Raw genomic sequence first — 115,343 nt, 5'->3', positions numbered from 1 at the left:
CTCCACCTTGTTGTCGTGACTGGCGTTATAGCCCTCGACGACCTTCTTGAAAGAGTCTCCGATGCCGGACCGGACCCACATCTGAATGGTTTCGCCCGCCGAAGCGGCTGATACCAGGCATAAGGTCGCGATGCCGGTCGCGGCCAGTAGACGCTTGATCATGACATTCCTCCCGTTGTGGCGCGTCTCCTTCGCGCCGTTTCCCAATTCCCCTTAGGGGCTTTCATCGGCCCCGCATGATTGCCGCACGACGAGTCGGCACGGCAGTTTCCTGACACCCGGCTCGACCTGACGCCCCTCCGCAAGCGCAAGAACAGTCAGGCCCGCCTGTCGCCCAAGCTCCTTCAACTCCATGTCGACAGTCGTCAGCGGCGGCCTTGTCTGGTCGGCGACGATTTCCCAATTGTCGAAACCGACCACCGACACCTCCTGCGGGACACGAACGCCGCGTTCCCGAAGCGCGTCGATCACCCCGCGGGCGATCTGGTCGTTGCCGCAGAAGATGCCATCCGGCTTATCGTCTTCGCGGCTCCATGTCTTTTCAACGGCCTCATGTCCCCAACTCTCGGACCAAGCGCCGAACATTACAGGCTCACTTTCGCCTGCCACCTTGCAGAAAGCATTGGCACGCTCCCGCACCGAGAAGAATTGCTCCGGGCCGGTAATATGCAACAAACGGCGCCGTCCGCATTTCATCAGCCATTCGGTGGCAAGCGTTGCGCCCTGGGCGTCATCCGACCGAAACGTCACGCTCTCCTGATCTCCCTCGGTGAAGGCGTAGACCACCGGAACGGACAGGTTCGACAGATCGACAGGTAACCGTCTATCCACGCGCTTTCCCGTCGCGATAATCCCGTCGACCTGCTTGTCGAGCATGGCGTCCACGTGGATCTGACCGAGCGCCGGATCATCCTCGATCGCACACAGAAAGACAGACACGCCATGATCGACAAGAGCGTCGGACACCCCGGCCATCAGGGGCAGGGTGAATCGCCCATAGGTATCGTTCGTCAGAAGACCGATCGTGAAACTGCGTTTGCTGAGCAACCCACGCGCCAGCGCATTCGGCCGGAACCCAATTTCGCTCGCAACTCGCTTTACCCGCTCCCGCGTCTCGTCCGCCATGCGGCCAGTGTCGTTGAGTGCCTTCGATGCTGTCGAAATACTGACATCCGCAGCCGCAGCTACGTCGTGGATCGTAATTCGCCCGAGCTTTCCTCCTTTTGTGTTCAGCCTATCCTCCTGAATTTTCGATTGAGAAAACCTTTTCTCATTGTCGCTGTCAAGTGGGAAAAGGTTTTTTCACCTCAAGATCAAAACTATGGTAGGCGACCGGCTTTCGGTGAGGCCGGACGCGCTCGGTAAATCTTTTTTGAACCGGCAGATGACACCAGGAGAGACGCTTGCCGCTGACAAGGGCTGGTTGCGTCTGTTATGTCCCAAGGGAGCAGGCGAGGTCTCGTGATCGCTCGCAGCAGCAAACGCCAGGAGTTTAGGAATGACCGATTCGTCCGAATATACGCCCCCGAAGATCTGGACCTGGAATAAGGAAAGCGGAGGCCGGTTTGCCAATATCAACCGCCCGATCGCTGGACCGACGCATGACAAGGAACTGCCGATCGGCCGTCATCCCCTCCAGCTGTATTCGCTGGGAACGCCGAACGGCGTGAAGGTCACCATCATGCTGGAAGAGCTGCTGGCGCTTGGCCACAACGGTGCGGAATACGACGCGTGGCTGATCAAGATCGGCGATGGCGACCAGTTCGGTAGCGGTTTCGTCGACATCAACCCGAATTCCAAGATACCGGCGCTGATGGACCGCAGCAGCGAAAAGCCGATCCGCGTTTTCGAATCCGGTTCAATCCTGATGTATCTCGCGGAAAAGTTCGGCGAATTCCTGCCGACTGACCCGGCCAAGCGCGCAGAATGCCTGTCTTGGCTGTTCTGGCAGATGGGCAGCGCGCCCTATCTCGGCGGCGGCTTTGGCCATTTCTATGCCTATGCGCCGTCGAAGATCGAATATGCAATCGACCGTTTCGCGATGGAAGTGAAGCGCCAGCTCGATGTGCTCGATCGCCGCCTTGCGGAAAGCGAATATATGGCGGGAGCAGAATACACCATTGCCGACATCGCAATCTGGCCCTGGTATGGCGGTCTCGTGAAGGGATGGCAGTATGGCGCTGCGGAATTCCTGCAGGTCGAAAGCTACGAGAATGTTCAGCGCTGGGCGAATCTGATCGGCGATCGGCCGGCAGTGAAGCGCGGGCGCATGGTCAACCGCGTCTCCGGCGAACCGTCAAGCCAGTTGCATGAACGTCACGACGCCAACGATTTCGATACAAAGACCCAGGACAAGCTGGCGGCAGGGAACTGACCGTTCCCAATCGAATCGAATGGACGGTTGTCGCAAGGGCGATCGTCCATCTAACCGCGCAGCCTGAATAGGGTTGCGCGGCGCCGGTTTGGAATTCCATCCAATCAGCTATTGAGCGGCGCTCAAGCGATCCGCTGCTGGCTTTGCGGATCGAAATATACGGCCTTGTCGAGATTGAATGCCAGGCGCGCATTCTGTCCGGGCGCTATGCGGGCATCGGCTCTTAGGCGGGCGACAACTTCCTTGTTGCCGAGCTTCGTTACCGCGAACGTATCGGAGCCTGCCGGCTCCACAACGTCGATCAGGCAGTCGCTTTCAACGAGCGAACGGGCGTTCTTGTCCGCACCGTCAGTGTCGGTCAGCGCTTCGGGGCGTATGCCGAATATGATCTGCTTCCCGGAATAGGACGACAGGCCCGAGACATGCGTCGCCGGCAATCGTATTGGCTGAGCATCGGGCCGCGGCAGCGAAACATGAAGGTCGTTGCCGGAGCCCTCAACCGTTGCAGTTAGAAGGTTCATGGCGGGCGATCCCATGAAGTCAGCCACAAAGAGATTGGCCGGGTTATTGTATATCTCGGCGGGCGTTCCGAACTGCTGCACTTCCCCGTCGCGCATCACGGCGATCTTGGTGGCGAGGGTCATCGCCTCGATCTGGTCGTGGGTGACATAGACGATGGACGTTCCAGTCGCCGCATGCAGACGCTTGATTTCGATGCGCATGTCTACGCGCAGTTTGGCATCGAGATTGGACAGCGGTTCGTCGAACAGGAACAGTTTGGGATCGCGAACGAGGGCCCGCCCCATCGCCACGCGCTGGCGCTGGCCGCCGGAGAGCTGGCTCGGCTTGCGGTCGAGCAGATGGCTGATCTGCAGCACTTTCGCGACTTTATCGATCGCCTTCTTGCGCTCGTCTGCGGGGACGCCGCGCATCTCCATGCCGAAGGATATGTTTCCCGCGACGGTCATGTTGGGATAGAGCGCATAGCTCTGGAACACCATTGCGATATCGCGCTTGGAGGGATGCAGATCGCCGATGGCGCGGCCGTCGACACGGATCTCGCCTTCGGTGACTGTTTCCAGACCCGCAATGGTATTCAGCAACGTGGATTTGCCGCAACCCGAGGGGCCGACGAGCACGAGAAAGCCGCCCTTCTCCAGCTCGAGATTGATCCCCTTGAGGATTTCCAGGGAGCCGAAGCGCTTCCGAAGACCAGAAATTTCGAGGAAAGCCATGGGTTATCCTTTGACGGCGCCTGCCATCAGTCCGCGCACGAAGTAGCGGCCGGCGACGACATAGACGATAAGAGTGGGCATGGCTGCGATCATCGCCGCTGCCATATTGACGTTGTATTCGACCACGCCGGTCGATGTGTTGACGACGTTGTTCAATGCGACGGTCATGGGCATGGAATCCCCGGTCCCGGCGTAAGCCGAGGCAAAGAGGAAGTCGTTCCAGATGTTGGTGAACTGGTAGATGACCGTCACCACGATGATCGGAACCGAATTCGGAAGCACGATCCGCCGGAAGATCTGGAAGAAGCCTGCGCCGTCCACCTGGGCAGCCTTGATCAGCTCGGTGGGGAAGGCTTCATAGAAATTGCGGAAGAACAGGGTCGTGAAGCCGAGACCATAGACGACATGCACGAAGACGAGATTGACGGTCGGATTGCCGAAGCCGAAAGTGAAACCAGTGGCACCCTGCAGCGTACCACCGAAGCGTCCAAGGCTGCCGAGGATCGTCGCCATCGGCAGCAGCACCGACTGGAAAGGAATGAAGCAGGCAAACAGCATCAGTCCGAACACCAGCGTGTGGCCGCGGAAACGCCATTTGGTCAGCACGTAGCCGTTCAACGCGCCGAGCAATGTGGAGATCAACACTGCGGGAACCACCATCTTGATGGAGTTCCAGAAGTAGCCCTTGATGCCGGCGCAGGTCAGGCCGACGCAGGCCTGGTCCCAGGCCTTGATCCAAGGCTCGATGGTCGCCGATGTCGGCAGCGCCAACATATTGCCGTTCTGGATCTCGTCCATCGTCTTGAATGAGGTCACCAGCATGACGAACAGCGGCATCAGGTAGACGATCGCGAAGAGAAGGAGGAGCCCGTAAATCACGATCCGGTTGAGCAATCTCATTCTGCTGAGGTGACGTCCGGCGTCCGAAGATATGGCGACGCTCATCGTGCTTTCTCCCGAAGCTCGGAATAGAGATAGGGAACGATGATGGCGGTGATCGTCATCAGCATGATGATGGCGCTGGCCGATCCCACTGCCATCTCATTTCGCTTGAAGGTGTATTCGTACATGAAGTTCGAGGGCAGCCATGCCGATCCGCCCGGCCCGCCGCTCGTGAGCGCGACCACCAGGTCGTATGATTTGATCGCCATGTGGGCGAGCACGATAAAGGCCGAAAGGAAGATCGGCCGCAGAAGCGGGATGATGATGCGTCGATAGAGCTGAAACGGGGTTGCGCCATCGATCTGCGCCGCTTTCAAGATCTCCCCATCGATGCCGCGCAAGCCTGCCAGGAACATGGCCATGACGAAGCCGGAAGCCTGCCATACGCCGGCGATGACGACCGTGTAGATCACGAAGTCCTTGTTCTTTATCCAGTCGAAGTGAAAACTGGTCCAGCCCCAGTGATGCAGCGTTTGCTCCAGTCCGAGACCGGGATCGAGAAACCATTTCCAGGCAACGCCGGTCACGATGAAGGACAGCGCCATCGGATAGAGATAGATCGGCCGGAGTACGCCTTCGCCGCGGATCTTCTGATCAAGCAGGATTGCGAGCAGAAGGCCGAGCGCCAGGCAGATGCCGATATAGAGTAGGCCGAAGATGGCCATGTTGGTGATCGAGGTATACCAACTGGACGGAGGATCGCTCTCGAACGTCCAGCCCCAAAGTCTTTGATAGGCGCGTGCGCCCGTCAGCGTGTAGTTGGGGAAAGTCTTGGAGTTGGTGAAGGAGAGATAAGCGGTCCAGACGATGAAGCCGTAGACGAAAAACAGCGTTATCAGAAAGCTGGGCGCGAGCACGATCTTCGGCAGCGCATTCTGCATTCGCGTACGGATGGAATTTCGCTGAGCACGCTCCGGTGTCAGGCTGATTTGGGGGCTTGTAACGGTGCTCATTGATATCATCCCCTCCCAGGGACTTGGTCGCTTGAACTCCCCCGCGTGAAGCGGGGGAGAAGCCGTTCGCAGAGGAGAAGCTTACTTGGCGTCGTCGATTGCCTTGACCAGCTCGGTAACCGCCTGGTCGGATGTCTTGATCTGGCCGTGGACGAACTTGGACACGACGTCCTTGTAGGCATTGGCAACGGCAGGTGGTGCGCCGTAGCCCTGGGCCAGCGAGCCGAAAAGAGTGCCGCCGCTGTTGGCAGCCTTCAGGTCGGCCATGCCCTTCTTGCCGCAAGCGTCGAAAGCGGTGTCAGGCACGTCAGTGCGGGCCGGGACCGATCCCTTTACGACGTTGAATGCCGACTGGAAGCTCTTCGAGAGTGTCGCTGTCGCCAGAGCAACCTGAGCTGCCTTGCGGTCTGCCGGCACGTTGAACATGCCGAACATGTCCGAGTTGTAGATCACGCTGCCTTCGGTGCCCGGGAAGCGGTAGCAAAGGAAGTCCTTATCCGGGGTCTTCTTGGCTGCGACGAATTCGCCCTTGGCCCAATCGCCCATGACCTGGACGAGAGCGTCGCCCTTGATGACCATTGCGGTTGCAAGGTTCCAATCGCGGCCGGAGAAGTTCGGATCGACATACTTGATGATCGTTGCGAGGTTGTCGAAGGACTTCTTCATCGTGTCGGACTTCAGCGAATCCTCATCGAGATCGTTGAAAGCCTTCTTGTAGAATTCCGGTCCACCCGTCGAAAGAACGATCGAGTCGAACATCGTGGCTTCCTGCCAGTTCTGGCCGCCGAGCGCGAGCGGAACGACGCCTGCAGCCTTCGCCTTGTCAAGCAACGCGATCAGATCGTCGAAAGTCTTCGGCTGCGTGCCGCCGATCTTGTCCATGACGGCCTTGTTGATCCAAAGCCAGTTGACGGAGTGCACGTTGACCGGTGCGGCAACCCATTTGCCGTCATAGACGGAAAATTTCTGCAGAGCCGCCGGAACGGCCTTGTCCCAGCCTTCCTTCTTGGCGGTCTCGGTCAGGTCGCCCATGACGCCGGCCTGTGCATAGTCGAGAACGGTGTATCCGAGCATCTGCGATGCCGTCGGATAAGTGCCTGCTGCGACCATCGCCTTCAGCGCGGTCATGGCAGCGTCGCCGCCGCCGCCCGCGACAGGCACGTCCTTCCACGCAAAGCCTTCCTTGGCCAGATCGCCCTTGAGCACGTTGAGCGCCGCTGCTTCGCCGCCCGACGTCCACCAGTGAAGCATCTGGACTTCCTTGACGTCAGCCGCATGAGCTGCGCCGCAGCCCGCCGCCATCAGCGCTGCTATTGCCGTTGTTACCATGAACTTGCGCATCGTAATCCTCCCGTTTGCAAGTCGTCCAAGCGAAGGCAATCCTTCGCTCCCCTCAAAGCCGTCCCGCGTTCAGCGGGAAGCAATTCTCCCAGCGCGGCCTCACTCACCGCAAAAATATTTAAAACGTTATAAATTCTCGGAAGTCAAGTCCCCGTCGGCCATTTCAGCGATTCTGTTAAATCATTGATAATATGAAATATTTCTGCAAATAATTTCCGTGATGCCACGGAGATTCGCGTTGGTAAACCACCGCAAACGTTTCTGCAAATGCATTTGCACTTACCGGCCGAACGGCGTACAAAGCGGTTAATTCGATGCTGGCCGAGTATTCCCTTGAAAGACACCCCCGGAAGATCGGCGTCCTCCCCGGCGCCCGTACGCAAAAGCACCAAGCCGACGCTCCGCACGATTTCCGAAATGACTGGGTTTGCTGTTACGACGGTCTCCCGGGCGCTTGGAAACGCTCCGCAGATTTCGGTCGAAACGCGAAAGCGGGTTCATGAGGTCGCAGCCCAGATCGGCTATCTGCCTGACCGCGCCGCGCAACGCCTGAAAACCGGCAAGACGAACGTCATCGGCGTCCTGCTCGATCCGCACGAGGAAATCCTCGGCTACGGCATTTCTCTCATGCATGGATTGGCCAAGGCGCTGAAGGACACACCCTATCATCTCATCATCACGCCCAACTTCATAAATGGCAGCAATGTCGATGCCGTGCGCTATCTTGTGCGCAACGGCATGGCGGACGGGCTGATATTTTCCCGGACCGAGCCTTTTGACCCGCGCGTTCGGCTGCTGCTCGAAACCGGTTTCCCCTTCGTCACCCACGGAAGGACGGAGTTCACGACCGAGCACCCCTATGTTGATTTCGACAATTTCAGTTTCGCTTACGAGGCGACTAAGCGCTTGATTTCGCGTGGTCGGCAAAGGCCGATGATCATTCTCCCCCCGAGAAGACTGACTTTCTCGCAGCACATGCTGCACGGTTTCATGACGGCTGTTCGCGAAGCGGGAGTTGATTACGAAATCCCCGAGGAAATCAATCTGGACTGTCCCGTGGACCAGATCAGAGATTTCATGAGTCGGCGGGCAGCGCAGCCGAATGCGCCTGACGGGTTTGCCTGTGGGGGCGAGGTCTCGGCGCTGGCGACCATAACCGGGATGGGCGACCACGGTCTGACACTGGGCAAGGAATATGATGTCGTTGCCAAGCGCACTTCGAAATTGTTGAGCCAGATCCAGCCCAAGGTCGAGACCATCTACGAAGACCTGACCGATACTGGTGAGCGGATGGGGCGCGTCCTGCTTGCCAGAATTGCGCGTGATGCCACGACCGAAATGCAGGTTTTGCTGAAACCTCAATTCAGCTTTCCGATGTGGGCTGGCGCTGTTTAGCATCGCTTTTGTCCCGATCTGTGATCGATGGCGTCATCCCATTCCGTACACGCTCGCAAGGCTGGTCATCCGACGAGCGGCGAGCTCCGGCCTGTCCAAAACATTGGCTTTGTCGGCCAGCCGGAAAATGTCGGCGTAGTGGAGAATCCCGCGCGCCGATTGCAGGCCGGCAGGCATCGAGAAGTGAGACTGGTGACCATTCAGCCAGGCGAGAAAGACGACGCCGGCCTTGTAGTACTGTGTCGGCGCCTCGAATATCTTTCTCGACAGCGGGACGGTGGGTTCGATCACGGATCGGAATTTTGAAATGTCGCCGTCTGCCAGCAATGCGAGCGCTTTCGACGCTGAGGGCGCCACGGCGTCGAAGATGCCAAGAAGCGCATGGCTATAGCGTTTGCCATCGCCTTCGATCAGTTCGGCGTAGTTGAAATCGTCGCCGGTGAAACAGAGCACGCCTACCGGGAGGTTGTTGCGAAGACGAACTTCCTTCTCGTTGTCGAGAAGCGAGATCTTGATGCCTTCCATTTTGCTTTTGTTCTCGGCGATGATCGAGAGCACACATTCCAGGGCCGGCTCGAACTGCTGGCTGCCCCAATAACCCCTCAGGTTCGGATCGAACATATCGCCCAGCCAGTGCAGAACAACCTTGTCCTTTGCCTGGGAAAGAATGCGTCCGTAAACCTTGCCGTAGTCGTCTGCAGACTTTGCAACTCTGGCAAGCGCGCGGCTGGCCATCATGATCGCGCGACCGCCGTTCTTTTCCACGAATTCGATCTGGGTTTCGTATGCCTTGATGATGTCATCAAGCGATCTGGCGTCCGCTGCGGGAAGGTGGTCCGTTCCTGCTCCGCACGCGAGGTCGGCGCCTTCTATATGCCTTGCCTCGGCGAGCGACCGGCCGATCAGTTCCTGCGCGCCGGCCCAATCAAGGCCCATCCCTCGTTGTGACGTGTCCATTGCTTCGGCAATCCTGAAACCCAGGCTCCAGAGATGGCGGCGAAAAGCGATCGTCGCATCCCAGTCGATCGCCGGGCGGTCCCAGGGATCGGTCTCTGCCTTGGGGTCGGACACGACATGGGCGGCGGCATAGGCGATGCGATTGAAAACCGGCGGTCGGGAAGGTCGCTCTATCGGTGTGCCGACAAGCCGATATTCCTCGACGGAACCGTCGGCAGCGGGAAGATTTACTGTCAGCGTCACGGTGCTCCTCCTCATCGTCGACTGGTGAAATAATTTAGAACGTTCCAAATAGCAAGAGGATTTTTCCAAGCCGATGACCGAGATTTCGGCACATCAGATAGGGAAAGTCATCGATGTTTGTGGATTTAATATAGTTATATCAGTTAGATAATTGTTTCGAAATTTCCAAGAATGCTATTAGCTGTTCTTTTGGGCTGTGAGCTCTTGACTTATATGGAACGTTCCAATTAATTAATAGCCGTAATTGGCGATCACTGAAGGAGGAGGTCCGTGGCGAAGGGGCGCGTTACCGTCGTGGATATTGCGAAGGCTGCCGGCGTATCGAAGTCGACGGTCTCGCTGGTTCTGCAGGGGTCGCCGCTGGTCAACGAGGGCACTCGGGCAAAGGTCACTGCGACAATGCGGGATCTCGGCTATGTCTATAACAGGGGTGCGGCCAGTCTCAGGCAGGCAAACGGCAGGTCGAAGATCATCGGCATTGTCGTGAATGATCTGACCAACAGCTTCTTTGCGGAGCTTGCCGTGGGCGTCGACATGGTCGTTCAGTCTGCGGGGTTCGTCCAGTTTCTTTCCAACACCGGCGAGAGCATCGATCGCCAGCGTGAAGTGATTGCGTCGATGCGGGAGCACGGGATTTCGGGTCTCATCGTTTCGCCGGCACGCGCGACCGAAGCGGCTGATTTCAAACCGCTGGTCGCCGCTGGAATTCCGGTTGTCGTTGCGGTTCGAAACGTGCCGGGAACAAAGGTCTCGTCCATCGTTTCCGACAATCGCGCGGGGACCTATGCTGCGGTCGAGCATCTCGCGTCACTCGGCCATCGACGGATCGCTTTCCTCGGCGGGTTTCCCGATACGGCCGTGTTCGACGAAAGGCTGGATGGCTACCGTGAGGCGCTGTCGGCCGCAGGGCTGGAAAGCCCGTCGGAGCTTGTCATCTCCTCGGCGCCTTCCAGGGCAGGTGGCGTGGACGCGATTGGTCGAGCTCTGTCTATACCGGACAGGCCTACCGCGGCGGTCTGCTTCAACGACGCGGTTGCCTTCGGCGTCTGTGACGGGTTGCGTGCACGCAGAATGGAACCCGGCCGCGATTTCGCGGTCGTCGGGTTTGACGATGTCATCGAGGCAAAGACCGCAGTTCCGGCTCTCACGACGATATCGGTCGATCCGCAGGGCATGGGCAGGCGCGCGGCCCAGCTGCTGCTGAAGCAGATCAATGCCGGCAAGGCCGATGCGGAATCGATCGTCAATTCAGTCCGGCTCGTCATCCGAGAGAGCTGCGGCGCCAAACAGAAGCAGTCGGAGAGGAAGTTGGCGTGACTCTGCGGCGGAACGGCGAGCAGCGCGCGGGGACGGATCAATCTCTCACGAGCGATCCTATGATCTGGAAACGCTGCCGCAGCGGTGCGGCGCTGAAAAGTGAAACGGGAATTTGAGCAAGAGATGAGCAAACACATCACCCCGACCGAAGCGGCAGCCCTGATACCTGATGGCGCGATCGTCTCGGTCTCGTCCTCCAGCGGCCTCGGCTGCCCCGACCTCATGCTCAGCGCAATCGGCGAACGCTTCGACGCGACGGGGCATCCAAGGGACATCACGACGCTTCACCCTATTGCCGCGGGTGATATGAGCGGCATTAGGGGTGTCGATTACATCGCGAAGAAGGGCTTACTAAAGCGCATCCTCGGTGGCTCCTATCCCTCTGGGCCATCGACGTCAGAACCGCCGCTGATCTGGCAGATGATAACGAACAACGAGATCCCGGCCTACAATATCCCGTCGGGCATCATGTTCGACATGCACCGCGAAGCCGCAGCGAAGCGACCGGGCGTGCTGACGAGGATCGGCCTCGATACGTTCGTCGATCCGAAGCGCCAGGGCTGCGCGATGAACGCAGCGGCGGGCGAAGAGCCTGTCGTGAAGCGCGTTTCGTTCGAGGGAGAGGAATGGCTTTATTTCCCCGCGATCATTCCACAGGTGACGATCATACGGGCGACCACTGCCGACGAACGCGGCAATCTTACCTATGAGCACGAGGGCGCCTATCTCGGCGGCCTCGACCAGGCGCTTGCTGCCCGTAACAACGGCGGAATTGTCATTGCCCAGGTCAAGCGCATTACCAAGCAGGGCTCGCTGAAACCGCACGATGTCCGGGTTCCGGGGATGCTGGTTGACTATGTTGTGGTCGACCCTGATCAGAAGCAGACGACGCAAACCCTTTATGATCCTGCGATCTCAGGCGAGATTTTTCGTCCGCTCGAGACCTTCCGGGTGCCCGAATTCAATATTCAGAAGGTGATCGCACGGCGTGTCGCACAGGAATTGCAGGCAAACAGCTGCGTTAACCTGGGCTTCGGCATTTCGGCGAACGTCCCGCGAATCCTGATGGAGGAGGGGCTGCATGGTGCCGTGACATGGGTGATCGAACAGGGTGCTGTGGGCGGCGTTCCACTGCTGGATTTCGCCTTCGGCTGTGCTTCCAATGCTGACGCGTTCATGCCTTCGCCCTATCAGTTCACTTACTTCCAGGGTGCCGGTTTCGACGCGTCGCTGCTCTCCTTCCTCGAGATCGGCCGCGATGGTTCCGTCAACGTATCGAAATTGTCCTTTCGGCCGCATGTGACTGCTGGGGCCGGCGGCTTTGTCGACATTACGGCGCGGGCAAGAAAGATCGTCTTCTCCGGCATGTTCAATGCCGGCGCAAAGCTCGCGATCGCCGACGGCAAGCTGATCGTCGAGAAGGAGGGCAAGCTGAAGAAACTGGTGAACGAGGTCGAGCACGTCACTTTCTCTGGTCGCCGTGCGATCGAGCAAGGCCAGGACATTACCTATGTCACCGAACGTTGCGTCATGAAGCTCACCGGGGATGGCATCACGCTTACGGAAGTAGCGCCGGGTGTCGACCTGCAGACGCAGGTCCTGGATCAGGCGGAATTCCCATTGATCGTAGCCGACAATCTCAAGCTCATGGATGTTAGGCTTTTTGCCGAGGGCCTTATCGGCCTCTCCCTGCCGACTAAGCCCGCGCGTGCTCTGGAGGGAAGTTTCAATGGCTGAGGGAACCGTCCGGGTCGAGATCGAGGATCACATTGCAGTCCTGACCGTCTCGCGGCCCGACAAGCTGAATGCGCTAGACCTCGACATGCTCAAGTCTCTTTCGGCGGCGGCAGACGAAGTCGAAGCCAATCCGGTCGTTCGCGTCGCAATTCTCACCGGCGAGGGAAGAGCCTTTTCGGCCGGCGGAGATATCAAGGCATGGGGCGGAATGGAAGCGCAGGAGTTCGGGCATGCGTGGGTGCGTTATGGGCATCGCGTCTTCGAGCGGCTGGCAACGCTGCGCGTGCCTCTGATTGCCGCACTCAACGGCCATGCCCTCGGTGGTGGCCTTGAACTCGCCGGTCTTGCCGACATCCGGATTGGGGAAGGGCAGATCAAGATCGGATTGCCGGAGACGGGACTCGGAATGGTGCCCGGCTGGTCCGGCACGCAACGTCTGGTGAAGAGGTTCGGTGCCCAGGTCGTCCGCCGCATGGCGCTCGGTGGCGAGGTGTTCACGGCCGAGGAAGCCCGCCTGCTCGGCCTTGTCGACATCGTCTCGCCAACCGGCGGCGCTCTCGAAGCAGCCAGGAACTACGCGAAACGGGTGGCATTGCGAGGACCGGCGGCACTTGAGATCGTAAAGCTCATGATTGCCTCGGCGAGTGGCGAGGATAACGGATCAGCCGTCGAAGCGCTGGGATCGATCCTTGTCGCCAAGACCGCGGACCTTAGGGAAGGCGTTGCCGCATTCAGCGAGAAACGTGCCGCAAATTTCGAGGGAGGATGGTAATGACGGTTCTAGTGAATCCAAGGGCGCTGAGCGACCACAAGGCTCGCCATTTCAAGATGCTGATCGGTGGTGAGTGGGTCTCCGCCAGCGCGGACCCGATTGAACGCGTTGCGCCAAGCCATGGTGTTGTCGTCAGCAGCTTCCAGGCAGGTTCCAAGGCTGATGCGGAACGGGCCATCTCCGCTGCCCGAAACGCCTTTGATAACGGACCCTGGCCGCGCATGACCGGATCGGAGCGCTCCAGAATCCTCTTGAAGGCTGCCGATCTCATTGCCGCCCGATCGGAGGAGTTGGCCTATCTGGATGCGATCGAAGCGGGAAAGCCGATCAGCCAAGTGAAAGGCGAGATCGCCGGCTCCGTCGACATATGGCGCTACGCGGCAGCGCTCGCACGCGACCTCCACGGCGAGAGCTACAATACGCTGGGCGAAGCTACGCTCGGCGTCGTTCTTCGCGAAGCCATCGGCGTCGTCTCCATCATCACCCCATGGAATTTTCCGTTCCTGATTGTCGGCCAGAAGCTTCCCTTTGCCTTGGCAGCGGGCTGTACGACCGTGGTGAAGCCGTCGGAGTTGACGTCCGGATCGACGCTGGTGCTGGGCGAGATCCTGCAGGAGGCGGGGGTTCCTGATGGCGTCGTCAACATCGTGACGGGCACCGGCCCCGAGGTGGGAGCCGTCATAACATCCCACCCGCAGGTGGACATGGTCTCCTTCACCGGCTCTACCGGCGTCGGAAAGCTGACGATGACAAATGCGGCGCAGACATTGAAGAAAGTCTCGCTGGAGCTGGGCGGCAAGAACCCGCAGATCGTCTTCCCAGATGCCGATCTCGAAGCGTTCATCGATGCCGCGGTGTTCGGCGCCTATTTCAATGCCGGCGAGTGCTGCAATGCAGGTTCGCGGCTCATCCTTCACAAGAGCATCGCCAAGGACGTGGTGAGCCGCGTCTCGGAACTGGCGAGGGGTGTCAAGGTTGGTGATCCGCTTGATCCGACGACCCAGGTCGGCGCGATGATCACTCCGCAGCATCTCGAGAAGGTTGCCGCCTACATTGCCGGCGCGAAAGACAAGGGCGTCGAAGTGGCGCATGGCGGGGAAACCCTGGATCTCGGCATGGGTCAGTTCATGGCGCCGACCATCCTATCAGGCGTGATGCCCGATATGGCGGTCGCGCGTGAAGAAGTCTTCGGGCCGGTTCTCTCGGTTCTGACATTCGAGACGACCGCAGAGGCCGTCGAGATCGCAAATTCGGTCGACTACGGCCTTTCTGCAGGTGTCTGGAGCCGTGATTTCGATACCTGCCTGACGATCGGGCGAAAGGTTCGGGCCGGGACTGTCTGGATGAACACCTTCATGGATGGTGCGTCCGAGCTTCCGTTCGGCGGATACAAGCAGTCCGGCCTCGGCCGTGAACTCGGTCGCCATGCGGTTGAGGATTACACCGAGACAAAGACGCTCAATATGCATATCGGCGCCCGCACGGGTTGGTGGATGCCGCAGGCCGCCGACAGCCGCGGATAGAAACAGCACGCCGGGGAGGGCGGCTCGGGGCATACGCTATGTGCCTCGGGCATCGAAGGATATGAGGGCATGGGAGAGATGAGTGAAAAGCCCGTCGCCGTCGTGACCGGCGGTCGACGCGGCATTGGCTTTGGGGTCGCCACAGCGATGGCCAGGGCCGGATACAATATTGCGATCACCGGTGTCGACGACGTTGATGCCGCCGAAGGCGCGGTCGTCAGCATCAAAGAGTTGGGTGCGGAAGTCGTCTATCTCCAGGCCGATATCCGTGCTGTCGAGAAACATGAGGAAACAGCGCATGCCGTGCTTCGCAAATTCGGGCGGATTGACACTCTGGTGAATAATGCCGGCGTGGGAGCCGTTGTGCGGGGAGATTTCCTCGGGCTTGCACCAGAAAATTTCGACATTGTCATGTCGACAAACCTCAGAGGCACGGTCTTCTTCACGCAGGCGGTGGTCAAGGCGATGCTGGTATCGGGTGCTGTGCCGCCGCATCCCCGTTCCGTCATCAACATTACTTCCGTATCTGCCGAGGCCAGTTCGCCGGAGCGCCTGGACTATTGCATAAGCAAGGCAGGCCTTTCAGCGTTTTCGCAGGGGCTTGCGCTGCGATTGGCAGAGTCAGGCATTTCCGTTTTCGAGGTGCGGCCGGGGATCGTTCGCACGGACATGACGGCGGGCGTCGCGTCCAAATACGACGCGCTGATCGAAGGCGGCCTGGTTCCTATGAAACGCTGGGGCGACGCCGAGGATATCGGCAGGATTTGCACAGCGCTTGCCAGCGGCAGCTTTGCTTTTGCGACCGGCACGGTGATCAACGCCGACGGTGGTCTTTCGATACCGCGCTTGTGACAGGGTGGAGACAATGAGATTCGATTACATCATAACGGGTGCGGGTCCTGCAGGCTGCGTTCTGGCCAACAGGTTGAGCGAAGACCCCAATGTCAATGTCCTGTTGCTTGAGGCCGGTGGTCGCGACTGGAATCCGTTGTTCCACATGCCGGCCGGTTTCGCGAAGATGACAAAGGGCCTGGCAAGCTGGGGCTGGGAGACCGTTCCTCAGAAAAATATGAAGGGAAGGGTGCTGCGCTATACCCAGGCCAAGGTCATTGGCGGCGGATCGTCGATCAATGCGCAGCTCTATACACGCGGAAATGCCGTAGATTACGATCTCTGGGCTTCGGAGGACGGCTGCGAAGGCTGGGACTATCGCTCCATACTGCCATACTTCAAGCGCGCCGAGGACAATCAGCGCTTCGCCGACGATTACCATTCCTATGGCGGCCCTCTCGGCGTTTCAATGCCGGTATCCGCGTTGCCGATCTGCGATGCCTATATCCGGGCGGGGCAGGAACTTGGCATCCCTCACAATCACGACTTCAACGGTCGGCAGCAGGCCGGCGTCGGCTTCTATCAGCTGACCCAGCGCAATCGGCGCAGATCATCGGCATCTCTGGCCTACCTTTCTCCGATCAAGGACCGAAAGAACCTCAGGATCAGAACGGGGGCTCGGGTCGCGCGGATCGTGCTCGAAGGAAATCGTGCGACAGGCGTGGAAATTGTCACCGAAAAAGGCTCTGAGATCGTGCGAGCAGAGCGGGAGGTGTTGGTGACATCAGGCGCGATCGGGTCCCCAAAGCTCCTTCTGCAATCGGGAATCGGCCCTGCGGATCATCTGAAATCGGTCGGCGTAAAGGTTCTCCACGATCTCGCCGGCGTCGGCGGAAACCTTCAGGACCATCTCGATCTCTTCGTTATTTCCGAATGCACGGGCGATCACACGTATGACGGTGTCGCAAAGCTTCACCGGACCGTTTGGGCCGGTCTCGAATATATCCTGTTTCGCAGCGGTCCTGTCGCCTCGTCGCTCTTCGAGACCGGCGGCTTCTGGTATGCGGACCCCGATGCACGCTCTCCGGATATCCAGTTCCATCTCGGTCTCGGTTCCGGGATCGAGGCCGGCGTGGAAAAACTGAAAAATGCCGGCGTTACCTTGAATTCCGCCTACCTGCATCCCCGTTCGCGCGGAACGGTGAGGCTGGCTTCATCAGATCCGACGGCTGCACCGCTGATCGATCCCAATTACTGGTCCGATCCGCACGACAGGACGATGTCGATCGAGGGCCTGAAGATCGCGCGGGAGATCATGCAGCAGCAAGCGTTGAAGCCGTTTGTGCTGGCGGAGCGACTCCCAGGTCCGAAGGTTGTCACCGACGAGCAGCTTTTCGATTATGGATGCGCCAATGCAAAGACCGACCATCATCCTGTCGGGACCTGCAAGATGGGTACTGGTCCTGATGCCGTCGTCGGCCTTGATCTGAAGGTGCATGGTCTGGAAGGTCTGCGTGTCTGCGACTCCTCCGTCATGCCACGGGTTCCGTCGTGCAACACCAACGCGCCGACGATCATGGTCGGCGAGAAGGGCGCGGACATCATCCGCGGACTTCCGCCTCTGCCTGCGGCTGTCTTTGCCCATGAGCGCAATGATATGCGTCCGCGGGCACGCGCGGGAATACGCTGAATTTACAAAAAAAGGCCCCAGGACGAAACATCCTGGGGCCCTAGCGTCGCAGCGATCGCGCCCTTAAGCGGCGGAGAAGGGGACCGCTACGAACGACTTGTTTTCGCCGCGTTCGATCAGCAGGAGCACGGACTTTCGGCCCGATTTTGCAGCATCTGCCACAGCGAGTTTAACCTGACGAGCATCCTGAACAGCCTTTCCGTTCACGGACACGATGACGTCACCCGTCTGGATGCCGGCGGCGGCTGCAGTCTTGTCCGGGTTCACCTCGGCGACGACAGCGCCCGTTGCGTTGTCCGGCAGGTTGAGCTGAGCCTTTGCCTCAGCGGTGAGGTCGGCGAGCGCCACGCCAATGCTCGGCCCTGACTGCTTCATGTCACCGCCCTTGGCGTCGGCTGTCTGAAGCTTGCTGTCATCGTTGCCGCCGATCGTAACATTCAGGTCCATAGCCTTACCGTCGCGAACGATGCTCATCTTCTCTTCTGCACCAGGCGACAGGTCAGCCACGAGACGCGACAGATCCTTGGGGCTCTTCACGGCCTCGCTGCCAACGCCGGTGACGATATCGCCTGCCTTCAGGCCGGCATGTGCGGCTGCCGTCCCGTCGGTTACTGCGGCGACAAGCGCGCCTTCGGCCTTGGACAGGCCAACCGCGTCGGCGACATCCTGAGTTACCGGCTGGATCTGGACACCGAGATAGCCATGGTCGATCGAGCCGTTCTTCTGGAGCTTGGCAACGATTGCCTTTGCCTCGTCAGAGGGGATGGCGAAGCCGACACCGACGCTGCCGCCGTTCGGCGAGTAGATCGCGGTGTTGATGCCGACGACATTGCCGTCGCGGTCAACGAGAGGGCCACCGGAGTTGCCATGATTGATCGGGGCGTCGATCTGGATGAAGTCGTCATAGGGACCGCTATGCAGATCGCGGCCACGGGCCGACACGATGCCCGCCGTTACCGTGGTGCCAATACCAAACGGATTGCCGATCGCAAGGATCTGGTCACCGAGCTTCAGTTTCGAGGAGTCGCCCCAGGCGATCGTCGGGAGCTGCTTTCCGGCCTCTACCTTCAGCACCGCGAGATCCGACTTGGCGTCTGCTCCAAGCAGCTTGGCGGGAAGCTCGGTCCCGTCGTCTAGCGTGACCTTGATGTCCTTGCCGTTCTGGATGACGTGGTTGTTCGTTACGATCACGCCATCGGAGCTGAGGATGAAGCCCGAACCGAGGGCTTCGCCGGCCGAATGACGCGGAGAGCTTTGGCCCTGGCCTTGGCCCGGCACCGGAATGCCCTGATTTTCGAAGAACTGCCTGAATTGCTCGTCCATCGGGCTGCCGTTTTCGTCGTCGCTGACATTGGTCGGCTTCAGGGTTGTGGTAATCGTGACCACTGCCGGCTTGTCGGCGTCGACAACCGACGCGAACGAACCGCTGGATGCGACTGGATTGCTGACTTCCGCCGGAGCTGCGAAGGCATCGATTGCGAAGGGCAGGGAAACGGATCCTGCAATGATGGCAGCCCCTACGAGCGCGGCTGTACGACGGTTTCGAAGAATGTTTGACATATTTCTAGTCCCTTGAGAGCGGTGGGCTGGCGGCACAGTTACTCACGATCCAGGAGTTTATACTGCCAGGATTGAAGTTATGTTTTCTGATGTCGAGTATCTATCGTACAAGTGAGGGTGATTTCCTCTTTTGTACGTTTGTTCTGTAACGATCTCTTGAGAATAATATGAATAGATCGAAATCTATTTGCAAATTAAATGTAAGTTATATTCAGATTGCCGAAAATTAAGAAATTACAGATGTTTAATGTTGGGCATACATACCTTTAGGGGAGGTTGCTCGCCGCTCTGAGGCAGCCTTTCGCCGAAGCAGCTTGCGATTTTGAGATCAGTCCGGTTGCTTGCGCACCGATCCCACCTTGGCAATCACTTCATTTGGAATCCGATAGCGCTGGATCACATCGCGGCCATTTCGCAGGCCGCAAATTTCCCTCTGGATGAAGAAGGCCCAAACCGCGTCCGAGGCGTCGTTCACGAGGGCTTCGCGCTGCGCAGCGGTAGACCGGTCCGCATTCCATGCGGCCAAGGCAGCCAGCGCGTTCTCCACCTTTAGTCCATTGCGTCCAAGAGAACTCGCGCGCTCCGACAGGAGTTCGTATTCGAGAACGTTGAATCCACCATCGGCTGAGAACTGCCGGAACGATTGCGGGGGACGAACGGACATAGCTGGATACCTCGGAATTTCTGGCGATGCTAACCGATCATTTCGAGCAGATCGAGAGGCAAGCTTGCCGCAACACCATGGCGGCAATGTAACCTTCGGAAAGAGCATTATCTTTGAAACCGAACGGGACGATGTTATTGATCGCCACAATTGCTGAATAAAGGGGCGCGTTCGTGGAATTGAGGCAGTTACAGCATTTCGTGGCGGTTGCCGAAGAGCAGCACTTTACCCGGGCTGCCCAGCGGGTAAATGTCGTCCAGTCCGCGCTTTCCAGTTCGATCAGGGCGCTGGAGGAGGAACTGGAGGCAAAACTCTTCGTTCGCAGCACGCGACAGGTTCGGCTGACCTCTGTCGGCCGCGCGTTCCTCGACAAGGCGCGTATTGCGCTTGATGCGGTGCGCGATGCCCGCGATGCGGTGACGGCTATACAGGGGCTCAATCGTGGAACGCTGAGTATCGGCACCGTCCAGAGCCTGCCCGCTTTTCTTGATCTGCCGTCTCTGCTTGCCTCGTTTCACGGGCTTTATCCCGGCATCGAGGTGCGGCTCTGCCAAGGCAGTTCGTCGCATCTTCTCGACAAGGTCCGCAGTGGCCGGCTTGACCTTGCCATCGTGCCGCTCTGCGATCCACCGGTCGGCATCGCGACGACCATGATCGCTTGCGAGGCCCTCGTGGCGGTATGTCCGCCCGACCACCCCCTGGCCGGCCGCGAGAATGTTCCCCTCTCGGCTTTTGCCAATGAGCCGTTCGTGGATTTCGAGCCGGCCTGGGGAACGCGCCAGCTCGTGGACCGTGGCTTCAATGAAGCGGGAATCGAGCGGCGAATCGCGTTTGAGGTCAGCGATCTCGACACGCAATTGGAATTGGTCGCTCGTGGTCTCGGCGTTGCTCTTGTTCCCGAAGTTGTGGCGGAAGAGCAGCATCCTTCGCTCGGCATTGCCCGGCTTGCGGAACCGGAAATCTGCTGGGAACTGGTGATTGCCTGCGCGTCCCACGGCGAGGCAGAACAGGCGCCCGCCGATCGGGCGCCCAAGGCGTTTCTGGACCTCTTGCTCGGCGCCGGACGCTTTCAGACGTCCTGACGGCCAAGTGTTACATCAGGTCTTGGGGACGTAGTTGCGCCAGTTGTGCTCTTCCTTGAAGCCCAGCACTTCGCGAATTTTCTTGTTGGCGATGGGGGCTTCGTATTCACCAAGTTCGCGATGAACTGGCGTGTTCGGCGCCCAACGCTTCAGGAAGTCACGCGTCGGTTCGTTGGCGGTGATCGTATCGTTCACGGCATTGAACACCTGATAGCCGAGACCATCCTTCTCCACGCAGAGGTGGACGATCTGGCCGAGGTCCCGGGCGTCGATATAGCTCCAGGCGTTGCGCTTGCGGGATGGCGGGTCCGCGACGAATGCCGGGAAACGATCATATTCATGCGGTTCGATGACGTTGCCGATGCGCAGCGCATAGATATCGGCGCCCGTCCGCATGGCGAAGGCACGAGCCGTCTTTTCGTTGACGACTTTCGAGAGACCGTAACTGTCCATCGGATCGACGTCATAGTCTTCCTCGAGCGGGAAGGTGTGGAAATCCTTATCGCCTTCCGCAAAGCAGACGCCGTAGGTGGTTTCGCTTGAAGCAATTATCACCTTGCGGATGCCAAGCTTCACCGCAGCCTCGATGACGTTGTAGGTAGATGCGACATTGGCCTGGAAAGTCGTGTTGTCGGGCCGGATGAGGATGCGCGGAACGGCAGCAAAATGCACGACGGCGTCTACGGGGGCGGGGCCTTTGCCCGTCTCCAATCCCTTGAAGTCGAAGTGCATGGAGAGTGCGTTGAAGGTCTGGCCGCTGTCTGTCAGGTCGGTGATCAGCGTGTTGACGCCGGGATGGTTCAGCGGAACGAGGTCAAGGTTGAAGACCTCGTGGCCCTTGTCCAGCAGGTAGGGCACGACGTGACGGCCAGCCTTGCCGCTGCCGCCGGTGAAGACGATACGCTTGCTCATGGTCGAAATCTCCCAATGTTATGGTCTGCAACTTGGCCCGTGCGATTGGCGCGAGAACAGTTCGTCAGGGCATCAGCTGGCCACCATTGACCTCCAGCGTCTGGCCGATCATGTAGCCGGAGAGCGCGGACGAAGCCAGGAACAGGTATGCACCGACGCAGTCTTCGGCGGTGCCAAGCCGACCTTGCGGGATCGTTGCGAGCTGGGCGGCAAGCTGCGCCTGGGTCGAATAGCGCTCATGGAAGGGCGTTTCGATAACGCCAGGTGCGACGGCATTGACGCGGATGCCGAAGGGGATCAGTTCCTTTGCCATGCCGCGGGTCACGTTCGCGACAAATGCCTTGGAGGAGCCATAGAGACCGGCTCCGTTGCTCGCGCCGTTGCGGGCAGCAATGGAGGTGGTGTTGATAATGAAGCCACCGCTGACCTTGAGGTGCGGGATCGCTGCTGTCGACGCCGCAATCACCGACCGCGCGTTGAGATCCATGACGGCGTCATAGCTGCCGTCGGTTGCTTCCTGGTAGGGGACGCGCGCAACCATGCCACCGGCATTGTTGATCAGACCCTCGAGATGGCCGAAATGAGCGGCGGTTTCTTCGACCACACGCACCATTTCACCCGAACGCGAGGCATCGCCACGCGTCAGGAAAACCGTGCCGTCGGCGTCGCGGATTTCGGCGGCCAGCTTCTCGGCGGCATCGACGCTCGAATTATAATGCAGGCCGACTAGGGCGCCCTGCGCGGCGAATGCGCGGGCCAGCGCTGCCCCGATGCCGGTCGATGCGCCTGTTATCAGCACCGCCTTGCCGGCGAGATCGGAAATTTTGAGCGATGGTGTCGTCATGTCTTCTCCTGGGGCGTTCCCCTGATGAATGGCCGGCCCGAACCGGGGCCGGAAAATTGGAAAGAGAGAAAGGATTTTCCAATCCATTCTCTCTTTCTGTTTGAATGGCAAGCCGCATATGCAGTATGCGATTGCGCATGCCTCGATTTCAGAACCCGTTGACCTGGATCGGCGTATATGGCGCCTCCAGGGAAGCGATCTCGTCAGCGGAAAGCGTCAGATCCACAGCGGCAATGGCGTCTTCGACATGGCCGAGTTTGCTCGCCCCGATGATGGGAGATGTCACCCCATTCTTTTGCAGCACCCAGGCGAGCGCCACCTGCGCCATGGAAACACTTCTTTTTTTGGCAACGGTCTCGACCGCCGCGACGATCTCCGGGGCCCCACCCGCGGTGTTTTCATACATGGTCTTATTATAGCGGTCCGTGGTGGCGCGCTTGGTTTCAGTGCCCCATGGGCGCGTCAGCTTGCCGCCGCCGAGGGGGCTCCAGGGGAGGATCCCGATGCCCTGGTTCAGGCAGAGCGGCAGCATCTCGCGTTCTTCTTCCCGGTAGACGAGGCTCAACTGATCCTGCATCGAGACGAAGCGGGTCCAGCCGTTACTGTCGGCTGCGTGCTGCAGCTTTGCGAACTGCCACGCCCACATGGAGGAGGCGCCGATATAGCGCGCCTTGCCTGATCGAACGACGTCGTTCAGGGCCTCCATCGTTTCTTCGACCGGGGTGAAAGGATCGAAGCGGTGGATCTGGTAGAGATCGACATAGTCCGTGCCGAGCCGGCGCAGGCTATTGTCGATTTCGCTGAGGATGGCTGCTCGCGAAAGCCCCTGGCCGTTCGGGCCGGGTCGCATGCGGCCGAAGACCTTGGTCGCCAGTACGATCTCTTCACGCGGGGCCAATTCCTTGATGATCTGGCCGGTGATTTCCTCGCTGGTTCCCTGGGCGTAGACATTGGCGGTGTCGAAGAAATTGATGCCGGCATCCCAGGCGCGCCGATACATTGGGCGCGCTTCAGCGAGGCCGAGGACCCAAGGCCGTTCCTCCGTCACTTTGCCGAAGGACATGCAGCCGAAGCAGATGCGGCTGACTTCGAGGCCGGTCTTGCCGAGACGTGTATATTTCATGATTTCTCCTCCCATTCTTCATCGAACATGGTCGCCCGTCGAACGGTCCGGCGACAGTAGCTGCCGCGGCTTTGATCTGTCCAATTGATTGTGTCGATTACATTAATCGATCAGGCCGCTTAATGGGCGATCGCTGATCTTTAGGCAATTATAAAGAAGACCTCGGCCCCTTGCCTATTGGTCCGCCGACCGAGGTCTTTCCCTGCCGTCGACCGAATTTGAGGTGAGGCAACCGGCTTTCTGCAATGTCATCAAATTGCCGTCCAATCGGACCGCACGAAAAGCTTTACGGTGAGTAAATATCCACTGCGCCTGCGTCGAAATATGACACCCGGCTAGAAACGCCTGTCCCCTTCCGAAGTTCCCTGTTGATCGCAAACAGCGGCCCTGCAGGCGATGCAGGGCCGATCATTCCGGCGGATTACGAAGCCCTCACATCCGAAAGACGCTGAAGAAGCATTGCCCACGCGGTAAGTCCGAGGCGAAAATTCGCAAGCCGGAAGAACTCGTTGGGTGCATGATAATCTTCGTCCGATGTCGAAAAGGAGAAGAAGATCGCTTCCCGGCCGAGATGCTTGCGGAAGGAAGCGCCGATCGGAATGGTCGCGCCCATGGCAACACGCAGCGGTGGCTGGCCCAGAAGTTCCGACAGGACGCCTTCGGCGACCTCAAGTGCGGGCAGGTCAGGATCGACGAAGAAAGCCTCGCTGCCGGGGCCATGGCGATGAACATCGAGAGAGAAACCGGCCGGCAAGCGTTCCTGCAGGTGCCGGTTTAGGACCTCCTCGATATGGTCGGGCTTCTGTCCGGCGATCAATCGGCAGGTAATCTTGACGCTGGCATAGGTCGGAATAACAGTCTTCGTGCCTTTCCCCTGATAGCCGCCGGAAATCCCGTTGAATTCCAGCGTCGGCTCCAGCCACTGCCGGATCAACAGGTCGCGGCCGTTGTCGATCGGGTCGGGCTTGGCCGAGCCGATCTCGCGGTAATAGGCATCGGCATCGAATTTTGCGGCTTCGATCGCGGCTATGATGCGGGCATCCGGCGGACTTGTGCCGTCCAGAAAACCCTCGACACTCACGCGCCCGTCGGGGCCATGCATGGATGCGATCAATGCAGCTAATGCTGCGATCGGATTCGGTGCGCTACCGCCATGACGGCCGGAATGCAGATCCTTCGACGCACCCGTTACCGTGACCTCGAAGGCGGCGAGGCCCCGGCTCGCCACCGTCATCGACGGACGATCAGGCCGCCACATGGCGCCATCGGCGGAAATGACCATGTCGCAGGCAAGGAGGTCCCGATATTTCTGGAGAGTACCGTCGAAGTGAGGGCTGCCGGATTCCTCCTCCCCTTCGATCAGGACCTTGAGATTGACCGGCATCCGGCCCTCGGTCTGCATGAAGGCTTCGGCGGCCAGGATCGGGATCAGCAAAGGTCCCTTGTCATCAGATACGCCGCGCGCATAGAGACGACCGTCGCGCTCATCCGGCTCGAAGGCGGGCGTCTTCCATTTGTCGAGCGGATCCGGCGGCTGAACGTCGTAATGTCCGTAGACAAGAAAGGTCGGAAGCGCGGGGTCGCTGATGATCTCGCCATAGACGGCGGGATGTCCCCCGGTTTCCAGCTGCTTGACGCCGGAAAAGCCTGCCTTCGCCAACCGTTCCGCAACGAAATTGGCCGCAGCGGCAATGCCCTCGGCATAGGCGGGGTCGGTGCTGACGCTCGGGATGCGGCAGAAGGCTTTGAGGTCCTCCAGCCCCGCATCGAAATGCTCATCGAGATAGGCCTGAACCTTGCTCATTTGCCACCGTCCACGCTGATGACCTGGCCGGAAATCCAGCCGGCATAATCCGAGGCGAAGAACATAACCATGCCGGCAATGTCTTCAGGCGCGCCGAGGCGCTTCAGCGCGATATTCTGCAGGAGCTTTGCCTGGCCCTCCTGACCCATCGCTTCCCACTGTCGCTCCGTCGTCGGGTTCGAAAGGACAAAGCCGGGCGCGACGTTGTTGACCGTGATGTTCCACGGGCCAAGCTCGTGAGCGAGCTGCCGTGTCAGACCGATCTGCCCGGCCTTGGCGCTGGCATAGGCCTGGATACCCGTGAGCGAAATGCCGAGACCTGCGCCACTCGAGATATTGATAATGCGTCCGGCCTTTTTCTGCTTCATGCCTGGCGCTACCGCCTGGGACATGAAAAAGGCACCGGAAAGATTGACGTCGAAGATGGTCTGCCAATCCTCTTCGGAAATATCCTCGATCGGACGACCCACCTGGCCGCGAACGCCGCCGGCATTGTTGACGAGGACATCGACCGCGCCGGAGGAGGCTTCGATCGCTGCAACCGTCTCCTGCACCGAGGTACGGCTGCCGACGTCTAGAATATGGGCTGTCGTCTTGGCGCCGCAGAGATTGACCGTTTCGAGAAGCCCAGTTTCGTTGACGTCGCAGACGTGCACGTTAGCACCACGCTCGGCAAAGCCCTGCGCGATGGCGCGGCCGAAACCGTGGGCTGCGCCTGTTACGATGACGGTTTTGCCGTCGAAGTCGATATTCATGCCGCAGTCCTCGCAAGCTCGTCGAGATTTGCGAGATCGAGCGGTCGCTTGCCGTCCTCGATCTCATGGATCATTTTCACGACCTGGGCAGCGATAGGTGTCGGTATTCCAAGCGAATGTCCGATTTCGACGACAGGCAGCACCTGCGCGTCCACCTCTGTCCGGCGCTTGCGAATTGCAAGATCGCGCCAGATGCCGGAATGGGATTTCAGCGATTTCCGGTTATGCACGACCATCTCGTCGAAGGAGCGTGCGGTCTCGGAAGCAGGCGCGGTCGGTGCAAAGGCAGCAGGGTCGAAACCGTCAAAAGCCTGCGTTGCGATATTGTTGGCGGCGGCGACCGTGCCGACTTCGTGGGCAAGCCGCGTCAGCACCGGCCGATAGGCCTGGTTGGCGAATACGTCGGCGATGCTGTCGTTGGTGAGGGCGGTGCCAAAGAGCAGGGCGCCGTAGATGAGCTTGCCCCAGAGATAACCCCAGATGTTGTCGGTAAGCACGGCCTTGGGCTCGAACTGGTGCATCAGCGCGTAGATGTCCTCGATGCGGTCAGTCGTCTTGCCATCGAGTTCGCCGACCACAACGGCGCCGTGGCCGCTATAGTGAACGACGCCCGGCTCCAGGTAATCCGCACCGAAATTGACGAAGCAGCCGATGACGCGATGATCGCCAACAATGCGGCCGATCACCGGCTCGTTCAGACCGTTCTGAGCCGACACCACGTAGCCGTCGGATGCCAGATGCTCGACAAGAGCCTGGGCCGCAGCCTCGGTGTGCTGTGCCTTCACGCAAAGGAACATGCGCTCATAGACGCCTTCGAAAGTTTCCGGCGTGAACGCCTTGGCTTTGACGGTGTCCTGGAAGATCGGCCCATCGATCCTCAAACCCTTCGCGTTGATTGCGTCGACATGATCCTTGGCGTTGTCGACGAAGACCACCTCATGGCCGGCCCGAATGAAGGCCGCGCCCAGCGTTCCGCCGATTGCGCCGGCGCCCCAGATGATGATGGGATTGGTCATGCCCAATCTCCTTCGAGAAGCGCGCGGGTTTCCTTGACCGCAACATCCCAGATCGCCAGCATTTCTTCATCCGGACGCTCGTAGTAGCCGCCGAAATTGCCGTCGCCGAGATAGGCCTTCACGGCATCAGGACCCATGACGCGCATGCGCGGAAGGTCGATCATCGGCTTCTGCTGCGTCGGCAGCTTTTCGCCGGGCAGGCGGGTCCAGGGGAAATTCTCCATCCAGGATGCGTGCGAGGCGACCGTGTCGATTTCCTGCACCTTCGCGAAGGTCTTCGGAGAATTCCACCAGTTGTGGAACTTGACGGCACAATCCTGGTTGTCGGCCATCCATTCGATCGCAAGGCTGCCGGCCGGCTGATTGCCGCCGTGGCCGTTGACGATGAGGATGCGGCGGAAGCCCTGGCGCTTTAGTCCGTCGAGGATGTCGCGGACGATGGCGATATAGGTCTCTTGCCGCAGGCTGATCGTGCCGGGGTAGGAGAGGAAATAAGGCGTGATGCCATAGGCGACGACAGGGAAGACCGGGATGCCGAGCGGCTCTGCGGCCTCGGCCGCAACGCGCTCCGAAAGGATGGAATCGACCGACAGCGAAAGCTGCGCATGCTGCTCCGTGCTGCCGAGCGGCAGGATCGCGCGGTCGTCATTCTTCAGGTAGGCCTCGATATGATGCCAGTTTGCTTCGGAAACTCTCACGATATAGTCCTCTCTATTCGCTGTTTTTATTTCTCTGAATTGGCTGCGGCTCGGGCCGCGGGCTTGTCCGATGGTTGCAGCTGCTCCTCCGCTGCCCGGATGATGGGAACGATGACGCGCTCGATATCGGCCGTGTCCGGCGCGTGACGATATTCGATCGCCTGCAGCCCCGGCGGCAGGCGCGAAACGATGTTCTCGGCACCCGACGCATAGATCACGACGCTGGATCGCGCGATGAGCGCATCAAGCCCTGATGTTTCGAGTGTTGCGGCTGAGATTTCGCTCACATGGGGCGCGAAACGCTGGACGCCGCTCTTCATGATCGGCAGGAAATCCGGAAAGCGCGACACAACAGCGATCGACGCAAGGGAATCCAGCGAGGCCAGGGCCAGGCGTGTCTCTTCCGATGGCGTGAAGCTGATGGTGACAACCTTGGTATTGGGAACAAGCCCTGCCACCTCGCGGTGCCGGTTGGCGAAGGTGACGGCGAGATCCGCCGAATTGGCTCGCGCCCTGGCATTTACGTCCCGCTCGATGGCCGAGACGGTCAGGGGCTCGACGGTGACGGACCGTCCAAGCCGCGCTGCGATAAAACGCGCATAGCTTGCCGTCGCTTCCGGAAACAGGCCGATCATGACGATGCGGATGCGCGGGCCGATGCTGTCGCGATAGAAGACGCGGGCGCTGACCAGCGAGACGAGCTCGGCGGGGCGAATGCCGAGCGTGCGGCTTTCGTCGATCAACTGATCGATATGGCGATGCAGGCCGCTCGCATCGGCGCGTCCGGCCAAGCGGGATTGCAGGCTGTCGGTCACGAAGGTCCCGGAGCCCGGTTTGGCATCGATCAGGCCCGCAGCCTTCAGATCGGCATAGACCTGGCTGACCGTCATCGGCGCGACGCCGATCTTCTCCGCAAGCTCGCGTACCGACGGAAGCGTCTCGCCGGGAGTAAGCTCGCCGCAGGCAATTCCATATTCGATGAGGCCGTGGAGCTGCGTGCGCAAGGGCACGGGCAACTCGCGATCGACGAAGAACTCCATGAATCCCGTTCGATTTTAGCTGTTATAGTAGATTATGACAATTAATCGTGCCGCGCAGAAAGCGGCCTGTCAACCGCCCATCTGCTCCCGCAGAAATTAATGAAAAAACGGTTGACAGTAAAAAAATCACATGAAATCGTTATAGTCAACAATAACACTTTATGCGTTCATAAGAGCAAGGGGAATGCAATGAGGACGTTTACCAAAGCAGCTTTCGCGACAGCTCTTTTGCTGAGCACTAGCATTTCGGCTTTCGCCGTCGAGCGCGGTGGCACGCTTACCTACGGTCGCTACGCCGACAGTCTTTTCCTTGAGCCGGTGCTCAACGACGCCAACGTCGATATCTGGGTCCTGTCCAACCTTTACGATACGCTACTCCTGCCGACAGACGACGGCAAGGGCGTTCAGGCCGGCCTTGCAACCGATTGGAAAGTCGCTGACGACGGCCTCAGCGTCACGCTGACGCTGCGCGACGGCATCAAGTTCTCCGATGGCACGCCGATCACGCCGGCCGACGTGGCCTGGTCCCTGAAGCGCGCTTCGAAGCCCGACAACGGCGAATGGACCTTCCTCGTCAGCTCGATCGACGATGTGACGACGCAGGGCGACAAGACCGTCGTTATTAAGCTGAAGCATACCGATCCCGCGATCCTGACGGCGCTGACCGTCTTCAACACCGGCATCATGCCGCAGAAGGCATTCGAGGCGGCGGCTGGCGCAACTGAAGCTGACAAGGCGAAGGCATTCGCCGAGCATCCGATCGGCTCCGGTCCGTTCATGCTGCAGTCGTGGAACCGCGGCTCGGAAATGAAGCTGGTTCGCAACCCCTATTATTGGGGCAAGGGTGAGGACGGCAAGCCGCTGCCCTATCTCGACGGCATCAATTTCGAAGTCATCCCGGATGACGCGACGCGTATCCTGAAGCTGAATTCGGGCGAGCTCGATGGCGCCGAGTTCATCCCCTATTCGCGCGTCGACGAGCTGAAGTCGGCCGGCAACCTGAACATGGAGCTCTATCCCTCGACCCGCGTCCAGGGCATTACGCTCAACGTTCGCCCGCAGCTTGGTGGCAAGGACAATCCGCTGTCAAACGCCAAGGTTCGCCAGGCGATGAACTATGCCACCAACAAGGACGCGATCATCCAGATCGTGACCCATGGTGTCGGCACGCCGATGACCTCCTTCATGTCGACGGCAACCCCGCTGCATTCCGGCGACAAGCCGCTCTTCCCCTATGATCTCGACAAGGCGAAGGGCTTGATGAAGGAAGCCGGCTTCGAGAAGGGCTTCTCTACGAGCCTGCTCGTCCTTGCCGGCAACCAGGACGAAATCGGCATCGCAACTGCGCTGCAGCAGATGTGGGGCGCGATCGGCATCAAGCTCGACCTGCAGCAGGTCGACAATCCGAGCCGCACCCAGCAATATCGCGATGGTACGTTCACGATGCGTGAATCGGCATGGACCGACGACATCGCCGACCCGAACGAGATCGCCTCCTACTTCGTCTATTCTCCGAACATCCAGGCCCTGCACAGCGGCTGGAAGAGCGAGGAAGCCGACAAGCTCTTCGAGGCTTCGCAGAAGGAGATCGATGCCAAGAAGCGTGCCGATCAATATGCTCGCATCCAGGAGATCTACAATGCCGACGGCCCGTTCCTGCCGCTCTATGAGACCCCTTATCCGGTCGCGCTGAGCAAAAAGGTCCACGGGTTCCTGCAGATCCCGCTCGGCAACAACATCTTCACCAAGACTTGGATCGAGAAGTGATTTCGACTTCAGGCGCGGGCGGGTTCAACCCGCTCGCGCCGAAGTTTGACGTCACAGTGTGTTCGGGAGCGGCGATTTGCCACTTTTCAGTTATGTAATCCGTCGTATCCTGCAGATGATACCGACGATCATTTTCATATTGATCGTCACCTTCGTTCTGATCCGATTGTTGCCGGGCGACCCCGCCAGCGCCATGCTTGGCGACCGCGCGCGTGACGCCGACGTTGCTCGCATCAATGCGCAACTCGGGCTCGACAAGCCGATCATTATTCAATTCTTCTATTTCGTCGGTCGTGTCTTCACCGGCGATCTTGGGGATTCCATCAGCCTGAAAGTGCCTGTCGCAACCCTGATCCTGCAGCGGCTGCCCGTAACCCTGATGCTGATCGGGCTGGCGGCACTGATTGCGCTGGTTTTGTCAGTGCCGCTTGCCTTCATCGCGGCGCTGAAGCGCGAACAGGCGCCGGATGCCGCGATCCGGGGTGTCTTTCAGGTTGGCCTCTCCATGCCGGTCTTTTATATCGGCATCCTGCTGTTGACGCTGTTTGCCGCCAATCTGAAATGGTTTCCCGTCGGCGGCTATGGCGACACCTTTGGTGCAAGGCTCTATCACCTCTTTCTTCCCGCCTTGACGCTTGCCGTCAGTCTCGCGGCGATCCTCATGCGCAACTTGCGCGCAGCCATCATCGGAGTGATCAACGCCGAATATGTTGACTTTGCCCGGGCGAAGGGCCTGCGGACGCGCATCATTCTGTTTCGGCATGTGCTGCGCAATGCACTCATTTCGACGATCACGCTGTTCGGCCTGCAGATCGGTTCGCTGCTCGGCGGCGGCGTGATCACCGAAACGGTGTTTGCCGTCCCAGGCGCCGGGCGCCTGATGATCGACAGCATCTACGGTCGCGACTATCCGGTCCTGCAGGGGCTGACCATTGCACTCGCCGTTCTCGTGTCACTGACCTTCCTGGTGACAGACATCGTTCAGGCCTGGCTGGACCCGAGGATTTCGCGATGAGCATTGCAGTCGTTGAAAAAGCAGCCACCAAGAAGAGGCGGTTCATCCTGAAGGGAATGCCGAGAACGCTGATATCGGGCGGCATCATTCTCTTTCTCAGCCTGATGCTTGCCTTCTTCCCATCGTTCTTTGCGCCCTATGATCCCGTGGCATTCGACTATAATGCGCTTCTGAAGGGACCGAGTTGGGCTCATCCTTTCGGCACGGACAGTTTCGGACGCGATGTCCTGTCCCGTGTGATCCACGCCTATACGATCGATATGCAGATTGCGATCTTTGCCACCCTTGGCCCGTTCATTTTCGGGACGCTCGTCGGTGCCTTCGTCGGCTATGTCGGCGGGGTCGTCGAAGCCATCTTCGGCCGCATTGTGGATGCGGTCCTGACCTTTCCCTTCCTCGTGCTTGTGATCGCGGTTGTGTCGGTGCTCGGTCCCGGGCTTGGAAACATGTATATCGCCGTGGGTGTCGTCGGCTGGGTGTTCTATGCCCGGCTGGTGGCGGCAGAGGTCAAGGTCCAGAAACGGCTTGATTATGCCGATGCCGGTCGCGTCATGGGTTACACACCGGCGCGGATCGTCTTCCGCCACCTGTTGCCGAACGCGATCACGCCCGCCATCGTCTACTGGATGACCGATATGGCGCTTGCGATCCTTCTGGGCTCCAGCCTTGGCTATCTCGGCCTCGGCGCGCAGCCGCCGGCTGCGGAATGGGGTGTCCAGATCGCCGATGGCAAGAACTACATGAATACCGCGTGGTGGATTTCCGTCTTCCCCGGCGTGGCCATCGTCCTGACCGGCCTTGGTTTCAGCTTAGCAGGGGACGGCATTGCTGAATTGTTGAGGGTGCGTCGATGACGGTGGTGGCGAACGAAAAACTCGGCCTCACCGTCCGCGGGCTGACGACCACTTTCGAGACGTCTCGCGGCACTGCGATCGCCGCAGCCGACATCGATTTCGATGTTGCTCCCGGCGAAGTGGTCGGCCTCGTCGGCGAATCCGGCTCGGGCAAGAGCGTGACGCTGCGCTCGATCATGAGACTTATCCGCGAACCGGGCCATGTAAGCGGCCATGTCGAGTGGCGTGGGCGCGATCTTATCGGCATGCCGGATGAACAGCTCCGGCGCATCCGCGGCAGCGAGATCGCGATGATTTTCCAGGAGCCGATGACGGCACTGAACCCGGTCTTGCCGGTCGGGATGCAGATCGAGGAAAATCTCGTCGCTCATACCACGCTGAACCGTCGGGAACGGCGGGCGAGGGCGCTCGAATTGATGAATATCGTCGGCATTCCGGCCGCCGAGCGTCGCCTTGAGGAATATCCGCACCAGTTCTCCGGCGGCATGCGTCAACGCGCGATGATCGCCATTGCGCTTGCCTGTTCGCCGAAATTGCTGCTGGCCGACGAGCCGACAACGGCGCTCGATGTGACCATCCAGGACCAGATCCTGAAATTGCTGCTGGACCTGCGCGATCGCCTGTCGATGAGCGTGGTTCTGGTCACCCATGATCTCGGTGTGGTCGCCGGGACCTGCGATCGCATGGCGGTCATGTATGCCGGCCGTATTGTGGAGAAGGGCACCGTTGCGGAGGTCTTCGCGCAGCCGCGCCATCCCTATACACGCGGATTGCTGGGCTCGGTTCCTCGGGGAAATGCTGCGCGCACGATGCTTTATTCCATCGATGGTACGCCGCCCAGCCTGACGGCGCTGCCGACCGGATGCGCCTTCCATCCGCGCTGCAGCTTTGCGACCGATGAATGTCGCCGGGAACGGCCGCCGCTCGCGGCGGTCGGGGAAGGTCGGATGGTCGCCTGTTTCCACCAGGATCAGGTCGCGGCCGTGGAGGCAATCATATGAGCGTCGCGACCCCGATCATTTCCGTCGACGGCGTCACCAAGCGCTTTGCCGGCCCGGATTCACTTATGCGCAGGCTTTCCGGCAAACCGCCCTTGGCGGTGCATGCCCTGAACGAAGTCAGCCTTGATGTTTACCGCGGCGAGACGCTGGGGATCGTCGGCGAGTCCGGCTGCGGCAAGTCCACGCTGGCGCGTTGCCTTGTTCGCCTGCTTGATCCTGATGGCGGTGTCATCCGCTTCGAGGGGAAGGATATTTCCCATCTGAAGCCGTCGGAACGCCGCCTGTTCAACCGGCGGGTCCAGATGATCTTCCAGGATCCGTATAGCTCGCTCAATCCGCGAATGACGGTCAGCCAGATTCTCGGCGAGGCCCTGTTCGTTCACAAGATGCGGCCGAAGGGCGAAATCCCGAACCGGATAGCGGAACTGCTGGAGCTCGTGCGTCTGCCGCAGGATGCAGCGGGGCGCTACCCCCACGAATTCTCCGGCGGTCAACGCCAGCGTATCGGCATTGCACGAGCGCTTGCCGTCGAGCCCGATGTCATCGTTGCGGATGAGCTTGTGTCGGCGCTCGATGTCTCCGTGCAGGCGCAGGTCGTCAATCTCCTGCTGCAGCTGCAGGAACAGCTGCATCTGACGGTCATCTTCGTTGCCCATGACCTGCGTCTTGTCCGGCATATATCGCATCGCGTCGCCGTCATGTATCTCGGGCAGGTGATGGAGATCAGCACGTCAGAGGCGTTGTTCACCTCACCGCGCCATCCCTATTCCAAGGCGCTTCTGGATGCTGCCCCGGAGCTCGATCCTGCCCATCGCAGCCGTACGGCCGCAACGCGGGGCGAACTGCCCAGCCCGCTAAACCTGCCGCCCGGCTGTCCCTTTGCCGGTCGCTGCCCTCATACCTTCGACCGGTGCCGTGTCGAGCGGCCAATGCTGACGTCGCGCGGGCCTGAGCATCGCGCCGCCTGCCACCTGACGGATTTCGGCGCGGTCGACGCTTCGATTTAATTTCAGAGGATATTTTCATGAGCTTCGCCGCCTTCGAAACCGAAATCGCAAAGGTCAACGATATTCTCTGCGCGGTAAATCTCCTGACCTGGGATTCCCGGACCATGATGCCCGCGGGCGGTGTTGAGGCGCGCGGGAAGCAGATTGCCACCCTTGCCGGACTGGCACGCGATCTGGCGACCGGCGACACGATGCAGCGCGCGATCGAGGGCGCTCGGGGCGAGCTGAAAGGTGTGCCGGCCGCGGACATCCGGATCGTTGCTGTGGAGCAGGCTGCCGATGCGATCGGAACGCTGTCGCGTATCCCGGCATCTCTCGTTGCAGCTGCGGCAGAATTGAAGACCGTTGCCCAGTCTGCCTGGGCCAAGGCGCGCGCCGCGAACGACTTCCAGAGCTTTGCGCTTTTTCTTGAGCGAACGATGGAGATGCAGCGCGAGATTGCCGGCGCAATCGGATATGCCGAACATCCCTATGATGCGCTGGTCGCGACCTACGAGCCCGGAATGAACTGGTCTCGTTTGAGGGAGCTATATGCCGAATTGCAGCGGGCGCTGATCCCTTTGCTCAACGAGGCAAGGCAGGCGAAGGTCCGCAACGAGATCCTCGACCGTGCCTATCCGGTCGAACAGCAGCGCGCCTTTTCAAGCGCGATGGCGACCCGTTTTGGCTATGATTTCGGTCGTGGCCGCCTCGACGACACCGTCCACCCATTCGAGATATCTTTTACCCGCTCCGACGTGCGCATCACCGGCCGCTTTCGCGAAACCTGGCTGCCGGGCGGTCTCTTTGCCGTCTGGCACGAGGCGGGCCACGGCATTTACGAACAGGGAATTGCCGAGCAGTTCAGCCGTTCGGTCTTCACCACGGATTTCGTCAATCTGTATGCCGTGGGTGGCACGAGCTTCGGCACGCATGAATCGCAGTCACGGCTCTGGGAAAACCGGGTGGGCCGCTCGCGGCGCTTCTGGGAATTGCACTTCGGCGATCTCAAGGCAGCGTTCCCCGATCAACTCTCCGATGTCTCCGTCGGCGAGTTCTGGCAGGCGATTAATGCAGCACGTCCAAGCCTGATCCGCGTGGAGGCCGATGAACTGACCTATGACTTCCACATCATGCTGCGCTCCGAGATCGAGGCCGGCTTGATGGCTGGTGACATCCGGGTGGCCGATCTGCCTGATATCTGGCGCGAAAAGATCAAGGCCTATCTTGGGCTGGATGTCTCGACCGACACGCAGGGCGTTCTGCAGGACGTACACTGGTCATCGGGGATGGTCGGATCCTTCCCGACCTACACGATCGGCAACATCATGTCCTCTCAGTTCTTTGCGGCCGCCCGAAAGGAAACGGCGGTGGAGAAGGGGCTTGATGCTGGCGAATACGCGCCGCTGAAATCCTGGTTGAACGAGCATGTTCACCAACATGGCCGGTCGAAAAGCCCGAGCGAAATCCTCATCGCGGCAACCGGCTCCGATCTTTCGGCCACGGCCTATATCGACGATCTCAAGCGAAAGGTCGCCGAACTGACGGCCTGAGGCCGAGGCGGCGACTACGCTCTGCAGCCGCCGAGGAACAGACGGGCGCAGATTTTTGCGCGCGCGCGGATCTCGTCCCGGGTCGGTGATTCCTGCTGACCAAGCATCGTGGCGCGCTGCGGCTCCATGATCATCATGCCGCGCAACATGCCCGTCGCGGTGCGCGGATCCTCGAGCTTGATCAATCCCTTGTCGCACTGGGCCATCAGCCATTTCTCCATGATGGCATTGGTGCCGACGATTGCCGTCTCGTAGAATGTGTTGGCGATTTCCTGAAAGCGATCGGACTCGCCAAGCACCAGCCTGGTTATGCCGATCGTCTCCTGCGACAAGGTCAGTACACCGTAGCTCGTCAGGATACGCCTCAATCCTTCCTCCAGTTCCATTGCCGCCAGGACGCTGTCGTCGAGACAGAGGAGAAACTCGCCGATCTTGCTCGAAATGATGCTTGAAAACAGATCGGTCTTTGCAGGGAACAGACGGTAGAGCGTCTTGGTGGACACGCCGGCGGCCTGGGCGATGGCGCTGATATTCGCGGCCGCATAGCCATTCTCCAGAAACTGCGCCTTGGCGGCTTCAAGAATGACAGCCCTTGTGTCGTCGTCGCAGCGCAATTGCGGGCGGCCTCGGGAGCGTTTCTCAATTATTTGAATTTCGACCATGATGATTTTCCAAATTCCTGTTGACATCCATTTTATAGCGCTTATTTTGGAAAACATCAAGTTTCCAAATATGGAAACCGAATAATTCCGAGCCGCCACCGCATCCCGCGACCGGCCGGTTCAGGAGAGAGACAATGGTCCCGAAACTGCATGCATTGAACAACAACAGTGCCGAAGCGGTCGATGTGAAAGCGGAAGCCCCTGCGCCAGTCGTGCCCGTCATGGAAGCCAGCACGCCAGTGGTTGCCAAGGACGTGGCCGCTCCTGCCGCCGCTGTCGCCGAGACATCAGCCAAAAAGGGTTGGACAAAGAGGATTCTGATGGGTGCCACGGCACTCGTCGTCATTGCCGGCGCCGCCTACGAAGGCAACCAATACTGGACGACCGGCCGTTTCGAGATTTCGACCGACGACGCCTATGTCCAGGCTGACAACAGCTCGATTGCCCCGAAGATATCCGGTTATATCAAGGACGTGCTGGTTGCCGACAACCAGTCCGTCAAGGCCGGCGACATATTGGCGCGCATCGATGACCGTGACTATGCCACCGCATTGGACCAGGCGAAGGCGGATGTCGATGCAGCGCGCGCCGATGTAACCGCCAAGCAGGCATCGCTTGATACGCAGCAGTCACTGATCGCTGCAGCCAGCGCAACCGTCGATGTCGACCGTGCCAACGAGACCTTTGCTGAAGAAAACGACAAGCGCTATGCCAACCTTGCGACGAACGGCGCTGCCGGCGTTCAGATTGCGCAACAAGCTGCTGCGCAGATCATCGCTGCCCGAGCCACCATCGCACGCGACAGTGCCTCACTGACGGCCGCCCAGAAGCAGATAGATATTCTGAAGGCGCAGGTTGCGCAGGCACAGGCGACGCTTGCTCATGATCAGGCGGTCCAGAACCAGGCTGAACTCAATCTGTCCTACGCATCCATCGTCGCCCCTGTCGATGGCGTCGTCGGCAACCGCACGCTACGCGTAGGCCAATATGTCCAGGCGGGCACGCAGCTGATGACCGTTGTACCGACCTCGGCCGTCTACGTGATCGCCAACTACAAGGAAACGCAGCTGACGGACGTTCATGCCGGCCAACCTGTCGATGTGGAAGTCGATATGTTCCCGGGCAAGGTCTACCACGGTCACGTCGATAGTCTGGCGCCCGCCAGCGGCCAGGAATTCGCTCTGCTGCCGCCGGATAACGCGACGGGCAACTTTACCAAGGTTGTTCAGCGCATTCCCGTAAAGATCACCATCGATGCGGACAGCGCCGCCTCAGGCGATCTGCGCCCGGGCATGTCCGTGCAGCCGAGCATCGACACCAAGATTGCCGCAACAGGCAAGGGCAATGGCGCTTGATTGAGCCGAGGTCCAGGAGGACCATGTCATGTCCACTCTTACTGCAAATGCATCGCTAGCCGCTCCGGCCCCCGCATCTTTCCAGCGCGCCAGTACCCGTGATTGGATTGCCGTCCTCGCCGGCATGATCGGCGCTTTCATGGCGATCCTCAATATCCAGATCACCAATGCTTCGCTGCTCGATATCGAAGGCGGCATCGGAACAGGCGTCGACAACGGCGCCTGGATCTCGACCTCCTACCTGATTGGCGAGATCGTGGTCATTCCGCTGACGGCCTATTTCAGCCAGGTCTTCTCGTTCCGGCGTTACATGCTCGCCAACGCGATCCTGTTCCCGATCTTCTCGATCGCCTGTGCCTTCACGCATGATCTCGGCTCGATGATCGTGATGCGCGGCCTCCAGGGTTTTGCAGGCGGCATCCTGATCCCGATGGCCTTCACCATGGTGCTGACGAAGCTGCCCAAACCGCAGCAGCCGACCGGACTTGCGATCTTCGCGCTCTCCGTGACCTTCGCCCCGGCCATCGGCCCGACGATCGGCGGCTATCTGACGGAAAACTACGGTTGGCAGACGATCTTCTTCATCAATGCGGTGCCGAGTGCCATCATGGTTGTCGCGCTGGCTGCGACGCTGGAAAAGCAGCCGATGCAGTTGCATCTGCTGAAGGAAGGCGACTGGGCCGGCATCATCACCATGGCGATCGGGCTCTCCGCCTTCCAAACAGTGCTGGAAGAAGGCAACAAGGACGACTGGTTCGCCTCGCCGTTCATTCTTCGCCTCGCCATCATCGCCGCGGTCTTCCTAACCGCCTTCATCTGGATCGAGCTGAAGGTCGAGAAGCCGCTGGTCAAGCTCAGCCTTTTCAAGCAGCGCAACTTTTCCATCGGCGTGCTGGCAAATGTACTGGTCGGTTTCGCCCTTTTCGGCTCGGTTTATATCCTGCCGCAATATCTCGGCCAGGTGCAGCGCTACAATGCGGAGCAGATCGGCAATGTGCTTGCCTGGACCGGCCTGCCGCAGCTGATCCTGATCCCCGCAATCCCAATGCTGATGAAGCGCTACGATGTACGCTACATCGCCTTCCTCGGCATTGCGATCTTCGCGATTAGCTGCTTCATGAACATCACGCTGTCGCTCGACAATGCCGGTGACCAGTTCTGGGTGCCGAACATCGTCCGCGCCATCGGTCAGGCCATGGTCATTACGCCTGTTACCGCAATTACGACCGGCCTGATTGCCCCGAAGGATGCGGCAGCCGCATCCGGCCTGACGAACATGCTGCGCAACCTCGGCGGCGCCGTCGGTACCGCGACATTGTCCACCGTCCTGACCAAGCGCGAGCAGTTCCACTCGAATATCATCGGCCAGTCAGTGACCGTTGGGCGAGAAGAAGTGCGCGACCGCATCGCCCAGATGACTGCCTATTTCGAGGCGCATGGTATCTCCGACGCCGCTATTGCCAAACAGCAGGCGATCGTCGCGATCGGTAGTGTCGTCAAGCGCCAAGCCCTTATCATGGGGTTCAGCGATACCTTCGCCGTCATCGGTATCCTTCTGGCGATCGCAGCGGTCGCGGTGCTCTTCGCCCAGAAGCCGAAAGCTGGTGCAGGCGCCGGCGCTCATTGAACCGGAATAATGCTCCAAAGGGATCGCGACAGTCTTCTGTCTGTCGCGATCCCTGTCGGTTTTGTCAGGCCAAGCGATCGGGTCGCCTAATCTTCTCCCGGAAACCGCAATTCTTCGATCATTCGGTCAGCGCATAGATCTCGGCTGGGCGGGTGACGCCCTTGAGCGAAAAGGTGCCGACTTTTTCGAACCCGGTTTCAAAATGCGATACAAAAGCCTCCGATGCTAGCAGGCTGCGATCGACGGTGTCGCACAGCTTCTCCATACGGGCCGCTTCGTTGACCGCTTTCCCGATTGCCGTGAAATCGAGGCGCCTGGCTGCGCCAACGTTTCCATAGAAGACCTCGCCTACATGCAGGACAATATCGGCGAGGATTTCCGGCTGCGAGGCGTCCGAGCGTCTCTCGTTGAGCGCCGCGTTGGCTTCCGCTGCCGTCCTGGCTGCCGACAGCGCCCGGCGGCAGGCCTCGGCGGGATTTTCCATGTCAGCCGGAAAAATGGCGAGCAGGCTGTCGCCCATGAATTTCAGGATTTCGCCGCCTTGCTCCTCGACCGGCTGTCCTATCGCCTCGAAATGCTCGTTCAGCCACCCGACGATGTTATCAGGTGCATGATTTTCGTTGAGCGAGGTGAAATTCTTGAGATCGGCGAGCAGGATGGCTGCGTAGATGGCCGATCCCTCGCCACGCCGTGTCTGTCCGCTGAGAATTCGCTCGCTGGTGCGTGTGCCCGTATAGACCGCAAGCATGTCTGTCGCGACTCGGGTCGCGGCGATCCGGTAGCAGGCCAGCGCAAGCGCGGGCAAAAAAATGTCGAGATCGGCAATTTGCTTTTCCGAGAAGCCCGCAGGGCCGTCGCCTGCCAGTGAGAACCCGACACCGGCCAAAGCAGTTCCTCCAGGGTAGGGGGTCAGCTTCAGCAGGTACTCGGTCGCGCCGAGATCGGCCAATTCCTGCAGCATAGCGTAGGATGGGCCATCCTCATCGGGCGGCAGCTTCCACCGGCCATACTGGAGATTGTTCGACAAAAGATACGAAACGGGTGACCTGCGAAACATCTCCTGGCCCGCATCGTCATGCCCTTGAACATGGACCGAAATGCCGGAGGATCGCGACCATGCGACTGCGAAACCCCGTTGCAGCGGATCGATGGATGGCATCGTGATCGAAGCCCGAAGAAGCGGATAGCCAAGCGCCACCAGTTGCTCTGCGACGCCCTGCAGAATATCTTCGATACTGTCAGTGGACAGGCCTTTGCCGACGATCCAGTCGACCAGTTCCTGGAACTCCTGCATTCTGGAAATCCTTGAAGGTTTTGAGCTTTCGAGGAGACAGAATGCCGCCATAAGCGGCCATCGGCAATCGGCGAAGGTGAATCAGCGTTCCCAATGCGAACTCAGGATGATGCTGCACACATCGGCGCGCTGAAAACCGGGATCCCTGAACGCGAGAAAATCGTCATTGAAGGTGCCGAACGTGCTGGCTGGCCGATGCTTCATACCATGATAGAACGCGTCGATGACCTCGTGGCCGAAGTCTTTGCTGCGTGGATAGGCCGCGATCACGGCCTCTCGTTCCTCATCGGTGAAATGCTCATAATTGCGGCCCGCTATATCCATTCCCGCCCCGACCTGAACAAGGGAAATCTCCGGATGCATGTGTTCCGGGATGCCTGGGGTCGTGTGGAGGGCGATGGCAAGCCAGACCCTCTCGACGTCCGCTTCTGATATCCCGTGGCTCCGCAGAAAGTCGCGGGCGGCGTTTGCGCCATCTACTTCGAAACGCAGCTGGCTCTCGTGATAGTGATGCGTCAGGCCGACATCGTGGAACATGGCGGCGGCGTATAGCAGTTCCGGATCAAATTTCTGGCTGTCCCGCTTTCCCGTCAAGGCGCCCCAGAAATAGACGCGCGTGGAATGGTGGAAGAGCAGGTTGCTCTCGGTGTCACGAATGAACTGCGTTATATTGCCTGCCAATTTGCTGTCCGGGATCTTCGCGCCGAAAATGTCGTTATTTGTCATGATCTTATCCTATGCCGTGAAGGTGCGATTTCAAGCGCCGCTGCGCGACTAGAGCTTCACCGAACGGCAAAGCCGTCACGGAAGAGATGCGCCCTGCCGCGGTCAAAAAACAGCACCAAGAATGGCGAATTTCAGTGTACCAGGAATGGTGGCGCTGCCCCGACCCCGATCGGTTCAAGAAACGCCACGACATCAAGGCCCGCATATGTTGCGCCCGCGCACCATTGATGAATTTGCGGTGCAAAGCCTCAAACCAACTGTGCGTTAGCATTTCACAAGACCCCGTCGCAGGTTAAGCTCCGCTGAATATTCGTGGGGAATCAGTGGGGAAACAACATGCAGCGTGCGGTCTTGGCCAGAGCGGCCATCGTGCTCATTGCCCTTATCGGAGCCGGCAGCGTTCACGCCGGCGACGTCGTCGCTCACGCCCCGGATTCCACGCCGGCCGTTACCGAGGTTCCGTGGCTGTTTGGCGACTGGGGCGGAGCTCGCACGCGTCTTAGGGATCGCGGCATCGATTTCCAGTTCGGTTATACCGGCGAATTCGCCTATAACGCGACCGGCGGCGTCGAGAGCAAGAGCGCCTATGCCGATCAGTATACAGGTGGTGTGACGTTAGACCTCGATCGCTTGCTCGGCATCCACGATGCGCAGTTCCAGGTCACTCTCACCCAGCGTACCGGAAACAATCTCAGCGCCGCCGCGCAGCTCGGCACGCTACAGCAGGTGCAGGAAGTCTACGGTCGAGGCCAGACCATTCGTCTCACCCAATTCTGGTACGATCAGAAATTTGCTGACGGATTGATCGACTGGAAGATCGGTCGGGTGACTTTCGGCGAGGATTTCGCCTCGTTTTCCTGTGATTTCCAGAACCTGACATTCTGCGGCTCGGACCCGGGCAACCTTGTCGGCAACTACATTTACAATTGGCCGATAAGCCAGTGGGCCACCCGCGTTAAAGTCAATCTGAATGACTTCGGCTATTTCCAGACGGGCGTCTATGATGCCAACCCCAAATATCTGAGCCTTCAGGATCAGGTCCTGCCGGTATTCTTCAGCGACTCGACCGGCGCCATCATCCCCGTCGAGCTGGGGTGGCTTCCCACCATCGGCAGCAGCAAATTGCCGGGCAGCTACAAGTTTGGTGCATGGTACGACACGTCGACGGCGGATGATGTGGGAGAGGACATAAACGGCGATCCCATCGCCCTGACCGGCCTGCCGGCACGCCAGCACCACGGCCGATATGGCGGCTACATCAATTTCCAGCAACAGGTTACCGACAATCTCAGCCTGTTCCTGAATGTCGTTATGGCGGACAAGCAGACGTCGACAACCGATCGCCAGATCGCCGGCGGCCTAGTCTATACCGGCCTCTTCGAGTCGCGCCCCAAGGACGATATCGGCTTTGCTGCAGGCACGACGCATCTGAACAGCCGTGTGTCTGATTCCGACGATTCGTCCGAGTATGCTTTCGAGTTGTATTATACGTACCGTCCTAGGACCGGTCTGCTCTTTCGCCCTAATCTCCAATATGTCGTCCATCCAGGCGGCACCAGCCAGAACGACGACGTCTTTGCGCTCGGGCTGAAGACCTCGGCGAACTTTTGATAGCCGCTCGACCTCGGGAAATACTCGAAGTCGAGCTGATTTCTGCATGGGTTATTTGCCGTAAGCGCTGGCAATCTGGCCAACGAGCGTGGCCCAGGGCATGTCAAGCGCGCCGTAGACGGCACCCGCTTCCGGCCTTCCGTTATCCCTGAGGATTTCGACCATCATGGTCGCATAGTCAGAAAGGACGACGCCTGCCTGCTGCATCCGCAGCAAACCGGCCTGGCGCTTTGTCTCGCTAAAGGTCCCCGACGCATCGACGGCCACATAGGCGTCCAGACCCCGTGCCACCGCCGTCATGGCAGGGAAGGCAGCGCAGACTTCCAGGGAGATGCCGGCGAAAATAAGCTTCTTGCGGCCGGTCGCCTCGATTGCTTTGGCAACGCGGGCATCGTCATAGGCATTCACCGAAGAACGGTCGATGATCTCGACGCCGGGCAGAGCTTCGACAAGTTCCGGAAAGGTCGGTCCCCACATGCTATCGCGTGCAGTCGTTGTGACGACGATCGGCAGGTTCAGAGCCTTGGCAGCCTTTGCCAAAGCCACGACATTGTGTTTCAGCTCACCGGTGGAATAGTCTCTGACACCGGTCATCAGTCCAATCTGATGGTCGACGAGGATTACAGCAGCATTGTCGGCGGTGAGTGGTTCATAAGCGCGATTGGTCATTTCATTCTCCTGGACAATTGGGTTGCTTTTGCATGCGACAGAGACGATCCGCGGCTCTGTGAAAGCTGCCGTCGGACAGCCTTCGTTGGTGACGAGTAAAAGCTAGCGGCTGGACGATCGGCCCAAAAGTCATCAATATTGAAACCAGCCGTCCGAACAGTTGAACGATGGATATCGATGCTTGATCTGAACGATTTCTTCTTCTTCGTGAATATTGTCGATCGCGGCGGCTTCACGGCCGCAGGCCGGACGCTGCGGATTCCCAAATCGACCCTCAGTCACCGCATTCAGGAGTTGGAGCGCAATCTCGGTGTCCGGCTGCTGAACCGAACATCACGACATTTCGGAATGACGGATGCCGGCCAGGATTTTTACCGGCATGCGGTTGCAATGCTGCGGGAAGCGGAATTGGCGGAAACGACGATCCGGCATCGATTGACCGAGCCAACGGGGACAGTGCGATGCACCGCCGGCGTGGCGACCATGCAGTTTGCAATGTCTGGCATCATCGCTGACTTTCTCTTGCGCTTCCCCAAGGTCAATGTCGTCGCGCATGCCGCGGACCGGACGGTCGACATTGTCGGAGAAAATTTCGACATTGCCGTGCGCGCCCATTCCGAACCGCTTCCCGATTCCAATCTGGTGCAGAGGACGCTTGCCCCGGCGCCCTGGTTCCTCTTTGCCGGATCGGCCTATCTCGACGCCAACGGCATGCCGGAATCGCCGCAGGACCTTCAAAATCATCCGTCCCTTTTCATGATGAGAAGCGATATCGCGCCTGTCTGGCGGCTTCGTCACGCGAGACAGGCGCGAGACGAGATCGTCATGCCACTGGCGCCGAGGTTGCTCGGCGACGACATGATAGGGCTCCAGCAGGCTGCGATCAGCGGCCTCGGCGTGGTGGCGCTGCCGAGCTATGTCTGTCGCCAGGCCGTGCTGTCCGGAACGTTGCGGCGTGTGCTGCCGGATTGGATTGCCGGGGATTCGACGCTTACGGCCCTTATCCCGTACCGCCAGGGACTTCTGCCGTCCGTTCGCGTCTTCCTGGATCATCTGGCCGCCGAGTTTCCCAAGGCAGTGCTCATCTAGATCGTCCATCCTATCGGACGCTATGTCGCAAATTGCGTGACTTCTCGTCTGATGCTTCATTCTCCTAGATTGATCGCCAACACCGATCTTCAGGAGAAATGGCAATGCGCAACGTTCGGATAGAAGAAGAGATCAACGATGCCTCAATTCGATTGGGGGCGGTCGTTGCCGGGAAATCCCACACGATCGGAAACGGGTTCACAGCAAATCATTTCTCCGAGGAGATGTTTGGCGGGCGCATGGATCCGCTGCTGATGGTGGACCACTTCGTCATGACGTCTCCAACGTTCGCGCCGCATCTTCACGCCGGCATCTCGGCGGTCACGGCGATGTTCGAGGATTCGACCGGCGGCTTCGTGAATCGGGACACACTCGGAAGCAACGTAGTCCTGAAGAGCGGGGATCTCTACTGGCTGGCCGCTGCCAGCGGCGCCGTCCACGAAGAGCTGCCGGCGCCCGGAGCCCGGACGCACGCGCTACAGATTTTCGTCAACCTTCCCGCCCGCCTCAAAGGCGAGCCGGCACGCGCGCTCCATGTGCATGCGGAAAAGGTGCCGATCATCGAGGGGCTGGGATATCGAGTGCGTGTCGTTCTCGGCCGTATCGGGAACTTGGTCGGGGCCGAAGGTACGCCGGAGGAGATGACGATGCTCGACGGCTCGCTCGCAAAGGGCGGCCACTTTTCTCACCATCTGCCGGGCGGCAGACAGGCCTGGATCTATACCGTCTCCGGCAAGCTCACCATTCGATGCCTGAGCGAAGTTAGTTCGCTGGAAGCGGGCAAGGCAACCACTCTCAGCGCCGGCGTGGATACCGATATCGTTCTGGAATCCGACGAGCCGACGCACTTCGTCCTTTTGGCCGCAAGGCCGATCCGCGAGCGGTTCGTCAAGCACGGCCCGCTGGTTATGTCCACGGAAGAGGATGTCCGCAAGACGCTCGCCAACTACGCGAGTGGCCGTTTCGGCTCGCTCCCAGCTTGATACCAAACCACCGTCAACCCTTCATCACGGCGCGGGGCGGGAGGCCTGTTGGGCACCGCTGAATATTGCCCGACCGCGGGCATGCAACATGGAGAGTGATCATGTTCAATTTGACAATGTCGGAAAGCACAGCGGCAGAAACGACGCTCGTCGGCGTCTCGGACGGCGAGCGTACGCGTGAATCCGCTCTTCGTGAGAGGTTCGCCAGTTTCTGGGGGCCTGCGACCGGCGATATGAGATCGGTCTACGACGCCTTCATCTCGGCATGCCCCATGGTTGACGGCGTCGTCATCCACGAGGTCGATGCGGAAAGAGTGAACGGCTGGTGGCTTCGCCCGGTCACTGCGAAGCCGGGCGCCGCCATCCTGTATCTCCATGGTGGGGGCTATGTCCTTGGCTCAGCGAAGGCCTATCGCGGTTTCGTCAGCCAGCTTGTCAGCCGCACGCAGGTTTCTGCCTTGGTCATCGACTACCCGCTCGCGCCCGAAGCGACGCTACCGTCCGCTCCGGCTGCTGCCCTGGCCGCGTGGAAATGGCTGACCGACCAGGGATTCGAGCAGATCTCGATCGTCGGCGACTCCGCCGGCGGTGGTCTGACGCTGGTCACTCTTGCAGAGCTAAAGAAACGAAGCCTCGGCGCTTCCCCAGTGGCGGGTGTCGTCTTCTCGCCGTGGACCGACATGACCTTCGCCGGTCCGTCGATGACCGATGCGACAGTGGAAGATCCGCTGATCGGCTACGACTATCTGCAGGATTGCGCACAGAAGTATCTGGGGTCCGTGTCTGCCTCCGATCCACTCGCTTCGCCTTTGCTCGGCGACTTGCATGGGCTGCCTCCGCTCCTGATCCAGGTCGGTACTGACGAGCGCCTGCGCGACGACTCCGTGCGATATGCCGACCGCGCGGCGCGGGCAGGGGTCTCTGTTCAGTTCGAGATCTGGGAGGGCATGCATCACGTCTTCCAACTCGATGTCGCCCATCTCGAAAGCAGCCGCCGTGCGCTCGATAACGCCGCTCGCTTCCTTTCCGATGCCTTTGCGCCCAAGTGAGATCAGCTTCGGAGAGTAATCTCGCGAACCAGATGACAGCTGTTGCATGACCGATTCATGGTAGGGTGCGGCCAACGCTTTGCTTGGTTGGTGACATCAGTGACGGATTCCGAGACGATCATTGTCGGTGCCGGCCCTGCCGGATTGGCATGCGCAGCAGCGCTTCGCACACGTGGCCATTCCTCGCTGATACTCGAAAAAGCCGAAACCCTGGCTGCATCCTGGCATCGACACTACGATCTGCTGCATCTCCACACCCACAGGAGACATTCCGGTCTTCCAGGGCGGCCCATGCCGCGCAGCTTCCCGAAATATCCCTCGCGGCTTCAGGTGATCGAGTATCTCGAGAACTACGCGCGGGCCAATGAAACAAGAATAACCTACGGTGCGGCGGTTACGGCAATTCAGAGGAACGGGGGTTGGATCGTTGACAGCCTTGCCGGACGCTTCGAGGCAATGAATGTCATTGTGGCGACCGGTCTCTCGAACGTGCCCGTGCGGCCATCCTGGCCGGGGCAGGAGCGGTTCGCAGGAAAGCTCCTTCATTCCTCCGAATTTAGAAATGCCGTGGACCTCGGTGCAAAGCGGGTCCTTGTCGTCGGCTTTGGAAATTCCGCGGGTGACATTGCGCTGGAATGCGCTGAAGCGGGCCTCTACGTGGGACTGTCAGTGCGCGGGCCGGTCAATATCGTTCCGCTCGAGATATTGGGATTGCCCACCGCCAGCATAGCGATTGCCCAGCAATTCTTTCCCCATCGTTTCGTCGACTTCGTTAACGCTCCGATCTTACGATTGCGCTTCCGGGATGCCGCCAAACTCGGTCTTGAATTGGCGCGCAAGGGTCCCTTGACAACAATCAAAGAGAAAGGGCAGACCCCATTGATCAACGTTGGCACGATCGAACGGATCAGATCAGGCGATATCCATGTGTTCGGCGGCATTTCAGACTCCGACGAGCGGCAGGTTCGGTTTGCTGACGGTCGGCGCGATGTCTTTGACGCCATCGTGATGGCGACGGGTTATCGTCCTGCGCTCCGCGAGATATTGCCTGATGTCCGGCAGCGATTTGGCGACGCCGCCGGTCCGCCGCGTGGGCAGCTTCAACCCAACGGCGACGGATTATATTTCTGCGGCTTCGACGTCGTATCGACGGGACTTTTGCGACAGATCGGAAAGGAAGCCAAGGAGATTGCCGCCTCGATCTGCGGCGGTGCTGAACTGAATCTTCCAAAACCGACCTCTAGCGCCGCGGCAAATCAAGGCTTCTGATTTTTAGCCACTTTGAAAGTTCCAATTTGCAGCGCCAGGCCAGAGCTTCGGCAAGTAGCTCTGAGTTCATGGATTTCATGGAGCGGGCAAAACAGGATGGGTTCAACAAAGCCAGCCAATGGATCGCGTTGAAAGATTGCCCCAGCTTTTTTAGTGGTGGTCTTGTCCTCGTTGATATGACACCCAAATGTGTGTCGCAAACATTGGCACAGCAAATCCGGCGAGTAACCGATTGCGCCGAGATGGTTGAGCGAGCGTTTCGATGAACGAACGACGTGATCTCCGACATGGAGGGGCTGATTTGAACGAAACTATACAACTGTGGGAATGGCGCGAGAAGATCGCAAATCTCTATTACGAGATACGTACCAGCAAAGATGCGGCTGCTGCCTGGCAGCTTTGGCGCGACACCCGTTCGACCATGTTTCGCGACCATCCGCAGTCGCCAATTGAACCGGCGGACCGTATGACGTTTGAAGGACCGACGACGTTTCCCTATGATCCCTCATTGCGCCTGACGGTACAGCTTGCCCCGGTAGCGTCGGAGCAGATAACCGTCGCAACCGGGCTGGATGGTGACCTGTCGATGCATACGTTCGCCCGTACAAGCGGGCTGGAGGCCAGATTGGGCGGCGAATTGACCCTTTACTGGATCGAGGGGTACGGCGGCGGCGTGTTCCTGCCGTTTGCCGACGCGACCTCCGGGACCGAGACGTACGGCGGTGGCCGATATCTCCTCGACACCATCAAGGGAGCGGATCTCGGAATTGTCGGCCCAGATGGCACGCTGGTGCTCGATTTCAACTTCTCTTATTTTCCTTCGTGCGCCTATTCGCCCCGCTATGTCTGCCCACTAGCGCCATCAGGCAATCGACTGAAAGGCGCGGTGAGAGCCGGGGAGCGACTTCCTATCTCGAAATGATAAGTGTCGGGACCAGAACTGAATCTCCGTAGCCGGCCATTTGGAAGTCATGCCTGCTTCCTTAGTCTCCAATTACCTGGGCGGTTTCCGTTCTTCAATGCGAGCGAGGAGGGTGGCTGGCCGCCATCGTGGCTTCAGGGGTTCTGCTTGTACGGTGAAATGTGATCTGGTATACACAAAGGATGAATTTGGGCGCCCCTCATCGTTCCAACATTCGGCTTCAGGACTAGGTTGGTGATGTCAGATCCTGTCGTTCCGGCTTCCCCGCAATCCAGGTCGGGAGCTGCTCGCGTCTATCCGCACGATCCGCTGACGCAGGCGCAGCGGAAAGATTCCCTGGTCGATGATGCCTATCGTGCACTGAAGGCAAGTGTTCTTGATGGCACGCTGCCGGCTGGTTATCAGGCGGTCGAACAGCGTATTGCCGAGCAGCTGGGCATGAGCCGAACCCCGGTACATGAGGCAATCATCCGTTTGCAGCACGAGGGTCTGGTCCGTGTCCTGCCGCGTCGTGGCGTTCAGGTCCTGCCGATTTCCACGGCCGACATGGTTGAAGTCTATCAGCTTTTGGTTGCAATGGAGGGCATGGCTGCTGTGCTCTTGTCGCAGCATCCGGAGCGCTCTGAGCGATCGGTGCGCTTGATGGAGGAAGCAACGAACGAGATGGATCGTGCGCTAAAGGCCGGAGATCTGCGTGGATGGGCAAGAGCCGATGATCAATTTCATCGACTGCTGGTAGGCGAGTGCGGCAATGCCCGGCTGGCGCGAGTCGCGTCGACAATGATTGATCAAGCGCAGCCCGCCCGGATGTTGACCCTTCCTTTCCAGCCTGCGTCGAACGTGTCCGTCCAGGAACATCGACAGCTGCTGTCGGCAATCAGGGCAGGGGATGCGACCGGCGCCCGCGCCGTCGCGGAAGGTCATCGCACGCGGGCCAGCGGCGATATTCTGAAAGCCATCGAGCGGCTTTGACCCCAGCGTCGATCCTGTTCTGACTATTTGCAATATGTTGCCGATGGTTGATGAGAATAATGGGCGGCATCACGCTTGCGTGTGGAATTCCCGAGGCGCATTGTCGCCCGGGAGACACAGGGGGAGCAGACGGACGTGCCTAAACCGCAGGGATCGATGATTGGGCGCAAGTTGCGGCGGGATGTAGGCCAGCGCGTGACGCTGCGAACGGTTGCGACCACCCTTGGTCTTTCGGTCACAACGGTCAGCCGTGCGCTGAAGGAGGGACCGGAGGTCAACCGCGAGACAATCGAGCTGGTCAAGAAGGTTGCGGGAGAGCTTGGCTACCGGCCCAATCTCGGCGGCCTCAATCTCAGGACCGGCAAGACGCATGCGATTGGCATCGTGCTACCCTTCGAGCGGCAGGGCGAGATGAACATCGTTGTCGCTTCAGTGGTCGAAGGCGTGTCGCGCAGCATGAAGGGCCTCGGCTACAGGACGACGGTCGTTCCGCAACTACAGGCGGATGACCCGCTGGCAACGGTACGCGATCTTGTCGAGGAGGGGTCGGTGGATGGCGTTATCATCACCCATACCCGTCCGCAGGATGATCGCGTCAAATATCTTCTCGAAGTGGGGATGCCTTTTGTCACATTCGGGCGAACCGAACTTCTGAGCAAACATCCAAGTGTCGATCTGGATCACGAAACCATCGGGGCCGAAGCAGCGCGGTTGCTGCTGGATGCCGGTCACGACGCGCCCTTGCTGATCGCGCCGTCGAGCCAGTTCACCTATAGCCTGCAATTCGTAAAGGGTTGGACGAAGACATTCACCGCGCGCAATCTCAGCGTCCCCGATACACTCATCCATTTTGCGGCGACCACGCCGAACAGTGGGCAGGAGATCGCGAAGAACATTGCTTCCTGGCATCCTGACGCAACCGGCGCCTTTGTCGCCAGCGAAGAGGCTGCACTCGGCTTTCTGGCCGGATTGCGGATGAAGGGCCGCCAAGCGGGCCGCGATTTCGCGCTGGTCACCTATGGCGGCACGACGCTTCATGATTTCTTCAATCCGCCGCTCAGCTCCTACTATTACTCCAATTACCTCATCGGCGAGCGGCTGGCATCGCTCCTGCATCGATCGATGGCAGGTGAGGATTTTTCGAAGCTTAGCGAGCTGGTCCAGGCCGAATTTGTTGATCATGGCAGCCAGTCTCTCCGTCCTTGATCCCCTGTCGGCGATACCAAGGTTCCCACGAGAAATCGGCTGAGTAAAAGCTATCCATAACGTTACCATTTCGCGTCGCTCCTACTTTCGTTCCATTCGATGCGGTACGTGCATCAGTCTTGACAGTTTCGGCAATATCGATCATTCGTAACGTTACAAATTGCAAATTGGCGGGTTGGAGCGCCTTTTTGCAGTTTAGCGGGGACGATGGAGTCCAAGTCGGGGCTCCTTTCATGGGAGGATGACGTGGGCGGCAGCTCGCTTTTTTTCGGGTCCCCAATCTGGACCTTCAACTGGAACCCGCCGTTTGAGGAGCCGCTAAAGCGGCTTGCGCGAACAGGCTGCAAGGGCTTCGAGCTGACGGCCTGGTCCGTCGACATGCTCGGCTACTACACCTCGGAGAAGATTCGGGAACTGAAGGCGATCGCGGAAGGCGAGGGGCTGACGCTCACCAATTTCTTCTACAATCTGCCGTTCAGCTACAAGGAGGGGGCGCCCACCTCGACTGTCGATCTCGATGGTTTCCGGCGAGGTGTCGATGTGGTGGCCGAAATCGGCGCACCGATCGTGACCAGCATGACGCCCTATCCCTTCCAGTCGGACGTAAAGCCGATCCTTCAGCGGCCGATTTCGCAGGAGTGGAGTGCGCGGGTCGAGCCGGAATGGAACTGGACGGCTGAATATGATGCAGTCGTCGATGGCTTTGCCCAGGCATGCGAGATTGCGGCAAAGGCCGGTCTCAGGGTTGCGATCGAGCCGCATCCTTATCGCTGGGTCAGCTCAGGTCAGGGCATGCTGCGGCTGATTGAGCGGACCGGCGCCGCAAATCTCGGCATGAATTTCGACCCGAGCCATCTCTTCCCGGCCGGCGACATGCCGCATTATGTCGTGCTTTCGCTGGGCAACCGGATATTCAACACGCATTTCTCGGATAACGAAGGCCATACCAACGCCCATTGGCGGCCGGGTCGAGGCAAGATCGACTGGAAGGCGATTTTCGCGGCCTTGCGGACGATTGGCTATTCGGGGCCGATCACGCTCGAGCTGGAGGACGCACCGGGCGCGTCTCACTGGACGCATTTCCGCCCAGCCACGCCTGAATTCGATGACGAGATGCGCCGAGGCATGGACTATCTGCGCGCTGCCGCCGCCGAGCTTGATATCAAGATTTCTTGAGGACAGAACAATGACCAGCAATTCGCAAATGAAGGTCGGTATCGTCGGCGCCGGCAATATCAGCGCCACCTATGTCGCGACCCTGCACATGTTTGATTTCATCCGCGTGAAGTCGGTCTATGACATGTATGAGGAACCGGCCCGAAAATTGGCCGAGCAGTTCGGCCTGGAATCCGTGTCGCTCGATACCATGCTTGCCGATCCCGAGATTGGTCTGGTGATCAACTTGACGACGCCGACCGCCCATTACCCGATCTGCAAGAAAGCGCTGCTTGCGGGCAAGCATGTCTATTGCGAAAAGCCGCTCGGCGTCAGCATGGCGGAGGCCGAAGAGCTGATGGCGATTGCCCGCGCCGGCGACTTGCGCCTCGGCTGCGCGCCCGACACCTTCCTCGGCGGCGGACATCAGCTGACGCGCCGCCTGCTGGATGAGGGCCGGATCGGCAAGGCGATTTCAGGCACGGCGATGCTGCTTCTGCCCGGCCATGAGCATTGGCACCCGAACCCGGCCTTCTTCTATGGCCGCGGCGGTGGCCCGATGCTCGATGTCGGACCTTACTATGTGACCAATCTGATTGCCCTGCTCGGGCCAGTGAAGGAGGTCTTCGGCGCGGCCAAGATCACGCGCATCGAGCGCAAGGTGAAGACCGATCCGCGACGCGGCGAGACCATCAAGGTACTGGTTCCTACGCATTTGACGGGCGTGATGGAATTCCACAGCGGCGCCACGATTACCATCGCCACCAGTTTCGATGTCATAAAACACAAGCATAATCAGATCGAGATTTACGGCTCGGAAGGCTCGATGGTGACCCCGGATCCGAATAATTTTAGCGGCAAGGTGGAAATCTTCCGCGACGGCGCCGAAGCCTGGGAGGAGATCCCGGTCGATCATCCCTACACGGAAGGCGTGCCAGGCCATCTCGGCCTGCGCGGTCTTGGCGCAGCCGAAATGGTCGATTCCCTTCGCGCCGACCGCCAGCATCGCGTATCGTCAGAGCTGGCATTCCATGCGCTTGAGGTGATGACCGCTTTCGAACGCTCCGCCCAGTCGCGCAAGGTCGTAGCAATCCATAGCAGTTGCGGTCGGCCGGACCCGATCCCACAACAAATTAAAGAAGGGCATTTCACTTAAGGTAGAAATCTGAATAGATTGTCAGTTAGCAGTCCTCCCAGACTGCATGCGTGACGGGCGGGCGATGCGAAGAGGACGCATCAGCCCGGCCGCCCGCCGGGAGAGGAGGCCCGAAGCGATCAGGGAGGCATAGCTTGGCTTTCAACGCCGAGACGGCGTGGGGAGCTGGAACCAGGCGTCGGGGAGACGTCGTCAAGAGGAGGAGCAACATGCGTAAATTACTTATGGCGTTGGTCGGTGCCACGGCGTTGATCACTGTTGGCATCACCGGTGCCGACGCGGCCGGAAAGAAGGCCGAAGTGCTTCACTGGTGGACTTCAGGTGGCGAATCCGCTGCCGTGCGCGAACTTGCGAATGCCTTCAATGCCTCAGGCGGCGAATGGGTAGATACAGCAATTGCCGGTTCCGGCTCGACGGCACGCCCGATCGGCATCAACCGCATCATCGGCGGCAATCCGCCGACCGCCATGCAGTTCAACACGGGCACGCAGATGAACGATCTTGCCGAGCAGGGCCTGCTTCGTCCGCTTGACGACCTTGCACAGCAACAGAACTGGAAAGCTGCTCTCACACCTGCATTCTATGAGGCGATCCAATACAAGGGTCACATCTACGGCGCCCCGATCAACGACCACGGCCAGAACTGGCTGTTTTATTCGAAGGCCGTCTTCCAGAAGGCCGGCGTAACCGACGAGCCGAAGACCTGGGATGAAATGTTTGCGGCTCTCGACAAGATCAAGGCCGCCGGCCTGATCCCCATCGCCGTCGGCGGTCAGCCCTGGCAGCTGCAGTCCATGTTCAACGCCATCTTGCTCGGCGAAGGCGGCAAGGACCTTTACTCGCAGGTCTGGAAGGATCTCTCTCCGGATGCGGTCAAGTCCGACAAGTTCAAGCATGTGGCCGAAATCTTCGCCAAGCTGCGTAACTATCAGGACCCCGGCAGCCCGAACCGCGACTGGAACGTAGCAACCGGCATGCTGATCGACGGCAAGGCCGGCATCCAGTTCATGGGTGACTGGGCCAAGGGCGAGTTCATCCATGCCAACATGGTTGCCGACAAGGACTTCGGCTGCATTCTCGGACCGGGCGAATCCAACTTCATGATGGGCGGCGATATCTTCGTCTTCCCGGTCCTGAAGAATGCCGAGGCAACCGACGCCCAGACCCTGCTTGCAACGGTGATCATGTCGAAGGAAGGCCAGCTTGCCTTCAACTCGAAAAAGGGCTCCGTGCCGGTTCGTCTCGACGTCGATACGTCGAAGCTTGATGCCTGCGCCCAGAAGGGCCTGACGGCACTGAAGGATCCGAGCCGCCAGATCCTGGCGCCCGACGTTCTGACGCCTCAAGACATTGTCCAGTCCGTCGGCGACCTTATAGCCCAGTATTGGACGACCCCGAGCATGACCGCCGATCAGTTTTCCGATCAGTGGAACCAGATCGTGGCACAGGCGAAATAACCCGATCCGACATCCATGCGGCGGCAGGCCAACCTGCCGCCGACTTTCGTGATGTGGAGGAGGAATCGAAACCATGAAGTCCATGCGCAAGCGGCAGCTTTCTGCCTATGTCGCTCTTTTTCCGGCTTTCGTGATCGTGCTGCTCGCCTATGTCGTGACGGTTGTCTGGAATATCTGGATATCCTTCACGGACTCGAAGCTGCTGCCCGTCAATAGCTTCATCGGATGGCGCCAGTACGACCGGCTGTTCAACACGGCCCGCTGGATAGTATCGCTCGAAAACCTCATCATCTTCGGCGTCCTCTTCATTGCGGGCTGTCTTATCCTCGGCTTCTTGCTAGCCGTGGCGCTCGATCAGAAAGTCCGCTTCGAAAACACCTTCCGGACGATCTTTCTCTATCCCTTCGCCATGTCCTTTATCGTGACCGGCTTGGTGTGGCAGTGGATCATGAACCCGACGCTCGGCATCCAACGCACGGCTGAAATGTGGGGCATCACCTGGATCCATTTCGATTGGATCGTGCGAAGCGATCTCGCGATTTATGTCGTCGTCCTTGCCGGTGTCTGGCAGTCCTCGGGCCTCGTCATGGCGATCATGCTGTCGGGCCTGCGCGGCGTCGACAACGAGATATGGAAGGCGTCGCGCATCGACGGCATTCCGACCTGGCGCGTCTATCTCCACATCGTTATCCCGATCCTGCGACCGACGATCATTACGGCCAGCGTGCTGCTGGCGATCGCTGTCGTGAGGGTCTACGAACTCGTGCTCTCCACGACGGGTGGCGGGCCTGGGATATCGACCGAAGTACCTGGCAAGTTCATCATGGACTATCTCTTCGGCCGCGCCAATATCGGCCTCGCGACCTCGGCATCGAGCTTCATGTTCGTCGTCGTCGTGATCCTGGTCACGCCCTGGCTCTACTACGAATATTTCCGCGAAAAGCCGAGAGGATCAAACTGATGGCTGTGGTTGATTCCGTTAAGCCTGTCATGTCTGGCCCGACCGGGCGCAAGCCCCAGCATCTGTCGCCCGGGCGCATCGGCCTCTATGTCTTCCTCGTCATGGCGGCGATCTTTTTCCTGCTGCCGCTCTACGTGATGATCATGACCTCGCTGAAGTCCATGCCGGAAATCCGCCAGGGCAACATCTTTTCCTTCCCGCAAGCCTTCTCCCTCGATGCATGGATTCAGGCCTGGAGTTCGGCCTGCACGGGCCTCGATTGCGGCGGCATCCGCGTCGGCTTCTGGAATTCGGTGAAGATCCTGATCCCGAGCATGATCCTGTCGATCTTCATCGCATCGCTTACCGGCTACGCGTTGTCCTTCTGGCGGGTGCGCGGCGCAAACGTGCTGTTTGCGATCCTGCTGCTCGGCGCTTTCATTCCCTATCAGGTCTTCATCTATCCGCTCGTGCGGCTTTATGCGGCGATTGGCATCTATTCAACGCTCCCCTGCATCATCATCACCCATACGGTCTTCGGCCTGCCGGTGCTGACGCTGCTCTTTCGCAACTATTATGCCAGCCTGCCGCTTGAGCTTTTCAAGGCGGCGCGCGTCGATGGAGCCGGTCTTTGGCAGATCTTCTTCCGGCTGATGCTGCCCATGTCCGCGCCGATCCTCGTGGTTGCGGCAATCCTGCAGGTGACAGGTATCTGGAACGACTTCCTCTTCGGCGTGGTCTTTGCAGGCCGCGAGAACCTGCCGATGACGGTGCAGCTCAACAATATCGTCAATTCGACGCAGGGCGAGAAACTCTACAACGTCAATATGGCGGCGACCATTCTGACGGCGCTGGTCCCGCTCATCGTCTATTTCGGCTCAGGGCGCTGGTTCGTTCGTGGCATCACGTCAGGTGCGGTCAAGGGATAATAGGTCAAGGAATAATATATGGCTCATGTTTCCATTCGTGATCTCGCGATCGACTTCGGCAGCCTCAATGTTCTGAAGAGCCTGAACCTGGAGATCGAGACGGGCGAGTTTGTCGTCCTTCTCGGGCCTTCGGGTTGCGGCAAGTCCACCTTGCTTAACGCAGTCGCGGGGCTGATCGATGTCAGCGACGGCCAGATCTGGATCGGCGACAAGAACGTGACCTGGGAGGAGCCGAAGGATCGCGGCATCGGCATGGTGTTCCAATCCTATGCGCTCTATCCGACGATGACGGTCGAAGGCAATCTGTCCTTCGGCCTGCGGATTGCCGGCATGGCGAAGGAACAGATCGAAGCGCGCGTCAACCGGGCAGCGCAGATTCTCCAGATCGGCGCTTTGCGGAAGCGGCGTCCCAGTGAGCTATCCGGGGGCCAGCGCCAGCGCGTTGCGATCGGCCGCGCGCTGGTCCGCGATGTCGACGTCTTCCTCTTCGATGAGCCGCTGTCCAACCTCGACGCCAAGCTGCGAACGGAGCTGCGCGTGGAGCTGAAGCGGCTTCACGCCGAGCTCGGCTCGACGATGATCTACGTGACCCATGACCAGATCGAGGCGTTGACGCTTGCCGACCGGATCGCCGTCATGAGCGGCGGTGTCGTTCAGCAATTCGCAACGCCCAAGGAGATTTACCGCCGGCCGGTCAACCGCTTCGTTGCCGGTTTCGTCGGCTCACCGGCGATGAATTTCCTGTCCGGGCGGGTCGTCAGCCACGCTGGCTCGCCTACATTTGTATTGCCCGACGAGCGCAGGATCGATCTTTCCGGTTACGAGTTCGCGGCAAGTCCGGGCGAGGGCCGACCGGCAACGCTTGGAATTCGGCCGGAGCAGATGCAATTTGCCGCTTCGAATGGAAAGACCTCCAGTCTTCCCGCTACTTTCTCCATCGTCGAGCCGATGGGTTCGGACAATCTCGTCTGGGGGCAGGTCGGCAAGGAGACGATGTCGATCCGCATCGATGCCGACGAGACAGTGGATCTCAATAGCGTGCAGCCGGTCTATTTCCAGCCGGCCTTGTCGTCACTCTTCGGCGAGGATGGCGCAAGGCTCTGACTTTGTCAGTGAGGGATGCAGGGTCAGTGATGCGGATGCATGCATTTGCCGTGGTCGGCCAGTACCTCGATGACCCGGCACTGGTCGACGCGGCCGTGACCGCAGCCCTCGACCATGACTTCGAGTTCTGCTTTTAGGGCCAAAAGGCTGCGAATGCGCTGCTCCACTTCGATGAGCCTTGCCTTGGCAATGGCATCCGCCGAGGAGCAGGATTGGCCCGGATTGTCCTGTAGGCTCAGAAGCGTGCGGATGGACTCCACTTCGAAGCCAAGCTCGCGGGCATGGCGGATGAAGGCGAGACGGTCGAGGTCGGAAGGTTCGTAGGAGCGCTGGTTGCCCTCGCTGCGGCTGGGGGCGGGAAGCAGTCCGATGCCCTCGTAGTAGCGGATGGTCGGTACTTTCACGCCGCTTTGCCGTGCGGCTTCGCCGATCGTGATCTTTTTCATGATTTTTCCTCTTGCAGCTCTAGTCGCTAGAGGATGTAGGAAAGAGGCCTCACTTTAGCAAGGAAACGGATCATGGCTGAAGCGGCACAGACGAAATACAGGGTTGGCGGCATGGACTGCGCCGCCTGCGCGTCCAAGATCGACACCGCGGTTCGGCGCGTCCCCGGCGTCACGGATGTCTCCGTTTCCGTCGTAGCGGGCACGATGACTGTGAAGCACGACGGCAGCGATCTCTCTGTGATCGAAAAGCGGGTGACCGGTCTCGGTTATTCAGTTGCTCCTTTCGGCGGGGCGGCTGATACAACTGCTCAAGAGGCTGGGAGAGGCGAGACCGACGATCATGCCGCTTGCTGCGATGCCCACCATGATCATGATCACGGGGATCACGAAGGTCATGGTCACCATCACGAGCATAACCACGCCCATGAGCACCATCAGCATCCGGCGGTAGAAGTCGAGGGCCTTCATGGCCACGATGATGCGCCGATGGCTGGCCCCTGGTGGCAGAGCAAGAAGGGTCAGTTGACGATTTTTTCAGGGCTGGCGCTGGTCGCGGCCTATGTCGTCGGCCATCTCGTTCCGGTGGTCGCGCCCTATGCTTTTGTCGTTGCAATGCTGGTCGGTCTCGTCCCGATCGCGCGGCGGGCCTTTGCGGCAGCCCTTGCCGGCACGCCGTTTTCGATCGAGATGTTGATGACGATCGCAGCCGTCGGCGCGGTCATTATCCATGCGAGCGAGGAGGCCGCCACCGTCGTCTTCCTCTTCCTGGTCGGCGAATTGCTGGAGGGCGTGGCTGCCCGCAAGGCACGCGCGAGCATTCAATCGCTGACCAGCCTGGTCCCCACGAGCGCGCTTCTTGAAGAGAACGGGCAGATGCGCGAAGTGCCGGCTGAAAGCCTTGCCGTCGGCTCTGTCATCCTTGTTCGACCCGGCGATCGCATCTCGGCGGATGGCGTCATTCTATCCGGTGAAAGCGCCATCGACGAGGCTCCGGTGACGGGCGAAAGCACGCCCGTGCGCAAGGGTGTCGATGATGCGATCTTTGCCGGCACGGTCAACGGAGATGCAGCATTGCGCATACGCGTGACCGCCGCTGCTGCCGACAACACGATTGCTCGCGTCGTTCGCCTCGTCGAGGAGGCGCAGGAATCCAAGGCACCGACCGAGCGCTTCATCGATCGCTTTTCTCGCTACTACACGCCGGGCGTCGTGGTCGTCGCGGCGCTGGTGGCCGTGCTGCCGCCGTTCGTCTTTGGCTCCTCATGGAACGAATGGATATACAAGGGCCTGGCAATCCTTCTGATCGGTTGCCCCTGCGCTCTCGTCATTTCGACACCTGCCGCAATCGCAGCCTCGCTGTCGTCAGGCGCGCGCCGTGGCCTGCTGCTGAAGGGCGGCGCGGTTCTGGAGATGCTCGGCAAGATAACAGCCGTGGCGCTCGACAAGACGGGGACGCTCACCGAGGGCAAGCCGAGAGTGACCGATATCGTCGGCTTCGGGCGAACGGAGGCGCAGGTGCTGTCCCGCGCTGCCGTGCTTGAAGGCGCGTCCAGCCATCCGCTCGCGCTCGCGATCCTCGATCGCGCCAAGAGCGATGGAGTGCCGGTGCCACCAGCATTCGAGATCAGCGCTATTCCCGGCAAGGGCGTCACCGGCAAGGTCGGCGGCGAAAAGCTCTCTCTTCTGTCTCCCTCTGCCGCGCGTGAGCTCGGTGCTTTCGAAGCGGACATGGAGCGGCAGATCGCGGTTCTGAACGACGAGGGCAAGAGTGTATCAATGCTGTTGATCAACGATGTCGTCTCCGGCCTGATCGCGATGCGCGACGAGCCGCGGGCAGATGCCGCTGCTGGCTTGGCGGTGCTGAAGGACGCCGGCGTCAAGATCGTGATGCTGACTGGCGATAACAGGCGCACCGCGCAGGCGATTGCAACGGCGCTGGATATTGACGTGCGCGCCGAGTTGATGCCGGAAGACAAGCGGCGCATTGTGGGAGAACTGAAGAAAGAAGGCTATGTCGTTGCCAAGGTCGGCGATGGCGTCAATGATGCGCCCGCATTGGCCGCAGCCGACGTCGGAATTGCCATGGGGGGCGGCACGGATGTCGCGCTTGAGACTGCCGATGCAGCCGTGCTTCACGGACGTGTGGGTGACGTGGCGCAGATGATCGACCTTTCGAAGCGGACCATGCGCAACATCACCCAGAACATCACCATGGCTCTGGGACTGAAGGCGGTCTTCCTGGTCACCACAATCGCCGGCATAACCGGGCTCTGGCCTGCCATCCTTGCAGATACGGGCGCGACCGTATTGGTAACGATGAACGCGCTCCGGCTGCTAAGACCTATTTCGGCCAAGGCTTGACGTTTGGCGCCGGCGGCGCATCCGCTCAGAACAGTTTGAGCTGCTGGGAGATCGCCCTTTCTCCAAACCTGCGCTTGCGCGCGCCATCGGGGTTTTCGAGCTGCGGCACGAGCACCTTGACGACGGAGAAGGGGAGATCCATCGCCGTCAAGGGGACGGCGATTGCCGAGGTGACGCCTGCCTGCTTCAGGCAATCAAGGGTTAAGTCCAGAAGCGCGTCGGCGCCGTGAACAGGTGGCGGTTCTCTTATCTCAGCCGGTCCGGGTTTCGCCGCCAGACTGCGCCGCGTTGTTTCGGGGAGAGGGTGACTGAAGCTGTCGGGATCGATGTCGTCGCGCGCACCGCTAATGAACGTCAATCTCGACTGTGCCGTCTCTGTAATGGCGCGGATGGCGGCACGGATGGGATTGGGGTGCGCACCGCTTCCATACGTGACATCGAGAAATCTCGGCTGTTTCCGCTCCAAGATGTCTGTAGGCGCTAGCAATGCCAGGTAGCAGGGGATGCCGATATCGCTCGTGATGTCGAACAGCCGCAACCTCAGGCCTGTCCGCTCCAGTCGTTGGAGAAGGCCCTCTATGATGGGATCATCAAAGGAATAGGGGTCGATGCTGCGCTCCAGCGCCTTTGCTATCGGAGTGACCTGCCAAAGCACATAGGCGTCCCGCTCGATGCGCTCGAGCAATCCGTGAAGTGTCGCCTCATTTTGTGCGTTGCCGGACGCCAGTCCGTCCGAGGACTGCCAGAAGCGATTTTCGAACCGGGTCCGATCCAGCGTGACGGCCTCAAGGGGGACGAAGGTCTCTCGGCCGCCAATCAGGTCGACACCCTTTACCCATTCAAGTTGATCCTGAGGACCAACATCGTCTTTGCCGATCGCGACCAGGCCGGGAAGAGGATCGAGATTGTGTCCAGATTCGGCCAATGCTCTCCAGCTTCCAGTGACGGTCTCGACATCTGGAGCGCAGGCAACGGCGCGTTCCAAAGCTTCCATGGCAGCGGAAACCTTCGCGTCGATATCCGTAATGCCTTTCCCTTGATTGATGACGATCGACTTCGCGTTTGGGGTGACCGCGTTCCAGACGGGTATCCCGTTACTGTCCAGGGTCGTGAGCCTGGACAGCCGTGTAATCCCATAGCTCGCAAGCCATGGCTTCACGCGTCGCAGTGTCTCTCCAGGTGAGAAGGACCGATCTGAATATTCAATTTTCACAGGTACTTCACTCCGCTGGTTCACGTTGTTTGTCAACGGGGAGAAAGCATCGGATCGGGCCGGAACTCAATCGGGAAAGATATCGGCCCAGAGGGTGGTTTTCTCGAATGTCCAGTCGGCCGGTGGCTTCACTCGTTCGTCAGGGGCGTCAATGACAGCGGCGATCAGGACGAGTGCGTCCGCCAATTTCTGATCAACGGCATTCTCCTTGAGGATCGTGCCGAGTTCACGCGCCCGCTCGGATGGAATAGCGGCAGATGCGGATAGAACGCGCCGGTAGGTTCTTTCCTTGAAGAAGATCGAGGCGGCTGTCTCCAGCAATTCCTGGTGTTCCGCGGCAGAGATGAGTTGTTTTTCAAGGCAATGGCCAAGGGTGGCCCTCACATTCACCAGCGGTTCGCTGAGCGGCAGGAAGCCAAGCTCGGCCGGACCGTGCGCCTGAGCGACGTCGGCATCGTCCTCCAGCGCACCGCTGGCGTAGTCTTCATAGATACGGCCGAGACCTATCATGCCGAAGGCAGCGCATTCCGCCGCTCGCAGAGCCCCCATGCTGGCTCCGCCAAAGACGCGGACGCCCTTTGAAAGCCCGAACAGGATCTCCTTGTGCCAGATGGCCGGTACATATTCGTAGACGCCGTCGATAAGCCCGATCACGTTGGCGCCGTCCTGCACCGCTCGATAGACATCTCCCTGTCGAGCCGGCGGCAACAGCCGAAAGCCGGTATCTGCGGAGACATCGACCCCATGAAGCGTCGGGCCGGCGAAGATCACTTTCATCGTCATAGACCCCTAGAACAGCAAGTCATTTGGCAACGGTGCTCAACACGTTAGCGCCTTTTGTTCATGGAAGGCTACCGCGAGAGGAGCGATGCCCACAGAAATAGCCGGAATCCCGCAGCCTTTGCGTTGGGAGGTCAATCGGCGGCACGCGCGTGATCGACTTCTCTGATGAGATTTATGAAGGCGCGCAATCCGGCAGGCACGTTGCGGCGTCCTGGGTAATAGAGACAGAAGCCAGGCGAAGACGTGGTCCAGTCGTCAAGCACTCGTACGAGGCGTCCTGCATCAGTATCGGCAGCAACGGCGGCTTCCCACATATAGGCAAGCCCCGCTCCTGCCAGCGCCGCATCGCGCATTAGGGTTGAATCATCCAGGGTGAGTTCACCCGGCACATCGATGGTCATCTTCTCGGCACGCCGCTCGAACTCCCAGCGGTAGATCGTGCCGCTCGGCCAGCGGGCGCGAATGCAGCGATGCGTCAGGAGGTCGCCCGGTGTTCGAGGAGCCGGACGTGCCGCAAGATAGGCGGGCGAAGCGACAACCACGAAACGAAGCGGCGGGCCGAAGGGCACGCCGATCATGTCGCCCGGGACGGCGTCGATCGTGCGGATGCCGGCGTCGAACCCTTCCATAACGATGTCGATCAATTGAGCATCGGTGACAATGTCGACCCGCATGTCGGGATAGCGCTTCATATATTCGAGAACGACTGGAACGAGAATCTGATGTGCCGCGCCGACCGTGGTGTTCAGTCTCAGTGTTCCGGCAGGGGTGTCGCGATGCGTGTTGACGCCTTCCATGGCATCGCGGATTTCGGAAAGAGCTGGAGCGACCCGGGCGATGAATTGTTCGCCTGCTTCCGAGAGAGACACGCTTCTCGTCGTGCGATTGAACAGTCGCACGCCTAGCCGTGACTCCAATGCCGCCACCGCATGACTGAGTGCTGTCGGCGACATTCCGAGTTCCGTGGCTGCTGCCCTGAAACCGCCTTTGCGCGCGACGGTCACGACAGCATCCAGTTCGATCAATCCAGATTTCCGCATTGTCCCGATTTCCACGATAACTTGTGTCGGTTTGTCTTTCTTATCGGTTCAATTCTATCCGCTTATATCTTCAGCGAGAAGATGAAATGAAAGGGAAAGAACATGCCAGTGCCAGTCATCGACCGGATTTATATCGACGGCGCCTTCGTCGAGCCGCATGGAAGCGAGCTTTTTGATCTCTTCAACCCCGCTACCGCCACGGTCATTGCGCAGGTGAAGCTGGGGGACGAGGAAGACGCGCGTCGCGCGATTGCTGCCGCCAAGAAAGCCTTCCCGGCTTCTTCGCGCACGACCAAGCAGGAACGCATCGACATGCTCCGGCAGCTGCATGATGTGGTCCTGGCGGATGCCGAGCGTCTGGCGGAGATCTCGATCGAGGAATATGGTGCGCCGGTTGCCCGCGCCGCCTGGACAGCCCGTTACGCTGCGGACGCCTTCCTTCATGCCGCGAAGACACTGGAGGACTATCCGCTGGCCCGACAGATCGGCACGGCCGAGGTTGTGATGGAACCGGTGGGCGTGGTCGGCTTGATTACGCCATGGAACAACAATTACGGGTTCATCTGCAGCAAGCTCTCCATGGCGATAGCGGCTGGCTGTACCGCGGTCATCAAGCCAAGCGAGATGAGCGCGCTTCAGACGCAAGCGCTGACGGAATGCCTTCACAGGGCCGGGCTTCCGGCGGGGGGCTTCAATATCGTCACCGGTCGCGGGGATGTCGTCGGCGCCGAATTCACGGCCAATCCCGATGTCGCAAAGATTTCCTTCACGGGTTCAACGACGGTCGGCAAGTCGATCATACGTGCGGGCGCGGAAACGATGAAGCGCGTGACATTGGAACTGGGCGGCAAATCGCCGACGCTTATTCTTGATGATGCGGATCTCGCAGCTGCCATCCCGCACGTGATTTCGGCAGGCTTCGCCAATAGCGGTCAGGCTTGCATAAACGGTACGCGTGTACTGGTGCCCGAAGACCGGATCGTGGAGTTCAACACCCTGATCAAGCAGGCGGTGGAGAAGATCAAGGTCGGCGATCCCAGGGATCCCAGCACCGCGATCGGTCCTCTGGTTAGCCGGAAGCAATTCGAGCGCGTCGAGCGCTACATCGCGACGGGTATCGCCGAGGGTGCCGAGCTTTTGGTCGGCGGCGAGGGTCTGCCGGACGGGGTGACGGGTGGCTACTTCGTCAAGCCGACGGTATTCACAGGCGTCACCAGCGACATGACCATTGCGCGAGAAGAGATATTTGGCCCCGTCATCGCTGTCCTGACTTATCGCACCGAGGAGGAGGCGATCGAGATCGCCAACGATACCGTCTATGGCCTCCAGTCCTATGTCATATCCTCGAATCCTGAGCATGCTCGAACGGTAGCGGCTCGAATTCAGTCAGGACGTGTGGTGATCAATGGCGCGCCCCATGAGCCGCTTGCTCCCTTTGGCGGGTTCAAGCAATCGGGTCTCGGCAGAGAGTATGGTGTTTTCGGGCTGGAGGCGTACCTCGAGCCAAAGGCCATACTTGGAGGCCAGCCCGCGTAGCCGGTAGCGGGAAGCTAAAATGGGCCGAAACCTTTGCTGAACATGAAGCGTGACGTAGCGAAGGCCCGAGGTTTCAGGCCTTCGCTACGAAGCTACTATGGACTACCCGTCGCTAAAGGCTTCCAAGATTGCTCTCGGTTGGTTTCGGCAGAGAGGTCGATCGTTATCTGCGTTCCAGTTTTAATGCGCCGCCGCAAAATGTCGGCGCGGTCGGAATTTGACCTAAGAGTTCCTCTGTCATGAAGCGTTTGGAGCTGTTTACGCGAAAGTTTCAGTTCCGAAGCCAGCAGACGATCAAGACGCGTGCTGATCGGAAATGGGGCCTTCAGCTCGATTTTGAGTTTCGTCCAATCGCCGGTTTCGGATAGCCTCTCCTTTTCGATATCAAACTCGGAAAACTCATCGACACGCTTCGACCTGCTCCTCAATGCTTCGAGGTTGAAACTCTCAGTCCGGATCCATTGAGGATCGTTGGACTGTAGCGCTGCAAAGACGAGAGGATCGATGTCACGGACATTCTGTCGCTCAAAGATTGGCCGGTTCCATGTCTTCTCGCAGGTCAAGCACTTATAGATAAGCCACGCATCGAGCTTGCGACCGTTGGCGTTCAGCCGAATCTTGCCGCTGGATTGGAAAGCCCTGAGGCCTCCGCATCCGCTACATGCAGTCCAAGGCTGGGGAGCTATTTGGGGGATGATGGTCCACCGGACCGAAAGTGTATCGCACATATCGCGTTGGTCTTCCGTTCGGAAGTCCACCAAGATGGTGCATGAGAAAACCCTTGCGGGCGCGGTATGGCGATGTTTTGGGCGGCTGAAGAGCTGAGACAGCGGAGCTGCACATGGCACATTTTAACAATGCCAAACCGGTCTCTTGCCACCACCCGATGAACATAAACATACGCCGACAGCTTGTCGCTATCCGGCAGTACGGGTGAAACTGGGTTGAGACCGGTTATTACTTAGGCAAAGTCTACCTCGATGCGCCAATGCTCTTCAACTGCAGCGATAACAGACATCGGGTCTGGAATGGAGTCGTCTCCTACATGTCGAAGCAAAGGTTGCGGCGTTGCGGCTTTTGCGCAACTTCACGACGAGGGTCAGATGGTTGACATCCAGCTGTGCAAGGATGCATTCATATCCTAACGATCGTCGGAGCCGCCGGCCTTGCGATCACTTAGCCCTCCATTACGACTTCAAAAATTTGTCGCCCGCCGGACGGCTGCTGTATCAGCCCATGCGTTTACGATCAGGCAGGAAATTGCGCGGAAAGGAATAATCATGACTGGCTCGGCCGATCGCTCAAGGCGTCCGCTCGTCATTGCCTCGATCATGCTGGCGACGTTCATGGTTGCGATCGAAGCAACCATTGTCGCGACGGCCATGCCGCGTATTGTCGGCCAGCTCGGCGGCTTCACCTACTACAGCTGGGTATTTTCGGCGTTCCTGCTGGCGCAATCCACGACGACGGTCATCTACGGAAAGCTGTCGGATATCTTTGGTCGCAAGCCGATCCTGATCGGCGGCATCCTGATCTTCCTCGTCGGCTCAGCGCTCGCAGGCTTTGCCTGGTCGATGGCGTCGCTGATTGCCTTTCGTTTGTTGCAGGGGCTTGGGGCCGGTGCGATCCAGCCGGTTACGATGACTGTCGTCGGTGATCTCTACCGGCTCGAAGAGCGCGCAAAGGTGCAGGGCGCGCTTGCCAGCGTCTGGGCCATATCGGCGGTGGTCGGTCCGCTGGCGGGCGGCATCATCGTCGATAACATCTCTTGGGCCTGGATATTCTGGATCAATCTTCCGATCGGCCTTCTGACCATTCTCGGCTTCGTGCTCTTCCTGCATGAATCGATCACGCCACGCGAGGCGAAGATCGACTATCTCGGCACCATCCTCTTCTCGATCTCGATCGTTTCGCTGCTGGTCATCCTGACGGAGACCGATTCCGGCGCGACCATACTCGGCGGTCTCGGATTGCTGTTCGTAGCAAGCGGCGTCCTCTTCCTGATGCAGGAGCGTCGGGCGCCGGAGCCGATCATCTCCATTGCCCTGTGGAGCCAGCGCCTGATAGCGACGAGCAATGCAGCGACATTGCTTGCTGGTATGGCGTTGATCGGCTTGACGACAATCTTGCCCATTTATGTACAGGGCGTCCTTGGCCGCTCACCGCTGGTCGCCGGCTTTACGCTGACGATGCTGATCGTCGGATGGCCACTCGCCGTGATGATGTCTAGCCGGCTGTTTCGCAACTTCGGCATACGGCGGACGCTGCGGGTCGGCAGCGTGATTTTCCCTGCTGGCTCCATCTTCCTGTTGTTCCTGACGCCAGAGAGTAGCCCGGTGCTTGCCGGTGTAGGGTCGTTCCTGATGGGCTTCGGCATGGGTCTCATTAGCCTGACCAGCATCGTTCTGGTTCAGGAAAGTGTGGAGTGGTCGATGCGCGGCAGTGCCACGGCCTCGATCATCTTCTCGCGTAGTCTTGGCAATACGCTCGGCGCGACTGCTCTGGGCGCCATTCTCAATGTCGGCATCGCCCATTTCGGCAGCGGTGATCTGGCGACCAAGCTACATGATCTTCTCAACCAGCCGACCGGCCTCTCCGATCTGTCAAGCGATCCTGCGATCCAATCGATCTTCGATCATTCCCTGCACTGGACCTTCTGGGGCGTCGTTGTCGTTGCGGTGCTGACATTCGTTACCACATGGCTGATCCCTGTTTCTCGCGACGCCGGTCGCCGTGGACCCAAGGTCGATGCGCAGGAGGCGATGTCCCATTAAGGCCCGGCCGCAGATGCGCGGCCTTCTCGCCTAGAAATCCACGTTTGCGATCCGCCACGCATCCAGCTGACCGTGTGATGCCTTCACGGCCGCATCGGCATCTCGCGCCAGGATCGCGTCAAGGATTGCCTTGTGATAGGGGAGTGCACGCTTCTGCCTTTCTGCGACTTCGTCATAGGCCGACATCGTGCGATTGGCATAGATTGCGACCGCGATGAGATCGATGAGCTGCGCATAGACCATGTTCTTCGTCGCCGCGAAGATCGCCGTGTGGAAGCGAAGGTCCGCGTCGGCATTGGCCTGCACATCGCCGATGGACGCGACCATGTCGTCATAGGCGGCGGCGATCGCGGCAAGGTCTTCCTTCGTGCCCCGCGCTGCGGCTCGCGCCGTCGCTTCCGGTTCAAGAACCCTGCGGAGGTCCTTGATTGATCTCATGATTTCGACAGACGGGCCTGTCTCGTAATACCAGACCATGACATCGGTATCCAGATGATGCCAGTAGGATCGCTCCCGCACGCGGGTGCCAACGCGCGTTTTGATCTCCACCAATCCCTTGCCGGCAAGGCATTTCATCGCCTCGCGAACGACCGTGCGGCTGATGGCGAATTGCTCGACCAGCTCCGGTTCGTTCGGCAGATTGGAGCCGACCGGATATTCACCCCCGACAATGCGCCGGCCGAGTTCATGTACGAAAAAGCCGAAAATGCCCCGGCGCGGGATAGTGCCGTATTTTCGCACGTAACCATCGAATGGCGACTGGGTGATGATCGATCGTGTTTCGAAGCCTGCGGTCTGTGCCGGCATCGCATCAAGGCCGTATTTCATGGCTCGTCCCCTTCGTTGTCGATCGAAAATCGTCGCGGGCGAAACTACGGCTCCTGATCGCTTTGCTCCACTTTCCCTCACGCCCATCCGGCGGATGAGCCCATCTGTCATAGTTTGTTCGCGTCGATTCGACTATTCGGCATTATATTATCAAATTCGACTTTAACATCTCAGATGAATCCAGCACATCCGTCAGTGGTTTGTCGCCATCGGTGTCCCTCAACGGGAAATTTCGTCCCGGAGGGCTCCTTTGTCCCCTTGCGCCGCGGCCTGACTCATAGTTTGTTGGCGTTGCGGCGCCTTGTCGTCTGTTCCCTGTGGGAATGGCAGGATGGCTGCCGCGCTTTGATCTTGATGTGATCCCGCCAAGATACCTCTCGACAGCTCCCGGAGCGCCTAGACCGCTTGAAACCCCACGTTCGGATTCGGAATAATCGCTGATGACTGACATGCCCGCACGCCGACCGGCAGATGCCGCACCGGCTACTACGTCCCGGTCGTTGCTTATCGCATTATTGGTGGCCGGCGCCTTCTTCATGGAAAACCTGGATGGGACTGTCATTGCCACCGCCTTGCCGCAGATGGCCGTTTCCTTCGGCGTCAGGCCCGTGGATCTCAATATCGGCATGAGTGCCTATTTGCTGACGCTTGCGGTCTTCATTCCGATAAGCGGCTGGATCAGCGACAGGTTCGGTGCGCGCTCGGTCTTCGCCACGGCCGTTGTCGTCTTTACCGTGGCCTCTGTTCTCTGCGGCTTCGCCAATGGCGTGGGCATGTTCGTGGCGATGCGTATCGTGCAGGGCGTCGGCGGGGCAATGATGGTGCCGGTCGGGCGTCTCGTCGTCCTTAACAATACTCCGAAGGATCAACTCATCTCGGCCATCGCCACGATCACATGGCCGGCGCTGGTTGCTCCGATCCTGGGGCCTCCGCTTGGCGGCTTCATCACCGACCATGCCACATGGCGGTGGATTTTTTTCCTAAACCTTCCGCTTGGGGTATTGGCGTTCGTCTTCGCGATGATCCTCATTCCGAATGTCATGCGCACCGATCGCCGGCCTTTCGACTGGACCGGCTTTGTTGTCAGCGGGCTTGGCCTTGCTGGCTTTATGTATGGTCTGGAATTGGTCGGAAGGCCGGATCCTGTGTGGGTTGAGGCTGGAGGTTATCTCATTGTCGGAGCCGTCCTGCTCGCCGTAGCAACCGTTCATTTCATGCGCACCGAGCATCCGCTCGTGGAGCTTGTCGGCCTGAAGAAGAAGACATTCGCGGTCACCATCGCCGGCGGCTCGCTCTTCCGCATTGCGATCGGCGCAGTTCCTTTCCTGCTTCCCATTATGCTGCAGGTCGGCTTTGGCCTGACGGCCTTTCACGCCGGATTGCTGACCCTTGCGGTCTTTGCCGGCAATCTCGCGATGAAGCCGGGGACGACGCCAATCCTGAGGCGGTTTGGCTTCAAGCCCGTGCTGATAGTGAATGGCCTCATCAATGCAGTTCTGATCGCGGCCTGCGCATTGTTTTCGCCTGATACGCCGCTCTGGTTCATATTGCCCATTCTCTTCATCGGCGGCATGTGCCGTTCGATGCATTTCACAGCGCTGAACACCATCGCTTTTGCCGATATTCCTCCTCAGCAGATGACCGGTGCCAATACGCTTTTCAGCACAGCCTTTCAGCTCACCATGGGCATGGGCATTGCCGTCGGGGCCATCGGTATCCGGATAGGGCAGGTCGTCGCCGGTCAGATAGGTCTCGCCGGTGTGACCGCTATCGAATATCGACTGACATTTGTCATGCTGGGCTTGATCGCCCTTCTTGGCATTGTCGACTGTCTGTCGCTCGACCCGAAGGCAGGCGACAATGTGTCCCGCAAGCCCAAACCGGGTGCAAGGAAAGCTGCATAGGTTTCTGGAGATCACAGACCCGGCTTGCCGGACCTGACTGTTTTCGATGAGGAATTATATCTGCAGACGATGCTAGCGCAGAAGAAGTGCGGGTACGCCTAGTAGCAGCATCAATAGTATCACCACCGCCGTGGCACGAATCAGTCTTATCCGGCGTGTTCGCTGACCGGTCCAATCATAGGCCATCTACATATCTCATGTTTATCGCCAGGGTTAAATGTAACAGGCTCCCTGCCTGTCAATGGCGTTATACTTCGATATTCTTGCGCAAGGCTTTCCTAAATTAAATATTGGAAATTTATAAACGAGTGGTGAATCGCGTCCTCAATGCCCCGAATCCGCGGTGACTTCGAACGCCTCGATCGGATAACGCGTTGCGACCTGTTCCTGCAAGGCACGAGGCGGCGTATGCCAGTCTCCATCTCGCCAGCCAGCGGACCTCATAGGAGACGATATCTCTACCGGTTTCCGCCTGCCGTTTTCGGCTGACAAACCGTGTCTGCCAGTGAGTGATTTCAAGCAGGTCAGAAAGATCCGGTATCGCCTCCTCGCTGCCAACGCCGAGTGACAGGGAAGCGCGCTGCTGACGTGAACCTTACCGTCTGGGAAAGATAACTTGTCTGACGCGTCCGCCTTTCAATAAGGCACTGGGGTCGAAGTCTCGCGATTTGCCGTAAGGAATAAGTCGGGCGCACCATTTGTGGTCCCGTCCAGCGCTATTTAACGGGAGCGGAATATCCCTCGTCGGCGGGTGTGGGCAGATTGAAAAACAGACGAAGATGCGTGCCATTATCCAAGGACACCCCACCGGACGTCAAGCTGCAGATCGAGCTCGATCAATGGGGCTGCATCACCTCAAGAGGATCGGGCAGCCGCTGGTTGTCCGATTTTTTTTGACATGTCACGCCGCCTCCCGCATAGCCAATGGACGTTTGGAGCCGGGCAGGGTAGCTTGCCCGACCACATAAAGACCGGGGTGGAACTGTGGAAAAGGGGACGCAGGCGTGGAGCATAATGTAGCGCTTTTGGCGATTGTTGCCGGCGGCTTCGTTTTTGCTGCCATCTTTGGTTATCTTGCGGATCGTCTGCGCTTGCCGCCGCTCGTGGGATATCTTGTGGCCGGCGTCATGATCGGCAGCTCCACACCGGGGTTTGTTGCTGACAGCGCCCTGGCTAGCCAGCTGGCCGAGATCGGCGTCATTCTCCTCATGTTTGGTGTCGGCCTCCATTTCTCGGCGGCGGATCTGCTGGCGGTTGGTGGCGTGGCGATCCCCGGCGCCATTCTCCAAATTGCTGTTGCCACATTGCTTGGCATCGGCCTCACGGAGTTATGGGGTTGGAGTATCGGCGCGGGACTGGTCTTTGGCCTCAGTCTGGCCGTTGCCAGCACGGTCGTTCTTCTCAAAGCACTCGAGGAACGCAATCTGATCAACGCCTCGAGCGGCCGCGTCGCCGTCGGCTGGCTGATCGTCGAAGACCTGGCGATGGTGCTGGCCTTGGTCCTACTGCCGGCATTCGCGGGTGTTTTGGGCGGTCACGCCGAAGCGGAAGCCGGAGGCAATGCCGCGGTTGCGATCACGATTGCGATCACCTTGCTCAAGGTCGCGGCCTTTGCGGTCCTCGCAATCTTTCTGGGGCCAAAAGTCGTTCCCTGGATTTTGACGCGTGTCGCGCGGACCGGCTCACGCGAGTTGTTCACGCTCTCGGTTCTGGCGATCGCGCTCGGTATCGCCTTTGGCGCAGCCGAGATTTTCGGGGTGTCCTTTGCGCTCGGTGCGTTCTTTGCCGGCGTCGTCATGAGTGAATCGAACCTCAGCCATAGGGCGGCTGCCGATTCCCTGCCGTTGCAGAATGCCTTTTCGGTGCTCTTTTTCGTGTCCGTCGGCATGCTTTTCGACCCGTCGATCCTCGTCCGCGAACCCTTGGCTGTGGTCGGGGCGCTTGCGCTCATCATCCTGGGCAAGTCGATCAGCGCGTTCATTCTGGTGTTGCTGCTCCGCTACCCGATGGGCATGGGCTTGATCGTCGGCGCCGGCCTGGCGCAAATAGGAGAATTCTCCTTCATCCTGGCCGGGCTCGGTTCTTCGCTGGGCCTGTTGCCACAGGAAGGGCAGGACCTAATCCTGGCGGCGGCGATCCTGTCGATCACGCTCAACCCGTTGGTCTTCATGGCGGCCGAGAAACTGCTGCCGGTCATGCCGACGCTGCTTCCGTTCGTGCCAAGCGGTTACGGGAAGAGGAAGCGCGATATTCTAAGCAGGGAGCTGGAGAGAATAAGGGCGCAACGTGATGAACGCGACCGGCGGCATCAGCTGGAGATGGAGCATCTGGTCGAAACTTTCCCGATGTTTGCTGGCGTCGACGAGCATTCGCAGGAGGAGCTTCTGCTGCTGTTTCGCCCGAAATCGGCAGATCCAGGCGACCGGGTGATCAGGGTCGGCGATCGCGGCGATGGCATGTATTTCATCTCTTCCGGTGCGGTGCAGGTTCAGCTGGAGGACGACGAAATCGAGCTTGGCGCAGGCTCGTTCTTCGGCGAGATGGCCCTGCTCAGCGGTGCGCGGCGAACAGCGGATGTTGTCGCCGTGGATTTCTGCCAGTTCCTTGTTCTGGAGCGCCGCGATTTCAATATGTTCATGTCCCGCCATCCGCAACTGCGCGCCGCCGTCAGCACCATGGCCGAGCAGCGCAGGGAGAGGAACGCGTCGCGACAGCAACGGAGCCAATCCCTGGAAGCGAAGTGATCCGTACGGTTTACGTCAGTTCGAAGGGAGTGTTGGCGTATCTCGATTCATGGTCCAGCAGCCATCGCTTCCGAACGATTCCGCCGGCATATCCGGTGAGATTTCCATTCGCTCCGATCAGCCGATGGCACGGGATAATGATGTTGAAGGGGTTGCTGCCGTTGGCATGACCGACGGCGCGCGCAGCATTCGGTTTGCCCAATTGTGCCGCCAAGCCTGAATAGCTCATGCTTGTCCCGGCGCGGATATCCCGCAGAGCCGCCCAGATCGACTGCTGGAAGGGCGTGCCGCCGGTGCGCAGTCGTATGGTCCGTAGCTGGTCGAGGTCTCCCATGAAATAGGCAGCCAATGCCTTCTCGATGCCCGCGGGAGCGGAGCCGGCCGAGAGAGTGTAACCCGACCTGCGAAACCGCCGTTCAAGGAGACGAAGCAGCCGCTGCTCGTGATCGATAAAGTCGGCAGCGCAAAGATCGCCATTGCTGTCGGTGGCAAGGATCAGGACGCCAAGAGGCGTTTCGACTGAACCCACTGACAGCATCAGGGATGCGCGATCGTTCAGTTTCGATAGCCTGTTGCGATCCGTCCGGATATCCAGCGTCTTCTGTTGTTCCATCGCGATCAACCCTTTGTTTCCAATCTCCGCTGAGCCAGCAGGCTTCCCATGGAAGGATGCTGGCGGCCACCCGAAAAATGCTTGCGCCCAATCAATACGAAACACGAGACAATCAACGGGTGTTCCTGCTGTCTCAGACAGCGCTGAGCTGGATAGTCTCTGCAGAAAAGCGCGGGGATGATACCTCGACGGTGATTGGTCCCGGTTGCCCTGTCGTCTCCAGCCAGAAGCCGGTCGTGCCGCCCTGGAAGGCAAGTCCATCCGGACCGATGACCTTGGCCGGGCCGCTGACCCTAATTGTCGCCATATCGTTGAGGAAGGGCAGACGCAAGCCGACCTGATCAAGGGCACGGACGATAATGCGCGTGCTGTCGCGGCCGCCGGCCTGGATCGTCTTGCTGTCGGGGACGACCTCGAGCTTGGTTGGAAGCGGATCGGCAACCATCTGCAGTCTGGTTACCTCCTTCCCACCGATGAAGCCGGTGAAATGCGCGTCTTCCCATTGCATGCCCCAGACGCCGAGTTCGTCCTTGGTGAAATGGCGATGGTCGATGACGACGGGCGGATGCGGCAGATGCGGAAAATTCTCGCGGTCGGGCCCAACGCGTTTGACGATCGGCCCGTAGCGCAGCTCGATCTCGTCGCAATTGGTCAGAACGATCAGCGGCAGCACGCCGCCGATGTTGCGCTCGCCACGCGCCCAGAAGGTCACCGGCTTCATGACGACCTCGTCGGACGGCTCGCACTGGCTTGAATAGACATAGGCCGCGAATTTCGGCTCGCGGAACATGTCCATCACGCCGTGATAGCAGATGCGGTCGCCGGAGCCGAAATCCTTGTGGGTGTTGTAGTCGAACATGCACCAGCCGATGCATCCCGAAATCGAGGGATCGCCGTAGGTGGCGTTCAGGACTTCCAGATGGCGGCGAACATGCTCGGCCTGCCGCTGCTCCTGGTCGTAGATCTTGGTCGGATACATATGGCCGCCGAATTCGGTGATCAGGTAGGGCACGGGCTTTGGCAGGCCTGTGCATTCCGGCTGCGGTCTCAGCGCCGTGCGCGGGCGGTTGGCTCCGGGCAATTCCTCGTTGCCGAGGATGAAGTCGTTCATCGTGTAGACGTCTTCGAGGAATTCGCTTTCGGTGATGTAGCGCACGCCGCCGGTCTGGCGCGTCGGATCGAGTTCGCGCGCCAGGCGGTTGGTCTCGACGTAAAAATCATGCGAATCCTGGGACTCGTTGATGCGCACGCCCCAGATGATGATCGACGGATGGTTCCAGTCGCGCTCGATCATGCGCCGGACGTTGCGAACGGCCTCCTGTTTCCACTCATCGCCGCCGATATGCTGCCAGCCAGGGATTTCCTCGAAGACCAGCAGACCTATGCGGTCGCAATGATCCAGAAACCACTTGGACTGCGGATAATGCGACGTGCGGACCGTGTTGCACTTCAGCAAGTTCTTCATGATCTCGGCATCGCGCTCTTGCGCGGAGCGGCCCATGGCATAACCGACATAGGGGAAGGCCTGGTGGCGGTTCAGGCCGCGTATCTTCAGCAGCCGTCCGTTCAGCCGGAAACCTTCGGCGGTGAACTCGGCCGTGCGGAAGCCGAAATGTGAGGTGTAGCGATCGATTCCGCGATTGCTTTCAAGCTCGACGCTCATCTCGTAAAGGACCGGGCTGTCGATATCCCAGAGCGAAATCTTGTCGAGATTGTCGAAGTCTATGTGCACGTTTTCGCCAGACGTCTTGGCGATTTGAGTGGCGATTACTTTGCCGTCAGGTCCCGAAAGCGTTGCGGTCACGGCGCCGGAAAAGGTCAGTCCCTGCGGATTGGCGAAATCGCACCGAACTGAAACCGACTTGCTGTCGCTGAGCACATTGGAGGTTTCGATCTTGATATTGGCAATCGAGACGGGCGCCGTGACCTTTAGCCAGACGTCGCGATAGATGCCGGCATAGGTGAGGTAGTCGATGCGTCCGCCGAAGGGTGGAATTTCCGGGTTCTCGCTGCCGTCGATCTTGACGGTGATCAGATTGTCGCCCTCGATCAGGAGACCCGTCAGCCGTGCCTCGAAAGGCGTGTAGCCGTCCTTGTGCGCGATGATCTCCTTGCCGTTCAGGTAGACGACGGAGTCGGCCATGGCGGCATCGAAGACCAGGGATATTTCCCGACCGGCGAATTCTGGCTGCCACTGCAGGATCTTCTGATACGTCAAAGCGCGTTGATAGGAGGTCTCGTCGAAATAGTTGAAGGGAAGATCGACCGCATTATGCGGCAGGCTGACAGCCTTGCCATCGCGTCGCTCCGCGATCAGAGCGCTCTCGAAACCTTCGTGAAATTCCCATGAGTCATTGAAAGAGACAACAGAACGCATTTTCATTCCTATCTGTCCAAGCCCTGTCTGCACGGGCGAATGATTGCCTGCGGGAAAAGAAGCGATGAGGGGTGGCGCGTCGCAACCAGCCTCCCCAGCCGACACCGCCATGAATCCGGTTACTCTGCTTTTGCCTGCTTGCAAACCGCCGAGTCTTGAAATTGCCGCATCGTGACAAAAATGCCCGGGGTGTTGCAGCGAAATAGCCTTGCTGGGCTCAGTCGAGCGAGCTAGGTTTCCTCGAAAGTCGCTTCTTGAGGAGACAAGGCGGATGAAGATCAGCGCGCGCAACCGGCTGAAGGGCAAGGTAACTGATATCGTCAAGGGCGCGACGACAGCACATGTCCGCATCGACATTGGCAACGGCACGATCGTGACCGCCTCGATCACCAATGAAGCGGTTGACGAGCTCGCGCTGACGGTCGGCGGCGAAGCCTATGCAGTCGTCAAGGCATCCGATGTGATGGTGGCAATCGACTGAGTTATTTCAGCTTTTCTGGCAGTAATGGACGGAGCCCGCATCGCCGGTCTGGAAATCGCCGGGCTGCGGCGGAGCGATCGGCTTGAAGAGCGTCCGATCCGGTTTCAGGTCAATCAGTGGCGTACCGTCGAGGCAATCAAGCCCGCGCACCAATAGTGTTGCGCCCTCGACCGCCTCTAGTTTGACGATTGAGGTGCCGATCGGGTTCGGGCGCACCGGCGAACGCAGCGAGAAGGTGCCGTGGACCTTTCCGTTGCGCGCCGGACTCTGCAGGACGAGGTCGCGGCGCGAGCGGTCGAGCCAGTATAGGATTTCGAGCCTCTCGAATGCCTCGACGCCGGTCAGAGCCAATGACCATGGTTCGAAAATCTCGATGCGACAGATCGGGCCGTCATGGCGGCCTTGGCGAGGGCAGTCCAGCCGCGAGGTCCAGGGTGTGGATATGCGGCCAATGAAGACCAGACCGGCATCGGTTGCGTCAGGAAGATCAACCACGACCTCGTTTTCACGAATTTCACTTTCGCGCACCATCGGCTTGCTGCTCCCTATGAGACCCCGAGATATTTATTCAGATATATCCCTATAAGGCAATGAACGACGTCCGCCGATCTGAAAGCGCTTGCATCACCGCTGAAAACATACAATATACATACATTCAATATTGAGATGGCAGGATATGGCGGACGATCAGGCAACAACACTCTGGATTCCCACGATCAACAGGGCAGCCGGTCCGCTTTATCTCGCCATTGCCGATGCGCTCCAGGCCGATATCCGCTCCGGTCGTCTTGCGGCGGGCGTGCGCCTGCCGCCGCAGCGGGCCCTTGCGGAGGCCCTGGGGATCGATTTCACCACGGTGACGCGTGCCTACGCGGAGGCCCGCAAGCGCGGCCTCGTGGACGGCAAGGTGGGGCAGGGGACCTATATACGCCAGCTTCGCGCCATGCCCGCGCGGTCGAATTCCGCTCCTTCCGGCCTCGTGGACATGAGTATGAACCTGCCGCCGCGTTTCGACGATCCGGCGCTGACAGCGCGAATGTGGGGAGGCATTGCGGAACTGGAGGCGGAGGAGGGGCTTGATCTTCTTTTGCGCTATCAGCAGCCGGGCGGTGCCGAACGCGACCGCGCCGCCGGAACAGCCTGGCTTTCGAACCGTTTGCCATCGATAGCGCCGGAACGTCTGCTGATCTGCCCGGGTGCGCAGGGAGCGCTTCTGGCGGTAACGAGCATGCTTGCTGCGCCCGGCGACACCGTATGCGCTGAAGCGCTGACCTATCCCGGCTTCCGCTCGGTGGCAGCCCATCTAAGACTTACCGTGGCTGGCGTCGCCATCGACGATAAAGGCTTGATTCCGGAGGCGTTTGAGGAAGTTTGCTTGCGCCGGCGCCCCAAGGTGCTCTATTGCAATCCGACCCTCAACAACCCGACGACGATCACGCTGTCGCTCGAACGCCGGCAGGCGCTGCTCGATATTGCTGCCCGCCATGATGTGGCTGTTATCGAGGATGATGCCTATGGGGCGCTTCCCGCGAATCCCGTTCCCCCGCTTGCAGCGCTGGCGCCCGCGCAGGTCTATCACATCGCTGGGTTGGCAAAGTGCCTGTCGCCGGCCCTGCGTATCGCCTATCTCGCAGCTCCCGATTTTCGGACCGCAACTCGGCTCTCCGGCGTCATTCGTGCAACGGCGGCCATGGCTTCGCCCCTGTCGGCGGCCATCGCCAGCCGATGGATTGAGGATGGAACCGCGGACGCGGTGTTGGCTGCCATCCGGGCAGAAAGCAACGCGAGGCAGATGGTTGCAGCGCAAATACTGCCGCAGGACAGCTTGCTCGCTGATCCCGAAGGCTTTCACGCCTGGCTGCGTCTACCCTCGGCATGGACCCGGGGGGATTTTTCTGCGAGGCTTCGTTCCGCGGGTATCGGCGTCGTTGCCAGCGATGCTTTTGCCATAGGCACCGCCCCGGAAGCGGTGCGAATAGGGCTCGGTGCGGTGCGGAATATCGAACATCTCCACCAAAGCCTGGGAATAGTCGCTGATCTTCTGGTACAATCCCCTGTCGCATCCGGACTCGTCGTCTAGGCGGGGCATACAATGTAGCTCTATATGCATACATTGATTGACAATGCATGCATATTGGAGCATACATAATCCCAACGGACGTTATTGCAGCGATAGCTGCTGCGCCCTGCTTCGCGACGACCCGCATGGGGCGCTTCGCCTGCGAGCCACAAAGGGACAAAACAATGTCATCCGACGACGCATGGCCCCCGCTTCCTCCTGTTCAAACCGGGCTTCGCTGCCGTTGCCCGCGCTGCGGCCAAGGACATCTTTTCAACGGCTTCCTCACGCTCCGGCCTTCCTGCGAGGTCTGCGGGCTTGATTACTCGTTCGCCGATCCCGCGGATGGACCGGCATTCTTCGTGATCTGCTTTGCCTGCATTCCGAGCGTGGCGCTCGCCGTCTGGATCGAAGTGGCGTTCAGTGCGCCCTATTGGGTGCATCTCTTCACGACGCTGCCTTTCATGCTTTTGACCTGCATTCCGCCACTGCGCCCGCTGAAAGGCTGGCTGGTCGCCAGCCAGTATTTCTACAAGGCGGAGGAAGGCAAGCTCGTTAGATCCGAGCAGGTCTCGAGCAACGACAACCTGCCCCATCCGCGATCCGTCTAAGGTCTGTGGGATTCATCTTGAATTGATGACGGCTGTGGCGAGATGGATGACAGCGCCACTTTGGTACCATCTATGCCGTGCGTATGGGAATGTCATGGTCGAAGTTATATTTGACGATGGTTTGAACAAAAAATGGAGCTGCTGAAGCAGCAGTTTTGAGTTGGCGCTCCTCACGATGGATAGTGCCAAGTAATAGTATGGAAATATTCAAAATGATTGATTGGTTCCCTATAGTCGCCATTGTGTTCAAGGTTCTCGCATTAGGCACGGGCATGTTCTTCGCCATCAAGTGGCATTACGATCAGGGGAAGAAGGAAAGACGCGCGGTGCTACGCGCGGGCGCCAAGCTGGGCGCAGTCTTCGTGCTATCGCTCCTAGGCGTGGGGCTCGTCACCATCTTCCTTAGCAGGATGCTCGGTTTGGACTTGGGCTTCTCATGATGGCATCTTAATGTCCTAGGGATCGGTTGGTCTGCCCAGACAATACAGCTCTATCTTCACCCATCGGGCGTCAGTCAGAATAAAGCGGTTCATTAAAAGCGTGAATCACATCAAGCCAATGTTGTTGATTCGCACAGACCTTAGGTCCACATTCGGTTTGACATTCGCCTATCGCTCGCTATCGGCCGCCGATCTGTTCCGGACGGCCGCGTACATTCCCGTGGTTCGGAATTCCGTCGGGTTGATGCCGTAGACCCGACGGAAGACCTTCGAGAAATAGTTCGCATCCTCGAAACCGCAGAGAATGGCCACCTCCTTGACCGGCAGGAAGGCGGTGTTGGTCAGCAGTTTCGCCGCTCTTTCCAGGCGAAGCTGCAGTACGAATTCCGCCGGCGGCAGGCCTTCGCTTTCGCCGAAACGTCGGGAAAAATGCGCCCTGCTGAGGCCGAGAATGTCCGCAAGTTCGCCGACGGGCAGGGGCTTGTCGAGATTGGCATTGATGTGGTCGATGACGGGCTGCATCGCGCTCTGCTCCTGGATGAAGGCGTGCGATCCGAATATGTCGTCATAGAGCGCCATGGCCGCCTCATAGGCGATGGCGGACGCACTTCCCGGTGAGTTCGCGCCTTTCACGAGACGAAGGCTGCAGTCGGCGAGATGGTCGATCGTCGGCTGCTGGAGCTTCAGGACTGGTCCCGCGACGGCGAGGATGGAGCGATGTACCCGCAGCGCCTCCTCGCCGTTCATCGATATCCAGAAATATTCCCAGCGTTCATCCTTGCCGAGCCAGTAACGATGATTGTGCGGCACGAGTACGAGGAGCGTATCGCCCGCGCCAAGGCGATGGTTTCTGCCCTCATAGCGAAGCCGGCCGGTCCCGCTGATCGTATGCTGCAGAACCGTGAAGGGCGTCTGCCCGCGCTTGCGACCGTCCCAGTCATAGGTCTCGTCCTGCCGGATCTCATAACCGGCGCTGGTCGGCATGGCGTGTAGCCGGTGGCGCCCGCGCGGTAGGGAAACAGTCCGCATCGTCGGTCCATTGGCGATCAAATCCTGCAGCACAAAATTACCCTTGATAGCATAATAGTTCTCTGGTCGGCCTTTCGATTATAGGCATAATCGCCGGCGGAAGACAGCAGGTCACGCCGATGAGGAGCGGCGGGAGGAGACAAAAGCGGTCATTTGCCGGGATTTTCGCAGATTCCGGCCAGGTCGCTTATGTGATTTTCTTCCCGTTTTCCGATCCGTCGTGCGACTTTACCGAGGTCAGGATCATGAGTTTCAAAATCGCTATTATCGGTGCCGGCAGCGTCGGCTTCACCAAGAAACTATTCACGGACATCCTCTGTGTGCCCGAGTTTAAAGATATCGAGTTCGCGCTCACCGATCTCAGCGAACATAATCTCCAGATGATCAAGGCGATCCTCGATCGGATCGTGGAAGCCAACAAGCTGCCGACCAAAGTGACCGCGACGACGGACCGTCGAAAGGCGATCGAAGGCGCGCGTTACATCATCAGCTGTGTGCGGGTCGGCGGCCTGGAGGCGTATGCCGATGACATCCGCATCCCCCTCAAATACGGTATCGACCAATGCGTCGGCGACACGATCTGCGCGGGCGGCATCCTCTATGGCCAGCGCAACATCCCTGTGATCCTGGATTTCTGCAAGGACATCCGCGAGGTCGCAGAGCCCGGCGCCAAGTTCCTGAACTATGCCAACCCCATGGCCATGAACACCTGGGCAGCTATCGAATATGGCAAGGTGGACACCGTCGGTCTTTGCCACGGCGTCCAGCATGGTGCTGAACAGATTGCGGAGGTTCTCGGCGCCAAGTCGCGCACCGAGCTCGATTATATCTGCTCCGGCATCAACCATCAGACATGGTTCGTCGATCTGCGCCTGAACGGCCGCAAGATCGGCAAGGATGAACTGGTTGCGGCTTTCGAAGCGCATCCGGTCTATTCGCAGCAGGAGAAATTGCGCATCGACGTGCTCAAGCGCTTTGGCGTCTACTCGACCGAAAGCAACGGTCATCTGTCGGAGTATCTGCCCTGGTATCGCAAGCGGCCTGATGAAATCACCAAATGGATCGACATGTCGGACTGGATCCACGGTGAGACCGGCGGTTATCTCCGCCACTCGACGGAGACGCGCAACTGGTTCGAGACGGAATATCCGCAATTCCTCGAATCCGCTTCGAAACCGATCGATCCGTCCAAACGCTCGAATGAACATGCGAGCCATATCCTCGAAGCGCTGGAGACGAACCGGGTTTATCGCGGGCATTTCAACGTCAAGAACAATGGTGTCATCACCAATCTTCCGGGCGACGCGATCATTGAATCGCCCGGCTTTGTCGATCGCTTCGGCATCAACATGGTCGCTGGGATCACCTTGCCGGAGGCGTGTGCTGCAACCTGCATCGCCTCCATCAACGTCCAGCGCATGTCGGTCCATGCGGCAATCAGCGGTGATATCGACCTGCTGAAACTCGCCGTGCTGCACGATCCGCTGGTCGGCGCGGTGTCGACGCCAGAGGAAGTCTGGCAGATGGTCGACGAAATGGTCGTCGCCCAGGCTCGCTGGCTGCCGCAATATGCGGACGCGGTCCCGGCCGCAAAGGAGCGGCTGTCGAAATCGAAGGTCAAAACCCGCGAATGGGCAGGTGCTGCCCGGCGCAACGTGCGCTCGATCGAGGAATTGAGAGCGGAAAAGGCGGCCCTGAAAGCGGCTGTCTGAGAATACGGGCGGGCCGGCCGCAGCATGTTTTCTGGAGGGAAAGCTGCTGCGGCTACCGGCTGCCTCTGTGAGTGGAGGAGCGGAGCGGTCTCTTGAAACGGGGCGCTCGCGACAGTGAGGGAGAGACAATGACGCATTTCCGACCGACCAGCATTCTCGCGGGATTGGCGCTTGCCACATCCGTCCTCGCGATGAACGCATATGCATCCGATCCGCCCCCGGTTCCGCCGGTATTTCCGGCCGAAGGCAAGATCAAATACGTGGCCCGCGATTCCATCGAGGAATTCAAGGCCCTGCCGGAATATCACGAGCCCGATTGGGTGACGGAAAAATTCGTCAAAACCGGCAAGCTACCGCCGGTCAAGGACCGCCTGCCGAAGGAACCCCTGGTCTTCAAGACCGGAAACATGCCCGACGGAACAGGTGTTTACGGCGATACGCTGCGGCATGTCATCGGCGGACGTCCGGAGGGCTGGAATTACGGCGCCGGCCAGAGCCAGGGCTGGGGCGGTATCGATATCGGCCTGTCGGAATGCCTGACGCGCACGGCGCCTCTTTTCCAGGTGGAGGCCAAGGACACCGAGCCTCTGCCGAACCTTGCAAAGAGCTGGGACTGGTCGCCCGATGGTCACAAGCTGACCATGCACCTGATTGAGGGCGCAAAGTGGTCGGACGGCTACCCGTTCAATGCCGACGACGTCATGTTCTATTGGGATGACGAGGTCGTCGATCCCAATGTTTCGCCACTGAACGGCGCGACGCCGGAGACATTCGGTGTCGGCACGACGCTCAAGAAGATCGACGACTATACCGTCGAGTGGACCTTCAAGGATGCGTTTCCGAAGCAATATCTCTACGCCATGGCCTACGGCACCTTCTGCCCCGGACCGGCGCATATTCTGAAGCCGCAGCATCCGAAATATTCGAAGAACACCTACGAGCAGTTCAAGAACGCGTTCCCGCCGGAATATATGAACATGCCGGTCATGGGGGCGTGGGTGCCGGTCGAATACAGGCCCGACGATATTATCGTCATGCGCCGCAATCCCTATTATTGGAAGGTCGACGAGAAGGGCAACCAACTGCCCTATCTCAACGAACTCCATTACAAGCTCTCGACCTGGGCAGACCGTGACGTTCAGGCCGTCGCCGGCTCGGGCGATATCTCCAACCTGGAGCAGCCGGAGAATTTCGTCGCTTCGCTGAAGAAGGCGGCGCAGCCGGATGCGCCCGCCCGCCTCGCCTTCGGCCCGCGGCTTATCGGCTATAATCTGCGTATGAATTTCTCGGCCAATGGCTGGGGCAATCCCGATGAACGCAGCCAGGCGATCCGCGAACTGAACCGCAACGAGGATTTCCGCAAAGCCGTCACCATGGCGCTCGACCGCAAGGCAATCGGCGATTCCCTGGTCAAGGGACCGTTCACGGCAATCTATCCCGGCGGCCTGTCATCCGGCACGAGCTTCTACGACCGGAACTCAACCGTCTACTATCCGTTCGATCTGGCCGGCGCCAAGGCAGAGCTGGCGAAAGCGGGCCTGAAGGACACGGATGGCGACGGTTTCGTCAACTTCCCGGCTGGCACAGCCGGTGGCAAGGATGTCGAAGTCGTGTTGCTGGTGAACAACGATTACACGACAGACAAGACGCTGGCGGAAGGCGTCGTTGGCCAGATGGAAAAACTCGGCATACGCGTCGTCATCAATGCCCTGAGCGGCAACCAGCGCGACGATGCGAACTATAGCGGGCGCTTCGACTGGATGGTCCAGCGTAATGCCACCGAGCTTTCGTCTGTCGTCCAGAATACCGAGCAGCTGGCTCCTATTGGCCCGCGTACGAGCTGGGATCATCGCGCGCCTGAGAACGGCCAGGTCGACCTCATGCCCTTCGAGAAGGATCTTGTCGACATCGTCAACAAGTTCACCTCGACACAGGATAACGACAAGCGTGCCGAGCTGATGAAGCAGTTCCAGAAGGTATCGACGGAAAATGTCTACAATGTCGGTCTGACGGAATATCCTGGCGCGCTGATCATCAACAAGCGCTTCTCCAATATCCCGCAGGGAACGCCGATCTTCATGTTCAACTGGGCTGAAGACTCCATCATTCGCGAAAGGTTGTGGGTGGCGGCGGACAAACAGGGCAAATACGAACTCTTCCCCCAGCAGCTTCCGGGCAAGCCGGGTGCCTCAGGCCCGATCAACTAACCTCCCTGGGGAAATGGAGCCTCCGGTCGCACGTGGATGCGGCCGGAAAAGGAAAAGCGGCAATGGTCTCCGAGATGCACTTGGGTCAGCCGACAAGAGAGAAGAAGCGAGAACCGTCCGATGCTACGATTCCTGCTCGTCCGCATAGCCTCCGCAGTGCCCGTGCTGGTCATCCTCAGCCTGGTGACATTCGTGATCATCCACGCGCCACCCGGGGACTATGCCGACTATCTGCGCTCGCAGCTTATCAATCAGGGCGGCGCATCTTTCGCACAGGCAGATGCGCAGGCGCAGGCCTACCGGGTTGAACACGGCCTCGATAAGCCGCTGCCGATCCAATATGTGAACTGGATCGCCGGCATCGTTACTCGCGGCGATTTCGGCTACAGCATGTACTACAACAAGCCGGTCAGCGATGTGGTTGGGGAGCGCCTGCCGCGTACGCTTGCGCTTGCTCTGGTTTGCCACATCTTCGCGTCCATTCTCGGCATCACATTCGGCATATTGGCCGCGACGCGCCAGTATACCTGGGTGGACAGTCTTCTGTCGGGAATCTCGTTCCTCGGCATGACGGTGCCTCGCTTTCTGATGGCGCTGATCCTCGTCTATCTCCTGGTCTTCCAATTCAACGTCTCGCAGATCGGCAGCTTCTTCTCGCCTGAGTATGGCGGCGCTCCCTGGTCGTGGGCGAAGTTCGTCGATCTCGTCAGGCATGTCTGGCCGGTGGTCGCGATCGCCACATTCGGCGGGCTCGCCTACAATATGCGGGTCATGCGCGGCAATCTGCTCGATACGCTGAATGCGCAATATGTCGAGACGGCGAGAGCAAAGGGGCTGAGCAGCGGCGCGGCTGTGCTTCGCCACGCCGTGCCGAACGCGCTTCATCCGCTCGTCATGTATCAGGGCGTTGTGCTGCCCTACATGCTGACCGGCGAAATCGAGACCGCGATCATATTCGCGCTACCGACGGCAGGACCTGCGATCGTCGGTTCCATGAATGTCGGCGACGTCTACGTTACCGCGACCTTTATGATGGTCCTCTCCGCCACCTTGATCGTCGGCAACATCATCGCCGACATGCTGCTTGCGCTGCTTGATCCGCGTGTGCGCCAACACGGAGGAGCTTTCTGATGCTGGCAGTCAGCGACACAATGCCGCCGACAGATGATCGGCTGAAGCCAAAAGCCGGGAACGAGAGCTATATCGCACTGGTCTGGCGCCGCCTGAGACGGTCCTGGACAGGCATGGGCGGGCTGGTTCTTGTGATCCTGCTTCTATTGATGTCGATCTTTGCCGAATTCATCGCTCCGGTCGATCCGAAGGCGACCGACACCGGCTTCTCGCCTCCACAGGTGATGAGCTTCCACGACAAGGACGGCAATTTCGTCTTCCAGCCGCGTGTCTATGCGCTGGCGGATAGCGACCAGCTCGATCCTGTCACCTTCCAGCCCGTAGTCGGACCGGATTACGACCATCCCAATCTGCTCGGCTTCTTCGTTAAGGGAGCTGACTACAATCTCTTCGGCCTCATTCCCGGCAACCGCCATCTCTTCGGCTCGGTTGACGGCCAGCCGGTGCACTTCCTCGGCACGGACAAGTTCGGCCGCGACGTTCTCTCTCGCGCCGTCTATGGCTCGCGCGTGTCCCTGATGATTGCGCTGACAGTCGTCTTCATCGTCACCGTCGTCGGAACCACGGTTGGTATGGTGTCGGGCTATTTCGGCGGCGCCTTCGATACCTGGGTGCAGCGGTTCGTGGAGCTTGTCCTCGCGTTTCCCCAGCTGCCACTCTATCTGGCGCTGACCTCGCTGATACCGGTCACCGCGCCGACGAACGTCTTCCTCGCCTTCGTCATCATCGTCATGTCGGCGCTCGGCTGGGCGCAGATGTCACGCGAAGTGCGCGGCAAGACGCTGGCGCTCGCACGCATCGACTATGTCAAGGCGGCGATGGCTGTCGGCGCCACCGACCGGCGCATCATCCTGCAGCACATTTTCCCGAATGTGATGAGCCATGTGATCGTGACCGTGACGCTGGCGATCCCGAGCGTGGTGCTATTGGAATCCTTCCTCGGCTTCCTTGGCTTCGCGGTCAAACCGCCGTTGATCTCCTGGGGCCTGATGCTGCAGGACACGTCCACCTATTCCGTCATCGGCTCCTATCCCTGGATATTGAGCCCCGTCGCCTTCGTTCTGATCACCGTCTTTGCGTTCAACGCGCTGGGCGACGGTCTGCGCGATGCCGTCGACCCCTATTGAGGTGATCCCGATGGCTCTTGCATCCACAAACCCCTTCGCACCGCCCGTCCGCCACGACCATGATAACAGCAAGTCTCGCCCGGTTATCGATGCCCGGAACATTGCCGTCCAATTCAAGGTCGAGGACGGTATGGTGGAGGCCGTCAAGGACGTCTCCTTCCAGCTCTACGCCGGTGAAACGATCGCCATTGTCGGAGAGTCCGGATCGGGCAAGTCGGTGACCGCACGGACGGTCATGGGCCTGCTCACCAAGCGCGCCGTCGTCGCTCGGCAGTCGACGGTCGATTATGCCGGCAAGAACGTGCTCAAGTTCTCGGAAAAGGCGCGCCGAAAACTCCGCGGCGATCGCATTTCGATGATCTTCCAGGAGCCGATGAGTTCGCTCAATCCGATCTACACGATCGGTAGCCAGATCGTCGAGGCAATCCGCGTCCACCGCCGCGTCTCGCGCGCCGAAGCCGAAAGGCGCGCGTTGCAATTGCTTGAGCAGGTACATATTCCCGATCCGGTGGCTCGACTAAAGCAATACCCGCATCAGCTCTCCGGCGGGCAGCGACAGCGCGTCATGATCGCGATGGCGCTTGCCAATGATCCGGATGTGCTGATCGCAGACGAGCCGACGACGGCGCTCGACGTGACAGTGCAGGCACAGATCCTGAACCTGATCCGCGAGCTGCAGCAGAGGCTCGGCATGGCGGTGATCCTGATCACCCATGACCTGACCGTGGTCCGACAGTTTTCCGACTATGTCTATGTCATGCAGCACGGAGAGGTGCGCGAGCACAATGTCACCGAGCGGCTGTTCAACCAGCCGCAGCATCCCTACACCCGCCATCTGCTTGCTTCTGAGCCGAAGGGCGGGGCTAATCCCCTGCCTGCTGGATCGGACGCCATTCTGGAAGCAAAGGCGGTGCGCGTCTCCTTCATGCTGCGCCACGGTACGCTCTTTAAGCCACAATTGCGGGAGCTGACCGCAGTAGACAGTCTCGACCTGACGCTTTGCCGGCACGAGACGCTGGGCCTTGTCGGCGAGTCCGGCTCCGGCAAGACGACCTTCGGCCAGGCGCTATTGCGGCTGATCAATGCCGACAGTGGCGAGATATATTTCGACCGTCAACCGATCCACGGTCGGTCGCGTTCGGAGATGCGGCCACTGCGCTCGCGTATGCAGGTCGTCTTCCAGGACCCGTTCTCGTCACTCAACCCGCGCATGACGGTCGGCCAGATCATCGAGGAGGGGCTGGTGGTCAACAACCTCGGCGCGACAAAGGCGGAGCGGATCGATCGTGTTCGCGAGGCGCTTATAGCGTCAGGGATGCCGGGCAATATCCTGTCGCGCTTTCCGCATGAATTCTCCGGCGGTCAACGCCAGCGCATCGCGATCGCCCGGGCCGTCGCGCTGGAGCCGGAATTCATTCTGCTCGACGAGCCGACCTCAGCCCTTGATCTCTCTGTCCAGGCGCAGATCATCGACCTGCTGCGTCGCCTGCAGGACGAACGCGGATTGAGCTACCTTTTCATTTCGCATGACCTGAAGGTGGTTCGGGCTCTATGCCACCGCGTCATCGTCATGCAGCAGGGCAGGATCGTCGAGCAAGGTCCCGTCGACGAAGTACTTTCTAATCCCAAGACCGCCTATACCGAACGGCTGGTCAAAGCCGCTTTCGAGATAGCCTGATAGATACGCTGGAGGTTTTAATGGCAACCAATCCCAAAATCACCTTTATCGGAGCCGGTTCGACCGTCTTCATGAAAAATATCCTCGGCGACGTGCTTCAGCGTCCTGCCTTGTCGGGGGCGAGGATCGCGCTGATGGACATCAACCCGCAACGTCTCGAAGAGAGCGCGATTGTCGTCAGCAAGCTGATTTCGACGCTGAATGCCACCGCAACGGTCGAAACCTTTACGGATCAGCGCAAGGCGCTCGACAAGGCCGATTTCGTGGTCGTCGCCTTCCAGATCGGCGGCTATGAGCCGTGCACGGTCACCGATTTCGAAGTGCCGAAGAAATATGGGCTGCGCCAGACGATCGCCGATACACTCGGCGTCGGCGGCATCATGCGCGGGCTTAGAACCGTGCCGCATCTCTGGAAGATCTGCGAGGATATGCTCGCCGTCTGCCCTGATGCAATCATGCTGCAATATGTGAACCCGATGGCGATCAACACCTGGGCGATCGCGGAAAAATACCCTACCATCAAGCAGGTCGGCCTCTGCCATTCGGTTCAGGGCACGGCCATGGAACTCGCCCACGATCTTGATATTCCCTATGAGGAAATCCGCTATCGCTCGGCCGGCATCAACCACATGGCGTTCTACCTGAAGTTCGAGCACCGGCAGCCGGATGGTTCCTATCGTGATCTCTATCCGGATCTGGTGCGCGGGTATCGCGAGGGCAGGGCGCCAAAGCCCGGCTGGAACCCGCGTTGCCCGAACAAGGTGCGCTATGAGATGCTGACGCGGCTCGGCTATTTCGTGACCGAAAGCTCGGAGCACTTCGCCGAATACACGCCCTATTTCATCAAGGAAGGGCGAGCGGATCTGATCGAGAAATTCGGCATCCCGCTGGACGAATATCCCAAGCGCTGCATCGAGCAGATCGCCCGGTGGAAGAACCAGGCCGAAGAATATCGCAGCGCAAAGACGATCGAGGTGAAGCAATCGAAGGAATATGCATCCTCGATCATCAATTCGGTATGGACCGGCGAGCCATCGGTCATTTACGGCAACGTCCGCAACAACGGCTGCATCACCTCCCTGCCTTACAATTGCGCGGCGGAGGTTCCCTGCCTGGTCGACGCCTCCGGAATCCAGCCGACCTTCATCGGCGATTTGCCGCCGCAGCTGACCGCCCTGATCCGCACCAACATCAACGTCCAGGAACTGACCGTCCAGGCGCTGATGACGGAGAACCGCGAGCACATCTATCACGCCGCCATGATGGACCCGCACACCGCGGCCGAACTGGACCTCGATCAGATCTGGTCGCTGGTCGACGATCTGCTGGTTGCCCACGGAGAATGGCTGCCTGCATGGGCACGGCTCGATCGCAAGACTGCCGCTTAAGCGCATCTCTCCCCGCATAACGGCAGAATAACCCCGCAGCCTGGCTGCGGGGTTTCTTTGTGTTGGTCGACAAACGGGCAGCGCGGAATCCGTGAGCAGCCCACTCACAAAAGGTACGGTTCTAGAAATAGCCGTTGAAAATAAAGGGTTTTTTCTTAGCCATACCCACTGACATGGCACGATAGCCCATTCAGATCCGTCACGGTTTTTCACCGGGTTCGATATGAATTGGCACAAAAAAGCCCCGGCACGAGGTGCCGGGGCTTGGTTGATCGGATTCCCGATAAGTAGTTTAGGGGTTTTTCGACCTGTAACTCTCGACCTCGGACCTTCTATAGAAGGTCGCGGCGCGGCGACTGCGACTTGCCCATACGGGGCGGATACCGGCTTTCGTTAACGCCCGCCGAAGGATCCATGGCTTCATCCATCCTTTCGCCAGTTCTGCCAGGCTGGCGTGCTCGCTGAAGAAAGCGTCAAACGATTCCTGCGTGACAATATCGTGGACCCGGCGATTGGTTCTGCTTTCCGCCTGAGTGATTTTGAAGAAGCCACTGTACATGATCGCCATTCCAGTCGCGTGATCGATTCCTCCCAGCGCCCGTACGAACTCACGCCTTTTCAGGCCTGGGCAAGGGGGAGCGTATTTCGCCTTAGCCATTCCTTCAGATGTCGGGCTCGCACTCGACAAGACTGTCGAAGTCGGTGCAATTCGCCCAGTGCATCTCGCCGCTGCTGTGAAAGCGTACGGCGGAATTGCGATCACGCAGGACGAGGCGAAGGCGCTGCTCTCGTACCCGCCGGTCCATATGTTCCAGGCGCTACGACCGGGTAGGAGCGTAGGCGACGCGCTCGCGCGGTTGGCAGCGGTGTTTCAGTCCGAAAGGAAGCCTGAGACTTCGGTCTCGGTCTCGTCCCTCGGAGTTGAGGACTTGACGGGCTTCGGCGACGCGCGCGAATGGGCTCTCGGTCTTGCGGAGGATATTCGCGCCTGGGATGATGGCACACTCGACTGGGGCGACGTGGACTGCGGTCTGCTTCTGAGTGGCCCGCCGGGCACAGGGAAGACGATGTTCGCTGCTGCCGTCGCCAAAACATGCGGGACCGCCTTTATAAGCAGCTCCTTTGCTCAATGGCAGGCGATGGGTCATCTCGGCGATCTTCTAAAGGCTATGAGACGAACATTTAAAGAGGCCGCTGAAAAGGCGCCATGCATTCTCTTCCTCGACGAGTTCGACTCCCTTGGAGACAGAGCGAAATTCGGTCCTGACCACGCGAGCTATAATATCCAGGTCGTGAACGCGCTTCTCGAAGCATTGGACGGATCGTCGCGCCGAAATGGCGTTGTCGTGATCGCCGCTACGAACCATCCGGACGCCATCGATCCCGCCCTGACGCGACCTGGCCGTTTGGATCGGCACGTGAAGATCGAACTCCCCGACTATGACGCTCTCAAGAAGATTCTCGCAATGCATCTCCGCGCCGAGGTGCCTGCAGAAGTTCTGGAGACGATGGCCAGAGCGACCAGCGGCATGTCCGGTGCGAAGCTGGCGCAGCTTGCAAAGGACGCTCGAATGCGTGCTAGGCGTGCTCGACGAGAGATGACACCGGACGACTTGAAGGCTGTCACTCCCGCGACCGTCGTCCTGGATCCAGCTGTCCGGCACTCGGTCTGCGTACATGAAGCGGGACATGCCGTGGTTGGGACAGACCTCGGCATAGCCACAGTGAGATCGATCGTGGTGCCTCGCGAGGTCGGCTCGGCTGAAGCCTGGTCCGGTTTTGTCGAATGGTCTCGCCCGGTGGCGCGCCAGAGATCGAAGGAGGCATACCGGAACGAGATAGCCCTGTTGCTGGGAGGCAGGGCAGCCGAGGAAGTAATCCTGGGCGATATCGGAGACGGAGCGGGAGGAGCGACGGGTTCGGATCTGCACCGCGCGACAGACCTCGCGACTGTCATGGAGGCGACGCTCGGCATGGGCCAGGGTCTTTCCTATAGCGATGTATCGTCGCCGCGAGATCTGGAGGAACTTCGCCGCGCGGACCCAGTGTTGCGAAGGCGAGTAGAGAGGCTTCTGAATGCTGAGCTGGAACGCGCGAAGGAAATTGTCCGGAGGCGGAAGGGCGACGTCGAAATTATCGTGAGCGCGCTCTCGAACTGCGAGGTGCTCGATGGAGAACAGGTCAAGGCGATGCTTGGTCAGAGGTCCGACGGTCGCAGGCGGGCCCTTTGATCGTGAAGAGGTACGGCGCGCGCACCCCTCGGTTTTCCGATTGCACGATTTGCGCCGGCGGTTTTCGATAGGTGATCCCTCGCACTGCAAAAGAGGATAATCCCGAAAGCGATGTCGAAGAAGTCGAGTCGGGTTCGGTCAGGCACGGAATTCCGGACGAACTGGCCGACGATCTGTTTCGGCCCCTGAGGGGGAGTCGAAACCCGTTGTTCGCCGGGTCGCGCGAGCGGGTGCCTTCAGCGATCTGGATGATCACGCTGCGAGCCATCCACGAAGTTCCCCGCGCCTTTCCACGAGGACTTCTTCTGGAATTTCGTGTGAACGCCCCGGTACTTCAGGTGATCGTCTGGGGCGGCCTCGGCATCATTTTCGCGCGGGTGGCGGAGCATTTGGTTGCCCGGAGACGGGTCGACGGCCCCTTGTCTGAGTGACCCAACGCCTGATCGTGGCTATAGTGGCCGACGTTTTGCCCCAGAGCGACGGCGCCATTGAGGTTCTCGATAGCCAAGCTCCATTGCTCGTCCAGTCGGCCCCCTGTAGTCTCGCCTTCAGGGCCGTAGATCCGACGGCCGCCTTGGAAAAGGTCTGTCGTCGAGTTCGACACGGTATGCGAGGGGGACGGATGAGCAACCAGGCGCTCTTGGATAGTGGCGCTCAAGTCGTCGTAATCGAGGACGACACGAGCGTCCGGGAATCGCTTGTCGGCCTATTGCGTTCGATGAAGTTCAACGTAGCTGCGTTCGCTTCGGCGGCCGAATTCTCATCCAAGGGGCAGTTGGCGGGGATCGGCTGCATGATCCTCGACGTCCGCCTACCTGGTCAGAGTGGCATCGAGTTCTACGAAGAAGTCCGGGCTTCGGGCTTTCGTCGCCCGGTCATCTTCATGAGCGGACATGCCGACGTGCCGATCGCGGTCAGGGCCATGAAGGCGGGTGCGGTCGAATTTCTCACGAAGCCAGTTCGCGAGCAGGACCTCCTTGATGCTGTCTATTCCGCATTGAGACGGAACAGCCGTTTGACAGGAAAGTCCGAGGCGGCGACCGACGTTCGGGCCGACTTCGAAAAGCTCACCAGACGCGAACAGGAAGTGCTGGCCCTGGTAGTGGGAGGCAAGCGAAACAAGCAGATTTCCTCGGCGCTCGGAATAACGGAGGGAACGGTCAAGATGCACCGTGGAAATGTCATGCAGAAGATGCGCGTTCGAACATTACCCGAACTCGTCCGCCGCTACGATCTTCTCGATTTGGACGAGCAGGCGGACACCTCGACCAAAGGCTAGGTTCCCCGCGATATTTACAGACATAAGTCGCATTGTTAGTGGGTCGATACAATCCTAGCATCGCGGAAACAGGATCGATCGATGGTTGACGCTCCCAAGCTCCCTCTCGTGGTTTGCGTCGAGGATGACGAACCGGTTCGCGACGCTCTACGAGGACTCCTTCGTGCATCAGGCATCAGGGTCGCTGCGTTCGCTTCCGCGGAAGAATTTCTCGACTGGCCCGATCTGCGGATCGCATCCTGCCTCGTTGCAGATGTGCAGCTTGGCGGGATCTCCGGACTGGACCTCTTGGACAGGCTCGCCGGGATGGCCATTTCGATACCTGCAATACTGATCACCGCTCATACAGATGTCGCGGCTGGTGACCGGGCTAGGAATTCGGGCGCGTCGAAGATCTTCCTGAAGCCGGTCGATCCCGCAGACTTGCTCGACGCCATAAGGGAAGCACTGGAGGTTGATCCGCCTCGGTGACCGCGAGGGGCAGTGTGACAACGTCGCCATTGCGCTGTACCGCCAGCGTAATCAAAATCCACATCAACTCACGCTATCATATTCGACTCCTGGAGTTGTCGGGCGGATAATCGTCTGATCGATTCAGACTAGCGCATGGGCGACCGTTTCATCGCGGGAGCCTGGAGACGGGTGCCGTGAAGGAACGGAAAATCCTGGCGCATGCGGCTATCGCCAGGGTCGGAAGCGGAGAACGACCTATCAAGCTGCGTCGCGCTCGACTTCCGGGAAATCGATGTCGGTCTTGAATACCTCGTTCATATAATTGGTGAAGGTGTTCGCGGCCACATTCGCAACGATCTCGAGAAGCTCACCGTCATCGAAACCAGCAATTTTCATCGATTTCACTTCCTCGTCAGACACGCTGCCTCTCGATTCCGCGACACTGACGGCGAACTTGACGGCGGCGTCGGCGCGCGGCTCGGACGACCCGCCGCGTCGTGCAGCCGCGATTTCCTCGACAGTGAGCTTGGTCACGTGCGTCCCCGTGTACGTATGAGCGGCGAGGCAGTAGCCGCAGCCATTTTTCTGCGCGATCGCAAGGGCGATCCGCTCCCGGATCTTCTTGTCCAGCTTTCCCTTGCCCAACGGGCCGGTGAGCCCGGTGTAAGCCTCCAGCACGGCTGGACTGGTGGACATCATGCGGAACACGTTGGGAAGGGCTCCGATCTGCTTCCTGATGGCCTCAAGCGTCACCCGCGAGGCTTCCGGGGCGGCTTCGATCGTGGCGGGGATAGGGATTCGCGACATTTGTTCGTCTCCTTGGTTCAGCTCATTTGCCCGGCACGTCGGTTCTTCAATGAAGATCGCGTGATGGGAATTCTTCAGGCTTCTGCACCATGTGCTCAATGACAAGGAGGCTGCTTGTGCAAGCGCCCTTCGTCCGAGCGCGGCGTTCTTGCTGCGTTCGGCCGGACTACTTGTCTTTGGCTGCCCGCTCGATCATCGCGGACACGAGATCGGGATGTGAGATCATCACGACGTGCGACGCACCCTTCACGCCGACCACCTCTCTGGCGCCGGCGCGCTTTGCCATGAACTCGTGGAGCGCGGTCGGGATGTTCCTGTCATCCGTGCCGTAGATGAAATGCGATGGAAGCTTCTTCCAAGATGGTTCGTTGGAAGGATCGTCCAACGCCTCGGCCGTTACCGGACGTTGTTCCGCACCCATGAGAGCGGCCTGCGTTTCGGGAACGTCCGCCGCAAACTGTTTCCAAAACTTGCTCTGCACGATGTAGAGATCATGCTTGCCGTCCGGCTGGAGGACAGGGGGTGCAAGGGCAGCGCCAAGTGTGCCTGTCGGGAAACCTCTTTCCGAGCCCACTGGCGCTCTCGCCGGCGTCGGGTGCAAGGCCTGCTACGAAGACCAGTGACTTGACGTTCGTCCCATCGACGGCGACGGACGAAATGACGGAGCCGCCGTAGGAGTGCCCGACGAGCACGACCGGACCATCGATTGACTTCAATAGGGTAGAGACATAATCGGAATCGAATTTGAGGCCACGCAGGGGATTTGCGACAGCCACGACAGGATAGCCATCCCTGAGGAGCTTGGCTGCGACAGCGTCCCAGCTCGCAGACTCCGCGAATGCGCCATGGACGAGCACGATAGTCGGCTTCGACGCGGCAACCGCGTGCTGGCTCAGGGATATGGCCGCAGCCAATACAGAACAGGAAATCCAATTCATCGCAGAAGCTCCGCTGGGGTCCCACTTCGAGAGATCGAAGGTTACGTTCTCCTCAGGCTACTACCAGGTGCTTCGCCCGTGTTGTGAGATGTGGCGATGACCTGTGAGAAGTGGTGCGCCGACTTTCAGCGCGCCCAGACGGCTGGACTAACTTGAGTCGAAGGAGCTAAATTGTCCGGCCGCTGCCGGGGAATGGGATGCCCGACATGAGCTTCGGAGGGGGAAGCGCCAATGTCATCTCGAAAGGCGATCGTTTCGTTTCCCGACAAGCCACGGGTGGCGAGGACTCCTTTTGGAGCGAGGATCGTAATCCACACTACCGCCGCCGAGACTGGCGGTGCATTTGGAATGTGGGAAACATTTACTCCCCCGGGACAGGGGCTCGCACCGCACACCCACACGAGAGAGACCGAGATCTTTCGAGTAATTCGCGGAGTCTACAGGTTTGAATGCCGAAGCGAAAGTTTCGAAGCGCCGCCGGGGGGGTGGTCGTCCTGCCGCCTCATGTCCAGCATGCATGGCGTAACATCAGCGACGAACTGGGTCAGATGTTCGGGATTGTCATTCCCGGTGGCTGCGATCAACTCTCCATCGACATCGAGGCGTCACGAGCTGACACGCCGGATAAGATCGCCGTAATCGGAGCGCGACTGGGGATCACGAACGAGATGACGAGGGCGCTCGGACTGGGATGCTAGGATGTCGCTGACATTTGAGCGTCGATCGCTGCGGCGACCGCACCCAAGAGATCCTGGTGCCGCACCGGCTTGGTCAGGAACTCGATCGCACCAGCCTTCATCGCTCGGACCGACATCTGCACGTCCGCATGACCGCTGATGAATATGATTGGAAACCGATTTCCTGCCTTGATGAGATCGGCCTGAAAGTCCAAGCCATTCCGCCCGGGAAGACAAGCGTCAAGAATGAGACAGTCCGGATGATCGCAATTTCTGTTGTCCACGTAGGCGCCGACAGAGGCGAAGGCCGCTACCGACAGACCGATTGATCGCAACAGAGAGGAAATCGCGCCGCGCACGCTCTCGTCGTCTTCGATTAGTACGATGTTGGGATCACCGGACTTCCCGATCCACGCGCTATTCTTCGGGGGAGTGAGCGATCCGATGCGATCCAGCCGGATGTTCTCTCTTGCGCACTCGTCCCTTACGAGCATGTATCCTCGCCTGACGATCGTCTTGATCATGTAGCCGTGATTGCCTAGTGTCCGCCTCAGGGACTTGATCTGGAAACGGAGATTGCATTCCTCGACGACCATCGACGGCCATACCTCGTTCAGGATCTCGTCCTTGCTGACGATCCCGCCATTCGACCTCAGCAGGACCATTAGCAAATCGAAAGCCCGGCCGCCGATCTCCAGCCGCCGTCCGTCCCTGAGGAGTTCGCGGGAGTGCGGCAGGGCGCAGAACCGACCGAAACGGATCGGACCACGGGCGCTGTCGCGCGTGGCGTCGTCTGGAAAACCTGACGTGTTTGACTGTATAGTATGGTCGAGCGTATCGATGAACTGGACTTGCATGGCTGCCTCCCGCGCCTGCTGCAAATGTTCAAATGCACTGCCGATTGCGGTGACGAGATTACCCCTGGGCGCGGGGCTCAACAATTCGCCTTATGGCAATTCGGGACCGGACATAGTCGAGTGAAACTAGACGTAGGTCGAGGTTTTATCACTTGAGGACGGCTGAACGTCGATACCTCGCGCGAATTCACGAAGCCTCACGACAATTAACTCGTCCATGGAGCTCGTCAGGCGTAGCAATTTAGCGGTGGATCCAATGGTCTATCCTGCCCCGGATTCATTCAGTTTGTTGTCACCGTGGAGGTCGAAATGAACAGATTGATTTTAAGCAGGGCGACGCTTGCCCTGATGTTCGCGCTTTCCGCGTCCGCAGCCATTCCAACGACATCGCTTGCTGCCAAGAAGCCCGTACCTGCCCACGAGCTCGTCGTGCCGCAGGTCACGTATCACACTTTCGACATTGACGGTACCAAGGTGTTCTACCGCGAGGCTGGACCAGCCGACGCTCCGGTCGTGCTCCTCCTGCACGGCTTCCCGACGTCGTCCCACATGTTCAGGAATTTGATTCCGATTCTTGCTGACAAGTACCATGTCATAGCGCCCGACTATCCTGGCTTCGGTCAGAGCGACGCGCCCGATCACACCAAGTTCGAATACACCTTCCAGCACTATGCGGACATCGTCGACGGCCTGCTGGCCAAGCTGGATGTCAAGGAGTACGCGATGTACGTCATGGATTACGGCGCCCCCGTCGGCTATCGGCTCGCTTTGAAGCACCCCGATCGCGTATCTGCGCTGATAGTCCAGAACGGCAATGCCTACGAGGAAGGTCTCAAGGAATTCTGGGACCCGATCAAGGCGTATTGGAGAAACGACACACCCGAGAACCGACAGGCCTTGATGGTGCTCTTCAAGCCTGAAACGACAAAGTTCCAGTATACCGATGGGATGAGCGATATCGCGCACATCGACCCGGACAACTGGGGGCACGACCAGGCGCTTCTTGATCGTCCTGGAAACAACGACATCCAGCTGGACCTCTTCCACGACTACGGAACGAACGTCCCCCTATATCCGAAATTCCAAGAATTCTTCCGCGAGAAGAAGCCGCCAACCCTTATCGTCTGGGGCAAGAACGACAAGATCTTCCCCGCCGAGGGCGCGTCGCCGTATCTACGCGACCTGCCCCATGCCGAGATGCACCTTCTCGATACCGGTCATTTCGCGCTCGAAGACAAGCTGCCCGAGATGGCGCCTCTGATCCACGATTTCCTCGATCGGAAGCTCAGCCGAAACTAGATCGAGGTCTAGCCACCACGCATGCCTCCCTGCGTGGTGGCACTCTCTCCACTGAGACTATCAACACTGATGGAGCTGGAAATGAACAAGCACGATTACGCACTGTCACGACGTGGTTTCTGCCTCTGCTGCCTCGGTGGAGCGACGTTCGCAACGACTGGAGGATGGCTGACGCCAGCGGAAGTGTTCGCTGCGGCGAAGAGTATAGTCACCCAGATCCGCGAAGCGGCAGCCGCGGCCGACATCAAGACCACCGAGCTTCGCAGCGGCATCAGCATGCTCGCAGGCTCCGGAGGAAACATGGGTGTTATCATCGGCGACGACGGGAAGCTGATTGTCGATGCCGGGATCACGGCGACCCGCCCCAGAATCGAGAAGGCTCTGGCGGACCTTGGTCCGCAGCCGATCAAGCACCTCATCAATTCGCACTGGCATTTCGACCATACGGACGGAAACGAATGGCTTAACTCGGAGGGCGCGATAATCATGGCTCATCCGAACTCGCTCAAGCATCTGACCGTCGCAACGCGCGTCGAGGACTGGGACTTCGACTTTCCGCCGTCGCCAAAGGGGGCGCTGCCGACGATGCTGATGAAGTCAGATGAGGAGACACTCAAGCACAATGGCCAGACGATCACGCTGAAGTACTACGGCCCCGCCCATACAGACAGCGACATCTCAGTCTTTTTCAGGGAAGCCAACGTCGTCCATATGGGCGATACCTTCTGGAACGGCGTCTATCCCTTCATCGACTATTCGACGGGCGGCAGCATCGATGGGCAGATCCAGGCTGCCGAAGCGAACGTCAAGATGGTGGACGAAGAGACTGTTGTTATTCCCGGGCACGGGGAGATCGGAGGCAAGAAGGACCTGATAGCTTGGCGGGATATGCTCGTCGGAATCCGAGAAAACGTCGCCAAGCTGAAGAAGGACGGACGCAGCGCGGAAGAGACAGTCGCCGCCAAGCCGACCGCTGAATGGGATCCCGTCTTCGGGAACTGGGCGATCTCGCCGACGCTCTTCACCCACCTCGTATATGAGGGCGTATGAGCGGAACACTCTCCGGCGGCGCATTCCCGACAGCAAACAGAAGGCTAGAGCGTCGTGGATACCACAGAGCACTATTCCAGCGATGTCGCATTCTCGCCGTCGGTAAAGGAAATCCAGACGAGGAAAGGTTCGCGCCGATCCTACGCCCGCGTTGAGGAACGCGGAGGCTGGGCGACGGCCATCACACCCGAGCTGAAGGACTTCATCGAAAAGCAGATCAGTATCTTCATTGCGACCGCGAACAGGGACTGCCAGCCATACATCCAGCACCGCGGCGGCCCGCCGGGCTTCCTCCGGGTGGTCAACGAGAAGACGTTGGGCTTCGTCGACTACGTCGGAAACCGCCAGTACATAACGCAGGGCAACCTCGTAGACAACGACAAAGCACAGCTCTTTCTGATTGACTACGGCAGCCGATCGCGGGTGAAGATTTGGGGCACTGCGAGTGTGGTTGAAGGGGACGCGGAACTGCTCGATCAGTTGATGCCGAATGGGTATCAGGCCAGGCCGGAACAGGTAATCCTCTTCAACGTCGAGGCTTGGGACGCCAACTGCGCACAACACATTCCGCTTCGTTTCGAGGCGGATGAGGTACTGAAAGCAATTGAAAGCAGGGACACGCGGATCAAGCAATTGGAGGCGGAGATTATTGCTTTGAAGTCCGAACCTCGCCCAGGGGCCGCTAGAATTTGATCGAAAGGATTCAGGCATGACCCGACCGCCCTTGCCTCCCTTCAAGCTCCAGTCCGCGATCGAGAAGGTGCGGCTTGCAGAAGACGGCTGGAATACCCGCGAACCGTCAAAGGTTGCTCTGGCCTATAGCATCGACAGTCGCTGGCGAAACCGCGCCGAGTTCGTGGTCGGCCGCCAGGCGATCGAGGCTTTCCTTGCGCGCAAGTGGGCGAGGGAGCTTGATTATCGGCTCATCAAGGAGCTGTGGGCGTTTAGCGGAAATCGCATCGCCGTGCGGTTCGCATATGAGTTCCACGACGACAGCGGTAACTGGTTCCGAGCGTACGGCAACGAGAATTGGGAGTTCGATGCGGATGGTCTGATGAAATATCGGCACGCCAGCATCAACGAGCATCCCATCAAACCCGACGATCGAGCTTTTACGTGGCCCCTCGGCAGGAGGCCCGACGGGCACTGGGGTCTCAGTCACTTCGGGTTTTGAGAAGTACCTCGAAGCTGACCGCCGGATGGGATCCAGTATTTTGAAGATGGAGATGCTCCGTTCTTTTCGCGCGCCTCGGTGCACTTGCTGAGCTTGGTCAGCGGAGAAGACTGTTATGGAAGAAGATGCATACCTGCCGCTGTCACCACTGAGAACGGGTGTTCGCGGTCTCTGTTCGCGATGTGGTCGGGGCCATCTCTTCGACGGCTTTGTCAGTTTAAGAAGGGAGGCGAAGGAATGCGAAGGAATGCGGGCTAGACTACTCGTTCGCGGATCCAGCCGACGGCCCCGCTTTCTTCGTCGTCTGCATTGCTTGCGTGCCCACGGTGTTGCTTTCCGTATGGCTCGCGGTCGCCGACGAGGCACCGATATGGACTCAGATTTTCGTAACGGCGCCGTTCTTGATCCTCACATGCATACCGCCTTTGCACCCCTTAAAGGGATGGCTGGTCGCCAGCCAGTTCTTCTACAAGGCCGAAGAAGGGCGACTGTCAACGAGAGATGAAACGAGCGGAGATTGAGGAGGAAATGTTGAGGCCCATCGAACACCGGACGACACGTTCATTTGGCGAAACGCTCGAAGCTGTCCTGAGCGCTATTGCGACGGCCGGGATGACCGTGTTCACCGTGATTGATCATGCGGACGCAGCGACAAAGAACGGTCTGTCGATGCCACCTACAAGGGTCGTGATCTACGGAAATCCAAGGGGCGGAACCCCAGTGATGGTCGGCACGCCGCTTGCCGCGCTTGATCTGCCGCTGCGGATACTTGTGCGGGAACTGCCCGGCAACAGATCCGCGATCGCGTTCCGGGCGCTGGCTGAAGACTTTGAGGCTTTGGGAGTTAAGGCGGAGGCTGCCGCCCGCTTCGACGAGATTCAGCGTTCGATCGCCGATGCCGTTTGCGGCGCGTGTCCGACAAGGACTGAGGAATAAAAGCATCATCTGAGCAGTTCAGCAACGAGGAGAAACGCAATGGGCATCTCTCTCAACGGCAAAGTCGCACTGACTGGCGGCTCAAGAGGTCTCGGCGCGGCCGTGGCCCTCGCGTTTGCCGATGAGGGTGCGGACGTAGCGATCAGTTATGAGAAATCGACCGAGCGAGCCAAAGCCGTGGTCGCCGAAATCAACAAACGCGGACGTCAGAGTGTCGCGATAAAGTCGGATCAGGGCGACCCTTCGACGGCGAAAACGTTAGTTGCAGCGGTCATCGAGCGGCTCGGCAAACTGGACATCCTCGTCAATAATGCGGCCGTCGCCTGGCAGGGCCGCCGGATAGATGATCCGGAAATCGACGAGGCCGCGATGGACCGCCAATGGGCGATAAACGTCGCCGGCGTCGTGGCCAACATCCGCGCGGCGTCGAGAGTGCTTCCCGACGGCGGCCGAATCGTTTCCGTGGGCTCCGGCGTCGGGACACGCGCAGGATTTCCGGGAACAGCTGATTACGCAGGCTCCAAGGCCGCGTTGATCGGCTACTCGAAGGGCGTCGCACGGGATCTCGGGCCGCGGAAGATCACCGTCAACGTCGTCCAGGCAGGCATCATGGCGACGGACATGCTAGCCGGATCGGAAGAGAAGCTGCCTGCGGGAATCCTGGATCTGCATGCGTTAGGACGGATCGCGACTGTAGAGGAAGTTGCTGCGGGAATCGTCTTCCTTGCAAGCCCCGCCGCCAGCTACGTCACCGGTTCCGTTCTCGATGTGAATGGCGGATACCTAGCATGAGCGGCCGCTCAGTCGTACGTTTTCGAAAGACCGCCAATTTTCGAAACGTGACAATCAATGCGTTCGGTACAGAGCGGCCGTTTTCCAACGTCGCGAATAGGAGGCTCGCGCAATGACATTCGGATCGATTTTTCCACTCACACGACGAGACGCCTTAGTGGCGGGATCGACTGCGGCATTCGCGCTCGCAGTCGGGCCCTCGGCTTCTGCCGCCAACGTTAAACAAGCCCGAACGGAGGACAAGTTCATGGGTACGGTGAAAGTGAAGGACGGGACCGAAATCTTCTACAAGGACTGGGGTCCGAAGGATGGGCAGCCGATCGTGTTTCACCACGGCTGGCCGCTGAGCGGCGACGACTGGGACAACCAGATGCTCTTCTTCCTTGGGGAAGGATTCCGGGTCATTGCGCACGACCGTCGGGGGCACGGCCGATCCTCTCAAAGCCGGACCGGGCACGAGATGGACACCTATGCGGCCGACGTGGCCGAGGTCGTCGAAGCACTGGATCTCAAGAACGCCGTGCACATCGGCCATTCGACAGGCGGCGGCGAGGTCGTGCACTATGTCGCCCGTGCGAAACCGGGACGGGTAGCAAAGGCAGTCATTGCCGGAGCGGTCCCGCCGGTCATGCTGAAGTCCGACAAGAACCCAGGTGGCCTGCCCATCGATGTATTCGACGGCTTACGCCAGGCGCTGGCCGAGAACCGCGCGCAGTTCTACATCGATGTTCCGACGGGGCCTTTTTATGGATTCAACCGCCCAGGCGCGAAGATCTCCCAAGGCCTGATCGACAACTGGTGGCGCCAGGGTATGATGGGCGCTGCGAACGCGCACTACGAATGCGTCAAGGCCTTTTCGGAAACGGACTTCACCGAAGACCTGAAGAAAATCGATGTCCCGGTTTACGTGATCCACGGGACCGACGACCAAATCGTCCCCTACAGGGACGCCGCAGAGCTTTCGGTGAAGCTCCTGAAGCACGGCGCCCTGAAGCTCTATGACGGATTCCCTCACGGAATGCTGTCCGTTCATCCAGACGTCCTGAATCCGGACATTTTGGCGTTCATCAAGGCCTGACGCGACCCACCGGGAGTCCGTCGGCCTCCCGGTCCCCCTCTCACAAGAACTTACAACCTCTCTCTCCAACTTGTTAGCTACGCTGAAATGTCCGCGGTACGGTGTCATCATGGTGCCTTTTAACGGCCAAAGGAGATGGACATGCGACTTGAAGGAAAGGTAGCCGTCGTCACCGGAGCGAACAGCGGCATCGGTCTTGCCTCGGCCAAGCGCTTCGCAGAGGAAGGCGCTCGGGTGTTCATGACCGGGCGACGCAAGGAGCAGCTCGATGAAGCTGTCCGTGAGGTCGGCCGGAACGCTAGGGGTATCCCGGGCGACATCGCCCGCCTCGAGGACCTTAATCGCCTCTATGAGGTCGTGAAGGCTGAGGCAGGCCATCTGGATGTCGTCTTCGCCAACGCGGGCGGCGGGGAGTTCGCGCCACTCGGCTCGATATCGGAGGAGCACTACGATCGTACCTTCGACATCAATGTGAAGGGCACGCTTTTCACGGTGCAGAAGGCCCTGCCACTGCTGAAGGACGGAGGCTCGGTCATCCTTACGGGATCCACCGCCGCTTCCACAGGCATCCCCGCCTTCAGTGTTTACGGTGCAACGAAGGCGGCGATCCGGAGTTTCGCCCGGAACTGGATACTTGACCTCGCTCCGCGCCGCATCAGAGTGAACGTTCTCGCCCCCGGCGCCACGTCGACGCCCGGCTGGCATGACCTGGCGACATCGGAGGAGATGAAGAAGGAGATGATAAAGCTAACGCTGGCGGGCATTCCGCTGGGTCGCATGGGAGATCCACGGGAGATCGCCAACGCTGCGCTTTTCCTAGCTTCGGACGAGAGCAGCTTCGTCAACGGATGCGAGCTCTTCGCGGATGGAGGTTCCGCCCAGATCTGAGCATCACCAATATCGTTTGCGTGCACGTCGGTGAAATGATTTGATCGCGGCACGGCGCCAGACTAGTGCCGATGGGAGCATGGCGATGGACATGTCCCGCTACCGCGCGGAACGCCTCTACGAGAACGCGTCAACCATACTCTACCGAGGGGTAAAGGACGGCAGCGGTAGCGAGCCGATTTTGATCGTTGACGCTTTTGGGCGCACAGCCAGGGATGGTCTCCACCGCCTGGAGTGTGAGCTGGCGATGGCTCATCTGCTCGATGTCGAGTGGGCGGCCAAACCGATCTCGATGGATCGTTCGGAGGGCAAGGCCATCTTGCTACTTCACGATCCTGGGGGGACGCCCCTTGCAAGCTTTCTCGGTGAGCCCTTAAACATCGAGAGGTTTCTCACGATAGCGGCAAATGCGGCGGCAGCTCTCAAGAAAGCGCACGGCCGAGGTCTGGTTCATCGCGATATCAAGCCAGCGAGCCTACTTATCGGAGCAAACGATGACGTCTGGCTTTGGGGATTTGGACGTTCAGCAAAGGCACAACATGACGCCATTGGGTCCGTCGAGGCTCTTCCCATAGACCTCGATTCACAGCCATACAGCGCTCCTGAGTGTTCCGGCCGAATAAACAGACCTGTCGATGCGCGTAGCGACCTCTACGCGCTCGGCGTCGTATTCTACGAGATGCTCACCGGGGGCATGCCTTTCCTGGCAAGCGGGGAGACGGAATGGGTTCACTCGCATCTGGCGCGATTGCCAATTCCAATGGCACAGTGGCACGACGAGATCCCCAGTGCCATCGAGGCAATAGTGACCCGTCTTTTGGCCAAGAATCCAGATGACCGCTATCAAAGCGCCGCGGGTCTCGAAGCCGACCTGAAACGCTGTCAGGGGATCCTAACTAGGGAGGGCAGTCTCGGTGGATCCGAAATCTCCGCTGGCGACGCGCCTGATCGTCTGAGATTGCCTAACAGCCTGTACGGTAGATCCTCGCAGATAGCGACACTGACCGCAGCCATTGAGCGCGTACGGTCGAGTGGACTGAAGGAGATCTTATTGATCTCGGGACCGGCCGGAGTGGGAAAGTCGTCGCTGGTTCACAAAATGCGTCTTGGCGCCGGCGGTTCGGGTGTCATGTTTGCGTTCGGCAAGTTCGACCAGTATACGCGAGACATTCCTTACGCCACCATCGCGGAGGCATTCCGGGGCCTCGTCAGGCAAATACTTAGCACGGACGACGACACGCTGAACCGATGGCGAACGGAGCTGCTTGAAGCGCTCGGCCGCAACGGCCAGATCATGATTAACTTGATACCCGAGCTTCTCCTCGTGGTAGGAGTTCAGCCACCCTCACCGGAGCTCCAACCCCACGAGGTGAAGGACCGGTTCAACGTGGTCTTCCGTCGGCTTCTAACGGTGTTTGCTCGGCCGCGTCGGCCATTGGCCTTGTTCATCGATGACGTCCAATGGCTGGATGCCGCCACAATCGAGCTTGTCGAAGGCATCATTAGGGATCCCGATGTTTCCGATCTGCTGATCATATTCGCTTACCGTGATAACGAAGTCTTGCCGGGACATCCATTCGACCTGTGCCGGGAGGCAATGCTGAAAGGAGGAACGCGAGTCGCGGAAATCCGGTTGGAGCCGCTGCCGTTGAGCGCGATCGTCGATCTGCTTGCGGACACACTCCGTTCGGCGGTGGGCGATGTTGGAGAGCTTGCAGAACTCCTGCTTGAGAAAACGGAGGGAAACCCGCTTTTCGTTCTGCAGTTTCTCTCATCCCTTGAGGACGAGGGCCTTCTGACCTACGACGTCGGCGCGGGCGGGTGGACGTGGAGTACGCAGGGGATATCGTCGGCTCGCGTGACTGACAACGTAGCGGATCTTGTAACATCGAAACTGAACCGCCTCCCTTCTGAAGCTCTCGAGACGGTGAGGCTGCTGGCCTGCCTCGGCAGCAGTGCATCAATGGACGTACTCGGCGTCGTTGCCGGAAAGCAGCGCAGACGTATCACGGCGGTCCTCTGGCAGGCGGTCGATGACAGGCTGCTGGTGCGCGTCAACGACACTTATCTGTTTGCGCACGATCGGATCCAGGAAGCCGCCTACAACCTGGTCCAGGAGGATGAACGGCCGCAAATCCACCTGAGGATCGCCCGCCTCCTCCTTGCGAGACTTGAACCCAACGTGCTTCGCGAGCGAATTTTTGAAGTCGCAGATCACATGACGCGGGGCGTTGAACTTCTCCGAACATCGGATGAGCGAGAGCAGGTCGCTGAGCTCTATCTCGAGGCGGGAAAGAGAGCAAAGGTCTCCGTCGCTTATCAATCGGCTCTCAAGTACTTCTCGATCGGTCTGGCGCTCATCGAGGACGAACGCTGGGAGGACAAGTACGCACTCATGTTCGATCTCGGGCTCCATCGTGCCGAATGCGAATACCTCACCGGGGGACATGCGATCGCCGACCAGCACCTGGTCGAACTCGCTGCCCGCGCTGCCAATCCAATAGATGTTGCCGCTGTTGTGAAGCTCAGGTCGTCGCTCTACGTGACCCTGGGGGACCAAGGGAAGGCTGTCGAAGTCGCCTTGGCCTATATGCGGAACTTCGGAGTTCACTGGTCGCCGCATCCGACGGACAACGAGGTCACGGTCGGACTTCAGGAACTGCGCGATCGGATGGGTAACCGCAGCATCGAACTTCTTCAAGAGCTGCCGCTAATGACGGACCCTGCATGGCTGGCCGCGATGGACGTCCTTGCATGCACGATCCTGCCTGCCATCCTTACCGACAGAAATCTCGAGGACCTCATTTACATGAAGATCGCCGTTTTCAGCCTCGAGCATGGAAACTGCGACGCATCCTGCTACGCATATGTTTCCCTCATGATTCCGATGGGCCTCCGCTTCGGTGACTATGATTCCGGTGGAAAGTACGGACGCCTCGGACTTGCCTTGATGGATCTTCACGGGCTGAGGAGATTCCAGACGCGCGTCTACTCCTGTTATGCCTGCTTCGTCGTTCCCTGGACGGCGCACCTTTCGACGTCCCAGCGCTATCTCCGCAAAGCGATCGAAACGGGTGCTTCGTCAGGCGACCTCATTTTCAGCGTGACCTCCGGACAGACTCTCGTGTCGCATCTGCTTATCTGTGGAGCGCCCATCGCGACTGTCGAGAAGGAAGCGTACCGCTTTCTGGAGGCGGCGCGGAAGACTGGCTTCGCGCTCGCGGCAGACACAGCCACGGGGCAGTTGACCCTGATCCGCGACCTCCGCGGAAGTGCTACAATCGATGCATCGAAACCTGTTGTTCCAGAGACGGCTGTTTTCGAGACCTACCTTGCCGGAGCCGGCGAGCGGCTCGCGCTGCCTCTTGCCTGGCACTGGATACAGCGCATACAGAGCAGCTACATCGCGGGCGATTACGAGGCCGCCATTCAAGCAGTCGAACGTGCAGGCGGCCTTCGCGATGCCAGATCTTTCATCGAGATGGCGGAGTACCACTTCTATGGAGCGTTGGCGCGCGCGGCCGCCACTGACAGGGCGCCCCGACACGCACGGGACCATCAGCTTGCGCAGATTCGAGAGCACAGGTCGCATATTCGCGCCTGGGCCGAGAGCTGTCCCGAAAACTTCGATTCACGCCTGCTCATGATTGACGCTGAACTGGCCCGGCTGGAGGGCAGGGACCTGGAGGCGCTCCGCACCTATGATAAGGCCATCAAGTCCGCCAGCAACGGCGGTTTCGTGCAGAATGAAGCAATGGCGAACGAGCGCGCATGGCGCCTCTGCGTCCAGCAAGGACTCGCCACTGGGGCGGGGACACACCTGAAGCGAGCCCATGAACTCTACCTGGAATGGGGCGCAGAGGGAAAGGTCCGTGCTTTGCAGGCAGAGAACCCGGATATCTTCGGCCGAATGGCGGCCCGAGACCGCACCCCGGAAATACAGTATCCAGACGTTGCCGCTGTCGTCGCAATGTCCCAGGCGGTTTCTGGCGAAATCGTCCTGGAGCAACTCATCGAACGCCTCATGGTTGCGGTAATCGAGCATTCGGGGGCGGTCCGGGGCACTCTTATGCTCTCAAGAGACGGCCAGATGAAACCAGTTGCCGAGGCAACCACCGGCCAGAACGGGATCACGGTTTCGCAAAACGTTGACGAAACCGCTGCGTTACCGCACACCATCCTCAGCTACGTGACGCATACCCAGGAAGTGGTGATTTTGGACGCTGCAGGCAGCGCCGATCTCTTTCGCGAGGACGAGTATTTTAGGCGCGCCACTTCAATGTCCGTCCTGTGCTTGCCGCTGACACGGAAAAGGCAGCTCGTCGGGATCCTCTACCTAGAAAACGACCTGTCATCCCATCTTTTCACTCATAACCAGGTCGCGGTGCTGCGGGTGCTCTCGTCGCAGGCTGCAATCTCCTTAGAGAATGCCGAACTGTATCGCGAAGCTCGACAGGCTCACGAGATGGCGCGGACGACCGCCGAGGAACTCCGACTGTCGTACGACATGATGCCTGCCTTGGCGTGGAACACACGGGCTGACGGAACGTCAGCCAACTTTAACAAGCGATGGCACGACTACACTGCCATTCCTCCGGAGCAAGCGAGGGAGGGGGCTTGGGATCGTTCAATTCACCCGGAAGACAGACACGCGGTCCTGGATGAGTGGCACAGATTGCTGAGGATCGGAATCAGCGGTGAGAAGGAAGCCCGGCTCCTGCGTCACGACGGTGTCGCCCGGTCTTTTCTACTGCGCGTCGCGCCCATAAGGGACCAGAGTGGTGCGATCGTGAAGTGGATCGGGACCGGCACCGATATCGATGATTTGAAGCGTCTGGAGGAGGCGCAACATATACTTGCCAGAGCGGGTCGGCTCGCGGCATTAGGCGAGCTGACTGCATCGATTGCGCACGAGGTGAACCAGCCGCTGATGGCGATTGTCACGAATGCGGCTGCCTGCCTGAGGTGGCTGAGCGAGGACCAACTCGACGTCGCCGAAGCGCGTGAGACGGCGGAACGCATCATCCGCGATGGGCACCGGGCGGGTGATGTGATCACCAGCATCCGGGCCCTGGCTAAGAAATCTTCCCTAACAATGGAAGAGGTTGATGTGAATGAGACGATAGAGCGTGTCATCGAGCTCACGCGAGGCGAGTTGCAGCGTTGCGGTGTGGCGCTCGAAACCGATCTGTCTGAAACCACGGGGTCCACGGTGGGAGACCGCGTTCAGTTGCAGCAGGTCGTCCTCAACTTGATACTGAATGCTACCGAGGCGATGAAGGCGTCGGACGAACAGCCTCGAGTTTTGACGATACGGTCTTCCCGGATAGACGGAAAAATCTCCGTTTCCATCGCAGATAGCGGGCCGGGAATCGACAGGACTCTGATGGGGCATGTCTTCGACGCGTTTTTCACGACGAAGCCTTCGGGGCTGGGGATCGGCTTGTCGATCTGTCGAACGATATTGGACGCCCACGGCGGGCAAATCGCGGTAGCTCCTAACGAGCCGACGGGATGCGTCTTCACATTCACCGTGGGTCCTGCGCCTAACCCTTCGGGCGTCCCCCGGGATTAGCTTCTGCGAAAAGAGATCTCCATGTACGGAGCGCGCGAGTCTCCGTTTAACAAGAACTCACGAGAAAAAACTCGAATCTTCGTCGAGGAAGTCGCACACTGCGGTGGCGAAGAGAGAGGAATTCACTATGGCATCCCTTAAGAACACTGAACTTCCTCCCGGCGTGTTGGCACACGGATTCCACAAACTCACGCATGGTCGCTTCGAAATTACAGTGCTGAGCGATGGGTACATCACTTTGCCGCCGGACATCCTCATGCCAGACGGCAGCGCTGAAGAGCGGAGAAAGCTGCTTGGGCGACTTGGAGGCAACGGGGAAGGCGCTCCCTTGCAGACAAACATTCCCCTCATTCGGACGGAAGCCGACATCATCCTCGTGGATGTCGGGGCAGGTATGAATTTCCAACCCACCGATGGAAGGCTAATCGATAATCTAATCGCAATTGGACTGGATCCGAATTCTGTCACCAAAGTCGTCCTCACGCACGCTCATCCGGACCATTCGGGCGGGATCACAAACGCCGACGGGTCCCCCGTTTTCCCGAATGCCCATTACTACATTTCCGAAATGGAATGGAGCTTTTGGACGGATCCCGACTTTGAAACGAAGATGCAAGACGGGTTGCACGAATTTGCCCGTGGGGCACAGCGCGACCTCGGTGCGGTCAAGGACAGGCTGACGATGGTGAGGGCGGGAGACGAGATCGTGTCCGGCATGGCGGTCATCGCCACGCGCGGACATACGCCCGGTCACATATCTCTCGAGCTTGTGGGCAACGGCGGGTTGCTCATCGCAGGGGATATCATTCCAAGCAACATAGTCTCGTTTGAAAATCCACGATGGCACTTCGGCTTTGACACCGAGCCCGAGATTGCCCTGGCGAACAGGGCGTCGCTGCTCGACAGGGCAGCGAACGATAGATTGCGAATGCTGGGCTACCATTGGACGTACCCTGGCGTCGGCTACGTTGAGCCAAGAGGCACTGCGTACAAATTCGTGGAAGGATAGTGAACTCCTCAAATCCAGTTCGGAAGCACCTCGGCATGTAATCTTACGGTGTCTCGTTTTGCACGTCTGTGCACTCTGACAGCCGTGCGTCACGGCTGCCCGACCCGTTCATACGTGACCTTGTGATAGTCGCGATGCCGGGCACTCCTTAAGTAACTGATGTTCCGCTCCCACGTTGTCATCGCCGCACTGATCTGTGATCGCCTCACCATGGACGAGCAACGGGCGTTTCTCCATGGAGACTACAGTGGAGGTTCTCACAACCAGGATGCCTGGACGTGAGCTTCATCGGAATTGGCCTGATGAGGTCAAGGCGCAGATCGTGTCGGAGAGTCTTCGGCCCGGGAGTTGAACCCCGACGGACTAGCGAAGGCACGAAAGTTCTTTGCAATCGCGCCTCAGGCTCCAGACGAGCTCCTTGTCGACAACTCGTTCGCAAAAGGCCATCCAGCACGTCGAATAGTGCGAGCTGACAGCTCATCGGCAGCTGCCTGGAGCCTTCAAGCCGCTTTGACGCCAAGTTCGGCCGCGATCTCCGCGGCCTCTAGCCGAGCGGACGTCTTGTAGGGGTAGTGCTTCCAGCACCACCAGTCGTCGCGATCGCCCTTCGTGAACCCGAAGCCAGCCCAGTCTCCGCAGTGGCACTTCCTCGCGATGAGGGTAGGCGCACGCGAAAGAGCCGTCCGTTCGATGTCGCTCATAATTCCCTCCGAAAATCAATGTTCTCTTTTTGTTCTAAAGCAAGCTTATTCTCAATAGAACTCTCGTCCCCCAGGGGCTCCCGCCTTCGTCCACCTATGCTGCACGCGCTCTATGGTAGGCTGCTGGCGCGCCAGGTGGACGCGAAGCGATGTTGGAGTAGCCCGACAGGAGCCCTCCGATCCCGGCCGATCACCCGGCGATATATTTCCCGCGATCAGACGTGAACAGAAGTGAACAGAAGCGGTGCAATGTGGCAGGCGGCTGCCCGAATTGATGCACAGATACATAGGGTGGCTACACACAGTCACTTTCAAGGAAAACTACCATGTCAATGCTTCGTAAGATCGCCGCAACGAGTTTGATCACTCTGTCGCTTGCAGTCACTTCTATCGCAACGATAACACCCGCATTTGCCCAGGGCGGTCACGGTGGAGGTCACGAGGGAGGCGGGCATCGAGGAGGAGCTGCCATGAGCAGCCAGGTGAGCGGAGAGGCAGGCCGCAGCGGCGGGTTTGCTGGTCGAGACCACTTTTCCGGCCGCTTCCACGACGATGAAAACTATCTCTACAACCAATGCCAATCGCAATGGAACCACCACGACAACCGCCTCGGCAATCCCGTCAGGCCGGATGTATGCTCGTGATCAATGAGGCGCAAAGGCCATCTTGGAATGATCGATGAGTGGCGCGAGCCGAAGCCCGCGCTACGAGTTTAGTTTTCTTGAAGGCTATTGCTTTCTTTGGGAGGCACCGTCCGCAGCGTGCTTGACGTACGGCTGCGGACGCGGGCGTCATTCACATTATCGGGCTAGTTCGGGGCGTGTTCGAAAATCACCGCGACAATCCCAAACGGCGGCGAGCTATTGAATTTGGCCGCTTCATTGCCTGGCACGCCGAAGTTGATCCGGCGGGCGTAGAATTCGGTGCGCAGTGGCCCTTTCCCGTCCCTGAAGGGTTCGATGTGATCCTGCCACCACCTTTGCTCCGTCCGGTTTGCGGGCAGGAGCATAACCACCGTCGCTCCCAGACGGTGTTCGCACCAAGCCTTTTCAACCCAAGCGGCAATATTACTGTATGGTGGATTGCACCAGACAGAGTTCGGCGCCCACGGCTGAGCGAGTCCATCCATCGCGATGTCGTAGAACCGCTCGCACTTCGTATTCGCGGAGTTGGCGGCCGCATCAAGGGTGAAATGGAATCTTGCGTCCATGGCGTCGAAAAGCCATTGCGGCGTTATCCGCTCGTCGACGGTATCCTTTGCTCCCCGTTTGGCAGTTTGCTGAGGATGGTTCTCTATCTTGAAGCCGAGCATCATCTGACGGCTCCATTGTTGAACACGATAGGTTTGACTGCAGCGGGGATTGAAACAAAGAGTTCTGCGTATGATTGCATCGTCGGTCTCTTGGTGGGATCGATAAAGTGTCGCCCCGGATTTTCGCCGGCGCAACCGAACCCTATCCGCAACTGGTCTCCAGCCTGCGAGGGAGGCTAGGCTGGGTGCACGCGAAAGCGCGTCCCGAAGTCCCGAGTGCTAGCCACCTGCCTGTTTCGCGAACACCGAAGCCACATGTTGCGGCAAATTCTCAAGTCGTCGATCGACGGCTGCGCACGCGTCGCAGCAATATCGAAACCGCTTCCCTACGGCCTCCTTGCTGAACGCCCAATTCAGTATCTTCATTCCGAGGCTCAGGCGTGGCTTCACCTTCGGACCTTCGAAGTATTCTACGATGCCTCGGCGAAAGCAGTCTTTTGTCGCGAGAAGATCGGTAAGATCCGCGATCTGCGAGTACCGCTGCTTCAACATGGCGCGGGCACTGACTTCGTCCAAACCGGACCCGTTGGCAGTTTTCTCGGCCATGAATCGGAGAAGGCCGACATCCCGTCCTGGACCGCGCCCTCCTTCGGTGAACGTCACCGCAACGGACTGCTTGCCATCGCGGCCAGCGCGCCCGAATTCCTGCAGATAATCCTCAACGGACGCTGGCTGCTGCCAATGAATGACGAGCCGCACATCCGGCACGTCCAGTCCCATGCCAAACGCGTTCGTGCATATGATGTGGTTTACCACCGGGCGGCTCTCACCCTGGAAACGCTTGAGGATTTCCTGACGCTCCCATTCGCTACCCAGCTTGGAATGATAGAACGGGACGTCGAGCCCGTTGTTCTTGAGGTCGGTCTGCAGTTCCTGGCCGATGCGTGCGGTCGGCACGAATACCATGACCTTTCGTCTGGCGAGCACCGGGAGCCGCAACAGCGACGCAATTTCGTGATGCCGCGCTGAAGATGCCGCCTGCCATCGGACCATAGCTATATTCGGCCGATCGACACCTCGAACGAAGACTTCTGCGTCTTCGATCCCTAGCGATGCCAGGATACGCTGCTGCATCGCCTGACCTGCCGTAGCCGTGAAAGCGAGGATCGGCGGGGAGCCGAGCTTCTCCCGGGCCTCCGCAAGGCGACCATACTCCGGTCTGAAATCTCGGCCCCAAGCATCGACGCAGTGGGCTTCGTCCACGACCAGGAATTCGGGTTCGCTTTCTGCCAGCGCCTTCCTCTCCCTTCGGTTTTTCACGAAGAAGCGCTCGGGCGCGAGATACAGGAACTTCACCGCATTCACACCGACCATGTCGTAGCGGATTTCCTTCTCCTCAGCACTGAGACCGCTATTGACGAAGGTCGCCGGGATCTTCTTGCGAAGAAGCCCGGAGACCTGATCCGCCATGAGCGTCTTCAGTGGACTTACCACCATGGTGCAGCCACGGCGAAGCAGGGCAGGGATCTGGAAACACAATGACTTTCCGGATCCGGTCGGGCTGACCACGAGGACGGATTTCCCCGCGAGCGCGGCCAGAACGATCGGAAGCTGCCCGCTCCTGAAATGGGAGACGCCGAACAAGCGCAGGACGGGTCCGAAGTTCATTCCGGCCTCGAGACCCTGCGCATCCCGATCCAGCCACC

The 115,343-nt window shown here is 59.3% G+C and carries 98 protein-coding genes and 3 pseudogenes (2 of these 101 running past the window's edge); 63 read left to right on the top strand and 38 right to left on the bottom strand.

Annotated features, from left to right (window positions below; genetic code table 11):
- A protein-coding gene (locus tag DTW90_RS23245) for a sugar ABC transporter substrate-binding protein (RefSeq protein ID WP_149341267.1) crosses the window boundary here: on the bottom strand, window positions 1-162 show its 5' end (the start). The gene continues 1,077 nt to the left of window position 1, outside the view; 162 of the gene's 1,239 nt are visible here — the first part of the coding sequence; the start codon lies at window positions 160-162; its stop codon lies off the left edge, out of view.
- A gap of 51 nt (window positions 163-213) precedes the next feature.
- A complete protein-coding gene (locus DTW90_RS23240; RefSeq protein ID WP_348633757.1) occupies window positions 214-1,248 on the bottom strand; it encodes a LacI family DNA-binding transcriptional regulator in 1,035 nt (344 codons plus the stop codon).
- Window positions 1,249-1,498: 250 nt separating this feature from the next.
- On the opposite strand from DTW90_RS23240, the gene yghU reads away from it, so the two are divergent.
- Window positions 1,499-2,374, top strand: coding sequence for a glutathione-dependent disulfide-bond oxidoreductase (gene yghU / locus DTW90_RS23235; protein ID WP_132526354.1), 876 nt, complete (start codon window positions 1,499-1,501; stop codon window positions 2,372-2,374).
- A 122-nt stretch (window positions 2,375-2,496) separates the two neighbouring features.
- On the opposite strand, the gene DTW90_RS23230 is transcribed toward yghU, so the two are convergent.
- The 4 genes from DTW90_RS23230 to DTW90_RS23215 all read right to left on the bottom strand — a co-directional run bounded on the left by DTW90_RS23230 (window position 2,497) and on the right by DTW90_RS23215 (window position 6,845).
- The gene (locus tag DTW90_RS23230; RefSeq protein WP_132526352.1) at window positions 2,497-3,609 is read right to left on the bottom strand and encodes an ABC transporter ATP-binding protein; all 1,113 of its coding nucleotides are present in this window, start codon (window positions 3,607-3,609) and stop codon (window positions 2,497-2,499) included.
- 3 nt (window positions 3,610-3,612) lie between these two features.
- Entirely contained in the window at window positions 3,613-4,554 is a 942-nt protein-coding gene (locus DTW90_RS23225; protein ID WP_132526350.1) for a carbohydrate ABC transporter permease, read from the bottom strand.
- Window positions 4,551-5,504, bottom strand: coding sequence for a sugar ABC transporter permease (locus DTW90_RS23220; protein WP_132526348.1), 954 nt, complete (start codon window positions 5,502-5,504; stop codon window positions 4,551-4,553). Before DTW90_RS23220 ends, DTW90_RS23225 begins: the two co-directional genes overlap by 4 nt.
- A gap of 81 nt (window positions 5,505-5,585) precedes the next feature.
- Window positions 5,586-6,845 carry an ABC transporter substrate-binding protein gene (locus DTW90_RS23215; protein ID WP_132526346.1) on the bottom strand — a complete coding sequence of 420 codons (1,260 nt, stop codon included), beginning with the start codon at window positions 6,843-6,845 and terminating at the stop codon, window positions 5,586-5,588.
- Window positions 6,846-7,112: 267 nt separating this feature from the next.
- Here DTW90_RS23215 and DTW90_RS23210 point away from each other — a divergent pair, with 267 nt between their 5' ends.
- Entirely contained in the window at window positions 7,113-8,240 is a 1,128-nt protein-coding gene (locus DTW90_RS23210) for a LacI family transcriptional regulator (protein WP_132526344.1), read from the top strand.
- A gap of 33 nt (window positions 8,241-8,273) precedes the next feature.
- On the opposite strand, the gene DTW90_RS23205 is transcribed toward DTW90_RS23210, so the two are convergent.
- Window positions 8,274-9,440 carry a dihydrodipicolinate synthase family protein gene (locus DTW90_RS23205; protein ID WP_246665017.1) on the bottom strand — a complete coding sequence of 389 codons (1,167 nt, stop codon included), beginning with the start codon at window positions 9,438-9,440 and terminating at the stop codon, window positions 8,274-8,276.
- 270 nt (window positions 9,441-9,710) lie between these two features.
- On the opposite strand from DTW90_RS23205, the gene DTW90_RS23200 reads away from it, so the two are divergent.
- From DTW90_RS23200 to DTW90_RS23175, 6 genes are all read left to right on the top strand, one after another.
- On the top strand, window positions 9,711-10,757 hold the full coding sequence (locus DTW90_RS23200; RefSeq protein ID WP_149341263.1) for a LacI family DNA-binding transcriptional regulator: 1,047 nt from the start codon (window positions 9,711-9,713) through the stop codon (window positions 10,755-10,757).
- Window positions 10,758-10,880: 123 nt separating this feature from the next.
- Entirely contained in the window at window positions 10,881-12,494 is a 1,614-nt protein-coding gene (locus DTW90_RS23195; protein ID WP_149341261.1) for an acyl CoA:acetate/3-ketoacid CoA transferase, read from the top strand.
- The gene (locus DTW90_RS23190; protein WP_149341259.1) at window positions 12,487-13,266 is read left to right on the top strand and encodes an enoyl-CoA hydratase/isomerase family protein; all 780 of its coding nucleotides are present in this window, start codon (window positions 12,487-12,489) and stop codon (window positions 13,264-13,266) included. Before DTW90_RS23195 ends, DTW90_RS23190 begins: the two co-directional genes overlap by 8 nt.
- Complete coding sequence (locus DTW90_RS23185; RefSeq protein ID WP_149341257.1) at window positions 13,266-14,789, top strand: aldehyde dehydrogenase family protein; 1,524 nt, start codon at window positions 13,266-13,268, stop codon at window positions 14,787-14,789. The genes DTW90_RS23190 and DTW90_RS23185 overlap by 1 nt, the downstream gene beginning before the upstream one ends.
- Window positions 14,790-14,867: 78 nt before the next feature.
- Window positions 14,868-15,641 carry a 3-ketoacyl-ACP reductase gene (locus tag DTW90_RS23180; RefSeq protein ID WP_132526470.1) on the top strand — a complete coding sequence of 258 codons (774 nt, stop codon included), beginning with the start codon at window positions 14,868-14,870 and terminating at the stop codon, window positions 15,639-15,641.
- Between the two features lie 13 nt (window positions 15,642-15,654).
- The gene (locus DTW90_RS23175) at window positions 15,655-17,310 is read left to right on the top strand and encodes a GMC family oxidoreductase N-terminal domain-containing protein (protein WP_149341255.1); all 1,656 of its coding nucleotides are present in this window, start codon (window positions 15,655-15,657) and stop codon (window positions 17,308-17,310) included.
- Window positions 17,311-17,373: 63 nt separating this feature from the next.
- On the opposite strand, the gene DTW90_RS23170 is transcribed toward DTW90_RS23175, so the two are convergent.
- Both DTW90_RS23170 and DTW90_RS23165 read right to left on the bottom strand, forming a co-directional pair.
- Window positions 17,374-18,870 (bottom strand): DegQ family serine endoprotease, encoded by a 1,497-nt coding sequence (locus DTW90_RS23170; protein ID WP_149341253.1) that lies wholly within the window; start codon window positions 18,868-18,870, stop codon window positions 17,374-17,376.
- A 328-nt stretch (window positions 18,871-19,198) separates the two neighbouring features.
- Window positions 19,199-19,534, bottom strand: coding sequence for a DUF6665 family protein (locus DTW90_RS23165; RefSeq protein WP_132526328.1), 336 nt, complete (start codon window positions 19,532-19,534; stop codon window positions 19,199-19,201).
- 173 nt (window positions 19,535-19,707) lie between these two features.
- Between DTW90_RS23165 and DTW90_RS23160 the strand changes: the two genes are divergently transcribed.
- Window positions 19,708-20,616, top strand: coding sequence for a LysR substrate-binding domain-containing protein (locus tag DTW90_RS23160; RefSeq protein WP_132526326.1), 909 nt, complete (start codon window positions 19,708-19,710; stop codon window positions 20,614-20,616).
- 15 nt (window positions 20,617-20,631) lie between these two features.
- Here the strand turns inward: DTW90_RS23160 and DTW90_RS23155 are convergent, their stop codons facing one another.
- The 8 genes from DTW90_RS23155 to DTW90_RS23120 all read right to left on the bottom strand — a co-directional run bounded on the left by DTW90_RS23155 (window position 20,632) and on the right by DTW90_RS23120 (window position 28,808).
- Window positions 20,632-21,528 carry an NAD(P)-dependent oxidoreductase gene (locus tag DTW90_RS23155; RefSeq protein ID WP_132526324.1) on the bottom strand — a complete coding sequence of 299 codons (897 nt, stop codon included), beginning with the start codon at window positions 21,526-21,528 and terminating at the stop codon, window positions 20,632-20,634.
- A gap of 64 nt (window positions 21,529-21,592) precedes the next feature.
- Window positions 21,593-22,372: an SDR family oxidoreductase gene (locus DTW90_RS23150; RefSeq protein WP_132526322.1), complete on the bottom strand. Its 780-nt coding sequence runs from the start codon at window positions 22,370-22,372 to the stop codon at window positions 21,593-21,595.
- A 148-nt stretch (window positions 22,373-22,520) separates the two neighbouring features.
- Window positions 22,521-23,495 (bottom strand): aldo/keto reductase, encoded by a 975-nt coding sequence (locus tag DTW90_RS23145; RefSeq protein ID WP_149341252.1) that lies wholly within the window; start codon window positions 23,493-23,495, stop codon window positions 22,521-22,523.
- Between the two features lie 421 nt (window positions 23,496-23,916).
- The gene (locus DTW90_RS23140; protein WP_149341250.1) at window positions 23,917-25,299 is read right to left on the bottom strand and encodes a dipeptidase; all 1,383 of its coding nucleotides are present in this window, start codon (window positions 25,297-25,299) and stop codon (window positions 23,917-23,919) included.
- Window positions 25,296-26,054, bottom strand: a complete 759-nt coding sequence (locus tag DTW90_RS23135; protein ID WP_149341248.1) for an SDR family NAD(P)-dependent oxidoreductase — start codon at window positions 26,052-26,054, stop codon at window positions 25,296-25,298. The genes DTW90_RS23140 and DTW90_RS23135 overlap by 4 nt, the downstream gene beginning before the upstream one ends.
- Window positions 26,051-27,070, bottom strand: coding sequence for a 2-dehydropantoate 2-reductase (locus DTW90_RS23130; RefSeq protein ID WP_132526314.1), 1,020 nt, complete (start codon window positions 27,068-27,070; stop codon window positions 26,051-26,053). Before DTW90_RS23130 ends, DTW90_RS23135 begins: the two co-directional genes overlap by 4 nt.
- A complete protein-coding gene (locus DTW90_RS23125) occupies window positions 27,067-27,768 on the bottom strand; it encodes a creatininase family protein (protein WP_132526312.1) in 702 nt (233 codons plus the stop codon). The genes DTW90_RS23130 and DTW90_RS23125 overlap by 4 nt, the downstream gene beginning before the upstream one ends.
- Window positions 27,769-27,794: 26 nt before the next feature.
- Window positions 27,795-28,808 (bottom strand): GntR family transcriptional regulator, encoded by a 1,014-nt coding sequence (locus DTW90_RS23120; RefSeq protein ID WP_132526310.1) that lies wholly within the window; start codon window positions 28,806-28,808, stop codon window positions 27,795-27,797.
- A 189-nt stretch (window positions 28,809-28,997) separates the two neighbouring features.
- Between DTW90_RS23120 and DTW90_RS23115 the strand changes: the two genes are divergently transcribed.
- The 6 genes from DTW90_RS23115 (at window position 28,998) to DTW90_RS23090 (ending at window position 35,984) form a co-directional block, all read left to right on the top strand.
- Complete coding sequence (locus DTW90_RS23115; protein ID WP_132526308.1) at window positions 28,998-30,575, top strand: ABC transporter substrate-binding protein; 1,578 nt, start codon at window positions 28,998-29,000, stop codon at window positions 30,573-30,575.
- Between the two features lie 76 nt (window positions 30,576-30,651).
- Window positions 30,652-31,590: an ABC transporter permease gene (locus DTW90_RS23110; RefSeq protein WP_132526306.1), complete on the top strand. Its 939-nt coding sequence runs from the start codon at window positions 30,652-30,654 to the stop codon at window positions 31,588-31,590.
- Window positions 31,587-32,444 (top strand): ABC transporter permease, encoded by an 858-nt coding sequence (locus DTW90_RS23105; RefSeq protein WP_132526304.1) that lies wholly within the window; start codon window positions 31,587-31,589, stop codon window positions 32,442-32,444. The genes DTW90_RS23110 and DTW90_RS23105 overlap by 4 nt, the downstream gene beginning before the upstream one ends.
- A complete protein-coding gene (locus DTW90_RS23100; protein WP_149341246.1) occupies window positions 32,441-33,445 on the top strand; it encodes an ABC transporter ATP-binding protein in 1,005 nt (334 codons plus the stop codon). Before DTW90_RS23105 ends, DTW90_RS23100 begins: the two co-directional genes overlap by 4 nt.
- Entirely contained in the window at window positions 33,442-34,452 is a 1,011-nt protein-coding gene (locus tag DTW90_RS23095; RefSeq protein WP_149341244.1) for an oligopeptide/dipeptide ABC transporter ATP-binding protein, read from the top strand. Before DTW90_RS23100 ends, DTW90_RS23095 begins: the two co-directional genes overlap by 4 nt.
- A 17-nt stretch (window positions 34,453-34,469) precedes the next feature.
- Window positions 34,470-35,984: a carboxypeptidase M32 gene (locus tag DTW90_RS23090; RefSeq protein WP_149341242.1), complete on the top strand. Its 1,515-nt coding sequence runs from the start codon at window positions 34,470-34,472 to the stop codon at window positions 35,982-35,984.
- Window positions 35,985-35,998: 14 nt separating this feature from the next.
- On the opposite strand, the gene DTW90_RS23085 is transcribed toward DTW90_RS23090, so the two are convergent.
- Window positions 35,999-36,646, bottom strand: coding sequence for a TetR/AcrR family transcriptional regulator (locus DTW90_RS23085; RefSeq protein WP_132526296.1), 648 nt, complete (start codon window positions 36,644-36,646; stop codon window positions 35,999-36,001).
- Window positions 36,647-36,780: 134 nt separating this feature from the next.
- Between DTW90_RS23085 and DTW90_RS23080 the strand changes: the two genes are divergently transcribed.
- Both DTW90_RS23080 and DTW90_RS23075 read left to right on the top strand, forming a co-directional pair.
- Window positions 36,781-38,001, top strand: coding sequence for an HlyD family secretion protein (locus DTW90_RS23080; RefSeq protein ID WP_149341240.1), 1,221 nt, complete (start codon window positions 36,781-36,783; stop codon window positions 37,999-38,001).
- Window positions 38,002-38,029: 28 nt separating this feature from the next.
- Window positions 38,030-39,628, top strand: a complete 1,599-nt coding sequence (locus DTW90_RS23075; protein ID WP_132526292.1) for a DHA2 family efflux MFS transporter permease subunit — start codon at window positions 38,030-38,032, stop codon at window positions 39,626-39,628.
- A 118-nt stretch (window positions 39,629-39,746) separates the two neighbouring features.
- Here the strand turns inward: DTW90_RS23075 and DTW90_RS23070 are convergent, their stop codons facing one another.
- Complete coding sequence (locus tag DTW90_RS23070) at window positions 39,747-40,922, bottom strand: adenylate/guanylate cyclase domain-containing protein (protein WP_149341238.1); 1,176 nt, start codon at window positions 40,920-40,922, stop codon at window positions 39,747-39,749.
- A gap of 81 nt (window positions 40,923-41,003) precedes the next feature.
- Window positions 41,004-41,648 carry an HD domain-containing protein gene (locus tag DTW90_RS23065; RefSeq protein WP_149341237.1) on the bottom strand — a complete coding sequence of 215 codons (645 nt, stop codon included), beginning with the start codon at window positions 41,646-41,648 and terminating at the stop codon, window positions 41,004-41,006.
- A gap of 336 nt (window positions 41,649-41,984) precedes the next feature.
- On the opposite strand from DTW90_RS23065, the gene DTW90_RS23060 reads away from it, so the two are divergent.
- Window positions 41,985-43,259, top strand: a complete 1,275-nt coding sequence (locus DTW90_RS23060; protein ID WP_149341235.1) for a carbohydrate porin — start codon at window positions 41,985-41,987, stop codon at window positions 43,257-43,259.
- A 51-nt stretch (window positions 43,260-43,310) separates the two neighbouring features.
- On the opposite strand, the gene DTW90_RS23055 is transcribed toward DTW90_RS23060, so the two are convergent.
- Window positions 43,311-43,928 (bottom strand): isochorismatase family protein, encoded by a 618-nt coding sequence (locus DTW90_RS23055; protein WP_132526284.1) that lies wholly within the window; start codon window positions 43,926-43,928, stop codon window positions 43,311-43,313.
- A gap of 177 nt (window positions 43,929-44,105) precedes the next feature.
- On the opposite strand from DTW90_RS23055, the gene DTW90_RS23050 reads away from it, so the two are divergent.
- The 13 genes from DTW90_RS23050 (at window position 44,106) to DTW90_RS22990 (ending at window position 58,159) form a co-directional block, all read left to right on the top strand.
- Window positions 44,106-45,017 (top strand): LysR substrate-binding domain-containing protein, encoded by a 912-nt coding sequence (locus DTW90_RS23050; RefSeq protein WP_132526282.1) that lies wholly within the window; start codon window positions 44,106-44,108, stop codon window positions 45,015-45,017.
- 104 nt (window positions 45,018-45,121) lie between these two features.
- Window positions 45,122-46,000 carry a pirin-like C-terminal cupin domain-containing protein gene (locus tag DTW90_RS23045; protein WP_149341233.1) on the top strand — a complete coding sequence of 293 codons (879 nt, stop codon included), beginning with the start codon at window positions 45,122-45,124 and terminating at the stop codon, window positions 45,998-46,000.
- Window positions 46,001-46,101: 101 nt separating this feature from the next.
- Window positions 46,102-47,049, top strand: a complete 948-nt coding sequence (locus DTW90_RS23040) for an alpha/beta hydrolase (RefSeq protein ID WP_132526278.1) — start codon at window positions 46,102-46,104, stop codon at window positions 47,047-47,049.
- A gap of 99 nt (window positions 47,050-47,148) precedes the next feature.
- Complete coding sequence (locus DTW90_RS23035; protein ID WP_149341231.1) at window positions 47,149-48,318, top strand: NAD(P)/FAD-dependent oxidoreductase; 1,170 nt, start codon at window positions 47,149-47,151, stop codon at window positions 48,316-48,318.
- 262 nt (window positions 48,319-48,580) lie between these two features.
- Window positions 48,581-49,240, top strand: coding sequence for a DUF1684 domain-containing protein (locus tag DTW90_RS23030; RefSeq protein WP_132526274.1), 660 nt, complete (start codon window positions 48,581-48,583; stop codon window positions 49,238-49,240).
- A 237-nt stretch (window positions 49,241-49,477) separates the two neighbouring features.
- Window positions 49,478-50,212, top strand: a complete 735-nt coding sequence (locus DTW90_RS23025; protein WP_149341310.1) for a GntR family transcriptional regulator — start codon at window positions 49,478-49,480, stop codon at window positions 50,210-50,212.
- Window positions 50,213-50,347: 135 nt separating this feature from the next.
- Window positions 50,348-51,418, top strand: a complete 1,071-nt coding sequence (locus DTW90_RS23020; protein WP_132526272.1) for a substrate-binding domain-containing protein — start codon at window positions 50,348-50,350, stop codon at window positions 51,416-51,418.
- 246 nt (window positions 51,419-51,664) lie between these two features.
- A complete protein-coding gene (locus tag DTW90_RS23015; protein WP_188080023.1) occupies window positions 51,665-52,594 on the top strand; it encodes a sugar phosphate isomerase/epimerase family protein in 930 nt (309 codons plus the stop codon).
- A 10-nt stretch (window positions 52,595-52,604) separates the two neighbouring features.
- On the top strand, window positions 52,605-53,729 hold the full coding sequence (locus tag DTW90_RS23010; RefSeq protein WP_149341228.1) for a Gfo/Idh/MocA family oxidoreductase: 1,125 nt from the start codon (window positions 52,605-52,607) through the stop codon (window positions 53,727-53,729).
- Window positions 53,730-53,938: 209 nt separating this feature from the next.
- Window positions 53,939-55,186, top strand: a complete 1,248-nt coding sequence (locus DTW90_RS23005) for an ABC transporter substrate-binding protein (RefSeq protein ID WP_246665016.1) — start codon at window positions 53,939-53,941, stop codon at window positions 55,184-55,186.
- A 73-nt stretch (window positions 55,187-55,259) separates the two neighbouring features.
- Window positions 55,260-56,147 (top strand): sugar ABC transporter permease, encoded by an 888-nt coding sequence (locus DTW90_RS23000; protein ID WP_132526266.1) that lies wholly within the window; start codon window positions 55,260-55,262, stop codon window positions 56,145-56,147.
- Window positions 56,148-56,176: 29 nt separating this feature from the next.
- Window positions 56,177-57,055 carry a carbohydrate ABC transporter permease gene (locus tag DTW90_RS22995; RefSeq protein ID WP_132526464.1) on the top strand — a complete coding sequence of 293 codons (879 nt, stop codon included), beginning with the start codon at window positions 56,177-56,179 and terminating at the stop codon, window positions 57,053-57,055.
- A gap of 18 nt (window positions 57,056-57,073) precedes the next feature.
- The gene (locus DTW90_RS22990) at window positions 57,074-58,159 is read left to right on the top strand and encodes an ATP-binding cassette domain-containing protein (RefSeq protein WP_149341226.1); all 1,086 of its coding nucleotides are present in this window, start codon (window positions 57,074-57,076) and stop codon (window positions 58,157-58,159) included.
- Window positions 58,160-58,182: 23 nt separating this feature from the next.
- On the opposite strand, the gene DTW90_RS22985 is transcribed toward DTW90_RS22990, so the two are convergent.
- Window positions 58,183-58,605 carry a helix-turn-helix domain-containing protein gene (locus DTW90_RS22985; protein ID WP_132526262.1) on the bottom strand — a complete coding sequence of 141 codons (423 nt, stop codon included), beginning with the start codon at window positions 58,603-58,605 and terminating at the stop codon, window positions 58,183-58,185.
- 72 nt (window positions 58,606-58,677) lie between these two features.
- Here DTW90_RS22985 and DTW90_RS22980 point away from each other — a divergent pair, with 72 nt between their 5' ends.
- Window positions 58,678-60,966, top strand: a complete 2,289-nt coding sequence (locus DTW90_RS22980) for a heavy metal translocating P-type ATPase (RefSeq protein WP_149341224.1) — start codon at window positions 58,678-58,680, stop codon at window positions 60,964-60,966.
- 25 nt (window positions 60,967-60,991) lie between these two features.
- Here the strand turns inward: DTW90_RS22980 and DTW90_RS22975 are convergent, their stop codons facing one another.
- The 3 genes from DTW90_RS22975 to DTW90_RS22965 all read right to left on the bottom strand — a co-directional run bounded on the left by DTW90_RS22975 (window position 60,992) and on the right by DTW90_RS22965 (window position 64,002).
- The gene (locus DTW90_RS22975; RefSeq protein ID WP_149341222.1) at window positions 60,992-62,179 is read right to left on the bottom strand and encodes a YcaO-like family protein; all 1,188 of its coding nucleotides are present in this window, start codon (window positions 62,177-62,179) and stop codon (window positions 60,992-60,994) included.
- A 66-nt stretch (window positions 62,180-62,245) separates the two neighbouring features.
- Window positions 62,246-62,956, bottom strand: coding sequence for a TfuA-like protein (locus tag DTW90_RS22970; protein WP_132526256.1), 711 nt, complete (start codon window positions 62,954-62,956; stop codon window positions 62,246-62,248).
- A gap of 137 nt (window positions 62,957-63,093) precedes the next feature.
- Complete coding sequence (locus DTW90_RS22965) at window positions 63,094-64,002, bottom strand: LysR family transcriptional regulator (RefSeq protein WP_132526254.1); 909 nt, start codon at window positions 64,000-64,002, stop codon at window positions 63,094-63,096.
- 108 nt (window positions 64,003-64,110) lie between these two features.
- Between DTW90_RS22965 and DTW90_RS22960 the strand changes: the two genes are divergently transcribed.
- Window positions 64,111-65,538 (top strand): aldehyde dehydrogenase family protein, encoded by a 1,428-nt coding sequence (locus tag DTW90_RS22960; protein WP_149341307.1) that lies wholly within the window; start codon window positions 64,111-64,113, stop codon window positions 65,536-65,538.
- A 95-nt stretch (window positions 65,539-65,633) separates the two neighbouring features.
- Here the strand turns inward: DTW90_RS22960 and DTW90_RS22955 are convergent, their stop codons facing one another.
- Window positions 65,634-66,266 carry a DUF1062 domain-containing protein gene (locus DTW90_RS22955; protein WP_132526250.1) on the bottom strand — a complete coding sequence of 211 codons (633 nt, stop codon included), beginning with the start codon at window positions 66,264-66,266 and terminating at the stop codon, window positions 65,634-65,636.
- Between the two features lie 552 nt (window positions 66,267-66,818).
- Between DTW90_RS22955 and DTW90_RS22945 the strand changes: the two genes are divergently transcribed.
- Entirely contained in the window at window positions 66,819-68,312 is a 1,494-nt protein-coding gene (locus tag DTW90_RS22945) for an MDR family MFS transporter (RefSeq protein ID WP_149341220.1), read from the top strand.
- Between the two features lie 30 nt (window positions 68,313-68,342).
- On the opposite strand, the gene DTW90_RS22940 is transcribed toward DTW90_RS22945, so the two are convergent.
- A complete protein-coding gene (locus DTW90_RS22940; protein WP_132526244.1) occupies window positions 68,343-69,140 on the bottom strand; it encodes a FadR/GntR family transcriptional regulator in 798 nt (265 codons plus the stop codon).
- Window positions 69,141-69,580: 440 nt separating this feature from the next.
- On the opposite strand from DTW90_RS22940, the gene DTW90_RS22935 reads away from it, so the two are divergent.
- Window positions 69,581-71,044 carry a DHA2 family efflux MFS transporter permease subunit gene (locus DTW90_RS22935; RefSeq protein WP_246665015.1) on the top strand — a complete coding sequence of 488 codons (1,464 nt, stop codon included), beginning with the start codon at window positions 69,581-69,583 and terminating at the stop codon, window positions 71,042-71,044.
- 1,004 nt (window positions 71,045-72,048) lie between these two features.
- Complete coding sequence (locus DTW90_RS22930; protein WP_149341218.1) at window positions 72,049-73,788, top strand: cation:proton antiporter; 1,740 nt, start codon at window positions 72,049-72,051, stop codon at window positions 73,786-73,788.
- Window positions 73,789-73,798: 10 nt separating this feature from the next.
- Here the strand turns inward: DTW90_RS22930 and DTW90_RS22925 are convergent, their stop codons facing one another.
- Together DTW90_RS22925 and DTW90_RS22920 are read right to left on the bottom strand one after the other, a co-directional pair.
- The gene (locus DTW90_RS22925; RefSeq protein ID WP_348642654.1) at window positions 73,799-74,401 is read right to left on the bottom strand and encodes a methylated-DNA--[protein]-cysteine S-methyltransferase; all 603 of its coding nucleotides are present in this window, start codon (window positions 74,399-74,401) and stop codon (window positions 73,799-73,801) included.
- A 133-nt stretch (window positions 74,402-74,534) separates the two neighbouring features.
- Entirely contained in the window at window positions 74,535-76,778 is a 2,244-nt protein-coding gene (locus tag DTW90_RS22920; protein WP_149341216.1) for a glycoside hydrolase family 2 TIM barrel-domain containing protein, read from the bottom strand.
- Window positions 76,779-77,049: 271 nt separating this feature from the next.
- Here DTW90_RS22920 and DTW90_RS22915 point away from each other — a divergent pair, with 271 nt between their 5' ends.
- Window positions 77,050-77,259, top strand: coding sequence for a molybdopterin-binding protein (locus DTW90_RS22915; RefSeq protein WP_132526238.1), 210 nt, complete (start codon window positions 77,050-77,052; stop codon window positions 77,257-77,259).
- A gap of 6 nt (window positions 77,260-77,265) precedes the next feature.
- Here DTW90_RS22915 and tsaA read toward each other — a convergent pair whose 3' ends face one another.
- A complete protein-coding gene (gene tsaA, locus DTW90_RS22910; RefSeq protein WP_149341215.1) occupies window positions 77,266-77,790 on the bottom strand; it encodes a tRNA (N6-threonylcarbamoyladenosine(37)-N6)-methyltransferase TrmO in 525 nt (174 codons plus the stop codon).
- 145 nt (window positions 77,791-77,935) lie between these two features.
- On the opposite strand from tsaA, the gene DTW90_RS22905 reads away from it, so the two are divergent.
- The 3 genes from DTW90_RS22905 to DTW90_RS22895 all read left to right on the top strand — a co-directional run bounded on the left by DTW90_RS22905 (window position 77,936) and on the right by DTW90_RS22895 (window position 80,369).
- Window positions 77,936-79,339 carry a PLP-dependent aminotransferase family protein gene (locus DTW90_RS22905; protein ID WP_149341213.1) on the top strand — a complete coding sequence of 468 codons (1,404 nt, stop codon included), beginning with the start codon at window positions 77,936-77,938 and terminating at the stop codon, window positions 79,337-79,339.
- 164 nt (window positions 79,340-79,503) lie between these two features.
- Window positions 79,504-79,929: a DUF983 domain-containing protein gene (locus DTW90_RS22900; protein ID WP_149341211.1), complete on the top strand. Its 426-nt coding sequence runs from the start codon at window positions 79,504-79,506 to the stop codon at window positions 79,927-79,929.
- 212 nt (window positions 79,930-80,141) lie between these two features.
- Window positions 80,142-80,369 (top strand): hypothetical protein, encoded by a 228-nt coding sequence (locus DTW90_RS22895; RefSeq protein ID WP_149341209.1) that lies wholly within the window; start codon window positions 80,142-80,144, stop codon window positions 80,367-80,369.
- Between the two features lie 168 nt (window positions 80,370-80,537).
- Here DTW90_RS22895 and DTW90_RS22890 read toward each other — a convergent pair whose 3' ends face one another.
- The gene (locus DTW90_RS22890) at window positions 80,538-81,398 is read right to left on the bottom strand and encodes an AraC family transcriptional regulator (RefSeq protein WP_348642656.1); all 861 of its coding nucleotides are present in this window, start codon (window positions 81,396-81,398) and stop codon (window positions 80,538-80,540) included.
- A gap of 245 nt (window positions 81,399-81,643) precedes the next feature.
- On the opposite strand from DTW90_RS22890, the gene DTW90_RS22885 reads away from it, so the two are divergent.
- From DTW90_RS22885 to DTW90_RS22860, 6 genes are all read left to right on the top strand, one after another.
- On the top strand, window positions 81,644-83,110 hold the full coding sequence (locus tag DTW90_RS22885; protein ID WP_149341205.1) for an alpha-glucosidase/alpha-galactosidase: 1,467 nt from the start codon (window positions 81,644-81,646) through the stop codon (window positions 83,108-83,110).
- A 128-nt stretch (window positions 83,111-83,238) separates the two neighbouring features.
- Complete coding sequence (locus DTW90_RS22880) at window positions 83,239-85,317, top strand: ABC transporter substrate-binding protein (RefSeq protein ID WP_149341203.1); 2,079 nt, start codon at window positions 83,239-83,241, stop codon at window positions 85,315-85,317.
- A 120-nt stretch (window positions 85,318-85,437) separates the two neighbouring features.
- Window positions 85,438-86,448, top strand: a complete 1,011-nt coding sequence (locus tag DTW90_RS22875; protein WP_132526222.1) for an ABC transporter permease — start codon at window positions 85,438-85,440, stop codon at window positions 86,446-86,448.
- Window positions 86,448-87,575 carry an ABC transporter permease gene (locus DTW90_RS22870; protein ID WP_149341201.1) on the top strand — a complete coding sequence of 376 codons (1,128 nt, stop codon included), beginning with the start codon at window positions 86,448-86,450 and terminating at the stop codon, window positions 87,573-87,575. Before DTW90_RS22875 ends, DTW90_RS22870 begins: the two co-directional genes overlap by 1 nt.
- A gap of 10 nt (window positions 87,576-87,585) precedes the next feature.
- On the top strand, window positions 87,586-89,253 hold the full coding sequence (locus DTW90_RS22865) for an ABC transporter ATP-binding protein (RefSeq protein ID WP_149341199.1): 1,668 nt from the start codon (window positions 87,586-87,588) through the stop codon (window positions 89,251-89,253).
- Between the two features lie 20 nt (window positions 89,254-89,273).
- The gene (locus DTW90_RS22860; RefSeq protein ID WP_149341197.1) at window positions 89,274-90,641 is read left to right on the top strand and encodes an alpha-glucosidase/alpha-galactosidase; all 1,368 of its coding nucleotides are present in this window, start codon (window positions 89,274-89,276) and stop codon (window positions 90,639-90,641) included.
- A gap of 292 nt (window positions 90,642-90,933) precedes the next feature.
- Here DTW90_RS22860 and DTW90_RS22855 read toward each other — a convergent pair whose 3' ends face one another.
- Window positions 90,934-91,209, bottom strand: a complete 276-nt coding sequence (locus DTW90_RS22855; RefSeq protein ID WP_149341195.1) for a hypothetical protein — start codon at window positions 91,207-91,209, stop codon at window positions 90,934-90,936.
- Window positions 91,210-91,570: 361 nt separating this feature from the next.
- Here DTW90_RS22855 and DTW90_RS22850 point away from each other — a divergent pair, with 361 nt between their 5' ends.
- The 4 genes from DTW90_RS22850 (at window position 91,571) to DTW90_RS22835 (ending at window position 94,622) form a co-directional block, all read left to right on the top strand.
- Entirely contained in the window at window positions 91,571-92,872 is a 1,302-nt protein-coding gene (locus DTW90_RS22850; RefSeq protein ID WP_246665014.1) for an AAA family ATPase, read from the top strand.
- 71 nt (window positions 92,873-92,943) lie between these two features.
- Window positions 92,944-93,303, top strand: a complete 360-nt coding sequence (locus DTW90_RS22845) for a hypothetical protein (protein ID WP_149341191.1) — start codon at window positions 92,944-92,946, stop codon at window positions 93,301-93,303.
- Between the two features lie 191 nt (window positions 93,304-93,494).
- A complete protein-coding gene (locus tag DTW90_RS22840) occupies window positions 93,495-94,151 on the top strand; it encodes a response regulator (RefSeq protein WP_149341190.1) in 657 nt (218 codons plus the stop codon).
- An 81-nt stretch (window positions 94,152-94,232) separates the two neighbouring features.
- Window positions 94,233-94,622, top strand: coding sequence for a response regulator (locus tag DTW90_RS22835; RefSeq protein WP_149341188.1), 390 nt, complete (start codon window positions 94,233-94,235; stop codon window positions 94,620-94,622).
- 240 nt (window positions 94,623-94,862) lie between these two features.
- Here DTW90_RS22835 and DTW90_RS22830 read toward each other — a convergent pair whose 3' ends face one another.
- Entirely contained in the window at window positions 94,863-95,411 is a 549-nt protein-coding gene (locus DTW90_RS22830; RefSeq protein ID WP_149341186.1) for a carboxymuconolactone decarboxylase family protein, read from the bottom strand.
- Between the two features lie 166 nt (window positions 95,412-95,577).
- A pseudogene (locus tag DTW90_RS22825) lies at window positions 95,578-96,349 on the bottom strand (alpha/beta hydrolase).
- 231 nt (window positions 96,350-96,580) lie between these two features.
- On the opposite strand from DTW90_RS22825, the pseudogene DTW90_RS22820 reads away from it, so the two are divergent.
- Window positions 96,581-97,047 (top strand): annotated as a pseudogene (locus DTW90_RS22820) (cupin domain-containing protein).
- Here the strand turns inward: DTW90_RS22820 and DTW90_RS22815 are convergent.
- Window positions 97,044-97,883 carry a response regulator gene (locus DTW90_RS22815; protein WP_149341184.1) on the bottom strand — a complete coding sequence of 280 codons (840 nt, stop codon included), beginning with the start codon at window positions 97,881-97,883 and terminating at the stop codon, window positions 97,044-97,046. The pseudogene DTW90_RS22820 and the gene DTW90_RS22815 overlap by 4 nt on opposite strands.
- Before the next feature lie 309 nt (window positions 97,884-98,192).
- Between DTW90_RS22815 and DTW90_RS22810 the strand changes: the two genes are divergently transcribed.
- From DTW90_RS22810 to DTW90_RS22760, 11 genes and pseudogenes are all read left to right on the top strand, one after another.
- Window positions 98,193-99,182, top strand: coding sequence for an alpha/beta hydrolase (locus DTW90_RS22810; RefSeq protein WP_149341182.1), 990 nt, complete (start codon window positions 98,193-98,195; stop codon window positions 99,180-99,182).
- Between the two features lie 81 nt (window positions 99,183-99,263).
- Entirely contained in the window at window positions 99,264-100,232 is a 969-nt protein-coding gene (locus DTW90_RS22805) for an MBL fold metallo-hydrolase (protein ID WP_149341180.1), read from the top strand.
- Between the two features lie 54 nt (window positions 100,233-100,286).
- Window positions 100,287-100,925, top strand: coding sequence for a pyridoxamine 5'-phosphate oxidase family protein (locus DTW90_RS22800; RefSeq protein WP_149341178.1), 639 nt, complete (start codon window positions 100,287-100,289; stop codon window positions 100,923-100,925).
- A gap of 16 nt (window positions 100,926-100,941) precedes the next feature.
- On the top strand, window positions 100,942-101,406 hold the full coding sequence (locus DTW90_RS22795; RefSeq protein ID WP_149341177.1) for a nuclear transport factor 2 family protein: 465 nt from the start codon (window positions 100,942-100,944) through the stop codon (window positions 101,404-101,406).
- Window positions 101,407-101,521: 115 nt separating this feature from the next.
- Window positions 101,522-101,927 (top strand): annotated as a pseudogene (locus DTW90_RS22790) (DUF983 domain-containing protein).
- Window positions 101,928-101,934: 7 nt separating this feature from the next.
- Window positions 101,935-102,342, top strand: a complete 408-nt coding sequence (locus DTW90_RS22785; protein ID WP_149341175.1) for a DUF302 domain-containing protein — start codon at window positions 101,935-101,937, stop codon at window positions 102,340-102,342.
- A 39-nt stretch (window positions 102,343-102,381) separates the two neighbouring features.
- Window positions 102,382-103,134 (top strand): SDR family oxidoreductase, encoded by a 753-nt coding sequence (locus DTW90_RS22780; RefSeq protein WP_149341173.1) that lies wholly within the window; start codon window positions 102,382-102,384, stop codon window positions 103,132-103,134.
- Between the two features lie 247 nt (window positions 103,135-103,381).
- Window positions 103,382-104,212 carry an alpha/beta hydrolase gene (locus tag DTW90_RS22775; protein ID WP_149341172.1) on the top strand — a complete coding sequence of 277 codons (831 nt, stop codon included), beginning with the start codon at window positions 103,382-103,384 and terminating at the stop codon, window positions 104,210-104,212.
- A gap of 135 nt (window positions 104,213-104,347) precedes the next feature.
- Window positions 104,348-105,100 (top strand): glucose 1-dehydrogenase, encoded by a 753-nt coding sequence (locus tag DTW90_RS22770; RefSeq protein WP_210251427.1) that lies wholly within the window; start codon window positions 104,348-104,350, stop codon window positions 105,098-105,100.
- 85 nt (window positions 105,101-105,185) lie between these two features.
- Window positions 105,186-110,675, top strand: coding sequence for an AAA family ATPase (locus tag DTW90_RS22765; protein WP_149341168.1), 5,490 nt, complete (start codon window positions 105,186-105,188; stop codon window positions 110,673-110,675).
- 127 nt (window positions 110,676-110,802) lie between these two features.
- The gene (locus DTW90_RS22760; RefSeq protein WP_149341166.1) at window positions 110,803-111,684 is read left to right on the top strand and encodes an MBL fold metallo-hydrolase; all 882 of its coding nucleotides are present in this window, start codon (window positions 110,803-110,805) and stop codon (window positions 111,682-111,684) included.
- A gap of 500 nt (window positions 111,685-112,184) precedes the next feature.
- Here the strand turns inward: DTW90_RS22760 and DTW90_RS22755 are convergent, their stop codons facing one another.
- Complete coding sequence (locus DTW90_RS22755) at window positions 112,185-112,385, bottom strand: hypothetical protein (protein WP_149341164.1); 201 nt, start codon at window positions 112,383-112,385, stop codon at window positions 112,185-112,187.
- Window positions 112,386-112,711: 326 nt separating this feature from the next.
- On the opposite strand from DTW90_RS22755, the gene DTW90_RS22750 reads away from it, so the two are divergent.
- Window positions 112,712-113,029: a hypothetical protein gene (locus DTW90_RS22750; protein WP_149341163.1), complete on the top strand. Its 318-nt coding sequence runs from the start codon at window positions 112,712-112,714 to the stop codon at window positions 113,027-113,029.
- 164 nt (window positions 113,030-113,193) lie between these two features.
- Here DTW90_RS22750 and DTW90_RS22745 read toward each other — a convergent pair whose 3' ends face one another.
- Window positions 113,194-113,700, bottom strand: a complete 507-nt coding sequence (locus DTW90_RS22745) for a DNA N-6-adenine-methyltransferase (RefSeq protein ID WP_149341161.1) — start codon at window positions 113,698-113,700, stop codon at window positions 113,194-113,196.
- 216 nt (window positions 113,701-113,916) lie between these two features.
- Window positions 113,917-115,343 carry the 3' portion of a RecQ family ATP-dependent DNA helicase gene (locus DTW90_RS22740; RefSeq protein WP_246665013.1) on the bottom strand. The gene runs 190 nt beyond the window's last position, so the window shows 1,427 of its 1,617 coding nt (coding positions 191-1,617); its start codon lies off the right edge, out of view; it ends in the stop codon at window positions 113,917-113,919.

The sequence above is a fragment of the Neorhizobium sp. P12A genome, assembly GCF_008365395.1.
GTDB lineage: Bacteria > Pseudomonadota > Alphaproteobacteria > Rhizobiales > Rhizobiaceae > Rhizobium.
The sequence above is the reverse complement of the archived record's forward strand: the minus strand, read 5'-3'. Positions and strand labels throughout refer to the sequence as shown.

Bases quoted from the DNA above. Each gene is read 5' to 3' on its own strand.
- yghU (WP_132526354.1), top strand. From the start codon at position 1,499: ATGACCGATTCGTCCGAATATACGCCCCCGAAGATCTGGACCTGGAAT.
- DTW90_RS23230 (WP_132526352.1), bottom strand. From the start codon at position 3,609: ATGGCTTTCCTCGAAATTTCTGGTCTTCGGAAGCGCTTCGGCTCCCTG.
- DTW90_RS23225 (WP_132526350.1), bottom strand. From the start codon at position 4,554: ATGAGCGTCGCCATATCTTCGGACGCCGGACGTCACCTCAGCAGAATG.
- DTW90_RS23220 (WP_132526348.1), bottom strand. From the start codon at position 5,504: ATGAGCACCGTTACAAGCCCCCAAATCAGCCTGACACCGGAGCGTGCT.
- DTW90_RS23215 (WP_132526346.1), bottom strand. From the start codon at position 6,845: ATGCGCAAGTTCATGGTAACAACGGCAATAGCAGCGCTGATGGCGGCG.
- DTW90_RS23210 (WP_132526344.1), top strand. From the start codon at position 7,113: ATGCATTTGCACTTACCGGCCGAACGGCGTACAAAGCGGTTAATTCGA.
- DTW90_RS23195 (WP_149341261.1), top strand. From the start codon at position 10,881: ATGAGCAAACACATCACCCCGACCGAAGCGGCAGCCCTGATACCTGAT.
- DTW90_RS23190 (WP_149341259.1), top strand. From the start codon at position 12,487: ATGGCTGAGGGAACCGTCCGGGTCGAGATCGAGGATCACATTGCAGTC.
- DTW90_RS23185 (WP_149341257.1), top strand. From the start codon at position 13,266: ATGACGGTTCTAGTGAATCCAAGGGCGCTGAGCGACCACAAGGCTCGC.
- DTW90_RS23180 (WP_132526470.1), top strand. From the start codon at position 14,868: ATGAGTGAAAAGCCCGTCGCCGTCGTGACCGGCGGTCGACGCGGCATT.
- DTW90_RS23175 (WP_149341255.1), top strand. From the start codon at position 15,655: ATGAGATTCGATTACATCATAACGGGTGCGGGTCCTGCAGGCTGCGTT.
- DTW90_RS23170 (WP_149341253.1), bottom strand. From the start codon at position 18,870: ATGTCAAACATTCTTCGAAACCGTCGTACAGCCGCGCTCGTAGGGGCT.
- DTW90_RS23165 (WP_132526328.1), bottom strand. From the start codon at position 19,534: ATGTCCGTTCGTCCCCCGCAATCGTTCCGGCAGTTCTCAGCCGATGGT.
- DTW90_RS23155 (WP_132526324.1), bottom strand. From the start codon at position 21,528: ATGAGCAAGCGTATCGTCTTCACCGGCGGCAGCGGCAAGGCTGGCCGT.
- DTW90_RS23150 (WP_132526322.1), bottom strand. From the start codon at position 22,372: ATGACGACACCATCGCTCAAAATTTCCGATCTCGCCGGCAAGGCGGTG.
- DTW90_RS23145 (WP_149341252.1), bottom strand. From the start codon at position 23,495: ATGAAATATACACGTCTCGGCAAGACCGGCCTCGAAGTCAGCCGCATC.
- DTW90_RS23140 (WP_149341250.1), bottom strand. From the start codon at position 25,299: ATGAGCAAGGTTCAGGCCTATCTCGATGAGCATTTCGATGCGGGGCTG.
- DTW90_RS23135 (WP_149341248.1), bottom strand. From the start codon at position 26,054: ATGAATATCGACTTCGACGGCAAAACCGTCATCGTAACAGGCGCAGCC.
- DTW90_RS23130 (WP_132526314.1), bottom strand. From the start codon at position 27,070: ATGACCAATCCCATCATCATCTGGGGCGCCGGCGCAATCGGCGGAACG.
- DTW90_RS23120 (WP_132526310.1), bottom strand. From the start codon at position 28,808: ATGGAGTTCTTCGTCGATCGCGAGTTGCCCGTGCCCTTGCGCACGCAG.
- DTW90_RS23115 (WP_132526308.1), top strand. From the start codon at position 28,998: ATGAGGACGTTTACCAAAGCAGCTTTCGCGACAGCTCTTTTGCTGAGC.
- DTW90_RS23105 (WP_132526304.1), top strand. From the start codon at position 31,587: ATGAGCATTGCAGTCGTTGAAAAAGCAGCCACCAAGAAGAGGCGGTTC.
- DTW90_RS23100 (WP_149341246.1), top strand. From the start codon at position 32,441: ATGACGGTGGTGGCGAACGAAAAACTCGGCCTCACCGTCCGCGGGCTG.
- DTW90_RS23095 (WP_149341244.1), top strand. From the start codon at position 33,442: ATGAGCGTCGCGACCCCGATCATTTCCGTCGACGGCGTCACCAAGCGC.
- DTW90_RS23090 (WP_149341242.1), top strand. From the start codon at position 34,470: ATGAGCTTCGCCGCCTTCGAAACCGAAATCGCAAAGGTCAACGATATT.
- DTW90_RS23085 (WP_132526296.1), bottom strand. From the start codon at position 36,646: ATGGTCGAAATTCAAATAATTGAGAAACGCTCCCGAGGCCGCCCGCAA.
- DTW90_RS23080 (WP_149341240.1), top strand. From the start codon at position 36,781: ATGGTCCCGAAACTGCATGCATTGAACAACAACAGTGCCGAAGCGGTC.
- DTW90_RS23075 (WP_132526292.1), top strand. From the start codon at position 38,030: ATGTCCACTCTTACTGCAAATGCATCGCTAGCCGCTCCGGCCCCCGCA.
- DTW90_RS23070 (WP_149341238.1), bottom strand. From the start codon at position 40,922: ATGCAGGAGTTCCAGGAACTGGTCGACTGGATCGTCGGCAAAGGCCTG.
- DTW90_RS23065 (WP_149341237.1), bottom strand. From the start codon at position 41,648: ATGACAAATAACGACATTTTCGGCGCGAAGATCCCGGACAGCAAATTG.
- DTW90_RS23060 (WP_149341235.1), top strand. From the start codon at position 41,985: ATGCAGCGTGCGGTCTTGGCCAGAGCGGCCATCGTGCTCATTGCCCTT.
- DTW90_RS23055 (WP_132526284.1), bottom strand. From the start codon at position 43,928: ATGACCAATCGCGCTTATGAACCACTCACCGCCGACAATGCTGCTGTA.
- DTW90_RS23050 (WP_132526282.1), top strand. From the start codon at position 44,106: ATGCTTGATCTGAACGATTTCTTCTTCTTCGTGAATATTGTCGATCGC.
- DTW90_RS23045 (WP_149341233.1), top strand. From the start codon at position 45,122: ATGCGCAACGTTCGGATAGAAGAAGAGATCAACGATGCCTCAATTCGA.
- DTW90_RS23040 (WP_132526278.1), top strand. From the start codon at position 46,102: ATGTTCAATTTGACAATGTCGGAAAGCACAGCGGCAGAAACGACGCTC.
- DTW90_RS23030 (WP_132526274.1), top strand. From the start codon at position 48,581: ATGAACGAACGACGTGATCTCCGACATGGAGGGGCTGATTTGAACGAA.
- DTW90_RS23025 (WP_149341310.1), top strand. From the start codon at position 49,478: ATGTCAGATCCTGTCGTTCCGGCTTCCCCGCAATCCAGGTCGGGAGCT.
- DTW90_RS23010 (WP_149341228.1), top strand. From the start codon at position 52,605: ATGACCAGCAATTCGCAAATGAAGGTCGGTATCGTCGGCGCCGGCAAT.
- DTW90_RS23005 (WP_246665016.1), top strand. From the start codon at position 53,939: ATGCGTAAATTACTTATGGCGTTGGTCGGTGCCACGGCGTTGATCACT.
- DTW90_RS23000 (WP_132526266.1), top strand. From the start codon at position 55,260: ATGAAGTCCATGCGCAAGCGGCAGCTTTCTGCCTATGTCGCTCTTTTT.
- DTW90_RS22995 (WP_132526464.1), top strand. From the start codon at position 56,177: ATGTCTGGCCCGACCGGGCGCAAGCCCCAGCATCTGTCGCCCGGGCGC.
- DTW90_RS22990 (WP_149341226.1), top strand. From the start codon at position 57,074: ATGGCTCATGTTTCCATTCGTGATCTCGCGATCGACTTCGGCAGCCTC.
- DTW90_RS22985 (WP_132526262.1), bottom strand. From the start codon at position 58,605: ATGAAAAAGATCACGATCGGCGAAGCCGCACGGCAAAGCGGCGTGAAA.
- DTW90_RS22980 (WP_149341224.1), top strand. From the start codon at position 58,678: ATGGCTGAAGCGGCACAGACGAAATACAGGGTTGGCGGCATGGACTGC.
- DTW90_RS22970 (WP_132526256.1), bottom strand. From the start codon at position 62,956: ATGAAAGTGATCTTCGCCGGCCCGACGCTTCATGGGGTCGATGTCTCC.
- DTW90_RS22965 (WP_132526254.1), bottom strand. From the start codon at position 64,002: ATGCGGAAATCTGGATTGATCGAACTGGATGCTGTCGTGACCGTCGCG.
- DTW90_RS22955 (WP_132526250.1), bottom strand. From the start codon at position 66,266: ATGTGCGATACACTTTCGGTCCGGTGGACCATCATCCCCCAAATAGCT.
- DTW90_RS22945 (WP_149341220.1), top strand. From the start codon at position 66,819: ATGACTGGCTCGGCCGATCGCTCAAGGCGTCCGCTCGTCATTGCCTCG.
- DTW90_RS22940 (WP_132526244.1), bottom strand. From the start codon at position 69,140: ATGAAATACGGCCTTGATGCGATGCCGGCACAGACCGCAGGCTTCGAA.
- DTW90_RS22935 (WP_246665015.1), top strand. From the start codon at position 69,581: ATGACTGACATGCCCGCACGCCGACCGGCAGATGCCGCACCGGCTACT.
- DTW90_RS22925 (WP_348642654.1), bottom strand. From the start codon at position 74,401: ATGGAACAACAGAAGACGCTGGATATCCGGACGGATCGCAACAGGCTA.
- DTW90_RS22920 (WP_149341216.1), bottom strand. From the start codon at position 76,778: ATGCGTTCTGTTGTCTCTTTCAATGACTCATGGGAATTTCACGAAGGT.
- DTW90_RS22915 (WP_132526238.1), top strand. From the start codon at position 77,050: ATGAAGATCAGCGCGCGCAACCGGCTGAAGGGCAAGGTAACTGATATC.
- tsaA (WP_149341215.1), bottom strand. From the start codon at position 77,790: ATGGTGCGCGAAAGTGAAATTCGTGAAAACGAGGTCGTGGTTGATCTT.
- DTW90_RS22905 (WP_149341213.1), top strand. From the start codon at position 77,936: ATGGCGGACGATCAGGCAACAACACTCTGGATTCCCACGATCAACAGG.
- DTW90_RS22900 (WP_149341211.1), top strand. From the start codon at position 79,504: ATGTCATCCGACGACGCATGGCCCCCGCTTCCTCCTGTTCAAACCGGG.
- DTW90_RS22895 (WP_149341209.1), top strand. From the start codon at position 80,142: ATGATTGATTGGTTCCCTATAGTCGCCATTGTGTTCAAGGTTCTCGCA.
- DTW90_RS22890 (WP_348642656.1), bottom strand. From the start codon at position 81,398: ATGCGGACTGTTTCCCTACCGCGCGGGCGCCACCGGCTACACGCCATG.
- DTW90_RS22885 (WP_149341205.1), top strand. From the start codon at position 81,644: ATGAGTTTCAAAATCGCTATTATCGGTGCCGGCAGCGTCGGCTTCACC.
- DTW90_RS22880 (WP_149341203.1), top strand. From the start codon at position 83,239: ATGACGCATTTCCGACCGACCAGCATTCTCGCGGGATTGGCGCTTGCC.
- DTW90_RS22875 (WP_132526222.1), top strand. From the start codon at position 85,438: ATGCTACGATTCCTGCTCGTCCGCATAGCCTCCGCAGTGCCCGTGCTG.
- DTW90_RS22870 (WP_149341201.1), top strand. From the start codon at position 86,448: ATGCTGGCAGTCAGCGACACAATGCCGCCGACAGATGATCGGCTGAAG.
- DTW90_RS22865 (WP_149341199.1), top strand. From the start codon at position 87,586: ATGGCTCTTGCATCCACAAACCCCTTCGCACCGCCCGTCCGCCACGAC.
- DTW90_RS22860 (WP_149341197.1), top strand. From the start codon at position 89,274: ATGGCAACCAATCCCAAAATCACCTTTATCGGAGCCGGTTCGACCGTC.
- DTW90_RS22855 (WP_149341195.1), bottom strand. From the start codon at position 91,209: ATGGCGATCATGTACAGTGGCTTCTTCAAAATCACTCAGGCGGAAAGC.
- DTW90_RS22840 (WP_149341190.1), top strand. From the start codon at position 93,495: ATGAGCAACCAGGCGCTCTTGGATAGTGGCGCTCAAGTCGTCGTAATC.
- DTW90_RS22835 (WP_149341188.1), top strand. From the start codon at position 94,233: ATGGTTGACGCTCCCAAGCTCCCTCTCGTGGTTTGCGTCGAGGATGAC.
- DTW90_RS22830 (WP_149341186.1), bottom strand. From the start codon at position 95,411: ATGTCGCGAATCCCTATCCCCGCCACGATCGAAGCCGCCCCGGAAGCC.
- DTW90_RS22815 (WP_149341184.1), bottom strand. From the start codon at position 97,883: ATGCAAGTCCAGTTCATCGATACGCTCGACCATACTATACAGTCAAAC.
- DTW90_RS22810 (WP_149341182.1), top strand. From the start codon at position 98,193: ATGAACAGATTGATTTTAAGCAGGGCGACGCTTGCCCTGATGTTCGCG.
- DTW90_RS22805 (WP_149341180.1), top strand. From the start codon at position 99,264: ATGAACAAGCACGATTACGCACTGTCACGACGTGGTTTCTGCCTCTGC.
- DTW90_RS22795 (WP_149341177.1), top strand. From the start codon at position 100,942: ATGACCCGACCGCCCTTGCCTCCCTTCAAGCTCCAGTCCGCGATCGAG.
- DTW90_RS22785 (WP_149341175.1), top strand. From the start codon at position 101,935: ATGTTGAGGCCCATCGAACACCGGACGACACGTTCATTTGGCGAAACG.
- DTW90_RS22780 (WP_149341173.1), top strand. From the start codon at position 102,382: ATGGGCATCTCTCTCAACGGCAAAGTCGCACTGACTGGCGGCTCAAGA.
- DTW90_RS22775 (WP_149341172.1), top strand. From the start codon at position 103,382: ATGGGTACGGTGAAAGTGAAGGACGGGACCGAAATCTTCTACAAGGAC.
- DTW90_RS22770 (WP_210251427.1), top strand. From the start codon at position 104,348: ATGGACATGCGACTTGAAGGAAAGGTAGCCGTCGTCACCGGAGCGAAC.
- DTW90_RS22765 (WP_149341168.1), top strand. From the start codon at position 105,186: ATGGACATGTCCCGCTACCGCGCGGAACGCCTCTACGAGAACGCGTCA.
- DTW90_RS22760 (WP_149341166.1), top strand. From the start codon at position 110,803: ATGGCATCCCTTAAGAACACTGAACTTCCTCCCGGCGTGTTGGCACAC.
- DTW90_RS22755 (WP_149341164.1), bottom strand. From the start codon at position 112,385: ATGAGCGACATCGAACGGACGGCTCTTTCGCGTGCGCCTACCCTCATC.
- DTW90_RS22750 (WP_149341163.1), top strand. From the start codon at position 112,712: ATGTCAATGCTTCGTAAGATCGCCGCAACGAGTTTGATCACTCTGTCG.
- DTW90_RS22745 (WP_149341161.1), bottom strand. From the start codon at position 113,700: ATGATGCTCGGCTTCAAGATAGAGAACCATCCTCAGCAAACTGCCAAA.